This is a genomic window from Halanaerobium sp. MA284_MarDTE_T2 (genome assembly GCF_003337245.1).
Lineage (GTDB): Bacteria > Bacillota > Halanaerobiia > Halanaerobiales > Halanaerobiaceae > QPJE01.
The window spans coordinates 1-115,343 of sequence record NZ_QPJE01000005.1; the positions used below are offsets into that span (position 1 = coordinate 1).

At 33.8% G+C, this 115,343-nt stretch carries 120 protein-coding genes, 1 tRNA gene, 2 pseudogenes and 1 other annotated feature (1 of these 124 running past the window's edge); of the genes and pseudogenes, 113 read left to right on the forward strand and 10 right to left on the reverse strand.

Going from position 1 to position 115,343, the window contains the following annotated elements; genetic code table 11:
• The 18 genes from DFR78_RS03520 to tkt all read left to right on the forward strand — a co-directional run.
• Positions 1–90 (forward strand): formate--tetrahydrofolate ligase (locus DFR78_RS03520; RefSeq protein ID WP_114457469.1); only part of this gene is annotated, 90 nt, incomplete at its 5' end.
• 259 nt (positions 91–349) lie between these two features.
• Positions 350–952 carry a hypothetical protein gene (locus DFR78_RS03525; protein ID WP_114457470.1) on the forward strand — a complete coding sequence of 201 codons (603 nt, stop codon included), beginning with the start codon at positions 350–352 and terminating at the stop codon, positions 950–952.
• Between the two features lie 36 nt (positions 953–988).
• Complete coding sequence (gene glp, locus DFR78_RS03530) at positions 989–2,230, forward strand: gephyrin-like molybdotransferase Glp (RefSeq protein ID WP_114457471.1); 1,242 nt, start codon at positions 989–991, stop codon at positions 2,228–2,230.
• A 74-nt stretch (positions 2,231–2,304) separates the two neighbouring features.
• On the forward strand, positions 2,305–3,297 hold the full coding sequence (locus DFR78_RS03535) for a beta-ketoacyl-ACP synthase III (protein ID WP_199505546.1): 993 nt from the start codon (positions 2,305–2,307) through the stop codon (positions 3,295–3,297).
• Positions 3,298–3,315: 18 nt separating this feature from the next.
• Positions 3,316–4,245, forward strand: a complete 930-nt coding sequence (gene fabD, locus DFR78_RS03540) for an ACP S-malonyltransferase (RefSeq protein WP_114457472.1) — start codon at positions 3,316–3,318, stop codon at positions 4,243–4,245.
• A gap of 28 nt (positions 4,246–4,273) precedes the next feature.
• Positions 4,274–5,518 carry a beta-ketoacyl-ACP synthase II gene (gene fabF, locus DFR78_RS03545; protein ID WP_114457473.1) on the forward strand — a complete coding sequence of 415 codons (1,245 nt, stop codon included), beginning with the start codon at positions 4,274–4,276 and terminating at the stop codon, positions 5,516–5,518.
• 318 nt (positions 5,519–5,836) lie between these two features.
• Positions 5,837–7,336, forward strand: coding sequence for a carboxyl transferase domain-containing protein (locus DFR78_RS03550; RefSeq protein WP_114457580.1), 1,500 nt, complete (start codon positions 5,837–5,839; stop codon positions 7,334–7,336).
• A 33-nt stretch (positions 7,337–7,369) separates the two neighbouring features.
• Complete coding sequence (locus DFR78_RS12245) at positions 7,370–7,492, forward strand: hypothetical protein (RefSeq protein WP_255416515.1); 123 nt, start codon at positions 7,370–7,372, stop codon at positions 7,490–7,492.
• 5 nt (positions 7,493–7,497) lie between these two features.
• Positions 7,498–7,881 carry a biotin/lipoyl-containing protein gene (locus DFR78_RS03555; protein ID WP_114457474.1) on the forward strand — a complete coding sequence of 128 codons (384 nt, stop codon included), beginning with the start codon at positions 7,498–7,500 and terminating at the stop codon, positions 7,879–7,881.
• A 112-nt stretch (positions 7,882–7,993) separates the two neighbouring features.
• A complete protein-coding gene (gene arcC / locus DFR78_RS03560; protein WP_114457475.1) occupies positions 7,994–8,929 on the forward strand; it encodes a carbamate kinase in 936 nt (311 codons plus the stop codon).
• A gap of 118 nt (positions 8,930–9,047) precedes the next feature.
• Positions 9,048–9,875: an Asp23/Gls24 family envelope stress response protein gene (locus tag DFR78_RS03565; protein ID WP_114457476.1), complete on the forward strand. Its 828-nt coding sequence runs from the start codon at positions 9,048–9,050 to the stop codon at positions 9,873–9,875.
• On the forward strand, positions 9,868–10,851 hold the full coding sequence (moaA, locus tag DFR78_RS03570; RefSeq protein ID WP_114457477.1) for a GTP 3',8-cyclase MoaA: 984 nt from the start codon (positions 9,868–9,870) through the stop codon (positions 10,849–10,851). The genes DFR78_RS03565 and moaA overlap by 8 nt, the downstream gene beginning before the upstream one ends.
• A 1-nt stretch (position 10,852) precedes the next feature.
• Positions 10,853–11,329 (forward strand): cyclic pyranopterin monophosphate synthase MoaC, encoded by a 477-nt coding sequence (gene moaC, locus DFR78_RS03575; RefSeq protein ID WP_114457478.1) that lies wholly within the window; start codon positions 10,853–10,855, stop codon positions 11,327–11,329.
• The gene (locus DFR78_RS03580) at positions 11,313–11,819 is read left to right on the forward strand and encodes a molybdenum cofactor biosynthesis protein B (protein ID WP_114457479.1); all 507 of its coding nucleotides are present in this window, start codon (positions 11,313–11,315) and stop codon (positions 11,817–11,819) included. The genes moaC and DFR78_RS03580 overlap by 17 nt, the downstream gene beginning before the upstream one ends.
• Before the next feature lie 93 nt (positions 11,820–11,912).
• The gene (locus tag DFR78_RS03585) at positions 11,913–12,356 is read left to right on the forward strand and encodes an MOSC domain-containing protein (protein ID WP_114457480.1); all 444 of its coding nucleotides are present in this window, start codon (positions 11,913–11,915) and stop codon (positions 12,354–12,356) included.
• 124 nt (positions 12,357–12,480) lie between these two features.
• On the forward strand, positions 12,481–14,838 hold the full coding sequence (locus tag DFR78_RS03590; protein WP_114457481.1) for a glycoside hydrolase family 65 protein: 2,358 nt from the start codon (positions 12,481–12,483) through the stop codon (positions 14,836–14,838).
• A gap of 14 nt (positions 14,839–14,852) precedes the next feature.
• Positions 14,853–15,731 (forward strand): DMT family transporter, encoded by an 879-nt coding sequence (locus tag DFR78_RS03595; RefSeq protein WP_114457482.1) that lies wholly within the window; start codon positions 14,853–14,855, stop codon positions 15,729–15,731.
• A 102-nt stretch (positions 15,732–15,833) separates the two neighbouring features.
• Positions 15,834–17,798 (forward strand): transketolase, encoded by a 1,965-nt coding sequence (gene tkt, locus DFR78_RS03600; RefSeq protein WP_114457483.1) that lies wholly within the window; start codon positions 15,834–15,836, stop codon positions 17,796–17,798.
• Positions 17,799–17,922: 124 nt separating this feature from the next.
• Here tkt and DFR78_RS03605 read toward each other — a convergent pair whose 3' ends face one another.
• The gene (locus DFR78_RS03605; RefSeq protein WP_114457484.1) at positions 17,923–18,354 is read right to left on the reverse strand and encodes a divergent PAP2 family protein; all 432 of its coding nucleotides are present in this window, start codon (positions 18,352–18,354) and stop codon (positions 17,923–17,925) included.
• Between the two features lie 171 nt (positions 18,355–18,525).
• Here DFR78_RS03605 and DFR78_RS03610 point away from each other — a divergent pair, with 171 nt between their 5' ends.
• The 36 genes and pseudogenes from DFR78_RS03610 to DFR78_RS03790 all read left to right on the forward strand — a co-directional run bounded on the left by DFR78_RS03610 (position 18,526) and on the right by DFR78_RS03790 (position 51,674).
• Positions 18,526–19,863 (forward strand): folylpolyglutamate synthase/dihydrofolate synthase family protein, encoded by a 1,338-nt coding sequence (locus tag DFR78_RS03610; RefSeq protein WP_158531703.1) that lies wholly within the window; start codon positions 18,526–18,528, stop codon positions 19,861–19,863.
• A gap of 4 nt (positions 19,864–19,867) precedes the next feature.
• Entirely contained in the window at positions 19,868–20,434 is a 567-nt protein-coding gene (locus tag DFR78_RS03615) for an SPOR domain-containing protein (protein ID WP_114457486.1), read from the forward strand.
• Positions 20,435–20,557: 123 nt separating this feature from the next.
• Positions 20,558–21,883, forward strand: a complete 1,326-nt coding sequence (gene rsxC, locus DFR78_RS03620) for an electron transport complex subunit RsxC (protein WP_114457487.1) — start codon at positions 20,558–20,560, stop codon at positions 21,881–21,883.
• Positions 21,884–21,894: 11 nt separating this feature from the next.
• Positions 21,895–22,806 (forward strand): RnfABCDGE type electron transport complex subunit D, encoded by a 912-nt coding sequence (locus DFR78_RS03625; RefSeq protein WP_114457488.1) that lies wholly within the window; start codon positions 21,895–21,897, stop codon positions 22,804–22,806.
• Entirely contained in the window at positions 22,807–23,367 is a 561-nt protein-coding gene (locus tag DFR78_RS03630; RefSeq protein ID WP_114457489.1) for an RnfABCDGE type electron transport complex subunit G, read from the forward strand.
• Positions 23,367–23,963 (forward strand): electron transport complex subunit RsxE, encoded by a 597-nt coding sequence (gene rsxE, locus DFR78_RS03635; protein WP_114457490.1) that lies wholly within the window; start codon positions 23,367–23,369, stop codon positions 23,961–23,963. Before DFR78_RS03630 ends, rsxE begins: the two co-directional genes overlap by 1 nt.
• Before the next feature lie 3 nt (positions 23,964–23,966).
• Positions 23,967–24,557: an electron transport complex subunit RsxA gene (gene rsxA, locus DFR78_RS03640; RefSeq protein WP_114457491.1), complete on the forward strand. Its 591-nt coding sequence runs from the start codon at positions 23,967–23,969 to the stop codon at positions 24,555–24,557.
• A 21-nt stretch (positions 24,558–24,578) separates the two neighbouring features.
• On the forward strand, positions 24,579–25,571 hold the full coding sequence (locus tag DFR78_RS03645; protein ID WP_114457492.1) for an RnfABCDGE type electron transport complex subunit B: 993 nt from the start codon (positions 24,579–24,581) through the stop codon (positions 25,569–25,571).
• 178 nt (positions 25,572–25,749) lie between these two features.
• Positions 25,750–26,157 (forward strand): NusG domain II-containing protein, encoded by a 408-nt coding sequence (locus DFR78_RS03650; RefSeq protein WP_114457493.1) that lies wholly within the window; start codon positions 25,750–25,752, stop codon positions 26,155–26,157.
• Between the two features lie 28 nt (positions 26,158–26,185).
• On the forward strand, positions 26,186–26,701 hold the full coding sequence (locus tag DFR78_RS03655; protein WP_114457494.1) for a Gx transporter family protein: 516 nt from the start codon (positions 26,186–26,188) through the stop codon (positions 26,699–26,701).
• A gap of 4 nt (positions 26,702–26,705) precedes the next feature.
• Positions 26,706–27,281 (forward strand): nucleoside triphosphate pyrophosphatase, encoded by a 576-nt coding sequence (locus DFR78_RS03660; RefSeq protein WP_114457495.1) that lies wholly within the window; start codon positions 26,706–26,708, stop codon positions 27,279–27,281.
• Positions 27,282–27,300: 19 nt separating this feature from the next.
• The gene (gene radC, locus DFR78_RS03665) at positions 27,301–27,996 is read left to right on the forward strand and encodes a DNA repair protein RadC (protein ID WP_114457496.1); all 696 of its coding nucleotides are present in this window, start codon (positions 27,301–27,303) and stop codon (positions 27,994–27,996) included.
• A gap of 16 nt (positions 27,997–28,012) precedes the next feature.
• Positions 28,013–29,053: a rod shape-determining protein gene (locus DFR78_RS03670; protein ID WP_114457497.1), complete on the forward strand. Its 1,041-nt coding sequence runs from the start codon at positions 28,013–28,015 to the stop codon at positions 29,051–29,053.
• A 3-nt stretch (positions 29,054–29,056) separates the two neighbouring features.
• Positions 29,057–29,896, forward strand: coding sequence for a rod shape-determining protein MreC (mreC, locus tag DFR78_RS03675; RefSeq protein WP_233486964.1), 840 nt, complete (start codon positions 29,057–29,059; stop codon positions 29,894–29,896).
• A gap of 14 nt (positions 29,897–29,910) precedes the next feature.
• Positions 29,911–30,411 (forward strand): rod shape-determining protein MreD, encoded by a 501-nt coding sequence (gene mreD / locus DFR78_RS03680; protein ID WP_158531704.1) that lies wholly within the window; start codon positions 29,911–29,913, stop codon positions 30,409–30,411.
• Entirely contained in the window at positions 30,399–32,288 is a 1,890-nt protein-coding gene (mrdA, locus tag DFR78_RS03685) for a penicillin-binding protein 2 (RefSeq protein WP_114457500.1), read from the forward strand. The genes mreD and mrdA overlap by 13 nt, the downstream gene beginning before the upstream one ends.
• 62 nt (positions 32,289–32,350) lie before the next feature.
• Entirely contained in the window at positions 32,351–32,950 is a 600-nt protein-coding gene (gene minC, locus DFR78_RS03690; RefSeq protein ID WP_114457501.1) for a septum site-determining protein MinC, read from the forward strand.
• 24 nt (positions 32,951–32,974) lie between these two features.
• On the forward strand, positions 32,975–33,769 hold the full coding sequence (gene minD, locus DFR78_RS03695; protein WP_114457502.1) for a septum site-determining protein MinD: 795 nt from the start codon (positions 32,975–32,977) through the stop codon (positions 33,767–33,769).
• Between the two features lie 22 nt (positions 33,770–33,791).
• Positions 33,792–34,046 carry a cell division topological specificity factor MinE gene (minE, locus tag DFR78_RS03700; RefSeq protein ID WP_255416517.1) on the forward strand — a complete coding sequence of 85 codons (255 nt, stop codon included), beginning with the start codon at positions 33,792–33,794 and terminating at the stop codon, positions 34,044–34,046.
• Between the two features lie 12 nt (positions 34,047–34,058).
• A complete protein-coding gene (rodA, locus tag DFR78_RS03705; RefSeq protein ID WP_114457504.1) occupies positions 34,059–35,198 on the forward strand; it encodes a rod shape-determining protein RodA in 1,140 nt (379 codons plus the stop codon).
• A 31-nt stretch (positions 35,199–35,229) separates the two neighbouring features.
• A complete protein-coding gene (locus tag DFR78_RS03710) occupies positions 35,230–37,098 on the forward strand; it encodes a TIGR03960 family B12-binding radical SAM protein (RefSeq protein WP_114457505.1) in 1,869 nt (622 codons plus the stop codon).
• Positions 37,088–37,789: a TIGR03936 family radical SAM-associated protein gene (locus DFR78_RS03715; protein ID WP_114457581.1), complete on the forward strand. Its 702-nt coding sequence runs from the start codon at positions 37,088–37,090 to the stop codon at positions 37,787–37,789. Before DFR78_RS03710 ends, DFR78_RS03715 begins: the two co-directional genes overlap by 11 nt.
• 5 nt (positions 37,790–37,794) lie before the next feature.
• Complete coding sequence (locus DFR78_RS03720) at positions 37,795–39,477, forward strand: Rne/Rng family ribonuclease (protein WP_114457506.1); 1,683 nt, start codon at positions 37,795–37,797, stop codon at positions 39,475–39,477.
• A gap of 159 nt (positions 39,478–39,636) precedes the next feature.
• Positions 39,637–39,948 carry a 50S ribosomal protein L21 gene (gene rplU, locus DFR78_RS03725; protein ID WP_114457507.1) on the forward strand — a complete coding sequence of 104 codons (312 nt, stop codon included), beginning with the start codon at positions 39,637–39,639 and terminating at the stop codon, positions 39,946–39,948.
• A 38-nt stretch (positions 39,949–39,986) separates the two neighbouring features.
• Positions 39,987–40,265 carry a 50S ribosomal protein L27 gene (rpmA, locus tag DFR78_RS03730; protein ID WP_114457508.1) on the forward strand — a complete coding sequence of 93 codons (279 nt, stop codon included), beginning with the start codon at positions 39,987–39,989 and terminating at the stop codon, positions 40,263–40,265.
• 146 nt (positions 40,266–40,411) lie between these two features.
• On the forward strand, positions 40,412–41,683 hold the full coding sequence (gene obgE / locus DFR78_RS03735; protein WP_114457509.1) for a GTPase ObgE: 1,272 nt from the start codon (positions 40,412–40,414) through the stop codon (positions 41,681–41,683).
• Positions 41,684–41,694: 11 nt separating this feature from the next.
• Positions 41,695–41,991, forward strand: a complete 297-nt coding sequence (gene yhbY, locus DFR78_RS03740; protein WP_114457510.1) for a ribosome assembly RNA-binding protein YhbY — start codon at positions 41,695–41,697, stop codon at positions 41,989–41,991.
• Positions 41,992–42,022: 31 nt separating this feature from the next.
• Positions 42,023–43,960 carry a ribosomal protection-like ABC-F family protein gene (abc-f, locus tag DFR78_RS03745; RefSeq protein WP_114457582.1) on the forward strand — a complete coding sequence of 646 codons (1,938 nt, stop codon included), beginning with the start codon at positions 42,023–42,025 and terminating at the stop codon, positions 43,958–43,960.
• Between the two features lie 689 nt (positions 43,961–44,649).
• Positions 44,650–44,811, forward strand: a pseudogene (locus tag DFR78_RS12375) (flavodoxin family protein); the annotation flags it as partial.
• 77 nt (positions 44,812–44,888) lie between these two features.
• Positions 44,889–46,427: an ABC transporter substrate-binding protein gene (locus tag DFR78_RS03755; RefSeq protein WP_114457512.1), complete on the forward strand. Its 1,539-nt coding sequence runs from the start codon at positions 44,889–44,891 to the stop codon at positions 46,425–46,427.
• A gap of 147 nt (positions 46,428–46,574) precedes the next feature.
• Entirely contained in the window at positions 46,575–47,513 is a 939-nt protein-coding gene (locus DFR78_RS03760) for an ABC transporter permease (protein WP_114457513.1), read from the forward strand.
• A gap of 17 nt (positions 47,514–47,530) precedes the next feature.
• Positions 47,531–48,406 carry an ABC transporter permease gene (locus DFR78_RS03765; RefSeq protein ID WP_089655701.1) on the forward strand — a complete coding sequence of 292 codons (876 nt, stop codon included), beginning with the start codon at positions 47,531–47,533 and terminating at the stop codon, positions 48,404–48,406.
• Positions 48,407–48,412: 6 nt separating this feature from the next.
• The gene (locus tag DFR78_RS03770; RefSeq protein WP_114457514.1) at positions 48,413–49,387 is read left to right on the forward strand and encodes an ABC transporter ATP-binding protein; all 975 of its coding nucleotides are present in this window, start codon (positions 48,413–48,415) and stop codon (positions 49,385–49,387) included.
• Positions 49,388–49,399: 12 nt separating this feature from the next.
• Positions 49,400–50,380 (forward strand): ABC transporter ATP-binding protein, encoded by a 981-nt coding sequence (locus DFR78_RS03775; RefSeq protein WP_114457515.1) that lies wholly within the window; start codon positions 49,400–49,402, stop codon positions 50,378–50,380.
• Between the two features lie 33 nt (positions 50,381–50,413).
• Entirely contained in the window at positions 50,414–50,821 is a 408-nt protein-coding gene (locus DFR78_RS03780) for an Rrf2 family transcriptional regulator (RefSeq protein WP_089655698.1), read from the forward strand.
• A gap of 508 nt (positions 50,822–51,329) precedes the next feature.
• Complete coding sequence (locus tag DFR78_RS03790) at positions 51,330–51,674, forward strand: DsrE family protein (RefSeq protein ID WP_114457517.1); 345 nt, start codon at positions 51,330–51,332, stop codon at positions 51,672–51,674.
• Between the two features lie 118 nt (positions 51,675–51,792).
• Here DFR78_RS03790 and DFR78_RS03795 read toward each other — a convergent pair whose 3' ends face one another.
• Positions 51,793–53,727: an SLC13 family permease gene (locus DFR78_RS03795; protein WP_233486966.1), complete on the reverse strand. Its 1,935-nt coding sequence runs from the start codon at positions 53,725–53,727 to the stop codon at positions 51,793–51,795.
• Between the two features lie 260 nt (positions 53,728–53,987).
• On the opposite strand from DFR78_RS03795, the gene DFR78_RS03800 reads away from it, so the two are divergent.
• From DFR78_RS03800 to DFR78_RS12125, 3 genes are all read left to right on the forward strand, one after another.
• Positions 53,988–54,704: a LexA family transcriptional regulator gene (locus DFR78_RS03800; RefSeq protein ID WP_114457519.1), complete on the forward strand. Its 717-nt coding sequence runs from the start codon at positions 53,988–53,990 to the stop codon at positions 54,702–54,704.
• 152 nt (positions 54,705–54,856) lie between these two features.
• Positions 54,857–55,144 (forward strand): nucleotidyltransferase family protein, encoded by a 288-nt coding sequence (locus DFR78_RS03805; protein ID WP_233486967.1) that lies wholly within the window; start codon positions 54,857–54,859, stop codon positions 55,142–55,144.
• A gap of 129 nt (positions 55,145–55,273) precedes the next feature.
• Entirely contained in the window at positions 55,274–55,492 is a 219-nt protein-coding gene (locus DFR78_RS12125) for a DUF86 domain-containing protein (protein WP_233486968.1), read from the forward strand.
• A 540-nt stretch (positions 55,493–56,032) separates the two neighbouring features.
• On the opposite strand, the gene DFR78_RS03820 is transcribed toward DFR78_RS12125, so the two are convergent.
• The 3 genes from DFR78_RS03820 to DFR78_RS03830 form a co-directional block, all read right to left on the reverse strand.
• Complete coding sequence (locus DFR78_RS03820; RefSeq protein ID WP_073158304.1) at positions 56,033–56,800, reverse strand: undecaprenyl-diphosphate phosphatase; 768 nt, start codon at positions 56,798–56,800, stop codon at positions 56,033–56,035.
• 87 nt (positions 56,801–56,887) lie between these two features.
• Positions 56,888–57,664: a DUF1670 domain-containing protein gene (locus DFR78_RS03825; protein WP_114457521.1), complete on the reverse strand. Its 777-nt coding sequence runs from the start codon at positions 57,662–57,664 to the stop codon at positions 56,888–56,890.
• Complete coding sequence (locus DFR78_RS03830) at positions 57,661–58,482, reverse strand: DUF1670 domain-containing protein (RefSeq protein ID WP_114457522.1); 822 nt, start codon at positions 58,480–58,482, stop codon at positions 57,661–57,663. The genes DFR78_RS03825 and DFR78_RS03830 overlap by 4 nt, the downstream gene beginning before the upstream one ends.
• A 296-nt stretch (positions 58,483–58,778) precedes the next feature.
• Here DFR78_RS03830 and DFR78_RS03835 point away from each other — a divergent pair, with 296 nt between their 5' ends.
• From DFR78_RS03835 to DFR78_RS04005, 35 genes and pseudogenes are all read left to right on the forward strand, one after another.
• The gene (locus tag DFR78_RS03835) at positions 58,779–59,909 is read left to right on the forward strand and encodes a M23 family metallopeptidase (protein WP_114457523.1); all 1,131 of its coding nucleotides are present in this window, start codon (positions 58,779–58,781) and stop codon (positions 59,907–59,909) included.
• A gap of 148 nt (positions 59,910–60,057) precedes the next feature.
• A complete protein-coding gene (locus DFR78_RS03840) occupies positions 60,058–62,298 on the forward strand; it encodes a heavy metal translocating P-type ATPase (protein ID WP_114457524.1) in 2,241 nt (746 codons plus the stop codon).
• A 107-nt stretch (positions 62,299–62,405) separates the two neighbouring features.
• Complete coding sequence (locus DFR78_RS03845; RefSeq protein WP_114457525.1) at positions 62,406–63,026, forward strand: class I SAM-dependent methyltransferase; 621 nt, start codon at positions 62,406–62,408, stop codon at positions 63,024–63,026.
• Positions 63,027–63,138: 112 nt separating this feature from the next.
• Complete coding sequence (locus DFR78_RS03850; protein ID WP_089655555.1) at positions 63,139–63,507, forward strand: helix-turn-helix transcriptional regulator; 369 nt, start codon at positions 63,139–63,141, stop codon at positions 63,505–63,507.
• Positions 63,508–64,254: 747 nt separating this feature from the next.
• Entirely contained in the window at positions 64,255–65,643 is a 1,389-nt protein-coding gene (locus tag DFR78_RS03855; RefSeq protein ID WP_114457526.1) for an AAA family ATPase, read from the forward strand.
• Positions 65,630–66,313, forward strand: coding sequence for a hypothetical protein (locus tag DFR78_RS03860; protein ID WP_114457527.1), 684 nt, complete (start codon positions 65,630–65,632; stop codon positions 66,311–66,313). The genes DFR78_RS03855 and DFR78_RS03860 overlap by 14 nt, the downstream gene beginning before the upstream one ends.
• Before the next feature lie 265 nt (positions 66,314–66,578).
• Complete coding sequence (locus DFR78_RS12250) at positions 66,579–66,701, forward strand: hypothetical protein (RefSeq protein ID WP_255416516.1); 123 nt, start codon at positions 66,579–66,581, stop codon at positions 66,699–66,701.
• 52 nt (positions 66,702–66,753) lie between these two features.
• Positions 66,754–67,176: a hypothetical protein gene (locus DFR78_RS03870; protein WP_114457529.1), complete on the forward strand. Its 423-nt coding sequence runs from the start codon at positions 66,754–66,756 to the stop codon at positions 67,174–67,176.
• 64 nt (positions 67,177–67,240) lie between these two features.
• Positions 67,241–67,414 carry a hypothetical protein gene (locus DFR78_RS11905; RefSeq protein ID WP_158531705.1) on the forward strand — a complete coding sequence of 58 codons (174 nt, stop codon included), beginning with the start codon at positions 67,241–67,243 and terminating at the stop codon, positions 67,412–67,414.
• A 31-nt stretch (positions 67,415–67,445) separates the two neighbouring features.
• Positions 67,446–67,901, forward strand: coding sequence for a RadC family protein (locus tag DFR78_RS03880; RefSeq protein ID WP_089722898.1), 456 nt, complete (start codon positions 67,446–67,448; stop codon positions 67,899–67,901).
• Between the two features lie 86 nt (positions 67,902–67,987).
• Positions 67,988–68,116, forward strand: coding sequence for a transposase (locus DFR78_RS12130; RefSeq protein WP_233486969.1), 129 nt, complete (start codon positions 67,988–67,990; stop codon positions 68,114–68,116).
• 59 nt (positions 68,117–68,175) lie between these two features.
• Positions 68,176–69,069, forward strand: coding sequence for a phage recombination protein Bet (gene bet, locus DFR78_RS03885; RefSeq protein WP_114457531.1), 894 nt, complete (start codon positions 68,176–68,178; stop codon positions 69,067–69,069).
• Positions 69,066–69,332, forward strand: a complete 267-nt coding sequence (locus tag DFR78_RS03890) for a LysM peptidoglycan-binding domain-containing protein (RefSeq protein WP_114457532.1) — start codon at positions 69,066–69,068, stop codon at positions 69,330–69,332. The genes bet and DFR78_RS03890 overlap by 4 nt, the downstream gene beginning before the upstream one ends.
• A 497-nt stretch (positions 69,333–69,829) precedes the next feature.
• Complete coding sequence (locus DFR78_RS03895; RefSeq protein ID WP_114457533.1) at positions 69,830–70,408, forward strand: hypothetical protein; 579 nt, start codon at positions 69,830–69,832, stop codon at positions 70,406–70,408.
• 118 nt (positions 70,409–70,526) lie between these two features.
• Positions 70,527–70,637, forward strand: coding sequence for a type I restriction-modification system subunit M N-terminal domain-containing protein (locus tag DFR78_RS03900; RefSeq protein WP_233486973.1), 111 nt, complete (start codon positions 70,527–70,529; stop codon positions 70,635–70,637).
• Between the two features lie 314 nt (positions 70,638–70,951).
• Positions 70,952–71,314 carry a hypothetical protein gene (locus DFR78_RS03905; RefSeq protein WP_114457535.1) on the forward strand — a complete coding sequence of 121 codons (363 nt, stop codon included), beginning with the start codon at positions 70,952–70,954 and terminating at the stop codon, positions 71,312–71,314.
• Positions 71,315–71,402: 88 nt separating this feature from the next.
• Complete coding sequence (locus DFR78_RS03910) at positions 71,403–73,253, forward strand: class I SAM-dependent DNA methyltransferase (protein ID WP_114457536.1); 1,851 nt, start codon at positions 71,403–71,405, stop codon at positions 73,251–73,253.
• 11 nt (positions 73,254–73,264) lie between these two features.
• Entirely contained in the window at positions 73,265–74,683 is a 1,419-nt protein-coding gene (locus DFR78_RS03915; protein ID WP_114457537.1) for a restriction endonuclease subunit S, read from the forward strand.
• A 40-nt stretch (positions 74,684–74,723) separates the two neighbouring features.
• Positions 74,724–75,866, forward strand: a complete 1,143-nt coding sequence (locus DFR78_RS03920; RefSeq protein ID WP_114457538.1) for a hypothetical protein — start codon at positions 74,724–74,726, stop codon at positions 75,864–75,866.
• A complete protein-coding gene (locus tag DFR78_RS03925; protein ID WP_114457539.1) occupies positions 75,856–76,905 on the forward strand; it encodes a hypothetical protein in 1,050 nt (349 codons plus the stop codon). Before DFR78_RS03920 ends, DFR78_RS03925 begins: the two co-directional genes overlap by 11 nt.
• 30 nt (positions 76,906–76,935) lie before the next feature.
• Positions 76,936–80,958 carry a hypothetical protein gene (locus DFR78_RS03930; RefSeq protein ID WP_114457540.1) on the forward strand — a complete coding sequence of 1,341 codons (4,023 nt, stop codon included), beginning with the start codon at positions 76,936–76,938 and terminating at the stop codon, positions 80,956–80,958.
• A 1-nt stretch (position 80,959) separates the two neighbouring features.
• A complete protein-coding gene (locus DFR78_RS03935; protein WP_114457541.1) occupies positions 80,960–81,802 on the forward strand; it encodes a hypothetical protein in 843 nt (280 codons plus the stop codon).
• Complete coding sequence (locus DFR78_RS03940; protein ID WP_114457542.1) at positions 81,789–82,964, forward strand: hypothetical protein; 1,176 nt, start codon at positions 81,789–81,791, stop codon at positions 82,962–82,964. The genes DFR78_RS03935 and DFR78_RS03940 overlap by 14 nt, the downstream gene beginning before the upstream one ends.
• Before the next feature lie 12 nt (positions 82,965–82,976).
• A complete protein-coding gene (locus DFR78_RS03945) occupies positions 82,977–84,665 on the forward strand; it encodes a helicase HerA domain-containing protein (protein ID WP_114457543.1) in 1,689 nt (562 codons plus the stop codon).
• Entirely contained in the window at positions 84,658–85,248 is a 591-nt protein-coding gene (locus DFR78_RS03950) for a hypothetical protein (protein WP_114457544.1), read from the forward strand. Before DFR78_RS03945 ends, DFR78_RS03950 begins: the two co-directional genes overlap by 8 nt.
• A gap of 1 nt (position 85,249) precedes the next feature.
• Positions 85,250–86,662 (forward strand): serine/threonine-protein kinase, encoded by a 1,413-nt coding sequence (locus DFR78_RS03955; protein WP_114457545.1) that lies wholly within the window; start codon positions 85,250–85,252, stop codon positions 86,660–86,662.
• A gap of 279 nt (positions 86,663–86,941) precedes the next feature.
• Positions 86,942–87,496, forward strand: a pseudogene (locus tag DFR78_RS12135) (M48 family metallopeptidase).
• 62 nt (positions 87,497–87,558) lie between these two features.
• Entirely contained in the window at positions 87,559–88,176 is a 618-nt protein-coding gene (locus DFR78_RS03970; RefSeq protein ID WP_114457548.1) for a hypothetical protein, read from the forward strand.
• Between the two features lie 39 nt (positions 88,177–88,215).
• A complete protein-coding gene (locus tag DFR78_RS03975) occupies positions 88,216–88,863 on the forward strand; it encodes a DUF4145 domain-containing protein (RefSeq protein ID WP_114457549.1) in 648 nt (215 codons plus the stop codon).
• Between the two features lie 218 nt (positions 88,864–89,081).
• Positions 89,082–89,651: a helix-turn-helix domain-containing protein gene (locus tag DFR78_RS03980; protein ID WP_114457550.1), complete on the forward strand. Its 570-nt coding sequence runs from the start codon at positions 89,082–89,084 to the stop codon at positions 89,649–89,651.
• Positions 89,652–90,013: 362 nt separating this feature from the next.
• Entirely contained in the window at positions 90,014–90,916 is a 903-nt protein-coding gene (locus DFR78_RS03985; RefSeq protein ID WP_114457551.1) for a hypothetical protein, read from the forward strand.
• Between the two features lie 302 nt (positions 90,917–91,218).
• Complete coding sequence (locus DFR78_RS03990; protein WP_114457552.1) at positions 91,219–91,764, forward strand: site-specific integrase; 546 nt, start codon at positions 91,219–91,221, stop codon at positions 91,762–91,764.
• A 248-nt stretch (positions 91,765–92,012) separates the two neighbouring features.
• Positions 92,013–92,267, forward strand: a complete 255-nt coding sequence (locus DFR78_RS03995; protein ID WP_076544530.1) for a UPF0175 family protein — start codon at positions 92,013–92,015, stop codon at positions 92,265–92,267.
• 51 nt (positions 92,268–92,318) lie between these two features.
• Positions 92,319–92,525 (forward strand): hypothetical protein, encoded by a 207-nt coding sequence (locus DFR78_RS04000; protein ID WP_076544531.1) that lies wholly within the window; start codon positions 92,319–92,321, stop codon positions 92,523–92,525.
• Positions 92,526–92,679: 154 nt separating this feature from the next.
• A complete protein-coding gene (locus DFR78_RS04005) occupies positions 92,680–92,982 on the forward strand; it encodes a hypothetical protein (protein WP_114457553.1) in 303 nt (100 codons plus the stop codon).
• A 188-nt stretch (positions 92,983–93,170) separates the two neighbouring features.
• Here the strand turns inward: DFR78_RS04005 and DFR78_RS04010 are convergent, their stop codons facing one another.
• From DFR78_RS04010 to DFR78_RS04015, 3 genes are all read right to left on the reverse strand, one after another.
• Positions 93,171–94,595: a hypothetical protein gene (locus DFR78_RS04010; RefSeq protein ID WP_114457554.1), complete on the reverse strand. Its 1,425-nt coding sequence runs from the start codon at positions 94,593–94,595 to the stop codon at positions 93,171–93,173.
• A complete protein-coding gene (locus tag DFR78_RS11910) occupies positions 94,549–94,722 on the reverse strand; it encodes a hypothetical protein (protein WP_158531707.1) in 174 nt (57 codons plus the stop codon). The genes DFR78_RS04010 and DFR78_RS11910 overlap by 47 nt, the downstream gene beginning before the upstream one ends.
• Before the next feature lie 403 nt (positions 94,723–95,125).
• Positions 95,126–95,401 carry a helix-turn-helix domain-containing protein gene (locus DFR78_RS04015; RefSeq protein WP_114457555.1) on the reverse strand — a complete coding sequence of 92 codons (276 nt, stop codon included), beginning with the start codon at positions 95,399–95,401 and terminating at the stop codon, positions 95,126–95,128.
• A 186-nt stretch (positions 95,402–95,587) separates the two neighbouring features.
• Between DFR78_RS04015 and DFR78_RS04020 the strand changes: the two genes are divergently transcribed.
• Both DFR78_RS04020 and DFR78_RS04025 read left to right on the forward strand, forming a co-directional pair.
• The gene (locus DFR78_RS04020) at positions 95,588–96,328 is read left to right on the forward strand and encodes a LexA family transcriptional regulator (RefSeq protein ID WP_076544535.1); all 741 of its coding nucleotides are present in this window, start codon (positions 95,588–95,590) and stop codon (positions 96,326–96,328) included.
• Positions 96,329–96,342: 14 nt separating this feature from the next.
• A complete protein-coding gene (locus DFR78_RS04025; protein ID WP_089716845.1) occupies positions 96,343–97,506 on the forward strand; it encodes a site-specific integrase in 1,164 nt (387 codons plus the stop codon).
• Positions 97,507–97,614: 108 nt separating this feature from the next.
• On the opposite strand, the gene DFR78_RS04030 is transcribed toward DFR78_RS04025, so the two are convergent.
• Positions 97,615–97,689 (reverse strand) — tRNA-Arg (locus DFR78_RS04030).
• Positions 97,690–97,731: 42 nt separating this feature from the next.
• A complete protein-coding gene (locus DFR78_RS04035; RefSeq protein ID WP_114457556.1) occupies positions 97,732–98,259 on the reverse strand; it encodes a gamma carbonic anhydrase family protein in 528 nt (175 codons plus the stop codon).
• Between the two features lie 625 nt (positions 98,260–98,884).
• Between DFR78_RS04035 and DFR78_RS04040 the strand changes: the two genes are divergently transcribed.
• The 19 genes from DFR78_RS04040 to DFR78_RS04125 all read left to right on the forward strand — a co-directional run.
• The gene (locus tag DFR78_RS04040; protein WP_114457557.1) at positions 98,885–100,465 is read left to right on the forward strand and encodes an ABC transporter substrate-binding protein; all 1,581 of its coding nucleotides are present in this window, start codon (positions 98,885–98,887) and stop codon (positions 100,463–100,465) included.
• Positions 100,466–100,569: 104 nt separating this feature from the next.
• On the forward strand, positions 100,570–101,580 hold the full coding sequence (locus DFR78_RS04045) for an ABC transporter permease (RefSeq protein ID WP_114457558.1): 1,011 nt from the start codon (positions 100,570–100,572) through the stop codon (positions 101,578–101,580).
• A gap of 4 nt (positions 101,581–101,584) precedes the next feature.
• On the forward strand, positions 101,585–102,490 hold the full coding sequence (gene nikC / locus DFR78_RS04050; protein WP_114457559.1) for a nickel transporter permease: 906 nt from the start codon (positions 101,585–101,587) through the stop codon (positions 102,488–102,490).
• Positions 102,491–102,494: 4 nt separating this feature from the next.
• Positions 102,495–103,481 (forward strand): ABC transporter ATP-binding protein, encoded by a 987-nt coding sequence (locus DFR78_RS04055; protein WP_114457560.1) that lies wholly within the window; start codon positions 102,495–102,497, stop codon positions 103,479–103,481.
• Positions 103,481–104,452, forward strand: coding sequence for an ABC transporter ATP-binding protein (locus DFR78_RS04060; RefSeq protein ID WP_114457561.1), 972 nt, complete (start codon positions 103,481–103,483; stop codon positions 104,450–104,452). Before DFR78_RS04055 ends, DFR78_RS04060 begins: the two co-directional genes overlap by 1 nt.
• 127 nt (positions 104,453–104,579) lie before the next feature.
• Complete coding sequence (gene nadD / locus DFR78_RS04065; RefSeq protein WP_114457562.1) at positions 104,580–105,188, forward strand: nicotinate-nucleotide adenylyltransferase; 609 nt, start codon at positions 104,580–104,582, stop codon at positions 105,186–105,188.
• 11 nt (positions 105,189–105,199) lie between these two features.
• The gene (yqeK, locus tag DFR78_RS04070) at positions 105,200–105,766 is read left to right on the forward strand and encodes a bis(5'-nucleosyl)-tetraphosphatase (symmetrical) YqeK (RefSeq protein WP_233486970.1); all 567 of its coding nucleotides are present in this window, start codon (positions 105,200–105,202) and stop codon (positions 105,764–105,766) included.
• A 14-nt stretch (positions 105,767–105,780) separates the two neighbouring features.
• Complete coding sequence (locus DFR78_RS04075; RefSeq protein ID WP_114457564.1) at positions 105,781–106,950, forward strand: LCP family protein; 1,170 nt, start codon at positions 105,781–105,783, stop codon at positions 106,948–106,950.
• The gene (rsfS, locus tag DFR78_RS04080) at positions 106,943–107,311 is read left to right on the forward strand and encodes a ribosome silencing factor (protein ID WP_114457565.1); all 369 of its coding nucleotides are present in this window, start codon (positions 106,943–106,945) and stop codon (positions 107,309–107,311) included. Before DFR78_RS04075 ends, rsfS begins: the two co-directional genes overlap by 8 nt.
• A gap of 59 nt (positions 107,312–107,370) precedes the next feature.
• Positions 107,371–107,572: a binding site (T-box leader), on the forward strand.
• Between the two features lie 61 nt (positions 107,573–107,633).
• Positions 107,634–110,129: a leucine--tRNA ligase gene (gene leuS / locus DFR78_RS04085; RefSeq protein WP_114457566.1), complete on the forward strand. Its 2,496-nt coding sequence runs from the start codon at positions 107,634–107,636 to the stop codon at positions 110,127–110,129.
• A gap of 203 nt (positions 110,130–110,332) precedes the next feature.
• On the forward strand, positions 110,333–110,509 hold the full coding sequence (locus DFR78_RS04090; RefSeq protein WP_114457567.1) for a ferritin family protein: 177 nt from the start codon (positions 110,333–110,335) through the stop codon (positions 110,507–110,509).
• Between the two features lie 132 nt (positions 110,510–110,641).
• Positions 110,642–111,046: a hypothetical protein gene (locus DFR78_RS04095; RefSeq protein ID WP_114457568.1), complete on the forward strand. Its 405-nt coding sequence runs from the start codon at positions 110,642–110,644 to the stop codon at positions 111,044–111,046.
• A 79-nt stretch (positions 111,047–111,125) separates the two neighbouring features.
• Positions 111,126–111,404, forward strand: coding sequence for a hypothetical protein (locus DFR78_RS04100; RefSeq protein ID WP_114457569.1), 279 nt, complete (start codon positions 111,126–111,128; stop codon positions 111,402–111,404).
• Positions 111,379–111,903 carry a methyl-accepting chemotaxis protein gene (locus tag DFR78_RS04105; protein WP_199505547.1) on the forward strand — a complete coding sequence of 175 codons (525 nt, stop codon included), beginning with the start codon at positions 111,379–111,381 and terminating at the stop codon, positions 111,901–111,903. Before DFR78_RS04100 ends, DFR78_RS04105 begins: the two co-directional genes overlap by 26 nt.
• Before the next feature lie 177 nt (positions 111,904–112,080).
• On the forward strand, positions 112,081–112,314 hold the full coding sequence (locus DFR78_RS04110) for a ferrous iron transport protein A (protein WP_114457571.1): 234 nt from the start codon (positions 112,081–112,083) through the stop codon (positions 112,312–112,314).
• The gene (gene feoB / locus DFR78_RS04115; RefSeq protein ID WP_114457572.1) at positions 112,314–114,170 is read left to right on the forward strand and encodes a ferrous iron transport protein B; all 1,857 of its coding nucleotides are present in this window, start codon (positions 112,314–112,316) and stop codon (positions 114,168–114,170) included. Before DFR78_RS04110 ends, feoB begins: the two co-directional genes overlap by 1 nt.
• 29 nt (positions 114,171–114,199) lie before the next feature.
• Entirely contained in the window at positions 114,200–114,361 is a 162-nt protein-coding gene (locus DFR78_RS11915; protein ID WP_158531708.1) for a hypothetical protein, read from the forward strand.
• A 45-nt stretch (positions 114,362–114,406) separates the two neighbouring features.
• Complete coding sequence (locus tag DFR78_RS04120; RefSeq protein WP_114457573.1) at positions 114,407–114,874, forward strand: SoxR reducing system RseC family protein; 468 nt, start codon at positions 114,407–114,409, stop codon at positions 114,872–114,874.
• Between the two features lie 140 nt (positions 114,875–115,014).
• Positions 115,015–115,343 carry the start of an MATE family efflux transporter gene (locus tag DFR78_RS04125; protein ID WP_114457574.1) on the forward strand. The gene runs 1,045 nt beyond the window's last position, so only the first 329 of its 1,374 coding nucleotides appear in the window; its start codon is at positions 115,015–115,017; its stop codon lies off the right edge, out of view.

A 115,343-nucleotide genomic window follows, 5' to 3' on the forward strand; every position in this document is an offset into this window, starting at 1 on the left:
CCAGTGCTGATAATGCCTGGGCTACCTAAGAGACCATCAGCAGAAGATATAGACATAGATGCAGATGGTAAGATATCAGGCCTGTTCTAAAAATAAATAATGATAAAGATTTTGACATAACACCTAAGCCATCATATATTATATATGGTGGCTTTTAATAATTATCCAGCAGTATCAGTGATCTGTAATATACAAAATTAGATGAAGGATAAATGAAGATAATATAGAAATAGATATATTAAAGATAAGTTTGCATATATAATAAAAAAAGCTGACTTATCTAAAAATATTTATCTTTATGGTGCTATATTTTGACAGCATCAAGTATATTATATGGGGAGGATTTAAAATGGATATTATTGGAGTGGCTGGTTCTACAAGTAAAGCAGGTAAAACTACTTTGATAAGTTTAATGCTGGAAGACAGCAGATATAAAACTGCCGTTATTAAAACTTCAATAGATAACAGTCTAAATCAGTATAAAATTATTACAGATAGAAAGATAATACATCAAAAAGGTACAGATACTGCAAGGTTTATAGAATCTGGTGCTGACAGAGTTGTACTGCTAAAAAGTCCTGCCAGTCAAATTCCGGAAGCTTTTAATATTGTAGAAAATTTAATTGGAAAAGTGGAGCGGCTGCTTATTGAAGGGAACACTTTAAATAATTTTTTAAATCCTGATCTGATTTTTTATCTTGATAATAGTGAAGAGGAAGAAAAAGAGTCTGCCAGGATAATAAAAAATAGAGCACATATTATTGTAAGCTCAAATATACTGCTGCAGCGCAGAAAGCTGACAGAACTACCGATTGAAATCAAAGCAGACAGTTTAACCTGCTATCAGACACACCTGCTGGCAGATTTGCTCAAAATCAATGTTGGACGGGTAGGAAAAATAATTCATGATCAAAATATAAAAGTTAAAAAATGTCAGCTGGGATTATTTTAAACATAAAAATATAATATTTTATTAGGAGTGATATAGTTGGGAGAATTTTTTGATTTAATTACTGCAGATAAATTAAAAAATATTATCACAAATAGTTTAAAAGATCGAAAAGTAGAAATAGAAAATATTGATTATCTTTCTTCATTAAATAGAATTACTGCAGCAGATATTAAGGCAGGAGAATTTCTCCCCCCTTTTAATCGTTCAGCAGTAGATGGTTATGCTGTAAAAGCTGCTGATACAAATGGAGCTTCATCTTCTCTTCCTGCATATCTGAATATAGCAGGAGAAGTGGAAATGGGTAAAAAAGCTGAGCCTATAATAAAAGAAGGAGAAACAGTTTATATACCAACAGGAGCTATGCTGCCGGAGGGAACAGATAGTGTAGTAATGATTGAAGAAACAGAAAAAATCAGCGACAAGCTTGTGGAAATTTTCACATCAGTATCACCTGGAGAAAATATTATCAAAAAAGGTGAAGATATGAAAGCAGATGATATTATTATAAAAAAAGGCAGAAAAATAACTCCAAGGCATATAGGTGCCTTTGCCGGACTTGGAATTACTGAAATCCCAGCAGTAAAAAAACCAAAAGCAGTAGTAATATCAACCGGGGATGAACTTGTATCTGCTGATAAAAGACCAGTTGCTGGAGAAATAAGAGATATCAATTCACCTGTCTTAAAATTATTATTAGAAAAATGGGGAGCAGAAGCAGAAATAGCTGGTATTGTAGAAGATAAACCAGAAAAATTGGAAGAAATGATCTTAAAAAATAAAGATAAGGATATAATATTGATTTCTGGAGGAAGTTCTATTGGGTTAAAAGATATGACAGTTAAAGTATTAAATAAGCTCGGCAGTCCAGGAGTTTTGGCTCATGGTGTAGCTGTAAAACCGGGTAAACCTACTATATTTGCTGTTCTGGGAAAACAGGCTGTTTTTGGACTGCCAGGTCATCCAGGCTCAAGCTGGAATGTAAGCAGCATATTTGTAAAAAAAGCAGTAGAAGAATTGCTGACAGTAGATGACGAAAAAAATAAAATTAAAAAGAATATAAAAAAAGCTGTTTTAAGCAGAAATATTATGTCTGAAAAAGGTAGTGAACACTATTTTCCAGTAAAATTAGTAGAAGAATCTGGAAAGTTGAAAGCTCTTCCACTACTTGGTAAATCAGGGTTGATAAGTATTCTTGCAGAGGCAGATGGTGTAATTAAAGTTAAGATAAATACAGAAGGTTTTAATAAAGGTGATTTGGTCGATGTCGAATTATTTTAGATTCATCTAAAACTTGACTATCGGTCAGAAATCTGATATAACTTTATTAGATTACCCTGAGGAAGGTGATAATTTTGAGAAAAGCTACAATTGCTGGTATGGGAAAATACCTGCCAGAAAAAGTAATGACAAATAAAGATCTAGAAAAAATTGTGGATACGAATGATGAGTGGATAAAGTCAAGAACTGGAATAGAAAAAAGAAGAATAGCAGCAGATGATGTACCATCATCTGAACTTGGTTTAAAAGCTGCCAGAGCAGCTTTAAAAAATGCAGAACTTGATGCAGAAGATCTGGATTTGATTTTGGTTGCCACAGTAACACCGAATATGCCTTTTCCTGCTACTGCCTGTATTATACAGGATGAACTTGGAGCAAATAAAGCTGCGGCTTTTGATCTGGAAGCAGGCTGTTCAGGATTTGTATATGGATTAAGTGTTGCTAGTCAGTTTATAGAAACAGGAATGTACAACAATATACTGGTTATTGGTACAGAAACACTTTCTAAAATAGTAAACTGGGAAGATAGAACAACCTGTGTTCTTTTTGGAGATGGCGCAGGTGCTGCTGTTTTAAAGCCGACAGAAAGTGGTGGTATTCTTGCATCACATTTAGGATCTGATGGTTCGGGAAAAGATGCATTATATATTCCAGCAGGAGGATCACAAAAACCTACTACAGAAGAAACAGTTAAAAATAATGAACACTACTTAGTTATGGAAGGTAATAGGGTATTTAAATTTGCTGTAAAGACAATGAGTAAAGCGTCACTAAAAGTTTTAAAACAGGCCGGACTTAAAAAAGAAGATATTGATCTGCTGATACCACATCAGGCAAATACAAGGATCATAGATGCTTCTGCAAAAAGATTAAAGCTGGAAAGTGATAAGGTTTATGTTAATCTGCCGGAATACGGAAATACATCTGGAGCATCTGTACCGATTGCACTGGCAGAAGCTGAAGAAAAAGGGTTAATTAAAAATGGAGATATAGTACTATTGGTTGCATTTGGTGCTGGTTTAACATGGGCATCAGCAGTTATGGAATGGAATGATCTTAAAGGATAAAGTATTGGAGGTTTTAAAATGAGTGAAAAATTAGTTTTTTTATTTTCAGGACAGGGTTCACAATATGTAGGAATGGGAAAAGAATTATACAATAAATATCCATCTGCTGCAGAAATAATGGATCAGGCTGTTGAAATTCTGGATTTTGATATTAAAGATTTGATCTTTAATGGTCCGGAAGAAGAATTAAATAATACTAAAAATACCCAACCTGCTATATATATAGTTAGTGCCATGGTAAATAAAGTGCTTGCTGAAGAAGGAATATTCCCTTCTGCAGCGGCAGGACACAGTTTGGGCGAATACAGTGCACTTTCAGCAGCGGGTGTAATTTCATTTATTGATGGGCTGAAACTGGTTCGCCGCAGAGGTGAACTGATGGATCAGGCAGACCCGGAAGGCAGAGGAACAATGGCTGCTGTTATTGGACTTGCTGATGAAGTCATAAAATCAGTACTGGCGGAGATAGATGGAATTTGTACTGTTGCCAATTATAATTCTCCCGGTCAAGTGGTTATTTCTGGAGAAAAAAAGGCGGTTAAATCAGCTGAAGAAATTTTAAAAGAAAAAGGAGCTAAAAAAGTAATTCCACTACAGGTAAGTGGTGCCTTCCATTCTCCTCTAATGGAGCCTGCCAAAAAAGAGCTGAAAAGAGAAATTGAAAATACAAATTTTACTGAAGCTGAGATTCCGTTTATTGCAAATGTGACTGCTTCATATCTGCAGAGTGGTGCAGAAATTAAAGATGCACTTATAAAACAGCTTACTAATAGTGTTCGCTGGGTAGAAACTATAGAAAGATTTAAAGAAGATGGTTATGAAACATATATAGAAGTTGGACCTGGAAGAGTTTTAAAAGGTCTGATGCGCAGAATAGATAGGAAGTTAACAGCATATAATGTTGAAGATGAAAAAAGTTTGAAAAAAACATTAAAAAAACTTAAATAAAATTTTATATCTGGAAGGAGATTTTATAATGGGAAAGAGAGTTGTTATCACCGGTGCAGGAGTGCTGCACTCACTTGGAGATCAGGTAGATGAATTCTGGAAAAATGTAGTTTCTGGAAAATCTGGCATTAGTAAAATTGAATCATTTGATACTGAAGAATATGCCAGTCAGATTGGTGCAGAAATAAAAGACTTTTCCACCGGAAAATATATAGATAGAAAAGAAGCCAAAAGAATGGCTCTTTACAGCCAATATGCCATTATCGCATCTATGAAGGCTTTAGAACATGCGAATCTAGAATTGGATGAAGAACTTGCTTTAGATACTGGTATTATCATAGGATCTGGTATTGGTGGGATAGAAGTTTTTGAAGAACAGGTAGTTAAGCTTAATGAAAGAGGTCCCAAAAGAGTAAGTCCATTTTTTATACCAATGATGATTTCCAATATGGCTGCTGGTAATGTAGCTATTTATACTGGGGCTAAAGGACCCAATATGAATACAGTAACAGCATGTGCTTCAGGTACAACAGCTGTTGGAGAAGCATTTGAAATGATAAAAAGAGGTTCTGCCAGAGTAATGCTTGCAGGTGGAGCTGAAGCATCTATAACCCCTTCAGCACTGGCTGGTTTTTCTTCTATGAAAGCACTTTCCACCAGAAATGATGAACCGGAAAAAGCAAGCCGTCCTTTTGATAAAGATAGAGATGGTTTTGTTATAGGTGAAGGAGCCGGTGTAGTTGTACTGGAAGAACTGGAAACAGCACTTGCAAGAGGGGCAGATATTATTGCTGAAGTTATAGGATATGGTGCATCAGCAGATGCATATCATATAACACAGCCTGCTCCAGAAGGAGAAGGTGCAGGTAGAGCTATGAAAGCAGCAGTAAAGAGTTCCGGACTTGACCTGTCAGAAATTAATTATATAAATGCACACGGAACATCTACCCCACTTAATGATAAATACGAATCACATGCAGTAAAAGAACTATTTGGAAATTATGCAGAAAATCTAATGATCAGCTCTACAAAATCAGTTACAGGTCACCTGCTGGGAGCTGCTGGTGGTATTGAAACTATTTTAACAGCTTTAACACTTAAAAATGGAATTATACCGCCAACTATGAATCTGGATAACCCAGATGAAGAATGTGATCTTAATTATGTTCCAAATAAAGCTGTAGAAAAAGAAGATTTAAAAGCAGCTATGTCAAATTCTTTTGGTTTTGGTGGTCAAAATGCCTGTCTTGTTTTGAAAAAGTACGAAAAATAAAAATCTACTTAGAAATTTTAGATAAAGGCCGTCATTAAATGGCGGCCTAATATTTTTAAAACTTGACTTACTTAATTTAGTTAAGGTATGATTAATATTGCAAATCTCTTTTAAAGAGGTACAATTTTTTAAAAAAACTAATCGGACTTAAAGTAAAAGATGTATTTAAGTTTGAAAGATTTGATCAAATTAAATTTAGTGTAGAACTATTTTTTTCGTCAGAAAAGTGTTAAAGAAAATTTTAGCCGTATGTGAAATTAAGGAGGCAATATCGTGAAAGAGAAAATAGATAAATTAAATAGAAAAAGAAAAAGATTGATGGCCGGTGGTGGAGAAAAAAGAGTTAAAAGGCAGCATGATAAAGGTAAATTTACAGCCCGCGAAAGAATAGATTTGCTGCTTGATGAAGATACATTTGAAGAAATCGGGATATTTGTAGAACACCACAGTACTCAGCTGGGTATGGAGGATAAAGATGTGCCAGCAGATGGGGTAATAACAGGTCAGGGAAGAATTAATGGCCGCAGAGTTTTTTTATATGCTCAGGATTTTACAGCAATGGGCGGCTCACTTGGAGAAATGCATGCAAAAAAAATATGGAAAATGATGGATATGGCTGGCAAAGCGGGTGTTCCAGTTATTGGCTTAAATGATTCAGGTGGTGCTAGAATCCAGGAGGGTGTAGGGTCACTAGCCGGTTATGGAGGTATTTTTTACAGAAATTCCCTTAATTCTGGAGTAATTCCCCAGCTTTCTGTTATACTGGGCCCCTGTGCTGGAGGAGCATCTTATTCTCCTGCTTTAAACGATTTTGTATTTATGGTTAATGATACAAGTAAAATGTTCATTACTGGTCCTCAGGTTATAAAATCTGTAACTGGTGAAGAAGTTTCTTCTGAAGAACTCGGCGGGGGTATGACACATAATGAAATAAGTGGTAATGCTCATTTTCTTGCACCGGATGAGCAAAAAACATTTGACCAGATCAAAACTCTTCTTTCTTTTCTTCCCTCTAATAATAAGGAAAAACCTCCTTTTAGAGAAACAGACGATTCTGCTGACAGGCTGGTTAAAGATCTGGAAGATATTGTGTCTGATAATCCTAACAAACCTTATGATGTAAGAGATGTAATAGAAAGGGTTGTTGATAATGATTTCTTTTTTGAAGTTCAGCCTTTTTATGCCCGCAATATAGTTGTTGGATTTGCCAGAATAGCCGGAAATTCAGTAGGTATTGTTGCAAATCAGCCTAAATTTAAAGCCGGCTGTCTGGATATAGATTCTTCAGATAAGGCATCACGGTTTATAAGATTTTGTGATTCATTTAATATACCTATTATTACATTTACAGATGTACCTGGATATCTCCCCGGTGTGGATCAGGAATATGGTGGAGTAATAAGACATGGAGCAAAACTGCTTTATGCTTATTCTGAAGCAACTGTTCCCAAAATAAATGTAATTTTACGTAAGGCTTATGGAGGAGCTTATATAGCCATGAGCAGCAGGCATCTGGGGGCAGATTATGTATTCGCCTGGCCGTCAGCTGAGATAGCAGTAATGGGACCTCAGGGAGCGGCAAATATTATTTTTAGAAGAGAAATCAATGCTGCAGATGATCCACAAAAAGTACGTACAGAAAAAATAGAAGAATATAGAGAAAATTTTGCTAATCCCTATCAGGCAGCTGCAGAAGGATATATTGATGATGTAATTCTGCCTTCAGAAAGCAGAAAAAAATTGGCTGCTGCATTAAATATTATGATTGATAAAAAAGAAGAACGACCTGCCAAAAAACACAGTAATATGCCTCTGTAATAATTATATTTTTATATCAGGATGTGAATTTATGTGAGAAACAAAAGAATTTCAGAAGAAGTAAAAGCTGTTATCAAAGCAGCTCTGCTGACAATTTATGATGGTAATGTTAATAATAAGTCATTTAAGATAAAGAACATTGAAAAAAGGAGTTAACTGAGATGTTAAAAAAATTCAAAATAAAAGTCAATGGAAATCATTATGACGTTGAAGTTGAAGAGGTAGAACAGGCGTATAATTTCTGTAAAAATTCAGAAGGAAAATCGGCTGATCAGGAATACACCAGTCTAAAAATGCCGAGGCCAGAAAAAATGTTTGATTCTATTATTAGAGGAAATGCGGTTGAAGCACCAATTAATGGTACAGTAGTAGATATACTTGTTTCTGAGTCAGATAAAGTAAAACAGGGGGAGATCCTGCTTATTTTGGAAGCAATGAAAATGGAAAATGAAATAATTTCTCCCAAAGATGGGAAAATAGAAAAAATATCTGTAAAAAAGGGTGATAAAGTAGATATAGGTGATATTTTAATTGAAATATCTTAGATAAAATAATAAACTATAATTGTATACAGTTACTAATTGTTTACAGTTACTAATTGTTTACAGTTACTTTTATAATTTGATTAAATAAATATAACTATGGAGGTAATAACTTATGAGATTAACAATAGCTTTAGGTGGAAATGCTATTTTAAAGCCGGGAGAAAAAGGAAGCTACAGTGAGCAGTTTGCAAATGTTTATTCAACCTGCAGACAGATTGGACAGCTGGCCCTTAAAGGGCACGAAATTATCATTACACATGGAAATGGTCCTCAAGTGGGCAATATTTTAATACAGCAGGAGGCTGGAAGCAGCAGAGTACCAGCAATGCCTCTTGATGCATGTGGCTCCCAAACACAGGGGTTTATTGGCTATATGATTCAGAACAGCCTTTTTAATATACTAAGAGAACTTGGTTTAGAGAAAAATGCTGCAGCTGTTGTTACACAGGTTTTAGTAGATAAAAATGATCCAGCCTTTAAAGAACCCAGCAAACCGGTTGGTCCTTTTTTTGATAAAAAACATGCAGAAAAAATGATAAATACCAGTGGAGAAACCTGGATTGAAGACAGCGGCCGCGGCTGGAGAAGGGTTGTTGCTTCACCAGAACCGATAAAAATTATTGAATCAGAAATTATAAATAGTATAATCGAAAATGGAGAAATAGTAATTGCTTCTGGAGGGGGAGGAATTCCTGTTATTGAAGAAAATGGGCATTTGCGAGGAGTAGAAGCAGTTATTGATAAGGACAGAGCAGGCTGTATTCTGGCTGAAAACTCTTCCTCAGATCTTTTTTTGATTTTAACTGATGTAGAAAATGCTATGATAAATTATGGTACAGATAGAGAAAAAAAGATAAAAAAAGCTTCAGTTTCAGATATGGAAGAATATATTAAACAGGGCCAGTTTGGGAATGGTAGTATGAAGCCCAAAGTAGAATCTGCGGTCAAATTTGTTAAAGATACCGGAAATAATTCTGTTATAACTTCAATAGAAAAAGTTGTTGAAGCAGCTGAGGGAAAAGCAGGAACAATTATAACTGAAGATTAAATTAATATACTAAACAGCAGAATTTAGGATTGAAATAATATATTTTATTTTTCAGATATTTTATTATATTTTTGTTAATTTAAATGCAAAAGATAAATTACAGAGGAAGGTTTTTATTATGAAAGTATATGCTCTTGTTGGAGCAAGTGGGTCTGGTAAAAGTCACAGAGCTGGACTTATTGCAAATGAACTTAGAATACCTGTTATTTTAGATGATGGTCTGCTTATTTATGATGGAAAAATACTTGCTGGTAAATCGGCTAAACGAGAAGACAGTAAAATGGCAGCAATTAGGAGAGCACTTTTTTATGATGATGAGCAGGTCAAAGATGTAAAAAAAGCACTGGAAGATATAGATGCAGACAAAATACTGCTTTTGGGAACATCGATAGGAATGGTTGAAAGGATAAACGAAAAATTAGAGCTCAATGGGATAGATGAATATCTGGATATCAAAGATTTTGCATCAGAAGAAGAAATTAAAAAAGCTATGTCCGTACGGAAAAATGAGGGTAAACATGTTATTCCGGTTCCAACTATTGAAGTTCAGCCAGAATTTCCCGGCTATCTGCTCCATTCTTTGGAGTTTTTTTTCAAAAAAGGAAATAAAACTATCAAACAGGAGAAAAGTATTGTCAGACCTAAATTTAGTTTTTATGGTAATCTAATTATTTTCAATAAAGTGCTGGTAGAGATAGTAGAATATTTTTTAAAGAGAGAAGAATCTATCAGTGATTTCAAAAAATTGAAAATTGATGATAATGATAATGATCTTACTATTAATATTTGTCTAGAATTACAGTACGGAGTTTTACTTTCTGAAGTAGTCAAAAATATACAGCATCAGTTAAAAAAAGAAGTAGAAAAATTGACTGGTTTGACAGTAAAAAAAATAAATATAGAAGTTTATTCCTTATCTGTTGAGGAGAGATATAAAGATGATTAAAAATGATAGATTAAATGGAATAACATATTTAAGAGTTTCTGTTACTGATAGGTGTAATCTGAGGTGTAAATATTGTATGCCGGAAGAAGGTGTTGCAGATAAACCTCACCAGAAAATTTTATCTTATGAAGAACTTGAGAAAATAATTTCCGTCTCAGCAGAGCTTGGTGTTACACATATCAGGTTAACTGGTGGAGAACCTCTGGTAAGAAAAGATCTTGATTATTTTATAAAAAAAATAGATGAGATTGAACAAATAAAAGATATTTCAATAACAACAAATGGGGTTCTACTTTCAAAGCTGGGAGAAAAATTAAAAAAAGCCGGTCTGGATAGAGTTAATATTAGTCTCGATACACTGGATCCAGATAAATTTAAATTTATAACCAGAAGGGAAAATTTTTCTGATGTAATAGCAGGAATTGATACAGCACTTGCATTAGATTTAAAACCTGTTAAAGTAAATACAGTCTTGATGAAAGATTTTAACTTAGATGAAGTGGAAGAATTTATTAAATTTGTAAAAGAGAGAGATATTAATCTCAGATTTATTGAATTTATGCCTGTCAGTGGTGATAGTGATCATTCCAAACACTTTTATCCAGTAGAAAAAGTGAAAAAAGAATTAGTAGATAAATATAGGCTGCACAAAGTTTCTATGCGGGGTGTCGGTCCGTCTGAAGACTATACTGCTGATGGTTTTAAGGGGAGTATAGGTTTTATTGCAGCACTTACCCATAAATTTTGCGGTTCCTGCAACAGGTTGCGCCTGACTGCTGATGGGAAGTTGAGGGTTTGTCTTGTTTCTGATAAAGAGCTTATTTTAAAAAAAGATGGTAAACTGCTTGAAAAGGATAAATTAAAAGAAGCTTTTTTTAAAGCTGTATCCTGTAAACCAAAAGGACATGATTTTCTCGGTGCAAATTTAGACATTAATAATATAAAAGAGAGAAAAATGTTTCAAATAGGGGGATAAAATGAATAATTTTAGCCATATTGACAAAGAAGGTAAGGCAAAGATGGTAGATGTATCTAGTAAAGAGGTTACTTTCCGCAGAGCTGTTGCTTCGACAAAAGTTATAATGAAAAAAGAAACACTGAAGAAGATAAAAAATGGGTCTATAGAAAAAGGAGCTGTTTTGAGTACAGCCAGAATTGCCGGTATTATGGGTGCTAAAAAAACACCATATTTAATTCCTATGTGTCATCAGTTAGAACTGACATCGATTGATATTGATTTTTCTTTTATCAGTGATAAAGAAATAGAAATAACATGTACTGCAAAAAGCAGCTATAAAACAGGTGTTGAAATGGAAGCATTAATTGGAGTTTCAACTGCAGCATTAACTATTTATGATATGTGTAAAGCAGTAGATAAAGGTATGGTTATTTCTGATCTTAAACTTATGTATAAATCTGGAGGGAAGAGTGGGACTTATGAGCGAAAAGAATAATAGTTTTATAATAAAAACCGCCGTTTTAACAATCAGTGATAAAGGATCAAAAGGCGAAAGAAAAGATTTGAGCGGACCAGTGATTAGGGAAATGATGGCAGAAATAGGTGCAGAAATTGTTTGTGCCGATATTATCGCTGATGAGAAAGAAGAAATTAAAGCAGCCATATGCAGTATTGCTGATGAAGAAAAAGCAGATCTCATTTTAACCACAGGTGGAACCGGATTTGCCAAAAGAGATGTTACACCAGAAGCTACTATGGAAGTTATCGAAAAAGAAGTGCCTGGACTTCCGGAAAAAATAAGAGCTGATAATATTTCTATTACCCCACAGGCTGCACTTTCAAGGGCCAGGGCAGGAATCAGAAAAAATACTTTGATTATTAATTTTCCTGGCAGTCCTAAAGCTGTTAGAGAATGTCTGGAATCAGTTATCAATATTATTCCACATGGAGTAAAAATTTTAAAAGGAGAAATTACAGAACATTAAATTAATTGTGCGAAAAAAACATTTTTGATCTGATATCTATGGATGATAAGCAGATTGATCATGTTTATTAGTACATCTATAAGGAGTGTTACTATGAATGCAAAAATTAAAGCTGTCTGCCGGAGCAAAGAAAAAGGAACCACAAAAAATGAAATAAACAAAGGAGAGCTTATAGAAGATTTTGGACTTAAAGGTGATGCTCACGCAGGAAATTGGCATCGACAGATAAGTCTTTTGGATAGTTCCAGTATTGATAAAATGAAAAACAGAGGCTGGGAAATTAGACCTGGAGATTTTGCAGAAAATATTACAACAGAAGGAATGGAAAATCTCTATAAACTGTCGGTGGGGCAAAAAATTAGAATAAGGAAAGAAATCTTACTTGAGATAACTCAAATTGGAAAAAAATGTCATCAAGACTGTGAAATCAGGCAGAAAATTGGTGACTGTGTAATGCCCAGAGAAGGTGTTTTTGCCAAAGTTATAAAAGGTGGAGAAATAAAACCGGGAGATAAAATAGAGATTTTAGAGAATTAAATTGATTAAAAGTTGAGTTTTGATATATATTGTTACCAATAGACACGGCAGTCAAATTTTTATGCTTTATTTTAAAATTTATCCAAAGATTATTTCACTGCTAAATTTGAGGAGGAAAAATCTGGTGAGAAAATATCATGCAAAAAAAATGGATAAAAAAGCTATTTATCCCTATCAGCCCTGGAAAATAACTGAAGAGGAATTTTTGCTTCATAATAATCACCACAATGAATCTATTTTTTCTCTTGGAAATGGATATATGGGATTGAGAGGAACAGTTGAAGAAGATTATCCTGGCAGTGAAGAAACTACCACACCAGGATTTTATATTAATGGTGTATATGCTTCAGAAAAGATTATTTATGGGGAAGAAGCTCCTGATTTACCGGGCTGGGGTCAGACTCTTGTAAATCTTGCTGACTGGAGTGAAATCAATCTTTATATAAATGAAGAAAAACTGGATCTTTTAAAAGGGCACGTACTGGATTATAAGAGAGAACTGGATATGAAACAGGCAATTTTGAAGAGAGAATTAGCCTGGGAAGATCGTCAGGGAAGGCAGATTAAAATTGAAATTCAACGTCTTATTTCGCTAAGCAGAGAACATATAGGTGCAGTTAGATATAAATTTAAACCACTTAATTTTTCTGGCAAGATAAATATTAACTCTGCTGTAAACGGAGATGTCAGAAACCATCACCATCTGCGAGATAAAGAAGCTCTTAATGTAACAGATAGTGAGATCGACACATATAAAGGTTATTTACTGCATGAGGTAAAAAGCACAAAATTTAAAATAGCATATTTTGTAGAACATCTGCTGGATAGCTCTCTTAAAAAAAATTGTGAAATAAAGAAAAGATCATCTGATAAAAGAGTTGACTGGATATTTGAAATTAATGCAAGAAAAGGTTCGGAATATATTATTGATAAAATTGCAGGTATTAATCACAGCAGTATGAAAGAAGAAAGTCCTCTGAGTGCCGCTCGTGCTTCTGCAGCCAGAGCTTCAATCAGCGGTTTTGAAACTTTAAAACAGGAGCAGATGGAATTTATGTCAGGGTACTGGCAGGATGTTGATGTTAAAATTGATGGAGATGAAGCACTACAGCAGGCTTTTCGATTTAATGCATTCCATATCCTTCAGTCGGCTGGCAAAAATGGACGAACAAGTGTGGCTGCAAAAGGATTAAGTGGAGAATATTATGAAGGACATTACTTCTGGGATACAGAAAGTTATGTACTTCCCTTTTATGCATTTCAGAGGCCTGAAGTAGCCAGGAATCTTCTTATATATCGCTATAATACTCTGGATAAAGCCCGGAAAAATGCTAAAAAAATGAAGCTTAAAGGTGCTCTTTTTCCCTGGCGTACAATTAATGGTGAAGAAGCTTCTGGATTTTTTATGGGGTCAACTGTACAGTATCATATTAATGCAGATATTGCATATGCAGTTAATTTATATTATCAGACAAGCAGAGACCAGGAATTTATGGAAAACTATGGACTGGAAATTTTAATTGAAACTGCCAGAATGTGGCTCAGTCTGGGGAATTATATCTCTTTCTGTGACAGCCGGTTCTGTTTTAATGTTGTGTGTGGACCTGATGAATATAAACCAGGCGTAAATAATAATGCTTATACTAATTTTATGGCTAAATTTAATATAGAAAAGGCAGCAGAAATGGCTGAGAAGATAAAAAAACAGTCACCGGAAAAATTTCAAAAAATAGCTGAAAAGATTAATTTTAAAATCGATGAAATTGATGAAATGAAAAAAACTGCTGCAGATATTTATCTTCCCTATAATGAAAAAACGAAAATCACTCCACAGGATGATTCTTTTCTTTATAAAAATCATGTTGAAATTGATGATATTCCGGAAGAAGAATTACCTCTGGTCAAAAACTGGCATCCCCTTATTATCTGGCGATATCAGGTAATAAAACAGGCTGATGTTATTTTGTTAATGCTGCAGCTTGGGAATAAATTCAGCCGGGATTTAAAAATAAGAAATTATGATTACTATGAGCCAAAAACAACACATGATTCTTCCCTTTCTCCAGCAATTTATAGTATCATAGCCTCTGAAATAGGATATAAAAAACAGGCTTATAAATATTTTATGCAGACAGCAAGGCTGGATCTGGATGATTATAATGAAAATGCATATCAGGGCCTTCATATAGCCTGTATGGGAGGAACCTGGCTTGCACTTGTACAGGGATTTGCCGGTATGAGGATGTTTAATGATAAATTATATTTTTATCCTTATTTACCAGATGAGTGGGAAAAATATAAGTTCAGGCTGCGTTTTAAAGGAAGTCAGATTGAGGTTACAGTTAAAAAAGAAAAAGTTAATTATTTTTTAATATCAGGAAACAAGGTAGAGTTTAAACATTTTGATGAAAATATTTATCTGGATAAAAATAATTTAAGCAGAGAAGTTAAGATAAAAAAATTATTAGATGCTAATACTTAAAGTTGGTGTAATTAATGGATTCTAAAAAGAAAATATATATATTATTATCAGTTGGGATTTTTTTTCTCTCACTTTCTGGTATCTTAATTAAAGTTGCTGATGCACCACCACTTATTATAGCTTTTTACCGCATGTTTTTTGCGGTACTGCTGTTGACACCGTATTTTTTAATAAAACACAGCGATAAACTGTACTATTTTTTGGATTATCGGCCGGCACTGGTTGGTTTTCTGCTGGCTCTTCATTTTATATTCTGGATAACATCAATTGAGTATACGGATATTTCTAATTCAGTAATATTTGTTGCTTTACAGCCCCTTTTTACTATAATTTTAGAATATTTATTTGCCAGAGATGATCTGAGACAGGGTGTAGTTGCAGGGATAATATTTTCTATTATTGGTAGTATTATAATTAGTATTGGAGATCTGCATATGCTTCAGAGCAAAGTGTTTGGAGATCTTTTGGCATTAACTGCTGCACTTTTTGCAGCTTCATATCTATTTATCGGCCGAGGAGTTAGAAAAGAGCTTGACTATTTTCCATATTTATATATTCTTTATACATATTCAGCTCTTTTTTTAGCTGCCGGTGTTTTTCTGCTGGATATTCCTTTTGGAGGCTATGGAACTATTAATTATCTGATATTCTTTTCTCTTGCAGCAGGACCAACACTAATTGGACATTCGATTCTCAATTATTCAGTTAGATTTATTCCTACCTCAATAGTATCTTTATCTATTTTAGGAGAACCCATTTTGACCACGTTTTTTGCCTGGATCCTGCTGGGAGAAAAAGTTATGATTACAACACTTGCAGGTGGGAGTTTTATACTTTTAGGAATATATATGGCAGTTTCTTATGAAAGCAGAAAAAATAAAGAAATAATTTAATTATTTTTACGGCTGGACATTGTTCTTATAAAGATATAAAATAATGATTGAAGAGAAAAGTTGCTTAAAATTATAATTATATTAATACAGGGAGGTATTATTTTGATAAAAGAAATAGCTAATACAGTGAGAGGTTTATCAGCAGATATAGTAGAAAAAGCAAATTCCGGACACCCGGGAATGCCAATAGGATGTGCTGATATAGGTGCACTTTTATTTGGAGAAATTATGGAGCTGGATGGAAGTTCACCTGAGTGGCCTGACAGAGACCGTTTTGTACTTTCGGCCGGTCATGGGTCCGCTCTTTTGTATTCTTTTCTGCATTTGAGTGGTTTTGATCTTTCTATGGATGATTTAAAATCTTTTAGACAGCTCAATTCCTGTACACCTGGACATCCCGAATATGGTTATACTGATGGTGTAGAAACAACTACAGGTCCTCTTGGACAGGGGTTTGCAAATGCTGTTGGTATGGCGGCAGCAGAAAAAATGATGTCTTCTAAATATAATAAAGGTCGGTATAATATTGTAGACCATTATACATATACCTTACTTGGTGATGGATGTATGATGGAAGGTATTTCATCCGAGGCTGCTTCATTTGCAGGTCATCTTGGTCTTAATAAATTAATTGCCGTTTATGATGATAATAATATTTCTATAGAAGGCAGTACAGATATTACATTTACTGAAGATGTTGCAGATCGTTTTAAAGCATATGGCTGGCATGTTGTAGAAAATGTGGATGGTCATAATATTTCTGAATTGAGAAACGCTTTTAAAAAAGCAAAAGAAGATAAAGAAAGACCGTCCTTAATAATTGCAAAGACACATATTGCTTATGGTGCTCCAAATAAACAGGATTCCAGTTCTGCTCATGGTGCTCCACTGGGAGAAGATGAGATTAGGCTGTTAAAAGAACATTTTGATCTGCCAGCTGATAAAAAATTCTATATTCCAGATAATGTTAAAGATTTTTTTAAAAAAAGAGCTGCTGAAATGAAGAAAAAACGCTCTAAATGGCAGGAAAAGTTCAAATCCTGGGCCAGGGAAAATCCAGAATTAAAAGAAGAATGGGATAATGCTTTTAATCTGGATATTCCATCAAATTTAAAAGAAACAATTATGAAGATGGATATAAAAGCTCCGGTAGCAACTCGTAAAGCTTCTGGTGCTGTTCTAAAAGAAATAGCAGAATCACTTACCTATCTGGTAGGTGGATCCGCTGACCTTGCACCTTCAAATAAAACTTATTTGGACAAATACGGAGAAATTCAAAATGGTGACTACAGTGGCAGAAACTTCAGATTCGGAGTCAGAGAACATGCCATGGGAGCAGTAGTAAATGGAATTTCTCTGCACAAGGGACTGCGCCCATTTGCAGCAACATTTCTGGTTTTTTCAGATTATATGAGGCCGGCAATTCGACTTGCAGCTTTGATGAAACAGCCAGTTATATATGTATTTACACATGATTCTATTTATATAGGAGAAGATGGGCCTACACATCAGCCGGTTGAACATGTAGAATCCCTGCGCTTAATACCCGGACTTAAAGTGCTCCGCCCGGCAGATGAAGAAGAAACAAAAGCTGCCTGGATGGAAGCAGTGGAAAATACAGCTGGTCCAACAGCTCTTGTGCTGACAAGGCAGAGTTTGCCTCATCTGGAAAAATATCAGGGACTTGATAATTTTGATAGAGGAGCATATTTTATCAACAATCCACAGGATGCAGATATTATAATTTATGCAAGTGGTAGTGAAGTATCTCTTGCTGCGGAAACAGCAGAGAAGTTAAAGGAAGAAAATATTAAAGCTGCTGTAATGTCAGTTCCAGAAAAAACTAAATTTATGAATTTAGAAGATAAAATTGATCTTCCTGATCTAAAATTAAAGGTTGCTGTTGAAGCTGGAGTTGGCAGTGGATGGTGGAAGCTGGTTGGTGAAGATGGATTAATTATCAGTGTAGAAGATTTTGGTATAAGTGGACCCGGCAGTGAGGTTGGAGCAGCTTTCGGCTTTGATTCTGATCAAATTGTTGAAAAGATAAAAAAAAGATTAAAGTAGATTTAAAAAATTGAGACTGCAGATAAAGTTCTACAAATAAATAATACAGCAGAGCGGAAAAGTCCGCTCTGCTTTTTTGCAGGGAAATTGGTTTTGTTCTAGAATATTAATATCAGGTTGAAAATTAAAGCAAATAAAACCAGTTTATAAATGCCAGGATAATTCCAAGTACAATACCGGAAACAACTTCAATTGGAGTATGACCTATTAATTCTTTTAAATCTTTTTTTATTATCTGTTTATCTTCTTCATAACTTCTGATCTCAAGATGTTTAATCATATTATTTATTACATTTGCCTGTTCCCCAACAGCTCTTCTTACACCACTTGCATCATAAGTTACAATTAGAGAAAATACTGTTACTATGGCAAAAAGATCAGAGTTGATTCCATATTTGAGGCCGACAGTTGTGGTGAGAGAGGCCACAAAGGCAGAATGAGAGCTGGGCATTCCCCCGGCAGTAAAGAAAGTGGAAATATTTAATGGTTTTATAAAAAATATTTTTAAAAATTGAGCTGTAAAAAGGGAAAAAAGTGAAATCCAAAGTAGAGACATATTTATACCTCCAGATAAAGACCTTGTAAAATAAATTCATTACTTTGTTTTTTTTATTTTAACTTATATCATCCCTTTTTTGCAAATAGAATTGATCAATATTTTAAAAATGCAATATTTTTGCTGCTGAAATAAGGATAAAGAAATTTATGGAATTGAGGTGTTTAAATATTGAATCCTTATTTGTATTTAAATAATTTAAACAAATTTGGTAAAGAAGGTGGTTATAAACCAGGATTAAAGAGAATAGATCGACTTTTATATTATCTGGGCCGGCCGGAAGAAAATCTAAAATTTATTCATGTTGCTGGGACAAATGGTAAGGGATCTACTGCTTCTTTTATAGAGAAAATTTATAGAGAAGCAGGCTATAAAACAGGATTATATATATCACCTCATCTTTATCATTTTAATGAACGGATTTCTGTTAATGGCCGGACAATAAGTAGTGTTGAACTTGAGGAACTGGTTGCTGAAGTTAAAAAGGCATCAGATAAGGTTGTAGAGGAAAGTGATTATGGAGAACCCAGTTTTTTTGAAATAGCAACTGCACTGGCTTTTTTGTTTTTTGACAGACATAGACCTGATATTGTTATTCTTGAAGTAGGACTGGGAGGGCGATTTGATGCAACAAATATTATTAAGGATTCTCTTGCTTCAGTAATAACCAGTATAGATCTGGAACATACAGAACTTCTGGGAGATACAAGAGCTAAAATTGCTTATGAGAAGGCAGGTATAATAAAAAATAATGGACTTGTTTTTTCAGCTGTTTTAGATAGTTCTGCCAGGAATGTTATTCAAAAGAGAGCAGAAGAATTAAATGCAGAATTTATAAATATTGATGATATCTATGCAAAAATCGGTAATGAAAGCAGCTTTTACAAAAATTATTTAATTATATCAAAAAACAGCAGAATACATAGATTCAAAATTGGACTTAATGGCAGATATCAGGCTCGTAATGCCGCTCTTGCCCTTGCTGTGGTAGAAGGATTGAAAAAAATACTTCCTTTAGAAAATCCAGCTGTAGAAAAAGGACTGGCCTGTACATACTGGCCGGGAAGGTTAGAAATAGTCTGCCAGAATCCTCCTGTATTGATTGATGGTGCACATAATCCTGCCGGCATGAAATCCTTTATAGATTTTGTGGAAGAGCATCAGTATAGATTTGATGGAGTTGATTTTATTTTCTCTGTGCTTTCAGATAAGGATGTAGATCTTATGCTGGATCAAATTAAAAGAATAAAAAATAATCTACACATACACCTGGCTGAAAACAGGTCAGAAAGAACTATGAAGATTGATAAATTGATAGATCGATGTAAATTTTATGATTTAAAATATACAGCATATAAAAGTCTTTCTTCTGCAGTAGAAAAAATATTTTCAATTTATGATGAGAAAAAAAGGCTGATAACAGCTTCTGGTTCTTTTAATACAGTTGTAGAAGCCGGCATAACAGCAAAATTGAGCTGTCGAGAAAAAATTACAAATAGTAGAAGGTGAAAATATGTCTGAAAAGAAGAAAAAAAGTGGATTTTCTTTAACAGTGATAGTTATTTTTATGGCTGCAGCTGCTATTTTTGTTGGATATCTGCTGGGAAGCTGGTTAATACAGCTTCTTAATGAAGATAATACTCCTCAGATGGCACAGGAGCAGTCGGAAGAAATTACCTCAACTGAAAGTAGTATATCCACAACCGGTGAAGCAGAAACGGATACAGAATTTAAAAAACCCAAAACAGAGTCAGTAAAAGAGGAAACTTCTGCTGTAGATACTTCTGAGTCCCAGAATATCTCTGAACCTGCGGCCAATGTTTCTGAAAACCAGAATAATGTGGAATCTGAAACAATTGTTGAAAGTGGTGATTTTGGTATTCAAGTTGGTGCATTTGCTAACTATGAAAATGCCAAGCAGTATAAAAAAGAAATAGAAGCTAGAGGTTATAAAGTTATAATTACTGATACAGACCCCCACAAAGTACAGATAGTTGGCTATACAAGCAGAGAGGAAGCTGAAAAAGCAGAGAAAGAAATAGAATCAGCTGGGTATAATGGATTTATTGTAAGTTTTTAGGCTATAATTTGATTTTAATGTTGTTCTTATTTAAATATTAGTATATAATAGGAATGGTCATTATTTATATTTAATATTTTATTATTTTATATACTTTAATCATTTAAGGGGTGAAATTATAAAGTGAGTATTTTGTCTTTTAAACAGGGGATACATCCTGAATATAATAAAGAATTAACAAAGGATAAACCCCTAAAAAATGCTGCACGACCAGAAGTTGTTACTATTCCTCTCCAGCAGCATATAGGAGCTCCATTAAAAACTCTTGTAAAAAAAGGGGATCATGTAGATATGGGGCAGAAACTGGCAGATAGCGATAGTTTTGTTTGTGCACCTGTACATGCTTCTATAACAGGAACAGTAAAGGAGATTAAAAAAGTAGTAACACCTGGCGGCAGCCGATCTGATGCTGTAGTAATTGAAGCAGATGATGAGGATAACTTCTCCAGCGATTTAGAAAAATTTGCTGATCTGGATGAACTCAGTGGAGAAAAAATTCGTAAAATTATTCGTGAAGCTGGGATTGTAGGTATGGGGGGAGCAATGTTCCCAACCCATGTAAAAGTCTCCATTCCAGATGACAAAAATGTTGAATATGTTATTTTAAATGGGGCAGAGTGTGAGCCGTATTTAACTGTTGACCACAGAGTCATGGTAGAAAGACCGGAAACTGTGGTCTTTGGCTTAAAAGCTTTAATGAAAGCAGCTGGCGCAGAAAAGGCTTTTATTGGAATTGAGGTAAATAAGCCTGAAGCAATAGCCAGTATGAAGGACGCTGCTGCAGATGACGAGAAAATCGAAGTCAAAGAACTAGAAACAAAATATCCACAGGGTGGTGAGAAAATGCTTATAGAATCCATCCTTGGTAGAGAAGTACCTGCCGGTGGCCTTCCGCTGGATGTTGGGGTTGTTGTTAATAATACTTCCACTTCAGCTGCAGTAGCAGATGCAATTAGAAAGGGAAAACCACTGATAGAGAGGGCTATAACTATTACAGGCAGAGGAGTGGAAAAACCTCAAAATCTTGTTTATAGGATTGGTACATCTATTGCAGACTTAATTGATCAGGCCGGTGGATTTAAGGGTGAACCAGGGAAAGTCATTTTGGGAGGACCGATGATGGGATTTGCCCAAAAAGATCTTGATATCCCTACAGTTAAAGGTACTTCCGGGATTTTAATTTTGCCGAGAGAAGAAGTAGATGCTTATGAGCCCTCTCCATGTATAAATTGTGCAAAATGCGTGGATGCATGCCCTATGTTTTTAATGCCTACTCAACTTGTTAATTATACGAAAAATGATATGGTGGATGAGCTGGAAGAATATCAGGTATTAAGCTGTATTGAATGTGGGTCATGTTCTTATGTGTGTCCAGCTAAAATACCACTGGTACATTATCTTAGAATTGGGAAAGGCCAGGTTATGGCCCGGAGAAGGAAAGAGCAATAAGGAGGATGAAAATGAATAACGAGCAACTGATTGTAACATCTTCACCACACATCAGAGCTGCAGATTCTGTTAGCAAAATTATGTGGTCGGTTGTAATATCACTGATACCGGCTGTGTTTGCTGCAATATACTTTTTCCAGGCTCGGGCCCTTTCTATAGTAGTGGTAAGTGTTCTTGGAGCAGTTCTGACAGAGTATGTTTTTCAGAAAGTAAGAGGCAAAAAAATAACCATCAAAGATGGAAGTGCAGTTGTAACAGGTGTTTTACTGGCTTTAACATTACCACCATCTATACCACTGTGGACAGTTCTGCTAGGAGCGGTAGTTTCGATAGGACTTGGGAAACAGGTATTTGGTGGAATCGGATATAATCCATTTAATCCTGCACTTGTAGGAAGAGCTTTTTTAATGGCAGCTTATCCGGTGATTATGACAACCTGGACTGTGGATGGAGTAAGTTCTGCAACTCCCCTAAATAATATGAAGATGCAGGGAATTGCAGCTGATACATGGAATTTATTTGTTGGTCATGTAGGTGGATCTCTGGGAGAAACATCTGCCCTTGCACTATTACTTGGTTTCGCATTTCTGCTTTATAAAGGATATGTAAATTGGAGGATTCCAGTAGGAATGGTAGGAACAGTGTTTATTTTTACACTGGTTTTTGGGGCAAATCCTATTTTTCATCTTTTTGCAGGTGGATTAATGCTGGGGTCATTGTTTATGGCAACAGATATGGTTTCTTCACCGGTGACTAAAAATGGCCGCTGGATTTTCGGAATAGGTGCAGGTTTAATTGTTGTAATCATCAGGCTCTGGGGTGGATATCCAGAAGGAGTAATGTATGCTATACTGCTGATGAATACCACAGTTCCACTCATTAATAGATATACAAGGCCTCGTTCCTTAGGAGAGGTGAGATAAATGGAAAAAGAGAGTATTGGAAGATTAGTTCTTACTTTAACAATAATTGGAATAATCTCTGCCCTTACACTGGCTTTTGTATACCAGTGGACAACACCTTACATAAAGGAACATCAGGCAGTCGCTCAGGAAAAAGCAGTATTTAATGTGCTGCCCGGTGCAGAAAAATTTGAAGAAGTAACTAAAAATGGACATACTTTTTATGAAGGTTACAATAATGCAGGTTCACGTGTGGGTGTTGCATATATCGCAACTGGTGGAGGTTTTCAGGGACAGATTGAATTGATGATTGGGGTAAATTTAAATGAAGAAAAAATTTATGGAATCAGCATTTTAACTCATTCAGAAACACCGGGTTTAGGAGCTAGAATTACAGAAGATGCATATAAAAGCAATTTTGTAAATAAACCTTTTGGTGATTATACAGTAGTAAAAAGAGAAGCTGCTGAGCAGACAGAAGTAGAAGCAATTTCGGGTGCTACTATTTCTTCTGAAAAGGTTACTACCATAATAGAAAATGCAGTAAGTACAATACAGAGTGCATATGGAGGTGGAATGTAATGGCCAGTCAACTGCTTGATGATTTTAAAAATGGTCTCTGGAACGAAAACCCTATTTTTAGATTAGTTATTGGAATGTGTCCAACTTTAGCTGTTACTAATACTACAGAAAATGGACTGGCTATGGGGATAGCGACTTCTTTTGTATTGATTTCTTCAGAAATTGTAATATCTTTAATTAAAAAATTGATACCCAAAAATGTTCGTATTCCAAGTTATATTCTTATAATAGCTACCTTTGTAACATTTACTGATTATTTCCTTAAAGCTTTTTATCCAGGTATTGCGGCATCTTTGAGCCTGTTTATACCACTTATAGTTGTTAACTGTCTGATTCTGGGAAGACAGGAAGCTTTTGCATCCAGAAATCCTGTACATAGAGCTATTGCTGATGGGCTAGGCATGGGTATAGGTTTTACCTGGGCACTGACTCTTTTAGGTGCAGTTAGAGAGCTATTTGGTATGGGTTCAATCTTTGGTTTTCAGATTTTAGGTGCATGGTATAAACCGATGATTATTATGGTTCTGCCAGCCGGAGCTTTTATAACGCTTGGTATTTTAGTTGGTATTATGAACTTGATCAGCAGGGAGGGTTAAATAATGGAACAGTTCACACAGGTAATACTGTTATTTATCAGTACAGTTTTAATAAATAACTTTATACTGGTTAGATTCCTGGGAATATGTCCATTCCTTGGTGTTTCTAAACATGTAGAAACAGCTTTTAGTATGGGATTAGCAACAACATTTGTTATGACCCTTACTGCAGCAGCAACCTGGCTGATAAATACTTTTATTTTGGAAGCTTTAAATCTTCCTTTTTTACAGTATGTATCCTTTATAATTGTAATAGCATCTCTGGTTCAGTTTGTGGAAATGTTTATCAAAAAAACGAGTCCTGTTTTATATAAAGCACTGGGTATCTTTTTACCTTTAATTACAACTAACTGTGCGATACTCGGACTGGCTCTGCTGATTCCTTTAAATGGATACAGCTTTATTGCCAGTGTTGTATTTGGATTTGGTGCCGGTGTAGGTTTTACTCTGGCTATAGTATTAATGGCCGGTTTAAGGGAAGGACTGGAATTTGGTGATGTCCCCGGTACTTTAAGGGGTGTACCGATTACTTTAATTATAGCTGGAATTATGGCAATGGCATTTATGGGCTTTTCTGGCCTTATTTCGATGTAGTTGGAGGTGGAATACAGATAAATGGATTCAGTATATATATATTCGATTTTAAGCATGGGTGGTATAAGTGCTCTATTAGCAGCTGGTTTAGGTTTTGCTTCAAAGAAATTTGTAATTGACCAGGACCCACGTATAGATAAAGTAGAAGATGTTTTACCGGGAGCTAATTGTGGTGCATGTGGTTATGCAGGATGTGCCAGTTTTGCTGAAGCTGTTGTAGAAGGTGATGCACCGGTAAATGGATGCCCGGTTGGTGGTGACAAGGTTGCCAGTAATATAGGAGATATTTTAGGAAAAGATGCAGGCAGTTCTACCAAAATAGTAGCAGAACTTCTCTGTGGTGGTGGTAAAAAAGAAGCCAGACGCAGAGGAGAATATAAGGGGATTGAAACCTGTCAGGCAGCAGATGCAATAAATGGTGGAGAAAAAATATGTTCATTCAGCTGTCTTGGATTTGGTGACTGTGAGGCTGTTTGTCCTTTTGATGCAATTGTAATGGGGGAAAATGGTCTTCCAGAAATTGACCCGGAAAAATGTACAGCGTGTGGTAAATGTGTTGAAGCATGTCCGCACAATATACTGCTTCTGGCACCAAATTCTGCTAAAACACATATTAGATGTTCTTCTCATGACTCCGGAAAATTAGTTAGAAAAATATGTGAAGTAGGCTGTATAGGATGCGGTATTTGTGCAAGAGTTTGTCCGGTTGATGCAATAGAAATGCAGGATAATCTGGCAGTAATTGATTATGATAAATGTGTTAACTGTGGTCTCTGTGCAGAAAAATGTCCAACTGGAACAATAAAATTTCAGGCTGAAAGAATTCAGCAAGTAGAAATTAATGATAAATGTGTTGGCTGTACATTATGTGCAAAGGCATGCCCTGTTGATGCTATTTCGGGTGAAGTTAAAGAAAGGCATGTAATAGATCAGGACAAGTGTATTCAGTGTGGTTTGTGTTTTGAAGCATGTAATGTTGATGCAGTTGACCTCTTTTATGAAAAAGACTTATAAGAAGTTGAGAAGTGAATGATTAAAAATGTAATTTCAATTTAATCTTTACACTTATATACCCGGCTTAAGCCGGGTTTTCTTTTGTTTATGATATTTACAGATATGTGGACATAACAGCTAAAAGATGTTAAAATATTAATTAATGATAGTACAAATTAATAAATTGTGGTGAATTTATTTGAAGATAAATGATATTATTACGTTTTATGATAAAATTTTGATTATAATGATAATTATTGCCAGTTTATTAATGCTTTTTGCGCCTTTTTATTATTTTCAGCAGGGTGATTCAGAAAATCTTTATCTCATTATTGAATCAAATGGAAAAGAGGTTAAAAGATTTCCACTGGAAAATACCTTTTCTAAACCTGTTGTATTTGAGGTGGCTGGACCAATAGGTATACATAAAATTGAAGCATATCAGGGAAAAGTTAGGGTTAAAGAAGCACCGGATGATGATCCCCTAAAAATATGCGAAAAAACCGGCTGGATAGAGCAGCAGGGTCCTATTATTATCTGTGTCCCAAACAAGATTGGTATTTGGATTGAATCTTCAGATGCAGAAGTTGATGGTATGAGCTGGTAATGATGATATTGAAAAGAAGGGTAGATCAGTGATTAGAACTAGGAAAATAGTTATTATAGGTTTATTAGTTGGATTAGGTCTTATTATGCATTTTGTGGAAACTATGCTTCCATTAACTGCTGTAGTGCCGGGCGCCAAATTGGGGCTGGCTAATATCGTAAGTTTAATTGGAATTGTTCTGTTTGGATTTAGTGGTGGGCTGCAGATTGTGCTGTTGAGAATTATTATAGGTTCACTTCTTGCGGGTACTTTTATGACTATAAATTTTTATTTAAGTTTAAGTGGTGGATTGTTGAGTTTTTTTATGATGTATTTTGTTTATGAGTTTTTTCAAGATAAATTCAGCCTGATAGGTGTCAGTGTAATTGGGGCAGTTACACATAATATAGGACAAATAGTTATAGCATATCTAATAATCGAAAATGCTGCTGTCTTTTATTATCTGCCATTTTTAACATTACTTGCAGTACCTACGGGAATAAGTGTTGGCCTGGTTAGTTTTTTTACAGTTTCATATTTGCCCACTTCTCTTACCGGGAGGTGAAATAATGGGAAAACTCGTGTTAGCTTCAGCTTCCCCGAGAAGGGAAGAACTTTTAAAACAGCTGAAACTTCAATTCACAATAGTTCCGAGCAGAATAGATGAAAGTCAGTTTAATGGTTTAAAACCTGTTGATATGGTGGAAAAATTGGCATTTGCAAAGGCTGAATCTGTTTCAGAGCTGGTTGAAGAAGCTATTATAATTGCTGCAGATACTGTTATTGTAGCTCAGGATAGAGTTCTGAACAAACCGGAAGATGCAGAAGATGCTAAAAATATGCTTTCAGCTTTAAGTGGTAAAGAGCATCAGGTTATAACAGGTGTGGCTGTAATGAATTCTGAAACAGATGAATATCTGGTAGAACATAATATTACCAGTGTATTTATGGAAGAAATTTCAGAAGAAGAGATAGATAAATATCTTGAAACAGGGGAACCGATGGATAAAGCTGGAGCATATGCTATACAGGGATTTGGATCATTATTTGTTAGAGAAATTAAAGGTTCTTATTATTCTGTAGTTGGACTGCCTTTAAATCAATTATCAAAAATGTTGAAGAAATTTAATTATGGAATCTTATAAGAGAAAGGAGTTTATTTTGATGGAGGCCGAAAAAGGCAGGTTTACCATCAAAGAATTGCCAAAAGAAGAAAGACCCAGAGAAAAACTGCTTTCTAAAGGAGCAGAGTTTTTAAGTAATGCAGAACTACTGGCACTAATTATTAGGACTGGAAGTAGAGAAAAAACTGCTGTGGAGCTTGCTCAGTATATTATTAATTATTTTGGAGGACTAAAAAATTTAATTAATTTAAGCTGTGAAGAACTGACGGCTGTTAAAGGTGTTGGTAAAGCAAAAGCAGCACAGATATCTTCTTTAGTAGAACTATCAAAAAGAATTTCTAAAACAAAGGCAAAAAAAGGGAAAACGATTTTTACTCCATCTAAAGCAGCTGAACTGCTAATGGAAGATATGAGGCATTTAGAGCAGGAAGTTGTAAAAACAGTGCTGCTTGATGTTAAAAATAAAGTTATTAAAATTGCTGAAATTACAAAAGGTGGATTATCAAGTTCAATTGTACATCCCAGAGATGTTTTTAAAGAAGCGATACGCAAAAATAGTGCTGCAATCATTATGGCACATAATCATCCAAGTGGTGAACCTACACCGAGCCCTGATGATATCAGAATCAGCAAAAAAATTGCTAAATCTGGAACAATACTGGGTATTGAACTGATTGACCATATAATAATTGGTGATGGAAAATATGTAAGTTTAAAAGAAAAAGATTTGATTTGAAAGGGGTATTTCATAGATGATATTTGAATTTCTGAGTGCACCGTTTTCCAGGGATATGGGAGTTGACCTGGGAACTGCCAATACACTCGTATATATTAAAGGGAAAGGAATATTGATTCGGGAACCATCTGTTGTGGCTCTGCGAAAAAATAAGCAGGAAGTTCTGGCTGTTGGAGATGATGCAAAAAGGATGATTGGAAGAACTCCTGGAAATATAATTGCAGTTAGACCAATGAAAGATGGGGTTATCGCAGATTTTGATGTAACCGAAACAATGCTCAGATACTTTATTACAAAGGCACACAAGAGGAGCCGTATGGTTAGGCCGAGGATAATTATCTGTGTTCCTTCTGGTGTTACTGAAGTAGAAAAAAGAGCAGTAATAGATGCCGCAGTACATGCAGGGGCGAGGGAGGCATATTTAATTGAAGAACCGATGGCCGCTGCAATTGGTTCAGGACTGCCGGTACATGAACCGACTGGGAATATGATTGTGGATATCGGTGGTGGAACTACAGAAGTTGCAGTTATATCACTTGGCGGTATAGTTACCAGCAGATCTATCCGAATTGGTGGAGATGAAATGGATGATGCTATAGTTCAGTATGTTAAAAGAAAGTATAATTTAATGATAGGAGAAAGAACAGCTGAAGAAATAAAAATAGACATTGGTGCAGCTTTTAGTGAAGAATTACAGGGAAGCAAAGAAATAAGAGGAAGGGATATGGTTACCGGTCTTCCAAAGACTATAGAAATAACAGGAGAAGAAATTCAAAAAGCTTTAGAAGAACCTGTTATCAGCATTATTGATGCTGTTAAAATGACACTGGAAAAAACACCACCAGAACTTGCTTCTGATGTGATGGATAGAGGTATTATACTTACAGGTGGTGGTGCACTGCTTCAGGGGTTAGATCAGCTTTTAATAAGAGAAACACAGATGCCTGTTCACATTGCTGATGATCCTCTTGATTGTGTTGTAAAAGGAACTGGAATAGCTTTAGAAGAAATCGATTCACTTAAAAAAATACTTATAACTCCCAAAAAACTATCATAGGAGGTGTACCTGTTGTTTGATTTTAACAGGACCTCTATTATTACATTGATTTTTATTGTTCTAATTTTATCTATACTAGGATTTTTATTTTTAAATGATATAGAAATTTCTTTTTTGAACTGGATTTCCAGTCGGATATTTAATCTTTTTACACCTGTACTTAATTTGATAAACAAAGTATATGATCAAGTTACAGGATATTTTTCTGCCCTGTTTTCTATTAATGATCTCATTGAGGAAAATAGGAGATTAAAAAAGGAAATTGCTTCAATAGACCGGCAGAAAATGATAATACAGAGTGTGATTAGAGAAAACAATAGATTGAGAAGCATGCTGTCATTTAAAGAAGCCAATGATTTTGAAGTTTTAGGTGCTGAAGTTATAGGAAATTCTTCTACTAATTGGGAAAAAAAGATTATAATTAATAGAGGAGCTGAAGACGGTATAAGAAATAGAATGCCAGTTATCACATATAATGGTTTTCTTGTGGGTAAGATTGATTATGTCGGCAGTAATTCATCACATGTAATGCTGGTTAATGACAGTGAGTTTGTGGTTGGAGGAATAATTTCCAGGGAAGATTCAAGAGCTATTGGACTTATAAGAGGATCTGTAGGTGGTAAGAAAATGAATATAATGGATAATATTGCCTGGAATGAAGATATAGCAGTTGGTGATACCGTAGTAACTTCCGGCCTATCAAATAATTACCCACCGGGATTAAAGATTGCAGAAATTACAGAAGTGACAGCTGATAATTATGGTGTTTCCCAGAAAGCAGAGCTGCAGCTTTTTGCTGATACAGTTACAATAGAAGAAGTACTGGTCATAACCGAATTTTAACTGGAGAGATTAAATTGAGAGATTATGCTTACAGTTTTTTGATATTAATAGTTTTGCTGCTCTGCCAGTTATCTGTCAGAACGTTTTTCCCATCGTTAATATATATACCGGATTTTTTGCTCGTTTTTGTTGTTCTCAAATCTTTAATTAAGGGATATAAATCTTCGGCTGTTTCAGCCCTTACTGCCGGAATACTTCAGGATATTTTACTTGGGGAATTTATAGGTGCTTTTACCATAGTCAAACCAATAGTTACTTTTTTTTCTTCTGCTCTTTCTGGAAGGTTTTTTGCGGAAAATTTTGTTATTCCTCCTGCAGTAGTCTTTATGGCTACCATTTTACACGAAACTTTGTTCATACTTTTAAAAGAAAATTTTAATTATAATTTTGATTTTATATCATTGTTTATTAATATTATATTGCCGCTTGCATTTATAAATGCTTCTATTGCATTTGTATTTTATCTCTTTTATTATTTTTTGTTAAGTGAGGGGGCAGTTGATTGGATAGAGTAAAATTTTTGCGCATTATAATTATTATTATTTTTGCAGTAATGCTTGTTAGAGCGGGTTATCTGCAGATTGTCAGAGGAAATTATTATTATGAATTATCGGAAGGTAACAGGATTTCAATTAGACCAATTAATGCACCCCGAGGAAAGATAATTGATCGAAAAAATAGGGTAATTGTATCAAATAAATTAACCTACAGCTTATATCTGCTTCCAAATGAAATTCCTCCTGCTGAAAACCCAAAAAATATATTAAAAAAACTTTCAGAAATAGCCTCAATTGATTATAAAATATTACTGGATAATTATAACCGCAGTTTTCATGAAGACAGCTTAGAGCCAATTATTTTAAAAAGAAATTTAGCAAAAGAAACAATGGTTGTTGTTGCAGAAAATAATGATGTACTGCCCGGTATTTTTGTTAAAGAATCTTCACTTAGGGATTATGTTTATCCAGAAACAATGGTTCATGCAACTGGCTATATTGGTGAGATAAATAAAAATGAATTAATTAAACTTAATAAAGCAGGATATAATTATTCGGGTGGAGATTTAATTGGTAAAGCAGGTCTTGAAAGAGAGTATGAACTTTATCTTAGAGGTCAAACAGGTGCTGAGCAGATAGAGGTAAACAGTAGAGGTAGAAAAGTTAAAACTATTGGTATAAAAAGTCCTGAACCCGGAAATAATTTAATATTAAATATTGATTTTGATCTGCAGCAGGCAGCTGAAAAATTGCTGGAAGAAAATTTCGAAAAACTGCGCAGAGAAGCAGAAGATGACCCGAAAAGAAATAAACCAACTGGAGCTGCAGCTATTGTAATGGATGTTAGAGATGGGTCAATTTTATCAATCACAAGTGTTCCGGATTACAATTTAAACTTATTTGCCAGGGGTATTTCCGAAAATGAGTATAGTTCTCTGTTAAATAATAAATTAAAACCGATGATCGACAGAACTATTATGTCAGCTGTACCACCTGGCTCTATCTTTAAACTGGTAACAGGTACTGCAGCAGTGGAGGAATTAGGAGTAAGGGCTGACACAAATTTTTATGACTCATCAGGTGTTTTTTATTTACCTAACTGGTCCAGACCTTTTAGAAACTGGCATTATGGTGGAGAAGGCAAGCTGGATTTTACAAAAGCTATTGCCAGGTCAAATAATATAATATTTTATCAGCTGGGATTTGATTTATACAAAGAGTATAAAGGAAAAATGCTGGCCAGATATGCTCATAAATATGGACTAGGGAAAAAAACAGGGATAGATCTTCCAGGAGAAAAATCGGGTTTGGTTCCAGATGATGAATGGAAGCAGAAAACTTTTTCTGAAAACTGGTATCCAGGTGATTCAGTTAATCTTTCTATTGGTCAGGGAGGACTTTTAACTACACCAATACAGATCACAGAGCTGATAGCGGCTATTGCCAGTGATGGTGCTATGTATAAACCTCAGATTGCAGATAAAATAGTTGATCCTGATGGTAAGATTTTGGTTGATTTTAAACCTGTGTTAAAAGAAAATCTTGCTTCAGTAGCTCCAGAAACATTTGCTGTTCTTAAAGAAGGTATGTATGAAGTTACAAATAAAACATATGGAACTGCAAACAGATATTTTAAAAATTTTCCGATAGAAGTGGCAGGTAAAACTGGTACTGCTCAGACATCAACTGAAAATAATCATGGCTGGTTTGGCGGATTTGCACCATATGAAAAACCAGAAATTGCTGTCCTGGTTTTTCTGGAAAACGGTGGCTCCAGTTCTTTTACAGTACCAATAGCCAGAGATATAATGGGTTATTATTTTGGATTAAAAAATTTCAGCAATGGAAGAAAAAAAATATATTATCACAGTAAAAGAAATATTTTAGATGAGTAGAAGGAATTTATATTTGATTAAAGAATATTATATAATAATTAGCATATTTGAGGAGAGATTGCATGAGTTCAGTTTTTTCATTTCAGGCAGTTACAGATGGGGTTTTAATGAATTTTAGGGCAGGAGTAAATTTTGAACAGATCAAAAGTTCTGTAAAACTTCATGCCAAAGAAGCTGGAGATTTTTTTAAAGGTATCTGTCTTTATATTAACTTAAATGGAGTAAAATTAACTTTTTCAGAAATGCAGCAGCTGATGGATATTGTCCAGAATTATAATAAAGTGAGGGAAATATATTTTACTGCTCAGCAGTCTACCCAAAAAGCTGATAGTGAAGGAGATAAAGCTTTAATTATTAATAGAACACTGCGATCCGGACAGATGATTAAGCATTTTAAAAGTATAGTTATTATAGGAGATGTAAACCCGGGAGCTGAAGTGATAGCAGGAGAGGATATAATAGTATTTGGAAGACTTAAAGGTGTTGTACATGCTGGAGCAGGTGGAAGCAGAGAAGCGAAGGTTGCTGCTTTAAAGCTTAATCCTACACAACTTCGTATAGCTTCTTTAATTGCTCGTTCACCTGATGATGCTTATACAGCTGAATTGGAACCAGAAAAGGCTTATATTAAAGATGGAGTAATTATAGTTGAAAAATTATAAATAATATTTTAGGGGGGATGAAATTTGGCAGGAACAACTATTGTTGTTACATCAGGAAAAGGTGGAGTGGGGAAAACTACTTCTACTGCTAATATTGGAACAGCACTTGCAATGCATGATAAAAAAGTATGTTTAATAGATGCAGATATTGGGCTGCGTAATCTTGATGTTGTAATGGGATTAGAAAATAGAATAGTATATGATATTGTTGATGTTGTTGAAAATAACTGTAGAATGGAACAGGCTATGATTCGCGATAAGAGGTATGATGGATTATTTCTTCTTCCGGCCGCACAGACACGAGATAAAACTTCAGTAACACCATATCAGATGAAAGAGTTAATAGAAAAGTTAAAAGAAGATATGGATTATGTTATAGTTGATTCTCCAGCTGGAATTGAGCAGGGTTTTAAAAATGCAATTTCTGGAGCTGATAGGGCTGTTATAATTACTACACCAGAGGTTTCAGCTGTTAGGGATGCTGATAGAATAATTGGGCTTTTAGAGGCTGAGGGTATATATAAACCGGAAGTTATTATTAATCGGATTAGAGTGGATATGGTCGAAAAAGGTGATATGATGGGTATAGAAGATATGATAGAGATACTTGCAATTGAACTTCTTGGTATTGTACCTGAAGATGAGGGGATAGTAGTTTCTACAAATAGAGGAGAGCCCATTGCTTTAAATGATAAATCAAAAGCAGGACAGGCATATAGAAATATTGCTAGAAGAATAATGGGAGAAGATCTTCCGATTATGAAACTTGAAAAGGAAAGCTTTTTAAGCAGATTTAAAAAATTAGTTGGTTTATCCTAGATGAGGGGGGATTAATATCGATATTTTAAAATGGCTTGGATTTAAAAATAAAGAAGATAAATCCAGTAAAAATGTGGCTAAAGAGCGTCTTCAGTTTGTATTGGTTCAGGATAGAATCAAATTAACTTCAGATGAAATGGAATCTATGAAGGAAGAATTAATTGAAGTACTGACAAAATATATTGACGTTGATTCGAGCAAAATTGAAATGGATGTAAAAAGAGAAGAGGATATGACAGCACTTGTAGCAAATTTTCCCCTTAAAGGATCAAGATAAAGGTGTTATTTTATGGGATGGAATAAAAAATTACTGCGCTATTTGAATTTTAATATTCCCTTAACTGTACTATTATTAATATTTATAGGTCTGATGGTAATAAGCAGTGCTACTGAAGTTAACAAAGTTGATTCTACCGGGTTTTTTTATCTGCAAAAACAAATTATTTCAGTTGTGCTGGGAATTATTGCAGTTATTGTTTTGCAATTTTTTGATTACAAAATTTTCAAAGAATATGCTCCTTTTATATACAGTTTTATGATTTTTCTTTTAACTGTAATTTTGTTTTTTGGTCGAACAATTGCCGGTGGAAAACGCTGGTTAAGTATTGGACCTTTTAATATTCAGCTGGCTGAGCTTGCTAAAATTATGCTCATTCTAGTACTGGCAGCCATACTAGATAATAATTCTGATGATTTAGGTTATTTAAAAGGGATGTTTCTTCCCTCTGTTGCTGCTTTTATTCCATTTTCGTTAATAATTCTGCAGAATGATTTGGGGACAGCACTTGTGCTGTTTTTTATATATTTAGTTATGATGTTTGCAGGTGGAGGAAATCTAAAAATAATGGCAGCTATTTTTGGTGGAGGATTTTTAATAGTAGTGCTGATTATTACTGCTCATGTGATGATTGATACCCCTTTACCTTTTCTTCAGGAATATCAGCTGAATAGATTGATTGTTTTTATAAATCCTGATGTAGATCCATACGGCAGTGGTTATAACATTATCCAGTCTAAAATTGCTCTTGGCTCCGGCAGAATAACCGGCAAAGGCTTATTTGCAGGGACACAAAATCAGCTTAATTTTTTACCAGAAAAACACACAGACTTTATTTTTTCAGTAATTGGAGAAGAGTTTGGATTTATTGGTTCAGCAGCTGTGATTTTGTTATATTTATTTTTGCTCTGGCAGTTTATGAATGTTGCAGAAAATGCGAGAGATAGATATGGGTATTTGGTAGCTGTCGGTATAATGGCTATGTTTTTATTCCATATTTTGGAGAATATAGGAATGACAATGGGAATTATGCCTATAACAGGTATTCCACTTCCTTTTATTAGTTATGGTGGTACTTTTATGACCACTTCACTTCTGGCAGTTGGAATAGTGATTAATGTCAATTTAAGAAAAAATAAAATTATATTTTAAAAGTGTTTTGAAAATTTAATGAGGTGGTTTTTTGCAGTATAAAGAAAAAATTAATAAAAATTTACATAGAATTTCAAATCCAGAAAGATATATTGGTAATGAATGGAATTCTGTTAGAAAAGAATGGTCACCAGATAAACTAAAAATTGCACTTGCGTTTCCTGATGTTTATGAACTTGCTATGTCACATTTAGGTTTAAAAATACTTTATCATCTGATAAATTCTGAAGAAGAATTTATTGCAGAAAGAGTTTATGCTCCCTGGACTGATATGGAGAAATTAATGAGAGATATTGACATTCCTTTATTTACACTGGAGAGCTATCATGAAATTAAAGATTTTGACTTAATTGGATTTACACTTCAGTATGAGATGAGTTATACAAATATATTAAATATGCTTGATTTGAGTGGTATTTCTATTTACAGCTGTGAAAGGAAAGAAGAAGCTCCTCTTGTTATTGCTGGTGGGGCAAATGTTTTTAATCCGGAACCGATAGCTGATTTCATTGATTTATTTTTTGTAGGAGAAGCAGAAGATTTAATTATACCATTTCTTAAAAAATATCAGCAGCTTAAAGATAGTTTTTTGAATAAAAAAGAAATTTTAGTTGAATTAAATAAATTATCAGGTATTTATGTACCTTCACTGTATGATGTTAAATATGAAGACAGAAAAGTTTTGTCATATAGCAGCTCCAAAACAGATAAAGAAAAAGTGAAAAAACAGCTGGTGAAAAATCTCGATCAAGCATTTTATCCGGTTAATTTTATTGTACCTTATAAAGATACAGTTCATGATAGAATTGTTCTAGAAATTTCAAGAGGGTGTACAAGAAGCTGTAGATTTTGTGAAGCCGGAATGACCTACCGGCCTGTCAGAGAAAGAAGTATAGAAAGGCTTGTTGATCTGGCTGAAAGAGCTGTTGACAGTACCGGTTTTGAAGAAATATCTCTTACTTCTTTAAGCACAGTAGATTATATAGAAATAAAAAAACTTGTAAAAGAAATGAACCGCCGTTTTAGTGATAGAAAGATAAGCATTTCTCTTTCTTCATTAAGAGTGGATAAATTTTCTGTGGAACTGGCAGAAGAAGTTCAGAAAGTCCGCAAAACTGGTCTAACTTTTGCACCTGAGGCTGGTACACAGCGTTTGAGAGATGTTATTAATAAAAATGTGGATGAACAAGAACTCTACAGTGCAGCTCGAGCTGCTTTTGAAAGCGGCTGGTCAAAAATAAAGCTTTATTTTATGATTGGTCTGCCAATAGAAACTATGGAAGATATAGAAGGTATAGTTAGAATGGCCAGAAAGGTTCTGGAAATTGGTCGTCAAATAAGAAGAAATACCAAAAAAAAGATGAGGCAGATAGAAATTTCAGTCAGTGTATCAACATTCATTCCCAAACCTTTCACTCCGTTTCAGTGGGTAAAGATGGATGAGGTTGAAGAAATTATAGAAAAACAGAATTATTTGCGTGATAATCTAAGGGGAAGGGGATTAAACTTCAGCTGGAATGATCCAGAATTAAGCAGGCTTGAGGGAGTTATAGCTCGTGGAGACAGGAGACTTGCACCTGTTATTGCAGATGCCTGGAAAAAAGGAAGTAGATTTGAAGGATGGAACGAATTATTCAATCCACGACTCTGGGGAGAAGCTTTTAGAGAAAATGATATTAATCCCAAAGATTATCTGTGCATGAGGGAGGACGAAGAAGTATTCCCCTGGGAAATACTGGATATTGGTGTCAGCAGGGATTTTTTATTTAAAGAATATCAAAAATCTTTTAGTGGTGAGAGAACGGCTGACTGCAGATTTGAAAGCTGTACAGGCTGTGCAGTCTGTGACAGCTTTTCTGCTGGTTTGGAACTGATGAGTGGTGATGGAAATGCTTTATAGAATAAAATTTTCCAAACTTGAGGATGTTATGTATATATCTCACCTTCAGCTTATAAAAACACTGAGGAGAATTGTTAGACGGTCCAAACTTCCTGCTGTTTTTAGTGGTGGATTTAATCCACAGATAAAATTATCAGTAGGACCTCCACTTGCAGTGGGAATTATCAGCAGAGGAGAATATTTTGATTTAGAATTAGCGGAAAAGTTGGAAACAGAAGTGATTATTAACAGATTAAATAATGTTTCTCCATCAGGAGTAAGATTTATTCAAGCAGTTAAAATAGATAAAAGCACAAAATCTTTATCTTCTATTTTAAATACTGCTGTATATACAATAAATTTTAATTTTAATGAAAATTTGAATTTAAAAAAGCAGAAAAAAATGCTGGATGAATTTATGAAAGAAGATAAAATTATCGTTGTCCGAAAAAGGCGAAATAAAGCAGATAGAGAAGTGGACTTAAAACCGAGAATATTTTCTGCTGAAATTGTGGAAAAAGATTTATGGAAGTTTGCTGTTGTCACAGGCAGCAGAGGAAATGTGAGGCCTGAAGAATTAAATAAAGCACTGATGAAAAAATATTCATCAGTGAACAAAATTACTCCACTTGATGTAATAAGAGAGGGAGTTTTTGTTAATAAAAACAACAAATTTTATAGTCCATATTCAGACAGCATTGTCAGGAGTTGAGAACGATGAGCAGACAGATAATTATTAATTCAGAATATAGAGAAAGAAGGGCAGCACTGGTAAATAATAATTCTTTAGAAGATTTATTTTTTGAAAGAGATACTTATCACAAAATTGCAGGCAATATTTACCGGGGAAGAGTCCAGGATGTTCTTCCGGGTATGCAGGCTGCTTTTGTTGATATAGGTATTTCTAAAAACGCATTTATTCATTTAAATGATCTTTATCCACTTCTGGATAATAATCAAAAAAATATGTTGAAAGAAAAGAAATTAAATATTAAACATGTACTTCAGCCAGGACAGTGGCTGTTGGTACAGGTAGTTAAAGAGCCGATGGGCAGTAAAGGTGCAAAAGTAACCTGTAAAATTTCCATACCGGGTAGATATTTTGTATATATTCCTTTTGACAGTAAAATTGGTGTCTCCAGGCGTATTACTGATAATGACGAAAGGGACAGATTGCGTGATATTGCGGCAGAGCTTAAATCTGATAAAGAAGGTTTAATTATTAGAACAAATGCTTATAAAAAAGATTTTAATAGTTTTAAAAATGACTATAATTTCCTTTCTGGTACCTGGAAAAGAATTAGGAATCAGTTTTTAAAAAGTTCCAGTATAGAAAGACTTTATCAGGAAGAAGACCTCTTAAAAAATTTAATAAGGGATTATTTAGATCATAATATTGATAGAGTAGTGGTAGATGACAAAAAAGATTATCAGAGATTAATGGACTTAACATCAACTTTTGCGCCAGAGTTAAAAAGCAGAATCGCACTTTATCAGAGGAATATACCTATTCTGGCAGCATATAATATAGAAAAAGAAATTGAAAGTCTTTTAAAAAGGAGAGTCTGGTTAAAATCAGGTGGTTATATTGTTATAGATAATACTGAAGCCCTTGTCTCTATTGATGTAAATACAGGTAAATTTGTGGGCAAAAAAAACCTGCAGGACACTATAGTTAAAACCAATAAAGAAGCTGCAGAAGAGATTGCCCGTCAGTTAAAATTGAGAGATATAGGTGGTATAATTATTATTGATTTTATTGATATGAAAAAATATGAAGATCAGCAGGAAGTAATAAATCTGCTGGAAGGTGAATTAAAAAAAGACAGGACAAAAACATCTATTTTAGGTTTAACCCAGCTTGGTCTTCTTGAGATGACTAGAAAAAAGGTTAGAGAAGGTTTTGGAACATTGATGCAGAAAGATTGTCCCTGCTGTGGAGGAACAGGACAGGTTTTATCTGAATCAACTGTTGCAATGAAAGTTATAAGAAAAATTGATGAAATAACTTCTAGAGAAAATTATCAGGCAATAGCACTTGAACTGCATCCGGAAGTTGCAGCTGTGCTGATTGGTTCAGGTGGAGATAAGCTTAAAGAACTGGAAGATGAGTTTGGTATAAATATTTATATTTCTGGTAATGCAGAATTAAGATATGAAGATATTGTGCTAGAAAAAGGAAGCAAAGAGGAAATGAAGCCCGATAGTTTGGATATCAATCCTGGAGACAGGATGAGGGTTGTAATAGAAGAAGAACATGCAAGTAATTCCAGTTCTGGTATAGCTAGAATTGATGGCTTTATAATTATAGTTAATGGAGCAGGTAATATGGTAGGAACTGATGTAGAAATAGAAATTGATGATCTGCATCGGACTTATGCCAGAGCACATTTAACTTGACTATAATTAAATAATATGCTAAAATAAATATCTGGAATTAATTTTTCAGATCCTCACTTAGGTGAGAATGCCAAAACCGCACGGGAAAGGTCTGAAATCTCATTTGTAATATGAGTACCTTTATCCGGCGAGTCTGAGGTAGGGGAGGTGTATGTAGAAATGTATGCAATTATTAAAACTGGCGGGAAACAATACCGTGTAAAAGAAGACCAGATCATTAAAGTAGAAAAACTCCCTGTAGAAGAAGGAGAAATAGTAGAATTTGATAAAGTTTTAGCTTTTTCTGATGATGATGGTTTTAAAGCTGGAACTCCTTTTGTTGATGGAGCATCAGTAAAGGCTAAAGTTATCGAGCAGGGTAAAAATAAGAAGATTGTGGTTTTCAAATATAAACCTAAAATTAGATATCGTAAAAAAACCGGGCACAGACAGCCGTATACTAAAGTTTTGATTGAAAGTATTGAAGCATAAATATTATTTTAATTTTTTGTTTAAGGGGGGTGGAGAGATTGTCCCAGAAAAAGGGTGTTGGTAGTTCCAAAAATGGTCGTGATAGTGAATCGAAACGACTGGGAGTAAAAGAGTTTGACGGTGAATTTGTGTCTGCCGGCAGTATTTTAGTGCGTCAAAGAGGTACTAAATTTAAGCCAGGTTTAAATGTAGGCAGAGGTAGTGATGATACATTATTCTCCAAAGTAGATGGATTTGTTAAATTTGAGAGAAAAGGCAGAAAAAACCGCCAGATTAGTGTATATACTGAAAGTCAGGTTGCTGCTATTTCAAGCTAATATATGAAATATTATCCCTCAGTGCTGTTTAGTACTGGGGGTTTTTCTTGTATTATTAGTGTTATATAATATCTGATGTTTAGAAAAGTATCTGTAAATTGTTATTATATTAGATGTAACGGTTCTAATTACAGGAGGTGAAATATATGTTCATAGATGAAGTAGAATTTACTGTAAAAGCTGGAGATGGTGGAAATGGTGTTGTCAGTTTTCACAGAGAAAAATATATTGATATGGGTGGCCCTGATGGCGGAGATGGTGGAGATGGCGGCAGTATTATACTTGAAGTTGATGAAGGTATGAATACTCTAGCTGATTTCCGCTATAACAACATTTATCAGGCAGAAAATGGGAAAAATGGGGCCGGAAAAAATCAGCACGGTAAAAATGGTGAGGATTTAATACTGAAGGTTCCACCAGGAACAGAAGTTTATGATGCTGATACTGATGAATTTCTTGTTGACCTTAAGGAAGGTCAGGAAAGATTTATTGCTGCTGAAGGTGGCAGTGGTGGTAAAGGAAATGCAAGATTTAAAAAATCTACTCGTAAAGCTCCTAAATTTTCAGAGAACGGAAAAAAAGGGGAAAAACGCAAACTACGGCTGGAATTAAAAGTGCTGGCTGATGTTGGACTTGTAGGATATCCTAATGTGGGTAAATCTACACTGATTTCGCAGGTTTCACATGCTGAGCCTAAAATAGCACCCTATCATTTTACAACCCTACATCCTAATCTGGGAGTTGTAAGTTATGGTGAATACCAGTCATTTGTGATGGCTGATATTCCTGGAATTATAGAAGGAGCACATAAAGGTACCGGCCTTGGAGATGAATTTTTGAAACATTTAGAACGAACAAAATTATTGGTTCATGTAATAGATGTTTCGGGAATAGAGGGAAGAGACCCACTGGATGATTTCGACAAAATAAATTATGAGTTAAAAAAGTATAATGATTATCTTTTCTCATTACCCCAAATTGCTGCTCTTAACAAAATTGACCTCAGAGAGGCAGAAAAAAATATTGAGCGGGTAAAGAGAAAATTAAACAAAAAAGGATATGAAGTTTTTCCTATCTCGGCAGTTACTGGAGAGGGCACAAAAAATCTGGTATATAGAATTGGACAGCTGCTGGAAGATTTACCTAAAGTTAAAAGCAAAAAAGAAGAAGAAATAGTTATTAAACCTGATTTTAAGGAAGAATTATATATAAAAAAAGTTGGAAAAGGAAGATACGAAGTTCTGGGGACGGTGGTAAATGATTTTGTAGAAAAAACTGATTTTAATAATGATGCCGCTGTTCAGAGAATGCTCAGAGTTTTAAAACACTATAATTTAAATGAAAAGCTTAAAGAAGAAAATGTGAAGGAAAAAGAAACTGTAGTAATTGGACCAATGGAATTTGAATATATAGAATAGAGGTGAAAAATATGTCAAAATTAACTGGAAAGCAGAGAAGTTTTCTGCGTGCACAAGCAAATAATCTTGACCCTGTTGTTCATGTAGGTAAAGATGGGATAAATGAATCAGTAATAAATCAGGTTGATAAAGCATTAGAAGATCATGAATTATTAAAGGTTCGTATTTTAGAATCTACAGGTAGATCAACAAAATCTTGTGCTGATGAGCTGGCTGCAGCTGCAGCTGCATCAGTAGTACAGGTTATTGGAGGAATTGCAGTTCTTTTTAGACCGAATGATAAAGAAAGCAGCTACCAGCTTCCTTAGTCCAGGAAAAAACATAAAAGCGGTGTTTTTAATGTCAATACTAAATATAAATAATATCAAAAAATCATATGGAATAACAGATGTTTTAAAGAGTTTTTCTCTTAACTTAAATAAAGGCGAAAGAGTGGGATTAATAGGAGCAAATGGTTCCGGGAAAACAACAGTTTTTAAAATAATTGCAGGTTTAGAGAGCTGTGAGGGTAATATTTCCATCCGCAGTGATAAAACGATTGGATACTTAAAACAACTGTCGGATTTTGCAGATGATAAGACGATTTATGATGAACTTTTATCTGTTTTTGCTGATGTAATTGAAATGATAGATAATTTAAATAAGATGGAAAAAAAGATTGCTCAGCTTGGTGAAAAAGCTGATGAATCTCAGGAAGTAAAATTAAAATTGGAAAAATTGATGCAAGAATACAGTGATTTACAGCAGGAATTTAATGCTGGAGTTGGATATGAATACGAAAGCAGAATTAAGCAAGTTGCTGTTGGACTTGGTTTTAGTGAAAAAGAAATATTTAATAAAAAGCTGGTCCAGTTAAGTGGAGGAGAAAAAACACGGCTTGGTTTGATAAAACTTCTTCTGTTAAAACCTGATATTTTGCTACTTGATGAGCCGACAAATCATCTTGATTTAAAATCTGTGGAATGGCTGGAAAATTACTTAAAAGATTATGAAGGAACTTTACTTGTTATTTCACATGATAGATATTTTTTGGATAATGTGGTTGAAAGAATAGTAGAAATCAAAAATGGTAAAAATGAAGATTATGCAGGAAATTATTCTTACTATCAGAAAGAAAGAAAACGCCGATATAAACAGAGATTAAAAGAATATAAGAACCAGCAAAAAAAGATTAAACAGCTGGAAGAAGCAATAGAACGGCTTTATGTCTGGGGCAGATCTCGTGATAGTGAAAAAATGTTTAAAAGAGCTAAAGCCATGCAGAAGAGACTGGATAAAATTGATCGTATCGAAAAACCAAGATTAAAAGCTCCTAAGATTAAACTTTCGCTGGATAAGGGTATTCGAGGTGGAGATGAAGTTTTAAAAGTCAGTAATCTTTCCAAAAGCTTTTCCAATTTAGAGCTTCTGGATGATGTTAATATATCACTTTTTAGAGGAGATAAAGCGGCTGTTATTGGAGATAACGGTTCAGGAAAATCAACATTATTGAAAATTATAATGAGTGAGTTGGAAGCAGATTCTGGTAAGGTAAAAATTGGTGCTAATGTCTATCCAGCTTTTTATAGGCAGGAATTTAGTGGTTTTAACGAAAATGATGATCTTATAACTGCTCTGCAGAGGGAGACATATGTAACAAAATCGGAAGCGAGAAATTTACTTGCTGCCTTTTTATTTACAGGAGATGATGTTTTCAAAAAAGTTTCTCAGCTGAGTGGGGGAGAAAAAAGCCGTCTGCGGCTGCTTCAGCTTATGACTGGTAATTATAATTTTTTAATCCTTGATGAACCTACTAATCATCTTGATCTTGCTTCCAGAGAAGTATTAGAGGAAGCACTGGAAAATTATGAGGGTACAGTTTTAGCTGTATCTCATGATAGATATTTTCTTGATAAAGTAGTTGATTATATATATGAGCTGGAAAATAAATCTTTAAAAAAATATTATGGCAGTTATAGTTACTATAAAAACAAGAAAAAGGATAATCAGTCAAAGGAAAGTGATAGTGATGACAAAGTAAATAAAGGCAAATTAGATTATGAAAAGCAGAAGCAGAAACGAGCTAAAGAAAACAGAAAACAGCAGCGATTTATGGAAATAGAAGAAGAAATCACAGCTGCAGAACGGGAATTGGAAATTCTCGAAACTAAAATGACAGAACCAGAAAATATTGATAATTTTGAGCTGCTGCAGGATTTAAAAGAAAAATATGATAGAAAAAGCCGCCTGCTTGAAAAACTTTATGAAGAGTGGGAAGAACTATTAGAATTAGAATAAAAAATTCATCTCAAATATGCCAGATATCTTAATATCTGGTTGTTTTTTGTTAATATACCCTTACTTCTTTCCATAAACAAAAACTTTCGATAATAACCACTTCCAGGGTCAATCTAAAAACGATAAATTCTTGTTATATTCTAAATTTGCTGCATAATTATCTGAACTAAAAAAAGAATTAAATTGGTTGAGAGAAGTTACAAGCAAAATCCAAAATGAAACGCCTAAGAAAAGAAAGCTCAAACAATTGGTACAAAGCAAAGAATAAATTAGATTAGAGTACACGAAAAAGTAGCTAATGTTTTGTCTAATTTTATTTTATCAGTAGAAAAACTTTCTCCCCATTTTTGGGAAGAACAGCTTTTATTAATTCCACAACTTGGACTTCCTTCTACTCCAATTATCGCAGAAATTTTATTATAAACTTATATTTTTGAGTTTGCGCTTGTAAATTCATTATCAATGTACTATAATTAGTTTAACATAAACGCGGATATTTAACATCTAAGTTAAAAGGAGGCAGGAAAATGGAATTAAATGAAAAGCAGCTTAAATTGTGTGAAGAAAATACCGAAGATTTTTCTAATTTAAAGGCTTTATTTATTAACTGTACTCTTAAAAAATCACCCAAGATCTCAAATACAAGGGGATTAATGGATGTAGCAAAGGCAATTATGGAAAAAAATTTGGAAAATGATTTTACCCAGAGAAATACAACTTTTATGACCTGGAATTTAATGCACCTGGCCAAGATGCTTAAGGGAAATGATGGAATTACTGCCCACGGCAATCAGCGCAGTGCCTGGGATGCAGGCTGCAGCTTCGATCATCCAAATCCAGAATATAGATAGGAAATGAGATAAGAAAATATTTAAATTTAAAATTAGTTTTTGTATTGTGGAGGAAGAGTGAATCGAAGGAGGTCAAAATGTTAAAAAATAAATATATATATTTATTCATAATTACTGTTTTATGTTTAGGACTTTTAACTAATCCGGCAGCTGCTCAGGATGACAGTTTAAATATTGCTATACCTGGTAGGGCTCAGACACTTGATCCAGCCTACCTGCAGCGGGTTTTATCTGACTGGCCGGTTATGAATTCAATTTTTAATGGACTTGTTAAATATAAGCCGGGAACATTTGAGGTAGTGCCTGATTTGGCAAAAGAGTGGGAGATTTCGGAAGATAACACAGAAATCACTTTTCAGCTGAAAGAAGGAATAGAGTTTCATAAAGATTACGGGGAATTTACTGCTGAAGATGTTAAATTTTCTTTTGAAAGAATAATCGCAGAAGATGCAAATTCACCAGAAGCACAGTCATTTATTAATCTGGAACGAGTTGAAGTTATCAATCAGTATACAGTTAAATTGATTTTGACACAGCCAATGGGAAGACTTTTCACTTCTACCTTACCTTTTAATGCCGGTTTGATTGTCAGCAAAAAGGCAGTTGAAGAGATGGGAAGAGAAAAATTTGCCAGCAACCCAATTGGTACTGGACCTTATGTTTTTGAAGAATGGGATGTCAACAATAATATAACACTAAAGAGAAATGATGATTATTTTGAGGTAGGGGCTGAATATGGTGAAATAGTATTTATGCCGATGTCTGATCCTACATCTCAGGAACTGGCTTTACAGTCTGGAGAGATCGATATTGGCCAGCTTACTCTTGACAACTTTGATCAGATAAGTCAAATGGAGAAGTTTGAAGCTGAAATTTATCCAGACCTGGCAATTCAATATGTTGCTTTCAATACCAGTAAGAAACCACTGAATAATAAGAAACTAAGAGAAGCCTTAAGGTATATAATTAATCCAGAAGAAATTTTGATTGGAGCCTTTGCCGGTAAGGCAGAAAGAGCCAACTCAATTTTGCTTGAAGATATGACCGGTTACTGGCAGGCTCCTGATTTTAAGCTGGAAGACGTGGGAGAAGATTATGTCTGGAATCTGCTGGCAGAAGCGGGTTATCCCGAAGGAGAAGGTTTTGAGCTGGAGTATGTAACTGACGCCAATGAAGAAAGAAGATTAATTGGAGCTCTAATTCAGGATCAGTTATCACGCTTTAATATTGATTTAAATATCGAAGCCCTGGAGGTTGGACCAAAAATTGACCGCTGGCAGGACGGCAGTTATGATATTACCTATGCCAGATTTACCAACACTGTTGATCCAGGCTATAATTTTCAGTGGAATTTGAGTGAACAGCTTGGAAAGTGGAACTTGTTCCACTGGTCAAATAAGGAATATGATAATCTCTGGCAGGAAGCTGAAACTACCCTGGACAGTAATCTGCGGGCTGAAAATTACAAGAAAATGCAGCAGCTGATGAATGACGACTCGATTGGAATCTGGGTTACCCATGGAGTTAAAACACCTGCCTGGACTACTGAAATTACGCCGGTTTTTTCACCTGATGGAGTAGTTCTGCCCTGGTTAATAACCAGCAGCGAAGAATAAAAAAACATTATAACACTGCAAACCTGAATTTGGATTTAAATATTTAGATTCAGGTTTTATCCAAACAATTTATTGGGGATTCCAAATGATTCTAATTAAACCAAAAAGCTTTATTCTTTTAAATTTAAAAGCTGGAGGATTAGCTATATGTTTATCTATATCACAAAACGCTTTTTATGGGTGATTCCAACTATTCTTACAGTCTTATTATTGTTATTCAGCCTCAGTTATTTACTGCCGGGAGATCCAGCAGATATTATACTTGGTCCCAGAGCCACTCCAGAAATGGCAGAGGAACTTGAGAGCCGACTTGGACTTGACAAACCATGGTATCAGAGTTATTTAATCTACTTACAGAATATTATTAAAGGAGACCTTGGGACTTCAATTTTTAGAGATCGCTCAGTATTAAAAGTCATTTTAGATGTTCTGCCTTACACAGTTATTTTAACCCTGGCCGGGATGGGCCTGGCTGTTTTTAACGGAATTTCTATTGGCCTCCTGGCAGCAAATTATAATAACAGTTATTTTGAAAAGTTTTTAACTATGCTTTCATTTATTACTGCTTCAACTCCAACCTATATTGCCGGGGTATTATTAATAGTTGTTTTTTCAGTTAATTTTAATCTGCTGCCCTCAATTGGAATTGGTGATGGCGGCTTATTAGACAGCATTCATCACTTAATTGGACCTGCTCTGGCTCTTTCGGTTGGCTGGACCGGTTATATTGCTCGCTTAACCAGAAGTTCAATGCTCGAAACCCTGGATCAGGAGTTCATTCAGACTGAAAAATCATTTGGGATTCCCCGTTATTATATTCTTTATAAATATGCTTTAAAAAAAGCAATTAAACCTATCATTGCAGTAATTGGGCTTGGTATAGGCAGGTTGCTTGGTGGAGCAGTTTTTGTAGAAGTAATTTTTAACCGTCCCGGGCTGGGTAGATTGATTGTTGATTCGGTTAATGAACGTGATCTTCCCCTGGTTAGAGGCGGAGTTTTAGTAGCTGCCCTTTTATTTGTAATTGCAAATCTAGTTGCTGATATCTCATATGCCTATTTTGATCCCAGAATCAAACAAAAATAAACTGCTGGAGGTTAGACATGTTTAAGAGTCAGAAATTTTTTCGCTTTCAAAAAAAGAGTGCTAGAGTAATTAAAATAATGAAAAAAGATTACAAAGCATATCTCGGCGGCTCAGTAATCATGCTGATTTTGATTTCAGCTATTTTTGCACCCCTGATTGCTCCTGCTGACCCCTATAAAACCAATGTGACTAAAAGGTTGGAAGGACCAAGTCTGCAAAATTTGCTTGGTACTGACAGCCTGGGCAGAGATATTTTAAGCCGTCTAATATATGCAGCTCGTCCGGCAGTTTTGGTTTCTTTTGGTGGGATTATTATCTCAGTAATTATTGGAATAATTCTGGGACTATTGGCAGCCTATGTTGGGGGAATACTGGAGAGTATAATTTTATTTATCTTTGATGTGATCAGGGCTTTTCCACCAATAATTTTAATTTTAGTTCTGCTTTCTATAATTGGGCCTTCATTATTAAGTGTAATAGTTATTCTTGGAGTGACAATTATGCCCCGCTATGGCAGAGTGGTCAGAGCAGAAACTCTCTCTGAAAAAGAAGAGGATTTTGTTGAGGCAGCCAGATCACTGGGAGCAGATAACTCCCGCATAATTTTTAAACATATTTTGCCCAATATTTTTGCTTCAGTTCTTGTCTTAAGTGGAATGGATATGGCCTCAATGATCATGTGGGAAGCAGGACTTTCTTTTCTTGGTCTGGGCTTACAGCCTCCTTTAAGCAGCTGGGGAGTAATGCTGCAGGAGTCATATCAGTATATTCAGACTGCTCCCTTAATGATTCTCTGGCCGGCTCTGGCAATAATGCTGACTATGCTAGGGTTTTCGACTTTTGCTGAGAGTCTGAGGGTGGCTTTAAATCCAAAATTAAACCAGGAGGTATAAGTTCTTATGCCCGATAAAATCTTAAAGATTAATAATTTAGCAGTTGAATATAGAAATAAAGGGAAATATTTAAGGGTACTGCAGGACATAAATCTGGAACTTGACAGTGGTGAAATCCTGGCTCTTGTTGGAGAAAGCGGCTCTGGTAAATCTACTCTTGGAAAAACAATTTTAAGATTGCTGCCAGATTCAGCCAGAATAGCAGAGGGAAGTATATTTTTTAAAGGTAAAGATATCTGCAATTTATCCGAAAAAGATTTTAATGATCAGATTCGAGGTCAGGAAATGGCAATGGTGATTCAGAATCCTCAGAATGCTTTAAATCCAGTCTTTAAAGTGGGAACTCAAATTCTTGACGTACTGTATTTTAAGTCTAAAAAACAAAAAAGTAGAAAAGAACTAAAAAAAGAAGCGGTTGAAATTTTAAAAAAAGTTGGCATTTCAGATCCAGAATACAGATTTGGAGAATATCCCCATCAGTTTAGTGGTGGGATGAAGCAGCGGGTGATGCTGGCCATGGCCTTTATTTCCAACCCCTCTCTTTTGATTGCAGATGAGCCGACAACAGCTCTTGATCTGACAGTGGAGGCCCAAATTTTAAACTTACTATCCAATCTAGTAGATGAGTACAAAACATCTATTCTATATATCAGTCACGATTTAGGAGTTGTTGTCGGTTTAAGTGATAGGATTGCAGTGATGTATGCAGGGCGGATAGTTGAGGTTGCTCAGACCAGAGAGTTATTTGATCACCCCAACCATCCTTATACTGAGGCACTTTTAAAATGTCTGCCGGATTATAAAAAAACAGAAGAACTGCAGACAATTCCCGGACAGGTTCCTGATCCTGGTAATTATCCAGTCGGATGTAATTTCCATCCCCGCTGCAGCTATAGTTTTGAACGCTGTCGGCAGGAAGATCCCCGGCTTGAAAAAATAGCTTCAGAGCATTTTTCAGCCTGTTTTTTAAATGACCGTTAAGGAGATATAAAAATGGCTTTAGTTGAGGTTAAAAATTTAAAAAAATATTTTGTCAATAATGACGGCCTGCTTTACAAACTGGCCAATAAAGGTCCAATTAAGGTTAAGGCAGTTGATGATGTAAGTTTTAAGATAGAGAAGGAGGATACCCTGGCTGTAGTCGGGGAAAGCGGCTGTGGTAAGACAACAGTGGCTCGTTCTGTTTTGCGATTGATTGAACCGACAGCTGGAGAAATTTTGTATAAAGGCAGGTCAATAAATAATTTTAATAAACAGGAGCTGAAAGCCTTTAGAGAAGATGCCCAGATGATTCTGCAGGATCCCCGCTCTTCTTTAAATCCTCGCTTTATTGTAGAAGAGATAGTTTCCGAACCTCTATACATCCATGACCAGATTAAGGATGATTTAAATCTGCTGGATCGAGTCTGGGAACTGCTGGATCTAGTGGGACTTTCTAAAAGGTATTCTGAGCTTTTCCCCCACGAATTAAGTGGTGGTCAGGCCCGAAGAGTTGGAATTGCCAGAGCTCTTGCTCTGCAGCCTGAATTTATAGTCTGTGATGAACCAACTTCCGGTCTTGATATTTCGATAATGTCGGCAGTTTTGAATTTAATGAAAAAGCTGCAGCAGGAATATCAGCTGACCTATCTCTGGATTTCTCATAATTTACATGAGGTAAGATATATCAGCAATAAGGTGGCAGTAATGTACCTGGGTAAAATAGTTGAAATCACAGATACTGATACTATTTTCAACAATTCTGTTCATCCTTATACAGAAGCATTATTTTCTTCATTAAGAGGAATAAATGATAACTGGAATTATCAGGAGCATGAAATTATAGAAGGAGAAGTTCCGAGCCCAATTAATCCACCAGCCGGCTGCAGTTTTCATCCCCGCTGTAAATATAGTTTTGATAAATGTAAAAAGGTAGAACCGGAACTAAAAGAGGTAGAGATAGGTCATTTAGCTGCCTGTCATTTATATAATTAGAATTAAAGTTAAAAAAGGAGATATTTTAAGTATATGAAAACTTCACGAAAAACGGATTATGCAGTCCATGCCTTAATGATCTTAGCCCGAAATAAAGGCCAGGAACTTTCAGTAAAAGAATTAGCAGATTTAGAAAATGTATCTTCATCTTATCTGGCAAAGGTAATGCAGAAATTATCAGCAGCTGGAATTGTAAGCTCTGCTGAGGGAAAAAGGGGGGGATATACTTTAGCTAATAATGCTGATAATATAAATTTGGCTCAAATAATGGAACTTTTTGAAGCTAAAGACAATGTATTTGAATGTGTTGATGATATTCACGGCTGTTCAATTAAAGATAGGTGTAAAATCCATCGTGTATTTGGAAGGGCCTATCAAAAAATGCTGGCTGAACTTGAACAGACAACCATTAAAGATATTATTGATCCTGAAATCAAATAAAAGAAAGGGATTGATCTGATGAATAAGCTAACAGGGGTTTCCCCAAAATTTATTTTCAAGCTGCAAAAAGGGGGCTTTAGTCATCAACGAAATTTTTAGATTTATCTAAAACTCAATTCGGGTGTGAAATAGGGCACACTAATCAATGAGTCCTCCTGACTCATGATTAGCTCACTCCATCCTGCAGTTCAACCCTATTTCTTCCTTCATTTCGTTAAGATTCATTGACTAAAAATTTCAATATTCCTGCATCTCCCCTTTTTGCAGCAGTATATAAAAAATGGGGAAAGTCCAGATAAGCTAAAGATTGAAATTTGTAGCAAAATCTGGTATCATTACTGTAATCTCCAGTTAAACACCTATCAACAGGCACTGCCTGCAGCCTATATTATAAATCAGGAAAGGGAAATAGAATTTGTCGATCTGAATTTAGATTATACTGTTCGCACAGAACCCCAGACAATAATTAATAATTTGTAAATTAAACAAAAAAGAGGAGTTGAATAAAATGGCAGATGAAAATAGTTTAGTTGTTTTATGGACAAGTGGAGATAAAGAAGTAGCTAAAAAAATGGTTTTTATGTACACGCTTAATGCTAAAACAAGAGGATGGTGGCAGGATATTAAATTTATAGTTTGGGGACCATCCTCAAAACTGTTAAGTGAGGATCAGGAACTGCAGGAGCAGATTAAAGAATTTATCGAAGAAGGAATTGAAGTTGAAGCCTGTCAGGCATGTGCTGATCAGTATGGTGTTGCCGATGATTTAGCAGAACTGGGTATTGATGTTAAATATATGGGAGAACCTTTAACTGATTATCTAAAAAGTAATAGTAAGGTTATAACATTTTAAATATCTAATGATTATTCCTATATCCCCCTTTTTTTGTAATATAATTTAAAAAATGGTAAAGATCTTTATTATTTAAGACAAAAATCCAGCCAGCTAAACAAACTATCTCTTATATGTTTTATAATCCCCAAAATATTGAAATAGCAATTGGTACTATAACAGCCATTATTATTTCTAAAGGTGCTCCTACTAACACATAATCCCTAAATTTATAACCTCCTGGTCCATAAACCATTAGATTTGTTTGGTAACCTATCGGAGTCGCAAATGAAGCACTAGCAGCAAATGTTACTGCTAAAATGAAAGCAAAAGGATTTGCTCCAATTTGGTCTGCAGCATTAACTGCTACCGGAATCATAAGTACTACAGTAGCATTATTACTTATTATATCAGTGAGTAATGTAGTCATATAATAGAATATCCCCAGAACAATAATATCCGGTAAAAATCCGGCAATATTTAGAATCTGATTAGCTATAAATTTAGCAGTTCCAGTTTGCTCAATTGCAACTCCTAGTGGTATTAAACCCGCTAAAAGAAAAATAACTTCCCAATTAATTGAATCATATATTTCCTGTGGATTTATTAATTTTAAGATAACCATTGCTGCAACACCTGCTAAAGTAGCAATCGGAATCGGCAATATTTTAAGTGATGCCAAAATAATTATCGAAAAAGCAATTCCTACTGATAAAATAATATCTGAAGGCTTATAATCAATAGTTTCTGTTTCATCTCTTTCTCTTATTATAAAATTTTGATTTTCTTTTAACCTTTCTATAGTATTTTCAGCAGCCAGTAATAGAAGAACATCCCCTTCCCTCAAACGAAAATTTTTAATATCAGTGTGGGCAATTTTTTCTCCATGTCTAATTGCAAGTAAACTTGCATCATAACGATTAAGGAAATTAACATTATTTATAGTCCTGCCTTTCAAAAACGAGTTATCAGGAATAACTAATTCAATTACTTTTTGGCCGGTTATCTTGTTTTCTAATTGTGCCTGAGAAATTTTAATTTCTGGTAGAATAATTACCCCATTAATCTTTGCAAATTCTAAAACAGTTTCATAATCTGCTCTAATAACCAAATGATCATTTGGCCTAATTGTTTTTAATTCTAGAGGTTCCATATATTTTTCATTATTGCGATTTAATTGTATAATATCTAAATTCTTACCCTTATTTGACAATAATTCTCCTATATCCTGTCCAATTAAAGGAGAATTTTCAGCTATTTTTATTTCAGTTAAATATTTTTCTATCTCATATTCTTCTATATAATCTTTTAGATCATGTCTAATTCTTTCGGGTATTAAGCGGTGTCCAATTGTTATTAAATATAAAATTCCCACCACAAATACTACTATCCCTAATTTTGTGAATTCAAACATGGAAAAAGGATGGTTTATCAAGCGAGCAGATACCTGACTTCCTAAAAGATTAGTGGATGTCCCTAATAAAGTTAATGTACCACCCAGCATAGCAGCATAAGAAAGTGGAATTAACAATTTAGAGGGAGATACTTTTGTTTTTCTAGCTAAATCAGTCACCATAGGTATAAAAGTAGCAACTGTAGGAGTGTTATTAATAAAACCAGCAATAATACCTGTCAGTCCACTTATTGCAATCACTTGTTTTTTCTCATTATCACCAGTATATTTAATAATTTTATTTCCTAGAAATTGCATTGCTCCACTATTTTGAATTCCCCTACTAATTACAAACATTGCCATAACTGTAATTGTCGCTGAATTACTAAATCCTGATAAAGCATCCTCAACTGAGACCTTCGTCCAGAAATTGAATATAATTAAAACAACTGGGATACATAAAGATATAACACCTATTGGAAGAGGTTCCCATATAAACAGAACTAAAAGCAGAAATATTAATACAATAATAATAAGTATTTCTTGATTAAAAGTTGGTGCGTTTTTAATATTTATATTACTTTGGTTTTTTTGTGCCTGTGCACAATATGGTTGAGAAAAAACAAATAATAGAATAAGCAAAATGAATACTGCAGTTAAATAATTATTTTTTATCAACATATTCATCTCCTCCTATTAAATTCAATATTGTATTGTTACTGAAAAATCAAGTAAATTTCAATATTACTAAATCGCCTTTTTTGCAGCATAAATTGAAAATTAGGGAAACTTCTTATCTGATATGTTTATTGAGTATATAATAGCATATACAATATAATAGCATATATAGAAGCTTAAGTAAAGTCTAAATTACAAAATATATTAAATAATGTTTTGAACTTAATACAAAATTGAATTATAATGAATGTGAGGTGAGAGAAATGTATGTGTATAATAAGGATAAACTAATTAACTTAATCAAAAAAGCAAAGGGTGAGGATAAAACAGTTTCAAAATTTGCAAAAGAAATGGGGGTAAGCAGACCATACCTTAATAATTTACTTAATAAAAAGCAAAAAAATCCACCAAATCCAGACATACTGCAGAAAGTAGCTGAAAATAATAATCAAGTCCGCTATGTAGAATTAATGGTGGCTGCAGGATATCTTGATGAAAAGTATATTTTAGGTGATAAGAATGATAAGAAAGTAAGGTCTATTAATAAAATGCTTTCTGAGTATATAGAGAAAGTAGAAGATATAAATCCTAGAGAAGTGGTTCCCAGTTACAATTATGATAATGAATCTTTTTGGGATGATAAGAAAGAATGTGTTGCGGAAGACTACTTTATTTTTCCAGAAAGTTATGTTACAGATTCATCTTATGCTTTAAAGATAACAAACAATAATTTCAAGTATTGGAGGATTATTAAAGGTGATTACATTTTAATAAGACCAGCAAATAATGAGCCTGCAAATGGGTCTACAATACTAGTGATAATTAGAAAAGGTGGTGATTACAACAGAACAATAAAAAGATACTATATTATTAATGATAGCAAGGTAAGATTAGAACCAGATATTGAGAACTATGGAGAAATAGATAAATCAGAAGTTAAAATTATAGGATTTGTAGATTACATGGGTAGACAATATTAATACTGCCCAGAAGAAAGATGTGATTTTACAAATTAATTCATAAAAGAGCAGTATAGCGGCCGAGATAGAGATTTTTTATAGGGTTATTCAACTCCGTAATTGATATAATGATATCAATAGTTAATAACGCTACCGAAAGAAGGAGTGAAATTATGGATAAAAAAGCCCTCAAGGAAAAAATTAGGGATTTAAAACCTATTTTAGAGAAAAAATACAAAGTAAAACGTATTGGTCTTTTTGGTTCATTTGCAAGAGATGAAGCAAATGAGGATAGTGACATAGATATTTTAGTAGAGTTTTCTGGAAATATAGGATGGGAATTTATAGATTTAAAACAATTTTTAGAAGAAAATTTAGAGCGAGAAGTTGATTTGGTAACTATAGAAGCTTTAAAACCAGAATTAAAAGAAGACATATTAAGAGATGTGATATACCAATGAGGAGAGATCTTTTGTTTCTAAAGGATAGAATTAATGCAATGAATAAAATATTTAATTATAATATTTAATTATACAGAGAAAATGACAAAAGAAGACTTTTAAAAAGATGAGCGAACTATTGATGCAGTTTTGAGAAATATTGAAATTATAGGTGAAGCAGCTAATAAATTATCTAAAAAAATATATGAAGAAAATGAAAATGTTTCCTGGGGAAGAATGATTGGTTTAAGAAATATAGTAATTCATGAAAATTTTGGAGTAGATTTAAATATTATTTGGCAGGTTATCACAGTCAACTTACCAGAAACTAAACCTAAAATAGAAGAAATATTAAAGGAAATATCTTAACTTTCATGAAATATAATTGATAATAAAATTGAGTCTTGAAATTTTACTGTTTTTTATCAAGAAATAATATATGGTGCCCCCGGTAGGAGTCGAACCTACGCTCAAGGCTTCGGAGAGTTTTGTCGAAGTTCCTTATATTAGCATCTTTTCTTATAATCCCTGTCATAACAACAATCTATTGATGGAAATATCCCATATAGTTGTAAATAACTGTATATTTTACTGCGGTATTTAACGGTGGCTGAGGCTCACTGCGGTGAAATCACGGTGGAAAATCGAATAAAATTTGCATCTCAATTGGAGATGATTTACCCTCAGAGAAGCTTCATTTTTTCGATTAATGATGGAGCTTTTCTGGGGGTTTTGTTAATAATATCTGTTATTGGACAATTATCACTGTCTTTTGCTTTAATACAATCAAAGACAAATGGAAGAAATATTAAGTCCACAATGCAGAACAAAGGGGAAAAAGTTAGTGTAGTAACAATAAAAACTGATTGAAAAAGAAGTTGAAAGGAATAACTCTTGTCAAATCTGATATTATAAAGAAAATATTAATATTAATCCAAGTGGAATACAATAATAGGCAAAATAATGAAGTTTTTGTTCCTTTATCATTTTTAAGAAAAAGTTAATAGCAAGATAACCTGTGATCATTGATGATATAGTAGCTAAAAATAGATAGAAATAATTTAGGTCAGTTGTACCATTTAAAGTTAATTCTTTTAGTTTGAGAAGAGTTGCTCCTCCTATGACAGGTATAGAAAGAATAAACGAAAATTTGGTAGCAAGTTCTCTGTTTAAATTTTTATATAAGCCGGCAGCTATAGTAGATCCAGAGCGAGATAAACCGGGGAAAATTGCAAGTGCCTGAGCTAGTCCTATAAAAATCGAATCTAAAATCGACATATCTTTTATCTGCCGTTTATTGATTGTTATTTTATTAGTTAGCCAGAGTATTATACCGGTAATTATTAAAAAAAACCCGACAACAGTTAAAGAAGAATTCATTTTTTCAAAAAAATCTTCAAAAAATATCCCTACAACTGCAGCAGGGATTGAGCCGATTATGATATATAGATTAAAAGTCTTATATTCATCCTTAAAATAAATCATATTTAGTATATCCTGGTAATACACAAAAAATATTGCCAGTAAAGTTCCAAAATGCAAAAAGATGTCAATTGTCAGTCCAGCTTTAATATCTAAAAAATATTTAAAAAGCACAATATGCCCTGAACTGCTGATTGGTAAGAACTCAGTTATTCCCTGGATTACGCCTAAAACTAAGTACTTGATAATTTCCATAAATAACCTCCAATATATTTTTATTAAATTACATTTAGGACATTTGTCCGGTCCTATTCTTTCTAATTCTTAGTATTTCAAATTAATCTATTTTTTATCATTATCAGAATCAAAATATTCAGGATGGTATTTTTCTATTAGCTTCCTGTATTGTTTGATAACAGAAGCTCCTCGGCCTGTCATATGTTTGATCTGGATTGTGCTTATACCGCGTCTAATCAGGAATTTAACGCGCTCATAGTCCTTGATATATCTATCAACAGCATTTAATGAATGATCTGTTTTTCTGGCTATATCAGGTGGCTGAACTTTTTGCTCATAAAGCTCAATTATTGCTTTTTTATGAGTAGTTCCACGACCCATATCCAGTATATAACCTTTAAGAGGTAACACATCATCATGAGTATCATGATATTCGCCAATACGCTTTGAAATGGTTACTGTAGAACGATTCATTATTGCTGCCAGTTCCTCAACAGTTAGCATAGCACCCTGCTTTTTAGCAGCTTTGGTTAGCCTGGCAATACGGATCATATCATGTTCTGTTTTGGATACATTATTTCTTTTTAGTTCTATATCTTTCTCAGTAACATAGGGAAGTTCAATGACTTCCTGTTTGTATTCTTCACGCTTTTGACCCAGTTTTGGCTTGTTATTCTGCTCGGAAGTAGCAATCCAGCTTAGACTGCCAAACTGATTGGTCTTTTTGCGGGGATGATATTTATACTCTAATTCAACAATATCTTCAGCTATTAGTTCTAGTATTTTATGACTGCCAAGTAGTTTGTATTCACTCTCTAAAAGCTCGATGATAGCCTGCCTGAATGTCTTTTTATCCAGGTTAGCAAAAGGGTCCTGTCTCATTTGATGACCCCCTTTTTTGCCTCAGTTTTTACTGAAGCTTTTTCTTCGGCTATGTTAACTATGTCAGCAATACGCTCTTTATACTCAGAGCTGTTGTATTTAAAATACAGTTCGGTATATTCTTTAACTAATCTTTCTGAGATACCAACTATATGAGCTGTTTCTTTGATTGAAAGCTTATTCTTTATTGACAGCAATACACGACCAAAATCATTGATATATCGCTTAATTGCTCCAGGAGAATGTCTGGTTTTCCTCTGTATTTCAGAGTAGGTATTATATTCAAGATACAGTTTGATTATCTTAGTTTTATGAGATACTCCAGGTCCTATATCCTGATATGTACCTCGGGTTTGAACATTAAACCCCTGAGCTTTAAGCTTTTTGATATCCCGTCTGATAGTTCTTGTGGAAACCTGTAGAATATCAGCCAGATCTTCCTGGGTTAGAAGACCACCCTGATCGAGTGATTCTTCTGTCATTCTCAGTACTTTAACTTTTCTTAGGGCAGATTTATTTTCTATTCTAAAGAGTGTTTTATCCTCTTTAGTTATTGATTTAGTCAGGGTTACCTGAACCTTTGGTAAATCTTCTAGAACTGGACCGTGTTTTGCTTTCTTAGAGATTACAGTCTTAACTATTTTATCTTTACTTTCATGATATGATGGATCATAATGTTTTAGTTGGTAGACTTCATTAGCAGCTTCTACAATTGCTTTTGCTTCACGTGGTGAATATTCAAATAGTTCTTTAAGAATATATTCAAATTGACTATCTAAAGTTTTAACTTTTACACGATCAAGTTCAGTTTTAGGCATTGGTTGTCCCCCCTTAACTATATATTATATCAAATTCTTTTGTTAGTCGAACTTGATTAGGGGCGGACAAATGTCCTTATTTATTATAGCATATAGTTTTCATTTTAACAAATTGAGTTTTTACTCCTGTTTCAATAATTTAATTAAGTCCGGTGAATAGTAGGGTGAAAGATTTTTTTGACGCTAGGGAAGAAATATAGTATAATATATTTGAACATCTACTCATACATTAAAAGTTTATTCTATTCTTTACTATTTTTATACAATACTAATGAAAACAGGGAGCAATCTGAAATATGAAAAAAAGATTTATAGCTATTCTTTTATTAATTGCATTTACAATAATTTACAAAAACTTTGTTCTGGGAGAGCAGCATTTGGAAAGCACAAGAGTTCCCAGAGGATCTATTTCTGTAAAAAAAGAACTTGATCTTAAGCAAAACTCAAAAGAAAATTCAGATTTTAGTTTGATTATAACGGAAAAGCGAAAAAATGTACTGGAGAGAAAGACCGATTTTGTTAAAATCAAAGAAGAATTTAACCTCTCAGAGAATTCAGAACTTAATTTTGCAGAAAATCAGTTAGAATTTAATAATAAGTTAGAATACATAGAAAAATTATATAAAGATAAAGACACAAAGTATAATATTGAAAGCTCCAGTCAGGGTTTTACTGAAGAATTAGTTAAAGAAAATAGTCGAAAGCCGGGCAGTAGAATTGGTTTAATTAATCAAATAAAAAAGCACAGAGTAGAAAACGGTGAAACTCTTTGGGATATTGCTCAAAAGCACAATGTGGATTTAGATACTTTAATTGGGGCAAACGATATTAATAATATTAATAAAATAAAACCCGGTCAAACGATAAAGGTTCTTCCAGTAAAAGGGATCTTATATAAAATAAGTCCGGGGGAGAATCTTTCATCTATTACTGATAAGTTTAATATAAGTTTAAACAAAATTATTGCCAGTAATTTAATTAATAATCCAAATAGGGTTCAACCTGGTGATACATTAATCTTACCTGGAGCAAAACCTGAATTTGGTTATCGTGATCGCCTTGAAAAAGTATTTACTAAACCAGTATATGCAAGAATCTCGTCTTATTTTGGTAGGAGATGGGGTAGAATGCATGAAGGTATTGATTATGCAGCTCCTTCAGGTTCGAAAGTGAAAGCATCAGGTGAAGGTAGAGTTGTATATAGTGGTTGGGCTAGAGGTTATGGTAAAACTATTATTATTGAACACCAAAAAGGAATGAGAACACTTTATGCACACAATTCTAAGTTGATAGTCAATACTGGAGATAGAGTTTCAAAAGGTGATTTAATAGCAAAATCCGGTAATACCGGTAATACAACAGGACCAAATGTGCATTTTGAGGTTCAGGTTAATGGAAGACCAGTTGATCCTTTATCATATATTTAAAAGATTTACCTAAGGGTAAATCTTTTTATTTAAACAATATATAAATAATTGCTCAATCATTGTTGACAAAAATCGAATTTAATTGTATACTATATATGAACAATTATTCAATTAATCATATATTAAATTATAACTAGGGAGGATTATTATGCCAGAAAAAGCAGAAAATAAGAAAAAGAAATTTGAACTAGAAGGTTTGACCTGTACTAATTGTGCAGGTAAGATTGAGAAAGAAGTTAATAATTTAGAGGATATAGAAAAGGTGAGTTTGAATTTTGCTACCAGCACGATTACTGTTGAAGGAGAGGGTGCTGATAATTCATTTGAAAATGAATTGCAAGAAATTGCAGATAGAATAGAACCTGGCTTAACTGTTAAGGAGTCTAGAAATAGACGAAAAAGAGCTAATCAAAAGTCTGATCACAACCAGGTCCATGAACATAATCACGAGGACGGTCGTGTAAATGATCACGAAGAGAGTCACGGACATGATCGCGATCATGGGGTTGACGATGAAAATTCTTATCTTAAAAAACGATTCTGGCCGGGAACAATAATTTTTGCTCTGGCAATAATTCTATTCGAACTACCATTTTTGGAAGTAGAATTGGGAAGTTTATCAATATATCTGGAATGGCTACTTTTTGGTTCCAGTTACCTGCTTATCGGTGGACCAGTATTAATGGCAGCTTTCAAAAATATAAAGCGAGGCCAGGTCTTTGATGAGAACTTCTTAATGAGTATAGCAACAATTGGAGCTTTTTCTATTCAGGAGTTTCCTGAAGGTGTAGCAGTAATGCTTTTCTACATGGTTGGTGAGATTTTCCAGGAAAGAGCAGTTGACCGTTCCAGACGCTCAATTAAAAAATTAATGGATATAAGACCTGATTATGCTAATTTAAAACTTGAAGATACAACAAAAGAGGTTGACCCTGAAGATGTTCAAATAGGTGATATAATAATTATAAAACCTGGTGAAAAAGTACCACTTGATGGAGAAGTGCTTGAAGGAAGTTCTATGGTGGATACTTCAGCACTTACCGGGGAATCTGTTCCGCGTAAAGTTGAAACTGGTGATGAAATTTTGAGTGGAACGATTAACAAAGATGGTTTATTAACAGTAGAAGTGACAAAAGAATATGGTCAGTCAACAGTATCTAAGATTTTGGAACTTGTGGAAAATGCCAGTGCAAAAAAAGCACCAACTGAGAAGTTTATTACTAAATTTGCCCGTTATTATACACCGGTTGTAGTCTATTCGGCTCTGGCTATTGCGGTCTTACCGCCACTATTTTTACAGGGAGCAGCCTTTGCAGAGTGGTTTTATCGAGCTCTTATCTTTTTAGTTATTTCCTGTCCCTGTGCACTTGTAGTATCCATTCCGTTAGGATTTTTTGGAGGAATAGGTCGAGCATCGCGACAGGGCGTTCTGGTTAAAGGTGGTAATTATCTGGAAGCACTGAACAATGTTAGTCAAATAGTATTTGATAAAACTGGAACTTTAACTAAAGGAGAATTTGCTGTTAGTAAGGTGGAATCATATAATGGCTTTAATAATGAGCAGATTTTAACTATGGCTGCTTATGCTGAAAGTCATTCCACCCACCCGATAGCAAAGTCCATTGTCGAAGCGTTTGACCAGAAAATTGATAATCAAAGAATAAAAGATTATCAGGAAATTTCTGGACACGGGATTAAAGCTGTGGTTGATGACAAAGAAATTCTGGCAGGTAATATCAAATTAATGAATAAAAATAACATTGAATATCAGGAAGTTGATGCAGATGGAACAATTGTTTATCTAGCGATTGAAAATAAATACGCAGGTTATATAACAATTACGGATGAATTAAAAGAGGATTCGATAAAGGCAATTAAGGGTTTAAAAGAATTAGGTATTAAACAGTTAACTATGTTAACTGGTGATCGGGAGGCAGTTGCCGGGAGAGTAGCCCAGCGGCTTGGCTTAGATAATTATTATTCTGAACTTCTACCGGATCAGAAGGTAGATGAAATTGAAGAATTACTTGGCAGACAGAAAGAAAATGATAAACTTATCTTTGTAGGAGATGGAATCAATGATGCACCTGTTCTGGCTCGCTCTGATATAGGTGTTGCTATGGGAGGACTTGGTTCAGATGCAGCTATTGAGGCAGCAGATGTTGTCTTAATGACAGATGAACCTTCAAAATTAATTACTGCTATTAATACTGCCCGGAGAACAAGAAAAATTGTCTGGCAGAACATTATTCTGGCCTTAGGTGTAAAAGGAATAGTACTTATAATGGGTGCTATGGGTATGGCAACCATGTGGGAAGCCGTCTTTGCTGATGTTGGTGTAGCATTAATTGCTGTCTTTAATGCTATGAGAATTAGCCGTAATGTTTAATTAAGCAAGTAAAAAATCCCTCTGAAGCTTAAAAATAATTTCATCAGAAAATATGTTCAGATAAAATCTTCAGGGGGAAATCATTTATAAGGCTGTGGGGGATTATAATGAAATATTATGATATCTTTTCTTATCTATATGATCTACTAGCACCTGACTGGTATTATCACAAGCCGCGAAAATTTGCTATTGAAAAACTGGATTTAAAAAAGAACAGTAATATAATAGTTTTACCCTGTGGAACTGGACAAAGTTTTAAATATCTTAAAAATCAGTTGAAAAGTAATGGTTTAATAATTGGTATTGATTATTCTGAAGGAATGTTGACAAAAGCCAGGAAAAAAATTAGAAAAAAAGGTTGGAATAATATAATAACTTTACATGAAGATGCTGCTAGATTTAATAAATCTGATATTGCATCTATTTCAGAAGAAGAATTAAATATTGATGCTATCTATCTCGAATTGGGTTTATCAGCTATGCCTGAATGGCAAAAAGTTATTGATAAAAGTCTTTCGCTTGTAAGGGATGGCGGGAAAATTGTTATTATGGATTGGTATATGGAAGAACCCAATTTATGGGGCCGTTTTATAGACTTAATTGGTAATGCTGATGTTACTAGACCAACCTGGGAGTATTTAAAAAGCAGAAAAGAAGTGAAAGATTTTAATTTAAATCACAGTTTTAAAAATGGCGGTGTCTTTGTTGCTTCAGGATATAAAGTTTAACCCCAATAATTGCTGCTGTATAATTTAGATTAAAGTAAATGCCTTCTATTAGAAATTAATCTATGTTAAAATAAATATAAGGTGCTAGTTTTGATTTGGGGGAGATGATTTAATGGCAAAAGACAAAAATTTTTGTGATATGTGTGAAGTGTTTGACCCGGATGAGCAGGTTGTAAATTTAATGAAAGACCGTAAACTTCAAGAAAATATTGTTTATCAGCTTTCAGAACTATTTAAGACCATAGGAGATCCAACACGGATAAATATTTTATATGCTTTAAAAGATAGGGAGTTATGTGTTTGTGATTTGTCTGAAATACTGGAAATGAGTTCTTCTGCAATATCTCATCAATTAAGAGTTCTTAGGAACAATAACCTAGTTAAATATCGAAAGGAAGGTAGGTCTGTTTATTACTCTCTGGATGATAATCATGTTTTATGTTTGTTTGGACAGGGTTTGAATCACGTTTTAGAGGATTAATATTTTTATCTTTAGATGTAGTTTATAAAAATTAAACTTACTGGATTTTTCAGAAACAATGCATTTTATTATTGAACTATAAATTTGGGTGCGATTATTCACCCTCAGAGAAACCTTCATTTTGTTCAGTTATTGATGGAGCGTTTCTGGGGGTTTTTGTATAATATTTTTTTCAGGAGTATCTAATAATTAGATATTATTTCGAGTTTTATGTAATATAATAAATTTAGGCTCAATTAGTAAGTTGTAATATCAGGGAGGTGCTGAAAATGAAAGATAAGAAAAAAGTAGCTAAGAAAAAACCTGAGAAGAAAGAAGAAAAAAAGGAAATAAAGAAGTAATTCCTTTAATAAGTCAAAACTAAACAATGTATATTTTTCCCTGTAGACTAATAGTTACAGGGTATTTTTTGTTGAACTATTTGATTGGTGAAGTTGATGAGTGTTAAAAACCTCCGCACATATCTATAAGTGCGGATAACTTTAACGGATTGAACAGTTTACATGTTTAGCTTAACTATAAATTATTATAATGTAAGGTGTAATCGAAATGAGTACACCTTGTTTAACATCGTAAAATTTAATATAGGTTTAGTCTGAACAACTATTAAGAGAATCAACTGATAGACTATTTTTTTGTCCATAATCTATAATTTTTATCTAATATGATATTTTTTATATCGATTTTTCTGAAAATGTTGCTTTTTATCACTAATAGTTGTATAATTTAATCAGTGGAGGTGATCAAATGAAGGAGAGAATGCTGCGTCTGCAGCAGGTACAATTGAATAATTTTAAGAATGTTAGGCAGGGGCTGATTGATTTTAACAGTTATAAAAGCGAAGACTTTTTTTCTAAAACATCAGATGTGCTGGGAATATACGGCCAGAATGGTTCTGGTAAAACTGCTTTTATTGAAGCTTTGTGGATACTGAAACTGGTCCTGCTTGGAGAATCTCTGCCTGGAGATATTAAAGATTATATATACCAGGGTGAGAAAGAAGCTGCTATTAATGCTGTTTTTTCTATGTCTTTGGGAGAAGATAAATATCAACTCTTTTATGAAATGGTAATTGAAAGAAGAGAGAATGCTGCTCCAGTTATTATCAAGGAAGATCTATCATATAAGAAACTTGAAGAAGATGGCTGGACATATAAGAGGGGGATAATAACTCACAACCTTGATGAGAAGGAGCAGTTGTTAAGTCCCCAGAAGAATTACAATTTGCTTACAAAGAACAATAAAGATGCTAAAGTGGATCTTAAAGTGGCTAAGGAGCTTGCGAAAAAGGATGAAACATCCTTTATTTTTTCTAGTGAGATGGATCATATTTATAAGGGTAATAAAGCCTTTAACGAATTTGCTGATATTATAATGGAGATTAAACAGTATGCTCGTATGAACCTGTTTGTGATCAGAAATTCTCGTTCAGGTATGATCAATGCAAATCTAATTATACCTTTCTGTTTTCAGCTTAGTGATTCAGAGAGAATAGAAGGTGGAGATCTGGCAATAGCTCTGTCTGAGCCGACAACAGTTCCTGAGCGGGTCCTCTCTATTGTCAAAAATGTTATCGAGAACTTAAACATTGTCTTAAAAGAGATAATTCCAGAGCTAACAATTAAAATTAAAGAGTATGGAGAAGAATTGGATGAGAACGGTGATCCAGTTATTAAAATAGAGCTGTTGGCAGAAAGAGGAGAGATTAAGATTCCTCTTAGATATGAATCAAATGGAATTAAAAAGATCATATCTATCTTGAGTGCAATGATTGCTATGTACAATAAGCCGGGAATTTGTCTAGCTGTTGATGAGCTTGATGCCGGTATATTTGAATATCTTTTAGGTGAAATTCTGGAAATCATACAGGATAGAGCAAAAGGACAGTTGGTCTTCACTTCTCATAATCTAAGACCTCTGGAGAAACTGAATAAAGAGTCACTGATTTTTACAACCACTAATCCCCAGAATCGATACATTAGATTTACCAATGTTAAGGAAACAAATAATTTAAGAAGCTTTTATTATCGTGGAATTAAGTTAGGTGGACAGGACGAGGAAGTTTATGAGAGAACAAATGAATACAAAATAGCCAGAGCTTTTAGGGCTGCTGGTAGAGTTGATGCTGATGACTAGAAAATTAATTCTATTCTTAGTAGAAGGTATAACGGAGGAAATATCTTTTGGTCTTATTTTTTCTGAGATATTTGAGGATAAAGAGATTGAATTTCAAATTGCTCGTGGAGATATAACTACCAGGAATGGAGTTGATTCTCGTAATGTGATAGAAGTAATAAATGAAGAAGTATTATCTTTTTTGGACAAAGAACATTATAATAAAGGGGATATTTTAGAAATTATTCATTTATTGGATACTGACGGAGCATATATCAGTGAAGATTTGATCGAAAAACATGATAGGGATAAGAATTACTATTATGTTGATAAGTTATGTACCAGACATCCTGAAAACACAAAGAAAAGAAATGATAAAAAAAGTAGCATCATGGATAGACTGAGTAGGCATTCTAAAATAAATGGTATTCCATATAACGCTTACTACTTATCCTGTAATTTAGAGCATGTACTTCACAATGATGCAAATGTTGATGATAATCAAAAAGTAGATAAAGCTGAAGAATTTAGTGATAGCTATTTTGAAAGGGAATTAGAGTTTTTAGATTTTATTAGAAAGGATAGTTTTGCTGTCGAAGGTGAATATGAAGAAACTTGGGAGTTTATTAAGCAGGGAAATAACTCCTTAAACAGATATAGCAATTTGTACCTTGTTTTTGAAAATATCTAGCATTTTTAATGGCTTATTTTTCTATTAGCAATCTCAAAAATTGAACAAAATTTCTAGCGGGACCACGTCTTAATTATGAATTTCAGATCGACGTTCGACGCCCCACCCCCTAGAGCATAACTGAATACTTAAAGACATTGAGCTGTCTGGACAGTCTCTTAACTGAGGCTGTTCAGGCAGCTCTTTTTTTATGTCTAAATTTAAGGAGGTGAGAGTAGATAAGGGAGTGGGGTTAGTTGAAAATAATGAAAAGGAGGTGAATCAGATGGCTTCTAAGACACTTGTTATCTTACTGCTTGGTGCTTTAGCCTGGCAGAGTTTGTTTAGTGGAAATGTTCTTATGGCTTTGTTCTTTATTCTCTTTGATCTTTACCTAATATCTGAGTAACAGCTGTTTAAGATGAAAGTCAAAATAAAACTACAATATGGAGGTAATAACTATGTTTAAAGAAGAAAATAATGTTGAGACTGTTCTAAGATTGAGAGAAATGCTGGTAAGAGCAATGATGGCGGAGAATGATGTAATGCAGGAGCTGGTCTTAAGTAAGCTGGAAGAGCTGGATCTCAAGAGAAAAGATGAGCTCAAACATGCTGGGAAGATTATTGATTCTAAAAGTGGTGATAATGCAATTAAGAAGCTTGCTCAGACGGCTGAGAATGGCGTTAAAAAGGCAGCTGGACTGGCATCTACTGGAACCAGGAATGTTGCTAAAGTCACTGGGATGGCTGCTTCAAAGGTCGATAGAGCTGCCCTGAAGGCGATTGAGAAGTCGGTTATCGGCGCCAATTCTACCCGGCTTAAATCGGAGAGTGTTTTATCAGGATTAAAGGATGCATTTATGGAAGGCTGGAATAATGCTTAGAATTAAACTCAGGGGACTGTCAGTGAGAGCTGATGGTCTCTTTTTTTATTTGGAGGTGAAAATTATGCAGATAAATGGTGTGCCGAGTGATGAGTGGAGGATAAAAAGAGCTTTAGGACCCTATGCTGAGCCAATGGATGAGGATGAGTTGGAGAGAGCAACAAGACTGCTGCAGGAAAAGAAGAAAAGAGCTGCAGTTTTAAGCAGTGATGATCAGGAATTTAAGATGCCGTTTTAGATGAATACCAAACATAAAGGAGATGAGAGTAATGGTAAATATTCAGAAGTTTAGTCTAAGGATTGTTAAGGAATCAGGTGGAAGGTATGACATTGATAAGTACGTAAGGAACCCATTTCAGGCAAGAGATCTTTTTGTAGAAGTAGTTGAACTGGACAGGAGAGCAGAAGAAGTCTTTGCTATCGCTACCCTTGATGTTAAGAACAAGGTAACAGGGGTGTTTGAGGTTTCTACAGGTACATTGACCTCAAGCTTAGTTACTCCCAGAGAGGTCTTTAAACGGGCAATACTGCAGAATGCAGCGGGGATAGTTTTGGCTCACAATCATCCTTCTGGTGTGGCGGATGCAAGTAGTGATGATATCTCAATAACTAAAAAGCTGCAGAAGGCCGGTAAGATAATGGGGATCAATGTAGTGGACCATATTATTATCGGCAGCAGAGATAACTTTATCAGTATGCAGGAAGAGAATCTGATGAAAGATTGAATCAGCAAAAGTTAATAATAGTTAATTAACCTGGCCGGCGCCGGGATTTTTTTATGTCTAAAAAGCAGAGAAAGGAGGTGATTAAGATGTATGTAAAGCTATGTTCTGAGTGTGGGAAAAAGTCCTACAGCTCCTGTAAGAAGGGTGAATGGAACTGCCCCCACTGTGACCATGATCTAAGTGATGAAGAAGCTCAAAGACCAGAAGAAGACTAAATATAATTGGAGGCCTGGATTTAATCTGGGTCTCCTTAAATTAAGAGGAGGAATAAAAAATGAGTGCAAAAAGTAAAGTTGTTGATATTAACAGAAAGAAAAAAGAACTGATTACTTTTACTGAAGAGGAGTTAGAAACCCTGAGACGAACTGTTGCCAAAGATGCAAGTAGTGATGAGTTTAAGATGTTTATTTATCTGGCTAAAAACTATGGACTTGATCCTTTCAATAAAGAGATATTCTTCTGGAAGAAAGATGGTAAGCCAACAATTATGACTTCTAGAGATGGTTATCTAAAGATAGCTGATAGGCATCCCCAGTATGATGGGCTGGTTTCAGATGTAGTTAGAGAAAATGATAAGTTTAGACGAAAAGAAACTGGAATTAATCATCAGTATGGGACCAACCGCGGACAGATTGTCGGTAGTTACGCTTTAGTTTATAGAAAGGACAGAAGCTATCCCGTTTATATCTTTGCTCCTTTTGAAGAATACAGGTCAGATTCTAAGATCTGGAAGCAGTATCCTTCAGCTATGATTCTTAAAGTAGCTGAATCAATGGCTTTAAAGCGAGCTTTCAGTGTCTCTGGTCTTGTTTCCAGAGAAGAAATGGCTGTACAGCAGCAGAGTGATTATAACTTTGATGAGATTCCATTTAGCCAGGTACAGGGCAAGAAAAATGAAGGTAAGACTCAGAAAGATGGAACTTTGAAAAACGATCAAGTTACCTCTCTAACTGAAAGAGAACTTGCTATTAAAAAGATAGTTGGTGATGATCCTAAGCTGAAAGAGGATCTTTATAATTATCTAAGACATGTAAAAAGAGAAAAAGGTATAGACAGCAGCAAAAAGATATCGATTAACAGTTTAAGTAAGGATCAGTTTGAGCAGTTGAAGTCTATCTTAAATACATTTAGCAGGTTAAGTGCTCAGGAAAGGAAGGAAATATCATGAATAAACTAACCATATCCGCTGTATTGATGGCAGTACTGCTTCTGACAGCAGCAATTTTAGCTCAGACAGGTCCAGATGATATTATTGATAGTTACAGCTGGAATGAGGTTTATGTGGTAAAGCGAGGTGATACCCTGTGGGAGATAGTAGAAGAGATTAACTCTGACCTTGACCCGCGGCTGATTGTAGCAGCCATTAAAAAGGTCAATGAGATTGAGACAATGATCAGAGTTAATCAGAAGATTGTGATTCCAGAAAAGTAGACTAAGAAAGGGTTGAAGCTTTCAGAAATCTTTTCTGGTTTAAAACTATGATTTAATAATATCATTGGAGGGACTAATCTTCAAAAATAATCCTGCAGTCTTCATTGTGAACAAAGTTAAATCTGATGGAGACTGCTTATATTTCAACCCAGTCTATATGACTTTAAATGCTTGTTTTGAGGGCATTTATCTGTTAATATACAAATAGTCAGACAAGGTAAAAACAAGTGTATATGGCTCTCTGAGGTGATTTAGAAGCGATTATTCTTGTGTACTGATGATCTTATATAGATAGAGTGAAAATAATGGATTACACACCTAATTTTCTACAATTTACGACAATAATAACTGCTGCAGCAATAAAGGAAAATTAAAGAATTTATTGAAGTATAAATAGTAATAGGTAAAATAATATTACGATTTAAAAATCGGATACATTAATTTTAACTTTAAAGCCTATTTTTAATAGCTAACTTTAAAATATTAGGGGGGTAATTATGAATATATCTAAAATAGCTGATAACTTAAATGAAAAGAGTAAAGATTATCAGATTGCTCAGTTGCAGAATTATCGGGTAGAAATTAACAAACTATCTCAGCCATATACTTATGATATTTTTTCAAATAAAAGCATTAAGTATAAAGATAACTACGCATATCATTCTGGTGGTAGAAAAGAGATGCAGGTTAACATAGGTTTTGAGCCTGATAGAGAAGAGTTTAGAGCAGGTTTTGCTTTTTCTATAGAACCCAGTAGAAGCCTGACTGAACCTGTTGAAATTTTTAAACCTAAAATAAAAAGATTTAATGAGTTTCTCGATAAAAATTATGATAAGTATAGCGATTTGATGATGTTTTATCATGATGATGTTCCTAAAAGAAGTGAGAACTATCAAATAGAACAAATTGGAGATAATTTAATTGAAAGAGGTAATTTTATTTTCTTTGGAGAATTTTATGATAAAAAAGCTGGCGATAATTTGACAGAAAAAGAGTACAGGCATATCCTAAAATTAATGAGCCAGATGCTTGAAATCTATTTTTATGTTGAAACCGGTGATAAGCAGTACCTTTAAGCAGTAAATTTAATTTACATATTTGTAAATATGTTTAGAGGAGTTTTAAATGCCAAAATTAACACTATAAGAAATAGAATCACATCTCTGGAAATCAGTCAATATACTAAGAGGTAGTATTGATTCTGCAGATTATATGAACTACATATTTGGTTTTTTGTTTTTAAAAAGAATGAATGATATTTTTATGGAAAACAGAAAAGAAATTATTGAAGGATATGGAGAATAATTAGCTGATGATCAGGGGTTTTATACCAAGTAAAAGTATATATTCCCTAGAGATATTGCTGTTCAGAAATCCAAAAGCAGAATGAAGATATTGGTATAGCTATTAATAACTGTTTTGTAGTTTTAGAGAAGGAAAACCAAACACTAGAAGAGGTTTTAACTACAGTCGATTTCAATGGTAAGGATAGATTACCTGACAGTGTTTTGGAAAAATTAATCTAGCATTAGATAGATTTGTTTTTTTAATTGTCGTGAATAATTAAGGACAATGTTAATTAGATTTTACAGTACTATTCTAGGAAACAGGGGGTTAATATGAAAGAAATCAATAATTTATCAGATTACCTAGAAACTCCTAAAGATACTAAAGAGTTGTACAAAGAACTACAAGAGCAAGATATAGATTGGAATATAGAACAACTAGAATTATATCTAACTCTAGATAGTAAGGTAAAAAAAGAAGCAGATAAATGGAAAATGGGAGAAGTCTCTCCTAAAGAGAGAGTTCTAGATTTATTACGGGAAGAATTAGATTCTAAACCTTTAGTGCGCATTGATAAGTTTGTAGATAATCTACCTTATGGTTTAGTTTTTGGTCGAGAAGATATAATTAGTTTAGTTAAAGCGAGTGAAGATTTAAAATGTCCTAATTCTAAAGTTGTAACAACGAAGGATTGAAAACAAAAGTAGTTTAGAATAATTTGTTAAAAATATGACAACTAAAGTTGCTTTAAATTAAAATGTTAACCTAGTAGGAGGGTTTTGGATGCAAGAATTATTAACTGATGTACGACAAACTTTATTAGATAAAGGATTTAGTGAACAGATAAAAGAAGAGTTAGAAGGAGAAGTAGCAGAGTTATTATATTCTAATGGTGATGAGAAATATATTTACTGTCGGGTATATGCAGATGATCATGATTGGAACCAAACAATCAGAGAAACAACTTTGACGAATGCTCAGTTGCAAGAGAACTTTCCATCTTTAGCGTGGGCGACAAATGGAGAAAATAATTTTTATATAGATGTAGATAAAGAAAAATCAATTACTAAGTTACCGGATGTTTCAGAAGTAGAAACAGTAGCAGAAAAAGAAATGGATCCTTATGAGAGATGGTCTAAAAAGATTTATCATCAATTACAAGAAAAATTTGATGATTTACATGAAACTATTTATTCGAGTCGTGATCATGTAAATAATACTAATGAAGCAATTGATGAGTTCTGTAAATTGATTTTTATGGAAGTCTTTAGATTAAATCATCCTAGATATCAATTAAATCAAGTAAAAGGTGATAAAACAATTGATGATGTAGTAGATCATAGCTACATAAAAGAAAGTCCTGAAAAAGCAATAGAAGATATTAGAACAGCTTTTAAAGAAGTAAAAGATCATCCTGATTATTTAGCAGCAGGTGAGTATCCTATTTTTGATGAAGAAGAGTATATTAAACTACAAAACCCAGAAATTTATGAAAAAATATTTGATACTTTACAGAATTTAGGGCCAATTGAAGATAAAAATGAGAATGTGTTAAAAGAAGAAGGAACATTAGCAGATGTATCAGGAGATGTTTTAGGTCGAGTATTTGATGTTCTATTACGCGGTAAATTTGAAAACAAGGGTGGCATGGGAATTTATCTAACACCACGGCAGATTACTGAAGCAATAGTAGATATGACATTCCATGATTTAAAAGATAGTGGTAAGATACTAGCTAAAGATGCCGATGGCAAACCAGAGTTGAAAATTGGTGATCCTGCTTGTGGTTCAGGTGGATTTTTAGTTAAAGCTCTAAATGAAGTTGGAAAGTATATAAGGCAGTTAGGTGGTTGGAGTGACGAAGAGAAAGAAGAATATTTACAGCAGATTAAAGAAAATAGTTTTGTCGGAGCAGATAATGCCCCAGGAATGGTTTTAAAGGCTAGAATTAATATGGCATTACACGGTTCTGCGAAAGCGCAGATATTAAAGGTGCAGAATTCATTAACTACTGATAAATTCGAAGCAGAAACATTTGATCTAATTTTAACTAATCCACCGTTTGGTAAAGGGGGATATAGTAAAAAGAATAAAGAAGATAAAAAAATATTAGAACAATTTTCTACTGATATAGTAGATAAATCATGTCAAATGAAAAGTGATAAATTAGCTTTAGGTAGTAAAAATTATAGCAATGGTTGGAGAATAAATAGCTCAGTTGATCCAGCAGTGCTGTTTATTGACCGCTGTTTACAGTTGTTGAAGCCAGGGGGGTTATTAGGCATCGTTTTACCCGATGGTATTTTGTCAAACTCAAGTGATCAATATGTAAGAGAGTATTTAATGGGCAAGAAAAATGAAGAAACTGGTGAATTTGAAGGCGGAAAGGCAATTGTTAAGTCTGTAGTTTCTTTTCCTAATGAAACATTTAAATTATCTGGTGCTGGTGCTAAAACTTCCTTTTTATATTTAAAGAAAAAAGAACATCAAGGAGAACAGCAGGGTCCTATTTTTATGGCTGTAGCAGATGAAGTAGGTTTTGAGGTTAAGCAAAATAAAGAAATTGATCTTGGTGATGACCATAATGATTTATTAGATATTGTGAATGGATATAAAAATAATAAAACTGTGTGAGGAGGCTATGTATGTTAAATTATAATCTATTATCTATTAAGCCAAGTGTTGTAATAGTAGATTCAAAAGAAATAAATAATGATAGATTAGACTCTATGTTTTATCATAGTAAATATATAAAAAATAAATCTAATTTAATAGAAAATAAAATAGAAATTAGAGATTTAGAAGATATAAGTATAAATATGAATGCTCCAGTAGGTTGGAAAGGCATTCCATCTTCTTCTTATTTACCTAACGGGGAAGGGGTTCCTTTAATAAGAGGTAAAAACATTAAAAATTTATTGTTAGATTTAGATTCTTTGATTGGTGTCGAAGAAAGAATATATAAAGAGCAACCAGAAATTCAAGCCCAAAACAACGATATTATATTAACTAGAGTTGGAACTATTGGTAGAGTGTGTAGAGTGCCAAACAATTTAGAAAAAATTGCTATGGGACAAAATCTTACTAGAGTTGAATTAGATAAATCGATTGTAAAAAGTGAGTATGTATTAGCGTATATGGCTTCTAAATATGGGCAACTTCAAATGGATAGATATGCGTATGGGGGAGTACAACCTTCTTTAACAAATAAGAATATTAAAAGACTACAAATTCCTATTCCTTCACATGAAATTCAAAAATATATTGGTGATAAAGTTAGAAAAGCTGAAAAATTAAGAGAAGAAGCTAAAACTTTAAGAGAAAAAGCAGAAAATGAATTGGAAAAAGTATTAAAATCAGAATCATTTTCTTTTAATAAACAAAAATATCTATTTACTAATAAAGTTACTGAAAGAAGAATAGATGCTTGGTATTATAAGCCTATTTTTGAAAGAATAACTGATTATCTAGAAGAATTTACTCAAGTCAAAAAATTAAATGAGATCACCAAAATTGGAAAAGGTTTTTCCTATTCTTCTAATAAAGAATTAGGAAATATACCATATTTGAGGATTTCTGATATTAGGAATTATCGTTTTAATATTGAAGAAACATTAGGAATTCCAGAGAGAATATATAATAAAAGGGAAGATAAAAGGTTAGAGAACTTTGATATTGTGTTAGCAATAACAGGAGCCACAATTGGTAAAGCAGCAGTTGTTGTTAAGGATAATAACGAAAAAATGACTTTAAGTGCAGATACTGCATATTTAAGAGTTACTAATCAAGATGAAATATATCCATTATATTTGCTGACCTTTTTAAAAACAAAATTTGGACAATTACAAATTAAACAAGGAATTACTGGAGCGACTAATCGACATTTAGGTTTAGAAGATATTGCAGCTATTAAGGTACCAATAATAGATATTGATAAACAAAAATCAATTCATGATAAGATCTTAAAATCAATTAAAAATGAAAACCAATCTAAACAACTCATCGAAGAAGCAAAACAAGATGTAGAAGATTTAATCGAAGGTGATTTAGAAATTGATAATTAAATTTAACAAAAAAACTGATAAAAAAGTGTGGTGATAACAGATGAAAGAGTTTATTTCCCAGCTCAAAACTTTATACAACTGCGGCGAATTAACCAAACCTCAACTAACACCTGAATATAGCAACTGGCTGCAAGAGCAACACTGGTTAGTCCAGCAGAGCAATCATTTAATTATCTCAGACCGCTGGCTAGCTTTATCTTGGGCTACAAAGAACGCCCAAGATTTTATCAATCATCTTTTGCTCTCTCAGCCGCAGTATCAGAATTATTTACTGCGGGAAGTACTGCAGGCGGGAGCAGATATTGCAGCAGCCGAAGACCGTTCAGCGCTCACAAGCTTTATCAGTAAATTACCAAGTTTAGCTACTTATATTCTTGGGCTGTACCAAGAGTTGCAGGACAAGTATCAGCGACCGCCGGAAGAATTAGAAAAAGAAGAGTGGGTAGAAATAAAAGCAGAGGTTACCACTGAATTAACTCAAGCATTAGATGATTTTGTCTTCAGTGATACGGCTGATTATTATCAAAAGCTGATGCGGATGCTGCAGACCCTGCAGCAGGTTAAGTCTGAACCTAAGCAACTTAATCTAAATGCCATAGATAAGGTTAACCTTGATAATAATTGGGCCCAGCAGCGGCGGGTTACTTCTAATCCTTATTTAGAGGCAGCAGAGGAGAGCAAATATACCTTAGTTTCATTAAAAAACCGCTTTTCTGATCCCAATTTAGAACTTGACCAAGAGATAATCAATAATCCGTGGGGCATATTTTTGATTATTTTTGGGATGGTAGAAAAACAGATGCGGGCTGAAAATAATGACCGCATTAATCTTCGTCCCGCAGAGAAAGCAACTCCCTATCAACCAACAGAGATTAATTTTCTTACTTATCTTGATAATGGTCGAGAGGTTTATGTTTCTTCCTTTGCAGAACTAATAAAAGATTTCTTAACTTTTAAGGATATTAAATTATTTCCTAAATCACAACTTAACCTTATTGATTACTTTACTGAACTATTAGACAAAGAAATTTATATTTATCAAAATAATGAATATATTCTATCCGATAAAATAGATAGCTTATTATATAAGAAACCTTTGCTAATACTAAAAAATAACTGTAGTCAATTAAAAGACGAACTAAAGAACTATATAGAAAGGTTGGCAAAAAACTATGAAGATTAGGTTAGGAAAGCAGAGATTTTGGCTTGATCCTTGGCGCTTTGAAATATGGCCGGAGTTGTTAAGTAATTTACCGGCTGAGATTGAAGCTACAACGGCTAAAGAATTGGCAGTTAAGTATTTAGACTTAGAAATCGATGATTCGGGCAGATTGAATCATAACGAAGAATTATATGGTTTATTTGCTTGGAAACGAATGACTAAAGATAAGAGCTATAAATTAAAGGGTGTTAACTTTATTAACCAGGGCCAACTCCAGCAGTCCGCCCGAGATTTAGCTGCAGCTTACAAAGCAGATAATGAGAGGAAGTGGTTGATACTATTAGGAGAACAGCTATTGAAGTACTCTCCGCGCCTTAGAGCAGTAATTATAGCTATGCTAGAAGATAACCCGCTGAAATTCGAGACAGCTTGGTTTAAGGCGGTTTATAACAAAACTGCAGTAGATTATCAAGGCGAAACTTTTTATCCCTTTTATCGCGATGATGAACAACAGAATTTAAATAATCTTTTAGCTGCTGTAGGTTTTCCAGCTTTAGGACCATGGTGGGCAAAAGAACTGGGGGTTGCTGAAGAAGAGATAAAATGGTTAGGCTCGCGTGGACAAAAGCCTACTTTATCAGGTATAGCAAGATTACGTTGCCCTCTAGAATTATTTCTCTATTTAGGATGGCTGAAAAAATATGATACGCAGACTTATTATTTAGAACAAGAACAGTTTAAAAGAGACATTAGTTTAGAATTAGTCTCGGAATTAACAGAGACTTCAAATGAGCAGAATGAATTAGAACTGTTAAAAGAACTAGTAGCTGAATATAAAGATTTTCGCGGCTACTTTCCTTTGCATAAAGTGGGCCAAGCATTACATAGTAAATTAGGAATTACAGAAGAAGAGGATAAATGGATTGAAAAGTTTTTCAAGGCTAAATTAGCTGATAATCAATTAAAAATCCTAAGCCATCAATCGGGGCAACCCAGACACGGTCGAGGATTATACGGTAAACGAGATTATCAGTTGTTGAAGGTTGAATTTTTAGATTAAATATTATTGTTAAAAATTGGAGGTTAAATTATGAACAATTTAGTGTGGTCTGAGGGGGGAGTCAGTAAATATCCTCTCAGTCATCCGATGGTGGGACAAAAAGAGTTTTATCGTGTATTCAATAATTTTGTAGATGGTCTGGAGCGAGCAAATTTAGCGCGGATATTTCCTCTAATTGCTGATTGGGGGATTGGTAAGTCAAGAATTGCTTTTGAATTAGTATCACAAGTAATGGGCAAAGATAAAGGTTGGATTATCCGAGAAGAAAATGGTCAAACGCAGCAAGTTAGAATCTTAGAGGATAATTTCGGTGATGGAATTTTACCTATTTATATTAGTTACGATCAGATGAATCATGATTATTTACCTTATAATTATTGGGTTCCTTTCGGGACCTATGTTGCTCTTAAAAATTTAGCTACAGCCAAAGAAGAAGATGATTTAACTTATCAAGAACAGATAGCCTTAGATTTAGTTCGCCATTTAAATCCAATGAACTTTTCTCAAGTAAAATTGCAAGAAATCTTAAAATTAGATCAGTATACTACAGAAGAAATTTTAGATAATGAAGATGATTTAGTTCAAGTTGTTAATCAAGCTTATCAATATTTTCAAGAATTAGGTATTGAACAGTTTTTAATTATTGCCGATGAAGTAGAATCAAAAACTGAAAGAACAAACAGTGAATTTGATGATGAAGTTAAGAATAAATTAGATGGTGAAGCAATTCAATTAATTTCTCATGCCATCAAACATGAAAATGCTAGAGCAAAGTATCCTTATAGTGCGTTTCTACTATTATGTTCACCAGCTATTGGTGATCAATTAAAAGGAGTAGGAGCTCTTGACCGACGCAATGAGATATTGGAAATAGAACAGAATTCTTTTGCTGATATTAGTGATTATATAGAACATTTAGAGCACCAAGGGGGAATTCCTGACTATCCCGAGGGATTGGTAGAAGCAGCTTATATTATAGCAGGCAGTAATTTTGGTTGGTTTAATATGATTATGAATCAAGTGGACCAGTATCTGCTTAATAATGGTTCAGCTGATGCAGCCGAAATTTTTGAAGACCGGCTGCGGTCAGTATCTAGATTTGATAAGTTGCTAGATGAAGCTAGTTTAGATTATCTTGAAGTGCCAGAAAAACACAGATCATTAGTCAAAAGATTAGTACTACTACAGTTGCCTAAGCCCATCGACAACTTTAATAAAGCAGAACTAAATGCTTTGCAGAATGCTAAAACAGAAATGGGCGAAAAAGTATTTGCAGGATTTAAATCAGTAGAACTTAAGAAGCCGGAATTAGCTAGATATTTAATTAATGAAGGAGAATATGAGCGAATAAGTGAAGATCAATTCACCAATAATTATGGTGGCAACTTCGATTTGGATATTTTACTGCGCAGCTTAAAGACATTTTCTTTAGGCACGGATGAAAATGAATATCTAGTCGGTACTACTAAATCTATTTTTATTGATCAGGTTAGAATGCTGTATCCTGAAGAAGAAGCAGAAACTGCTGCAGAGTTAATTTATAATTTGATTCAAGAGAAGAGTACTGCGGAGAAAAAATACATTGGGCCGAGCTTCTCTTTCTTAAGTAAATTTGATAAACGCTATGCCTCTGACACAGGAGAAGCCGGTTATTTAGTAACCCCAGAAGAGAATCAAGCTTTAGAAGAGAGAATTGAAGAAGTACAACAGGATAGGGAGGGAAAGATTAATCGGATTCTAGCTGGTTTTGGGCGGGCTATGCAGATGAATTATCCTGAAATCAGAAAACTTAATTTAGAAATACCTGGCAAACGCGTGGAATTTAATGAAGGTCCTGTCCCCTTAACAGTCCATCCTAAAAATTATGTAGATATAATTTGGGGCCAAGACACTGATAAATTAAAAAGAGTTTTGCAGAGCCGTAAAATTAATAAAGAAGGATCTCATCCTATTTTTGTTTTAGCTAATACTTCAGCTGTTGAAACAGAAATCAATAACATTAAAAATGACTTAACAAAAGTAGGACGCAGTATTATCTTTATCTCTTTAAATCAAATTCAGCAGGAAGTCTTAGAAATTCTATCAGTTGAGCGAGATTATCTTAATTTAAGAGAACCTAGATATTTTACTGGCCAATTTAGAGATAAAGTCAATCAAATTAATAATGTAATTCAAGACCGAAGTAAAGAATGGTTTGAAGAACTAGACAGTCAAGGTTGGGTTTTAAGACCAATTAAGCCTGATAGAAGTAATAATAAAGAAATTGTGGCTATGATTGCTCAAGGATATAAACAGATGTTGATTAAAGATACTTCATTGTGGGAATTTAGTGCTACAGATAATAATTTTTCTAGTGAAGAACTTGATAAATTAAAGAATGTAATGTCCAAACTAGAATTACCTCAGAAATTTAAAAATAAAAATTATAAAACTATTGGGGTTTTTAGAAAAGAAAATGGAGATTACTTAGCAGAGGTTCCAGCTTGTTTTCCCAGATTAATTTCTTATTTTAGTGATAAAAGAGTCTCACAAAATAAAATTGAAAATGATTTCTTCTTTAGCCTACAGGAGTCTGTTTCTAGAGGTAGCTCGGTAATGAAAATAATTAGACAAATAACTATCTTTTTACAGAAATTGGGAGTTATCGAGATTGATAATGACCATTATCAGAGAACTACAGCTAATAGTCTAGAAACAAAGTATTATAATGCTAAGACTTGGCTTGATCAAGAATATGATCAAATATTAGACGAATTGTCTAAGGTCCTTGGACCAGGTTATATAAATATGCTACAGGATACTAATAAGGAAGATTATCGTAAAAAGTTAGATGATGCTAAGAATATATTAGATGAATTGAAAGTTGATAAATTACAGAAATTGACACCTAAAAAAGAAAATATTTGGGGAGGAATAATAGAACATTTAGAGACTTTCAATAATAATTGCGATTATGTTTATAATCCAGAAAAATGGCAGCAATTAGAATTTAATACTAGGGTAATTGAAGGATTAGATCCTTTAGATGGAGATATGCCGATTTGGAAAAGATTAAGATATATTCAATTATTCCATCAATATATTACTGAAATCAAAGAACCAGCTGCTAATAAAATAGAGGAAAAGATTGAAGAAGTAATGGCTAATAACAAATATGAGGGCTATGAAATACCTATTTCCCCTCTAACATTGATGTTAAGAGAATATAAAAAAGAGATTAGCTATTCAACTGATGTTGATAAAACTAAAACAATTAGACTACCAGTTGATACTACAGAAATGTTGGCCCATTATTTAAAGAAGGCGGAATATAGTCAGGCATTAACAAGATTAAAAAGTGTTTTATCTAAATGTGGTTTACAACTATCTGATTCAGGTGTGAAGTGGATCAACTCAGGATTAGTAGATAAATTTAATAAAATTAAAGAAAAATTTAAGAAAATTATAGATGATTATTTAGCCCATCAGGACGAGATTGGAAAATGGCAAGATTTTTTTGCTACTGCTCCAGAAGAATGGAAGTCTAATCAGGAGTATAAAAACTTAGATAGAATTAGACTAGGTTTAGAAACCTTTTTAGAAGCTGGTCTAAAAGAAAAGATTGAAGATGCTGAAGAAGAGGGTAAGATCGACAAATTACTTGATATTATGGAGAAAGAAGTAAAAGATAAGTTGAATTTAGTTCAGCAGTTAAAAGGAAATATTGACAGTGTAAAGAATTTTGTTCGGGAACAGAAAAATAGTTGGTATGATGATGATTTAATTGTTGCTATTAGAAAGTTACGAACAGATAATAACCAACAGGATATTCAATATAGTAAATCTAAGTTACCCGAAGAAAATGATTATCAACAAGCTAAAGATAAAGTGGAGAGATTAATGAGAGAATTACGAGTAGAAGGAGAGAATTATTTCTCTGATTTACAAACTACATTTGATTTTTATCTACGTGTAGTTCAAAACAATGGCGAAGTTGATTGGGGAGATTATCAAGAGGAACAACAGGAACTATTAGATCAAGGATTAATTAAGATTAAAGTTGAGGTTGTTTAAAATGAAACTATATATTCCTGAAGCTTACCAAACGAGAACTGAATATCGGATTTTAAATAATTGGTATCATGTAGTTCCTGTTAGTTTTGAAAAATTAGCAACTGAGCAAAATATGCAGGCTAATATTTTAGTTTTAGTGGGAAGGTTATTAAAAAAAATTAGTTCCCAAGAATTATCTATTTTGAAAGACTGGTCTTTCCAAGAGGGACGACAATTATTTTGTCTTCCTTCTTGGCGACCTCTGAAACTAGACGAGGTTTTTAATCTTGATATTAGTTTAGAAATAGTGAGGAACTCAGATTTGCAGTGGAAAAAATATAATTTTTATCCCCTGGATTATGAAGTGAAGACCACTGTCCAACAGGGGGCTAAAATCAAGACTGAAGCTGGTAAACTATTAGCTGTTATGTATAAACAGCATCAACATAGTGGTGTATTAACAGTTACAACTTTACCTTTACTTGACATGAATCTGTTAACTAAAGATGAAATTATTAGGGACCAATTTGATAATTTATTGATGGAGGAAAAAGTAGTAAATGATAAATTATCAACTGTTAAAGAAGAGAAGTCATTATCAGAAATTTCTTTATATGTATTACTATTAGCAGCTGCAGAAGTAGAAATAACTGATAACTTAAAGAAAAAGATAAATAAGTACTTGTATCAACAGTATACTACACCACAATTAAAAAAAGAAGTAAAAACTTTAACTGAGCAAGAACTTTTACAAGATGATCACAAAATTAGTAATAAAGGTAAAAAATACATTAAATATAAAGGTTATTTGCCTTATGTAAGAGAAATTAAACAAAAGAAGAGTGATACCGATGACAGATATTAATAATGATGATTATCAAGGAACACCGATAGTACAGAGTATGTCTGCTAAAATTCAATTAGGTTTGCGGAATACTGTAGGAAAACTGTCTAATAAGATGAGATATATTGATAAGATAGCCCCTGAATTAGTGCAGGGAGGAGTAGTTAAGAAGTGTAAAAAGCTATCTCCCTTTACGATTAATGCAGCAGGGATTGCTACTGGTCACAGAACAGTTCAATTTTTTGGTGGTGTTTTGTATGGAACTGCTGCTGTGAGACAGGATCTGTATATTGAAGATGGGTCTATCTATAAAACTAGACAAGAGAGTACAGTAGATGTTGATGAAATAGACCATATGGATACTAGTCAACGCTTGAAGTACTATGATATTGTCAATAGTTATACTTTACTTGCTGAATTAATGGAAGAAGAGGATAGACCAGATTTAGTTATTTTAGATGTGCCTTTAATATTAGAAAGATCAGATGTGCCCTTAGAAAATCGGTATAGTACTGTTGCAGATTATAAAAAAGCTAGAGATAAAATAAAATCATTTTGGAGTCAATATAAGAGTGAAATTTATCCTTTTAATCCGCAAGGAACTAAAATAGTTTCAATTGGTGGTAAAAGATTTGGTGCAGTCTTGTTAGCAATTGCTGATGAAAGTACAGATTATATCGTTGATCAGATTGATCCGGGAATTATAAATTTACTGCAGGATAATCAAAAACAGCTACGCAAAATTGGTCTGCAGAGAATGCTCAAAGGAATTTTAGGACCATCAAAGAGAACAGCTGCCTTTCAGTTTGATGGGATTAGTAATAGGAACAGATTAGAGCCACCTGAACTTAGAGATATAGGATTAATGGGTTATCATTTTAAGGCAGGAATTAGAACTAAACATTTATTAGTCGAGATGCTAGGTAGTGTCGAAGATTGGGACAGTTCAGCAGTTGATGAGTTGACTAATCAGCTGATTTCGTTAATGATTTATGATCAACCAGGTACGATTCCTTTGCCTTTATGGTATGCTGAATATGGTCTTAAACCTTTAAAAAAGCAACCTGGTATTTTAGAGTTTTATAAACGAGAAGCGAAAAAATTATTGAATAATAATGATTTGGAAGAACAATGGTTGGATAATGAAGATGTTTTTGATAATAATTCAGGGTTAGATATTTAAGGAGGCTGTCTGATGGGAGAGAATAAATTAATTGGTACATTAATCGGTAATACAGGAGACCCTAACGATTTAAAAATAGCTTTAAAGGATAGTTTTGTGGCTCGACGTGGTGAATTTGTAAGAATTAAACATCAAGAGAGAAAGAGTGAGCGAGAAATAGATGTTTTAGGTCGGATTGTATCTATTTCCCGCAATAATATACTCTATAATTCAGATATGGGTGAAGGATTAAATGATTTAGAAATGCTTCCTGGAGCTCAAATTACGGGTGAGAATTTATATGGAACAATTGAACTAGTAGGCTATAAAGAACCTGCTACAAAAGAAATCAAAATTCCCCGCCGCCCTTTAGATCCAGGCACTAAAGTTTTTGGAGTTGATTATGAATTTTTATCTCGCTTTTATGAGTTTAATGAAGAAACAAGTATTCATATTGGAAATTTGATTGGCTATGAGCGGGGCGAGAATGTAGTGCCAGTCTATATGGATGTTAATACTTTAGCTACAGAACATTTAGCAGTATTAGCTATGACAGGAGCCGGTAAATCTTATACTGTAGGGCGAATTATTGAAAGACTAGTGGCTCAAATGAATGGTTCAGTAGTGGTCTTTGATCCGCATGGTGAATATGGTAAAGCTTATAAAAATGGAAAAGTTCATTTTAATGATAACCTAGATGATATTGATGATCCTCGTGATCAAGAGAAAATTCCTGAAATTCAAGAGAAATTCAAAAAATTAATTGATGCTGGAGGAGGGATTGAAGTTTATACTCCTCAAGTTGATTCATTTAATTTAAAATATGAGGGGAAAAACAAGCAATTAGCTTTGCCATTTGATCGATTTGAAATGGATGATTTTTCAGAGATTTTACCTGGATTAACTGAGCCACAGCAACGAGTGTTAGATGTGGCAATCAGATATTGGAAATATAAGTATCCTGATCCACCTCGCGATATAGAAAGTTTGCGTGAACTATTAGCTGGTGATTTAGAAGAATTAAAATCATGGCAAGAATTAACTTCTGCTGAGTCTAGAGCATTGAGTAAAAGAAGTGCTGCAGTAGCTTCTATGAAGCTAAACCGAGTAATTAATGAAGCACAAAGTTTCTATAATGCTGCTATTGGAGAACCAACTGATGTATATGATATGATCGGAGAATCTGGAGCTGATAATGGTAGATTAGTGATAGTCGATCTTCAGGGACTATCTGATAATGCTAAACAGATAATTACTGCTTTGGTCTCTAGTGAAATTTTGAGAGCTGCTACTGATAAGAGAAAACAAACTAGACCATCTTTTTTAGTTTATGAAGAGGGTCATAATTTTGCACCGCGAAAATCAGATGCTATTTCTTTGAAAATGATTAAAAGAATTGCTGGAGAAGGTCGTAAATTCGGGATTGGATTCGCTATTATTTCTCAGCGTCCTTCGAAGTTAGATCCTGATGTTACTTCTCAATGTAATACAATAATTACAATGAGAATTAAGAACCCTGATGACCAAAGATTCATTGTTAAAACCTCTGATATGTTTTCTAAATCTGATATAGAAGAGCTACCTTCTCTATCAACTGGGGAAGCTTTGATCTGTGGACGTTCTATTCCAGCACCATTATTAGTTAAAGTAGGTACTAAGGCTTTACAGCATGGTGGAGAAGCGCCAGCAGTGCTTAAAGAATGGGGTAGCTTCAATGGCTAAATTAATTGATCAAGAATTTGTCAGGCAAGAATTTAAAACTGGGAAATTGCGGCGAAAAGTATTCCCTATGATGACTGATTATGGAATCCCTGATCGTTCAGAAACTGTTCATTCGCATGGATTAAATTATATTACTGCTATTGGTCGAGAACTTAATAATGTAACAGCTATTTCTGAGTGCCCGATTAATGCTCCAAATAGTTATCTGGATACAGTCAGACCTGATTCTGTCTGGTTTGATTTAGAGAATAATCAGCCGTTATTAGTAGCTGAATTTGAAAGATATAATAATTCTGCTGCTAAACAAAAGAAGTTAAAAGAAAAATTAAAAAATTTATTGATTGCTTATCATCAATTAGACTGTTGTTTAGAATCAATTTTATTTGTCTATTGGAGTTATGCAGGAGTAACTGCTAATAATATTCAAGATATAACTACTATTATCGATGAAGGATTAACCTTGTCTACAGGTAAGTATTTATCTGGTATCAATAGTTTTGAGACTAATTATATGGTTTATCATGCGGTAGCAAACGGTAATCGAAATAATCTCAAATTAAATCAATGGATTAAGGTGAGATAGGATGAAAAAATTCAAACCACAAAAAGATAAAACAATTGGTGACAAATATATTTTAAAGGAATTCTTAGGTAGTGGAAGCTATGGTTATGTTTGGAGATCGATAAAATTAGAAAATGAAGAAGTAGTGGCTCTGAAAATACCCAAAAAGCAGGAGTCAGGAGATAAAGTATTAAAAGAAGGTAGTAAATTGCAGGGACATACACATCCTAATATTATTGATATTAATTGGATGGGACGAGTAGATGGAGTTTTTGTAATTGAAATGGAATATTTTGAAGGACATACCCTAGCTGATGAGATAAGGGAATATGGAACAATTAAACCGCGGTTATTTTCTAATTTATATCAAGTATTCCTAAATATTTTGGATGCAATTGAATTTATGCATTCTTTAAATATTTGTCATGGAGATATTAAACCAGATAATATTTTATTAGGTGATGAAGTTAAGATTACTGATTTTGGAACCAGTAGGTTAATAGAAGACTTGTTTGTAGAAACAATCGGGGAAGGGACATGTGGTTTTATTGCTCCTGAAGTTGTTAACTCGCAAAAAAGATATTTGAGTTCAGATATTTATTCCTTAGGTGCTTTATTATATTTCTTATTAACGGGAAGTAAAGTACATGATAGCTTGATTCAAGTAGTTAATAATGCTACTTATAAAAAACCAAGTGAAATTAATAGTGAAATTCCTTTAGCAGTAGAAAAAGTTATTTTGAAGTCTTTAGCACGCAATTATGAGAATAGATATGAAACAGTTGAGGAGTTAAGGCTTGATTTTGAAACTGCTATAAAGACTAAAGCAGATAAGATAACAGTTAAAAGTTATGATATTGCAGATGGTGAAAGTTGGCTAGAACAAGTTGCTAAGTTGTATCAAGCTGAAAAATGGCAGGAAGCAGAAACGTTTTTGGAGCAGGAAGCAGTCGGCGGAGTTGGTCCTGATTTAAAATTACATCTGGGATATGTGCAGTATAAACAAGGTAAATTCCATACTAGTCTACAGCAGCTAAAAAGAATAGACCTTAGTCAATTAGAAGAAATTCGCCAAGATAATTTTGCTGAAGAATTAGATTATTTAACAGCTAAGGTTTATACTGCTTTAAAAGAATATGATCAGGCTTTAGCAATTTACAAGAGGCTAAATGATACTTTTGATCAGACAAAGTATAAATATAGATTAGCAATTTTAGAAGGCTTATGCAGCAATTTAGATCGAGCAATTGAGTTATTAGAAGAAATAAATCAAGAGTATCCGCAGAGATTAGAAATTATTAAGAAATTAGCTTATGCATATGACCAAAAGAAAGAATTTGAAAAAGCACGCGGTTATTTTAAATATTTACAGAAATTAGAACCAAATAATCAAAAAGTTAAGGAAAAATTAGATCAGTATGATAAGTTATTATAAATATTGAGTGAAAGAATACATAAATAATTATGATAGAGCAAAATAGAGAGGCCATAATCTCAAGTGTTAATTGTTTGGGTTTTTAAATCCAACAGCTTCTATAAAGCGGATATCACAGTGAAATGGCTATAAGAGTTACTTATCAATAATCTCAAAATTATGTTTTAATATTTCCAGAGAGATAATGATTTTAACAGAAAAGTTGGGGATACCATTATCTTTAGAATAAACATCAGCAAATTTATAGATAATTAATATCAATTCACCACAATTGAAGAAGTGCTGAAGAAAAAAACCAGTTGGATTTTATCCAAGCTAAAAGAAATGAATAAGATAAAACCTGCTCTCAAAGAAAAAGAATTTATGAGTGGAGAAAAACTCCCTTATCTAGGTCGAAGATACAGATTGGAAGTATCGCCAGCAGAAAGATCAAACACAGAGGTTAATTTATATCAGGGGAAATTCATTATTAACTACCCTGAAAAGTTAAAGGAAGATGATAAGCAGCGAAGAGAATAAATTCGGGCCTGTTTAATTGAATGGTATCGTGAACATGCTAAAGAAAAGATTAATGAACGAGTAGATAAGTATAAGATTAAACTTTATGTTGAACCAAATAATGTAGTTGTAAAGAAACATAAAAAAAGCTGGGGCAGCTACAGCAGTAAAGATAACCTGAACTTTAATTGGAAGATCATCATGGCGCCAATGTCTATTGTGGATTATATGCTGGTACATGAGCTTATGCACCTGATACCTACCAATCATTCTAGAGTTTTCTGGGCAACAGGAGCTGCTATTATTCCTGATATTAAAGAAACAAGAATGGCTTAGGCTGAATGGTAGAAAGCTTACAATTTTATGTGGTTTTGTTATTAAATCTTTGAGGGGGAATAATGTTTTATTTAAAAATTATTAAAGAGATTATGATCATAATAACTTCTGTTATAGGTGGTATAGTTGCAATTATTGGACTAAATACATGGAAAGCTCAGCAAAGAGGAAAAATAGCATTTGAATTATCTAGAAGACTTTTATCAAACACTTATAAATTAAGAGATCTAATAAAACACTTAAGATCTCCTTATATGTCAGGTGGAGAAATGGAAAACCCTCCAGATGAAAGCCCTTTTATTAATAGCGAAGAAGGTAAAAGGTATTATCGTCAATATTCGGGTTATAAAAAAAGGTTAACCCCTTTAGAGAAAACCAAAAATAAAATTTTAGTTGATTTGACAGAAGCTGAAGCATTGTGGGGAGCTGAAATTAGAGAAAAGTATGATCAACTTTTTAGTACGATTAATGAATTAGTTGTTGAAATAGATATGTATTTATTAAGATTAAATCCAGAACAACATGCTATAAGATTTTCAGGTGAAACTACTGAACAAACAAAAACCAGAAATAACTTGATGTATAGAAGTTCGAAAAACGATGAATTTAACCAGAAGATTAGCAAAAACATTGAAGAAATTGAAAATCTGATTAGGCCCCATTTGAAATATCAAAAATAAGTTTTAATGGGTCATTAGATTTTTTTTGGGTTAGGATCAATGGGAGTTAATAAAGCTAAAAGAAAAATACTTGAATGCTATCACTTTGGTAATGAAACTCTTATGAAACAATTTGGGGATCATTCTAAAGTAGTTACTGATAGAGGTTTTAATGAAGATATGGGTCTATTTGTTACTCGTGAAGAAGAATTTAAATGGGAAATGTATTATTGTCCAGTTTGTGAGAAGATAACACTGTTTTATACATATTCTAACTCTTATGCAGATTATCCATCCGAAAATATACTATATCCAAGGTTTGATTATGAGAAGAAAGAGGTTCTAGATAAAATTAATAATTCATTTGTTTCTGCCCTAAAAACTAAACATTTTGACTTATCAATATGTCTTCTTTCGTTAAGAAGAACTTTAGAAATGATATGTAAAGATAAAGGATTTAATGATGGAAGTTTAGCAGCTAAAATTTCTAATATGGTTAAGGAAGGAGTTTTACCTTCATTACTAAATTCTGCTTCTAGTATTGTGAGAGATTTAGGAAATCAAGTTGCACATGCTGATGATTTTGATCATACTCATGAAGAAGTAGATAACTCAATAGAATTTGTGGAACAAATAATAAATTATATATATGTATTGCCAGCTAAAATTAAAAACTTACAATCTGAAAATGATTTTGAGGAACAATAGTTTATTTGAAACTTCACTGAATCTTAATTTATCAAAACAAAAGTGATCTTAATTATGGGATATTTAGCTGTTGCTATTGAAATAAAACATCTAGTATATAATGATTTAGGAAAGATTAGGATAATATTTTGTATTGTTATTTCAGCCATTTGTTTTTTGTTAAGAATTTAATCATATGGAATAACTTAGTTAAAGTAATTGTTAGGGGGGCTATTATTGTGAAAAGTTTCAAAGAAAAGTTTTCTCGTTTTTTTGAACAACCTACTAGAAAAGGATTAAGAGAAATACTTAGAGAAAATTATGGTGAATTAGATAGTCTAGATTTTAAGGGTGATTGGCCTTCTTTATCAAAAATGGGGAAGCACTTATTAGCTTTTGCAAATAGTGGGGGTGGATGTATTATAGTTGGAGTAATGGAAAAAAACAATTCTTTATATAATAAAGGATTAGAAAACATGCTTGATAAATCAACTTTTCATAATGGGGTAGAAAAGTATATTCCTCAGAAGTTAAACTATGAAATAATTAATTTCAACTATGAAGACTCTGATTATTCAGAGATAATAGGCAAAAGCTTTCAGGTATTAGTTATTGAAGACACACCACAATATATTCCGTTTATATCGCAAAATGATGGAGACGGAATTAAAAAGAATAATATATATATACGTAAGGGAACTAAATCATTAAAAGCTTCATATGAAGACCTTCAGAAAATAATTAATAAAAAAATTGAGACAAATTATTCTACTGATTCTGAAATAAAATTAGAAGAACACTTATCCTAACTTAAAGTACTATTTTCTCAAATTGAATCTTCAAAAGTTTATTATAAAGGATTTGGAGATATATTTAATAAAATTGGAGAAACATTTGCAAATAATGTTGAAGTGAAAGAAAATCCTATGTATCCTGAGGAGAGTTTCGATGATTTTATTATAAAAATGATAAAATTAAAGAAAGATAGAATTAAAGAATTATTATTGAGGTGATTTCATTTTGGAAGTTAAGATGATGATTTTGAATTTTTATTAGTATTAAAATTAGCTCTATTTAAGAATATTTTTTCTATGAAATTTGCGATTGATTAGATGATTTATTGAAAGTGAGTTTCTTAATAAGCCCGAATTTCAAAAAAGGAAGTGTAATAATGGATTTATTGGAAGGAATAAAGTGTGACTTAGTAAATGAAAATGTTAATTTAGCTAATACACTGAGAAAAGCTAAAATTCTTGCTTCAAAACTACAGCTACAAGAGTTTAAGGACTGGGTTAAATTTGAACTAGAGGGTTATTCAGATGATGTAGAGTTGCCTAGTTATCGTATTTTTCCTGCACAAAATATTGGAACATTTTCAGGTCCTTTACAATCTGTTGCACGTAATGTAACTCTGCCTACAAGTAATTTACCTGAATTTGTTAAAAGTTTTGCAGAAGAATTAAAAATACATTCTGGAATAGGACAATTAGAAGCAATGTTAAATTCTGACTCTGAAAGCTTTCAAAAAAAATGGAGCCAGGAAGCAATAATTTTATCTAGAGATAGCGTGAAGATGTCAGGGAATATGGTGCTTGTTGATGCATATCAACCTATAACCAAACATATTATAGCAGGGATAATAGATAATATAAAAAATAAATTGTTAGATTTTATAATAGAATTGGAGAATTCTGATATCGATATAAATGATAGAAGCAGAAAAAAAGAAACAAAAAAACAAATAAGAAATTTGTTTAAAGTAAATGTATATGGTGATAATAATTATGTAGCAAGCGGTGAGAATGTTATTCAATCAACAGAACAAGTTAATGAAGGAGATAAAAATTCTTTATTAGATTATCTTCGTTCATTAGAAGTATCTGAAGAAGATGTTGAGAAGTTAAGTAGTGCTCTTGAAAATGAATCTCCATCAAAAAAAGGAGAATTTGGGGATAAGATTAAGGGATGGTTAGGCAATATGGTATCTAAGGCTGCATCTGGAGCTTGGAAAGTATCTCTTGAAGCCGCGCCTCAATTAATAATAGCAGCTCTGAATAAATACTATGGTTGGTAATATTTTTTGTTCGATTTCGTATAATTATGAGTATTGGTCTTAACTGAAAATCAGTTACTCATTATATTTTCTTTTTTATATGTAGTAATGTCTATGATATTATTTAATAAAGAGAATAATCACTCAATTCACCACAATAGTTAATAAGGTGAGTTGACATTTGTGGTCTTTATTGCTGTTATAGCAACCTTAGCGGCGGTGAAGGCCCAATATTTTGCTTATGAACTCACTTCAATAGATGTCTATTCTGTGTTAAATGAGCTTTTATGTATCTTAAACAAATTAGAAAGGGGATTAAACTAATGAAAAAAGTTGAGCCGATCAGAGACAAGGAATTGATTGAGGAGATTAAACGCTTATTGTTGATGGATAATTACAGGAATTATCTACTTTTTGTGCTCGGAATTAATACTGGCCTTAGAATTGGAGACATGCTGCAACTAAAAGTTTCTGATGTAAGGAATAAGACACATATCCAGATCAAAGAACAGAAGACTCAAAAGTCAAAGAAGTTCTTTATTAATGGTGCATTGCGAGATGCTTTAGATCAATACATTAAAAACATGGCTGATCATGAGTACCTCTTTCAGAGTAGGAATGGGGCCAACAAACCGATCACTAGAAGTCAGGCATATAGAGTGCTAAGTTCTGTAGGTAAAGAAGTTGGTCTGGAATCCATTGGCTGCCATTCCACTCGCAAAACCTTCGGTTACCACCATTATCAGCAGTACAAAGATGTAGCAATGCTGCAGAAGCTTTTTAACCATTCTGCTCCGAGCATTACTCTAGATTATATAGGGGTAAATCAAGATTTGATGGATGATTCAATGCGAGAATTTGAACTGTAAGTTAGAAAATAGATAGTGCTCTAAGTTCCTATGTAAAAAGGGCTGAGAAGGCTCGAGAATAGCTGTTTGAAGACCTGTATTTATGCTGGAGATTCTTATGTAGAACGGTTAAGAACAGCTTTAAATAGCCTTTGTGCGCTCCCTGTAGTATATTGGTTGTTAAGTCTTTTTTTCTACCGCAGATATGTGCTATAATAGAGTTAGTAATACGCATCTGAGTATAATAAGTCCAGTAGGAGGATAATGACATGCCTAGAAAAATGGAGATAGAATATCCTGACACTTTGCCTGATTTACTTCAAGAAAGTCCTGAAGAATTTGAACGAGAAGCTAAATTGGCAATGGCGGTCAAACTATTTGAACTTAAACGAATATCTTCGGGTATGGCTGCAGAAATGGTTGGGATGGATCGAGCCGCATTTCTGTTAGAGTTGCACAGATATGGTGTAGAAATGATAAACATGGACCCAGAAGAATTAGCTTCTGATGTTGAGAATGCCTAAAACTCATTAATTCCTTCATTACTGGCAAATCTCTTGAAGGAGGTGATCATAGTGGGGAAGAAGGAAAAGAAATCTGATTGTCATTTCATCTTAAAAAAGAAGAAAAAAGGTGGTGATAAGAAGCAGGTTAGTATTCAATTAACTCAAGAACGAATTGATAAAGTTAATGAACTAAGTGAGAGATCTGGCCACAATAAGTCATACATTCATGGAGAAGCACTTGATTACTATTTTGATAATGTTGAAGTAATAGACTAATTTTTTAAGATACATCATCTCATTTTTATAAATTCGAGCAGTATGTCGATTACGATATTATCTATTTTGATAAAGAAGATAAGATGAATCAGCATTATGACAAGAGTTATCAATTGTTTTAGAGACATAATATAAATATCAGGAGCTGATAAGCATGACAAAGCAATTTGAAGTTGGCGCAAGTTACCAGGCAAAGAATTATAGAGACAGTGGCTATAACTTTCCAAAAGGAGAGTATCACCTTAAAATTATCCAGGAAGGATTTCCTGAAAAGCCAGTTAATGATGAAGAAGAACTAGTCATTGCTGAAGAACAGTGGCTGGAAGGTTTAGAGGGTACTGATCAATACAAGACTGATCTGGAAGGTAATTGGTACTATTTTGAGTTTCCTTTAAATGATGAAGGAGTAGAATACATGTGGATACCTGAATCAGTGGTATTTGATGTATTTGAATAAACGTTAAGTATAGCAAGAAATGGACCTTTTCTTTCTCTGGCCGGCTGAACCACTATTATATAAGTTTTAGACATAGATCTCCTGTGGTTATAGCCCGGCAGTTAAAATCCTGCGGCGCGCATCCAGGTGTTATCTAATAGGGAGTAAGAGTAAAATATTTAGTTGTCAATGTTCAAGCAGGAGAGACACTATGCTGCAATAGTAGCTGGCATATATCCCTGATCTTTGTAGAAAAGTTCATGCTTTGCCTGATAGTATATATCTTTGGTTATGATGTCACTATTAAGTTTCTCTGCTATTTCTAGAATCTTATCCAGTAACTGGCCTGCTCTTTGTTCTATCATTGAGTAGAGATTAGAATCTTCCATAACTCTTCTTTTTATGTTGGAGCTTTTTGAATACTCTCCCTTACCTTCGATTAACCCACTTTCCCAGTCTACCCCAACAGAATTACTAAACACATATTGGTCCACCTGTCGTTGTAATTCAGGAGTAATTACCTCCAGTGGCTGTTTTAGTAAGTCATTACTTCTCAAAAGTATTTTTCTATTTTTAGTTCTAGAATCTTTTCTAGTTTCACTAATTTCTTCGCAGAGATAATTTGACAACTTAGTCGCTTTTGCCTTTAAATTATCTTTTTTACTGATGTGTAGGCCAGGTCTACTAATCGAATTAAGAGAGCTAATATGAGCTATTCCGTGACCCCACTTATCCTGAAGTTTAGATTGCTCCAGGTACTTTAGATTAGACAGCATGTGAAAGTGTGGTCTACCATTTTCCTGGAATTCTAACACTGCTATGTATTTGAAGTCACCTTCATAGGCTTCTGATAAATTCTTCAGATTCTCAATGAATTTACTGAAAGCAGAGTAGGCATTTTCAATATTATACGGAGACTTACCAGACAGAAGAGAGTTGATTCTTGAAGCAAGTTCTCTTTTAATAGCTTGATTACGAGCACTGACACTTTTGAATGTTTTTTCATCCTTTACAAAAGATTCTTCTATTTTGGAAATCATAGATGAAGCCTGCTTGATTAAGATGTTTATAATTTTTTTACGTAGAGTCTTTTCTTCCTCACTGTTATTTAAGTATCTTCTATCTTTCTCCTTTTTATATTTCAGGTTGGTCTTACCTTTAAGAAGCTGCAATTCACTTTCACTCAACTGATCAGCAAGGTAGAGTTCATTTTTATCTTTATCGCTTCTTTTTGAAGAAAATAGGCTGTAGAAGTCTACATCTCCCATAGTTACAGTTGTAAAAGTATTCATGTCTTCAATATTAGCAATGGTCAATTTCCAGGTCTTCTTTTTCAGTTGATTGATATTAGAAGCTATTCTTTCTTCTGGAGATGGAGTATAGGTGCTTTTACTTCTTGATGATGTGTTATCATTTATCCTGGGCTTCCATTTATTTTCCTTTTCTCCGCCCCTGTATATTTCATCTTTATAACTTATTTCATCGAGAATATTACCGTATAGATCTAGCTTTCTCGAGTACCATACTCCTTTAATATCCCTTTCGATAGAGTTTAATGTTGCTACATTTCTGCCTTCCGCCTTATCCTCATTCTTTTTCATGGTAGTTCTGAGATTTTGAGCTGTCACTGTCATTATTATTACCTCCGTTATTGTTGTCCTGTTTCTTTCTGCTCTGGAATATATCTTCTTTAAGCAAACTAAGTATTTGAATGTTACTGAGTTTAGATTTCTTTAACTTTAAGATTTCGTCTACTTTCACTGTTTTAGAAGCCTCCTTAATCCGATCACAGGATTTCGTAAGTACTTAAGTAGTTATTTAAAAGAACTTAACAGTAGGTCTTTTTTTATGGCTGCAGGCAGAGAACCTTGCTTGGGATCCTCCACCTGCTTCCCCCCATTTTAAAAAGTGCTTCTATATATATAATACCGATTAAAAGGCCGTTTTTGACAGTGGAATTCAAATTTTAATAATAAAATTACTCAAGCTCACTAAAAGAGCATATGTTCATTTAGAATGAAAGTTAAAATATTAGTAAATAAAAAAAGACCCAGGCCCGTTAAGACCTGGATCTGTTGGAGGATTTTCAGATTATTACTTCACTATTTTGAGTGTGATAATTTCGGGGGAGAGGAGACTTTTCTTTCTCCCCCTACTATTATAATTAAACGAACACCTGCTCTGACAAGTCTAAATCTTCTTCAGAACCAAAAAACCATGCAAGGAATTCTGGTCTTGAGACTGTCCATTTACCACCAATTTTTCTTGCAGGGATTTCTCCCGATTCCAGCATCATATAAATTTTAGAATCAGATAGGGGTAAAAGCTCTTTTAAGTCGCTCACACCTAAAGAAAAAGGTATCTGCTCAAAGTCAAAGTTGATCTGTTCTTTTACTGCATTCTTAAAATAAATTATCAGATCTGTTTTAGTATCTTTCATCTTAAATCCTCCTAAAATATTAGTGTGTGCAAATATTGAACAACAATCAATTGCTGCTTATTTGCTTTATTACAATAATATTATAGCATGAAGCCTTCTTTTTGTAAAGTATAATCCTAAAATAATTAAAAAAGTGTTTGTAATAATCCCGAAAATGTGTTACAATCTATTTAGAGGTGAGAGAAAGTGAAAAAAGATAAAGTGAAATTAATGAATTTAGTAAGTAGAGCAATTGGTGATAAATCAGTCACGAAGTTTGCTAAAGAAGCAGACATACACAGATCTTATTTATCTAAACTCAAAAACGGGTCGCTTGAGTTTGATCCTAAGCCAGATATTTTAGAAAAAATAGCCGAGAATAATGATAAAGTTCGTTATATTGAATTAATGGTAGCCGCAGGTTATCTGGATGAGAAGTATCTTTTAGTTATGGATAAGGATGACGAGGGGCAATATGAGGAAAAAAAAGACACTCAAGGAGCAAAAGGGTTACTTTCAACTTATCTTGAGCAGGTAGAAAAGAAGAACCCTAGAGAAATGGTTACAAGTTACAATTATAATAATGAAGCTTTTTGGGATGAGAAGCAAGAATGTGTTAAAGAAGACTATTTCACTTTTCCAGAAGGGTATGTTACAGATTCCTCTTATGCTTTAAAGATGACAGATAATAAATTTAAGGATTGGGGAATTGTCAGAGGTGATTACATTCTAATTAGACCCATGAATGATGAGCCTGAGAATGGCTCTACAATATTAGTGATTATCAGAAAAGGTGGTGATTGCAACAGAACAATAAAAAGATACTACATTATTAATAAAGATAAGGTGAGGCTAGAACCAGATTTTGAGAACTATGGTGAAATTGATAAGACAGAAATTGAAGTTAAAGGATTAGTAGTTTTTGTAGGAAGACAATATATAAAATAATAGGAGGAATTAATATGGGAAGCTTTAAAAAGTTAAAGTCAGGAAACTGGCAAGCACAAGTTTATATTGGGAAGGACCCAGAGACAGGAAAGACAATGAGAGAGTATAAGACATTTACCCGTAAGAGAGATGCAAAAAAATGGGCTAGAAAAATGGAATTGCAGGCTGATCAGGGAGTTGTAGTACAGACGGACATGACAGTAAAGGATTTGTTACTGAAGTGGTTTGAGGAGTACGCGGTTGTTCAGACAGAAAAGACTACTCATGATAGATATGAGATCATACTTAAAACTCACCTGATTCCTGCCCTCGGACATATTAAGTTAAAAGAACTGAGTCCGGCTCACATTCGAGTATATTTGCAGAAGAAGCGGAAAGACGGGAGAAAAGACGGTAAAGAAGGCGGGTTATCAGAAGCAACTCTATTAAAGCACTATAAGAAGCTGAAGCAGGCTTTGAGCTTTGCAGTCAGAAACAGATATATTGCAGCTAACCCGGCTGATCCTGTTGAAGCACCAAAAATTGATCGGAGAAGGAATAATACCATTGTTGCTTTAACAAAAGAAGAAATAAGTAAACTGTTAGATGTTGCTAAAGAGGATGATCCGCTATTACATGATTTTATCTATCTTGCAGTCCATACAGGGATGAGAAAAAGTGAGCTTTTAGGCCTGGAATGGGATAATGTTGACTTTGAGAATAAGAAGATTCGGGTGAGACAGGCTCTGGTAGGTGAAAAGGGTAATGGCTCTGTTCTAAGAGAAAGTACTAAAACGGCAAATAGTAACAGGAATATCGATATTACTGACGAAATAGTAGAAGTACTGAAGAAAAGAAAAGAGAAACAAAAGGAGTTCAAAGAATTCCTGGGAGATAATTATCACGATGAGTATAATCTGGTGTTCTGTAAAGAAGATGGTGAAAAATATTATCCAGACAGATATAATGTTAGATATGCTGAATTAAGAGATAAAGCTGGATTAGATAAAGAAAAAACACTCCATACACTTCGCCATACACATGCTTCGATTCTTCTGCAGCTAAATGAACATCCTAAGATTGTTCAGGAGAGATTGGGTCATGCCTCAATCACTCAGACAATGGATACTTATTCTCATTTAATTCCGACTTTACAGGCTGAAGCTGCTGAAAAAGCTTCTAAATTTCTGGATGCTTGATTGAGGTGGATAGAAAGTACTGCGGTGAAATCACGGTGGGAAGCTTAATGAGAATAGATACTGAAAAAGAAAAACTGCTATAATCGCTGTTATAGCAGGAATGATATATGGTGCCCCCGGTAAGAGTCGAACCTACGCTCAAGGCTTCGGAGGCCTTTGCTCTATCCACTGAGCTACGGGGGCACTTCAAATCCTTAATAATTTTAACAGAAATCCAAATCTTTGTCAATTACCGGAATCCACAGCTTCAATATGCATATGTTCTGCTGCAAAACCGGCATATTCTTCTGCATGTCTATATATTTCTTCTATTTCTTCATCACTCAATTTTCTTATGAATTTACCAGGAAGTCCAACTACTAAACTTTTTTCGGGGATTTCTTTATTTTCTGGTATTAAAGCCCCTGCACCTATTATAGAATTTTTGCCTATTTTTGCACCACTTAAAATTGTTGCTCCCATTCCTATTAGACAGTTATCTCCAATTGTACATGCATGAATAACAGCATTATGTCCAACAGTAACATGGCTGCCTATTTCTGCTCCCAGTCCTTCATCAATATGGACAACAGAATTATCCTGAATATTGGTATAGCTTCCAATTTTTATTGGAAACCCATCAGCTCTAACTGTGGTATTATACCATATGCTTGATTTTTCTCCTAATTCTACATCTCCAATAATTTTACTTCCTGGTGCAGTAAATACATCTTTTTCTAATTTTGGACTTTTACCTTTAAATTTGTAAAGCATTAGCTTTCCTCCCTCTTTGTATTAAGTTTATCTCCTCATATAATATATTTAATCATATTGAAATTTATCATCAAGTTAAATTATTTATTAATTTAACTTTTACAACTTATTTTTACAACTTATAAATAAGCAATTATTTTTTGTTTATATTATATTCAACTGCTATATTTATTTTATTCGATTTACAAGTGATAATTCCTTTATTTTCGGGGAGAAAATGATTTGAAAAGTAGAGTGAAGCGTCAATTCTAGAAACAGCTTTAAGAATTTTCGGCTTATATAAATCCTATTTTGACATGTTTTTCAATTTGATATAATATCAAAAATCAACTTTTCGCAGTGCAGCCATATTATTTTTTTGAGAAAATATTATTTCAAGAAAGGAATATTGGTATTATTATTGAAATATAATATAGTAAATAATCTATTATATTTTGAATTTTATGTTTAGCTGTATCAGTTTTATTGTTAAATATGATAGATAAAAGTATTTAAAGGGGAGGGATTAAACTTCAGTTAGTCGTATTTTTTATTTTTTTATTAATAGAGCAGTTTAGCAGGGAAGAGAAGTTTAGAGCAGTAGTGGATTGCATATAAAAGCAAAGAAAATTATGGAGGTATACTAATGAGTAAAATAAAAACGGGATTTTTATTTTTAATGATTTTGACAGTGGTTCTAGGGATTTCCGTCTCTGCAGCTGCAGCAACTCCAGATGATGCCCTGGTAATGGCAGCAAGTACAGAAATATTTATTTCACTTGATCCAGCTGTATGTTACGAAGTTCTTCCATCAAGAGTAGTAGATGCAGTATATGATCAGCTTGTGGGCTGGAAAAATGTAGATGAATCACTTGTAATTGAACCTGAATTAGCAGAAAAATGGGAAATATCAGATGACAGAAAAACATATACTTTTACTTTAAGAGATGCTAATTTTTCTAATGGAGATCCAGTTACTGCTGAAGATGCAGTATGGAGCTATAAAAGATATTTAAAGATGGAAAAACCATCTGTTTGGCTTCTAAATAGTATTGGTATTTCCAAAGATAATATGGATGAAAATATTAAGCTTATTGATAAAAAGAGTTTTTCTCTGACCTTTGACAAGCCATATGCGGAAAATATTATTCTTGGTATATTAACCAATAACTGGGGGAGTATTATAAATAAAGAAGTTGCATTAGAACATGAAGTTGATGGAGATATGGGTGAGGGATGGCTGACCGAAAATAGTGCAGGTGCAGGTCAGTACGTACTTGATGAATGGGAAAGAAATACCAAAGTTCTTTTAAGTGCAAATGAGCATTATTATGGTGATGAACCTAAACTGAAAAGAGTTCTATTCAGAGATGTTCCAGAAGCATCCACACAGAGGCTGCTTTTAGAACGAGGAGATGTAGATGTTGCCTGGGATCTAACTCCACAGCTTTTAAAAGAAATGGAAGGCACAGAAAATGTTGATATAGTTACAGTACCTGCTCATTCCAATGAATATCTTGCTATGAATGCTTCCTGGGGACCACTTAAAGATCGGAAGGTAAGGCAGGCAATCAAATATGCAATCGATTATGATTCAATAATTGAAGATATAAATGCAGGTTATGCAATTAAAGTACAGGGGTTTATACCTAAAGGATATTTTGGATATGTAGATAAAAATCCATTTAAAAGAGATCTTGAAAAAGCCAGAGAACTTCTAGTAGAGGCTGGTTATCCTGATGGATTTAAAGTAGAAATATTAACAAATCAGAGAGAAACCAGAAAAGCAGAAGCGACTTTAGTTCAATCAAACTTAAATGATATCGGTATTGAGGCAGAAGTAACTGTTATGCAGGCATCTCAGATGTATGCAAAATATAGAGAACAGGGCCATCAGTTAATTGTTGCAGGATGGGGAAATGACTATGCTGATGCTGATAATCTGGCTATGGCTTTTACAAATTATGATGCTGGACAGCTTGCATATAGATGTGCCTGGAAAGATGAAAAAGCAATAAAACTGGCTGAAGAAGGAAGATTTGAGCCTGATCCGGAAAAACGCAAAGAAATATACAGAGAATTAACAGATCATTGGTTTGAGAATGGTCCATTTGCGATGTTTTATCAGTCAGTTGAATTCTGGGGAGTTAGATCAGAATTGAAAGATTTTTATGACTCAGCATTTGGTTATTCTATGAAATTTGATTTTGGTGGAATTTCTAAATAATTAATAAGCCTATGGTTTACTAGCAACAAAATTTATAGGATTAAAATTATGAAAAACTTCCCCACTTTTCAACTGGGGAAGTTAATCTATATTGGGGTGACTTTATGAATATTTGGAGTTATATTGTCAAAAGAATATTATTAATGATATTAGTTTTATTTGGTGTTAGCTGTATAGTATTTTTTATATCTCATATTATACCTGCTGATCCGGTTTCTGCTATTCTGGGAGGAAATGCTCCAGAAGAAGCTATAGAAAAAATGGAGGAAAAATTAGGCTATAATGATCCACTTCCAACTCAGTTTTATAATTTTATTACAGGCGCTGTAGTGGGAGATTTTGGAGTATCTCTGAGAACCAACAACCCTGTAATGGAGGATATAAAAAGATATTTTCCTACAACTTTAGAATTAACATTCCTGGCTATGATTTTTGCAATTATAACAGGACTAACTTTGGGAATTTTATCGGCTGTGTTTAGAAATAAGATGATAGATCAAATTTCCAGAATTTTTTCGATTATCGGTGTAAGTATGCCGGTATTCTGGACAGGATTACTTCTGCTTTTATTCTTTTATTATAAATTAGGCATTTTGCCGGGGGCAGGTAGAATTGGTTTTTTTTCTTCTCCACCTGACCACATAACAGGTATGTATCTTGTTGATTCAATATTAACCGGAAACTGGTCAGCATTTAAAGAGACTATCGTACACTTAGTGCTGCCCGCTTTCTGTCTTGGGTTTCTTGCGACAGCTTCAATTGCTAGAACAACCCGTTCTAGTATGCTGGATGTTATGAAACAGGAATATATAATGACTGCAAAGTCTAAAGGGTTAAAAAATAGTGTTGTTATAATAAGGCATGCGCTGAGAAATGCTTTGATTCCAACTGTTACTATAATTGGATTAACTTTTGGCAGTTTATTAGGAGGAGCAGTTTTAACTGAGACTGTGTTTTCACTTCCTGGATTGGGAAGGTATATAACTCAGGGGCTTTTATCTCTGGATTATAATTCTGTTATGGGTGGAACATTATATTTTGCTTTTGTTTATTCACTGGTTAATTTAATTGTAGATATACTTTATGCGGTTTTAGACCCAAGAATGAGGGTGTGATTTTATGGCAGAGATTGATACTATTCCGAAAACCAAAAAAGAATTATGGCTAAAAAGAATGAAACCTTATTTTGAAGACTTGAATCATACAATAGATCTCTGGAAGAGAAATCTATTAGCAGTTATAGGGACAGTTATTATTGCATTATTTATTCTTACTGCGATATTTGCCCCTCTTTTGACTCCATACAGTCCCATAGAGCAAAATATGTCAGTAAAGCTGCAGGCTCCAAGCTGGGAACATCCTTTTGGAACTGATCAGTTTGGAAGAGATATTTATACCCGTGTACTTTATGGTTCAAGAGTGGCTGTTCAGATTATTTTGATTATAACTTTTGTCAGTGGATTTATTGGTATAAGTGTAGGTATAATAGCAGGTTATTATGGTGGTATAGTAGATGATATTTTAATGCGGATTACAGATATGTTTCTTGCTTTTCCCAGGTTGATTCTTGCAATGGCTTTTGCAGCAATGCTTGGACCAAGTCTTGTTAATGTTATTATAGCAATTTCCTGTGTTATGTGGACGATTTATGCCAGATTGGCAAGGGCTGAAGCAATAAAAGTGAAAAAACAGCCATATATTGAAAGTATAAAATCTATTGGTGGAAGTGATTTAAGAATAATTTTTCTGCATATTTTACCAATGAGTATTTCACCAGTTTTAGTACAAATAACATTAAGAATGGGTACTATTATAATCACAGCTGCCAGTCTGGGTTTTCTGGGTTTAGGAGCTCAGCCACCCAGTCCTGAATGGGGAGTAATGGTTAGTGATGGCCGAACCTTCTTAATTGATCAGTGGTGGATCTCTACCTTCCCGGGTATAGCAATTGCAGTAGTGGTACTGGGATTTAATCTTTTAGGTGATGGAATTAGAGATATGCTGGATCCAAGGTTGAGGAGGTAATTGAATGGAAGCTAGAGCTAATCTTTTAGATGTATCAAATCTAAATGTTGTTTTTTATACTTATAGAGGAGTAATTAAAGCTTTAAATGGTGTTGAATTATGGATGAACAAAGGGGAACGTTTGGGAGTTGTGGGAGAAACAGGTTGTGGTAAATCTGTTACTTCCAAGTCAGTTATGAGATTAATTGAAGAGCCAGGTGAAATATTATCTGGTGATATTATATTTGATGGGAGAAATTTGATGGATTTAAGTGAAGCAGAGATGAGAAAAATAAGGGGGAATGAGATGTCAATTATATTTCAGGAACCAGTGTCTGCTTTAAATCCTGTTATGAATGTGGGATTTCAAATAGCAGAAGTTATAGCTAAAAAGAAAAATACCAGAATAAAAAAACAGTATCCAGCTGCTGCAGAAATGTTGGAATTTGTGGGTTTGGATTCTGAACGTGTGATGAAAATGTATCCACATGAATTAAGTGGTGGTATGGCTCAGCGTGTAATGATTGCAATGGGTCTGGCTCCACAGCCAAAATTATTAATTGCAGATGAACCCACGTCATCCCTTGATGTGACAATACAGTCCCAGATTCTCAGCCTGCTTGATGATTTAGTAAGTGAGCTGGGCAATGCAGTAATGTTGATTAGTCATGATATGGGAGTTGTGGCAGAATTCTGTGATAAGGTTCTTGTAATGTATGCAGGTAATTCTGTGGAATATGCTTCAGTAAAAAATCTGTTTAGAAATCCTATTCATCCCTATACCAAGGGATTATTAAAAGCTGTTCCAAGAATAGGTAGAATAGATGAATTAAAAGCTATTAAAGGGACAGTGCCTGATTTAGTAGATCCTCCTTTGGGCTGTCGTTTTCATAAGAGATGTCCCAATGTAATTGATATTTGTAAAGTAGAGCTCCCACCTTTTGAAGAGATTGAACCAGACCATTATGTAGCCTGCTATAATTATAGTTCTGATAAAGGTGGTGACCAATAATGCAGGATTATATTATGGAAATTAAAAATCTAAAAAAATACTTTAAATTAAAAGAAAATATATTTTCAAAAGCAAAATATGTTAGAGCTGTTGATGATGTTACATTTTCTGTACCTAGGGGTTCCACCTATGCTGTTGTGGGAGAATCTGGTTCAGGAAAAACAACTTTGGGCAGAACTATTTTAAGACTAATAGATGCTTCTGCCGGTGAAATAATAATGGATAATAAAAATGTACTTGATCTCAGCAAAAAGGAATTTATGGAGTACCGCCGGAAAATGCAGATGGTATTTCAGGATCCCTATAATTCTCTTCACCCTAAAAAATTAGTTAAAACAATTATTGGAGAGGGAATGAAAATTCATTTTAAAGGTATTAAAGAAACTGAGATCAGAAAAAGGATTGCGGAAGTACTAAATGAAGTTGGTTTAAGAGAAGAGCATATGTTTCGTTATCCACATGAATTTTCTGGTGGACAGAGGCAGAGAATTGCTTTTGCGAGGGCAATTATTCTTAACCCAAATTTTATTGTTTTAGATGAACCGACTTCTGCTCTTGATGTTTCTGTTCAGGCAATGGTTCTAAAAATGCTTAAAGATATAAAAAAACGGGAAGACCTAAGCTATCTATTTATAACACATGACCTGTCTGTTGTAGATTATCTGGCAGATCATGTTGCAGTAATGTATTTAGGGGAGATTGTTGAAAAAGGACCAAAAAGTAAAGTTTTCAACAATCCGGCTCATCCTTATACTGAACTGCTTTTAAATTCAAATCCAATTCCAGATCCATTTACAGATAGAGAAAGAATTGAGGTAAAAGGAGAAGTGCCTAATCCTATTAATCCACCTTCCGGATGCCGATTCCATACAAGATGCAGATATGCAGAAAATATCTGCAGTGAAAAAAAGCCGGAAGAAGAGATTGTAAGTGAAGAGCATACCAACAGATGTCATTTCTCTTTAGTTTAATATTAAAAACCGGGGTAACTCGGTTTTTTTTAATATAAAAATTAAAGCTGTTTTTGCAGATCTTAACTTGCAAGCCTGATAGATATCAATTATAATTAAATATGTATATAATAATTGAGGTGAAAAAATGAACAGTCCAAAAGGCAGAATCGGAATATTTGGAGGTACATTTGATCCGGTTCATCACGGTCATTTAATTATGGCAGAGCAGGTACAGAGCCACTTCAGTCTGGACCGGGTTATTTTTATGCCTGCTGGTAGTCCACCACATAAAATTGAAGGAAAAATTTCTGATAACAAAAGCAGGATTCAGATGCTGAAACTTGCACTTCAGGATAATCCTTTTTTTAGGATTTCCACCTGGGAGATTGAAAAGCAGGATTACTCTTATTCCGTGAAAACACTCAGAGAATTTGTGCCTGTCTTAAAAGCTGAGGAGGTTTTTTTTATTATTGGAGCAGATTCTCTTGCTAATATTTTCAACTGGAAAGAACCGGAGTATCTATTAAAAAATGGTAAATTTATAGCTGTCAATAGACCCGGTTATGATTTAGATAAAATAATGGGAAAAGAACAATTTAGTCCCTTTTTAGACAATATTTATGCATTTTTCGGACCATATATAGATATATCTTCATCTCTGATACGTGATGAATTTAAAAATGGATTTTCAATAAGATATCTTACCCCTGATCCGGTGATAAGATTTATAGAAAAAAATAATTTATATAATTAGGGATGAATCTGATGTTAGAGAGAAAAAAAGGATTTATTAAAAAGATAAAAAATAAAATGGATGCTGAAAGATTTAAACATACAGCTGGTGTTGTAGAGTCAGCAATAAAACTGGCAGAGGATAAAGCTGTTTGTGTTAATAAGGTGGAAAAAGCAGCTTTTCTGCATGATATAGCCAAAAATAAAACTCTGGAAGAAATGCAGAAATTAATTATTGAATCTGAATGGAAGGTTGATAAACTGGAAATGTCTATACCTGCTGTATTACATGCTCCAGCAGGGGCGGTAATTGCAGAGAAAGAATTCGGAGTTAATGATAAAGAAATTCTGAGTGCGATAAGGTACCACACTCTGGGCCATCCAGATATGTGTCTTACAGCTTTGATTATATTTGCAGCTGATTTTATTGAACCACATAGGAATTTTCCCTGTGTAGAAAAAATAAGAGAAATTATTTTTGAAGATTTCACAAGAGGTATTATTGAGATATGCAGCAGCATGGTTCAGCATCAATTAGAGACAGCAAAAATTATACATCCAAATACTGTAATGCTTAGAAACAGATTCTTGCTGTATTGAGAGGAGCATATAATATGGGTGGTAAGTTTAAAAAAAGTAAATATATTTTATTGATTTTGATTTTTTTTCTTTTCGGCATAGCTGGTTCTATTTTTTTTAATAATGACTTCAGTATTTTAAACAGCAGTCCATTTAAAAAAGAAAAGATAAATGTTTTAATAATTGGTTATGATTCTGAAATAAATGGACCTTCCAGAGCTGATACTATTATTCTGGCCAGTTTTAATATAGATACAAAAGAAGCAGGTATTATATTTATTCCACGAGATACAAGAGTTAAGATACCGGGAAAGAACTATGGGAAGATTAATTCTACTCATGCCTATGGTGGTATAAAACTTACCAAAAAAACTGTGGAAAATTTTCTTGATATACCAATAGATTATTATGTTGAAACTGATTTTAAAGGATTTGAAAACATTATTGATTTAATTGGTGGTGTAGAAATAAATATTGAAAGTCATCTATATTATGTTGATAAGGCGGGTGGATTATATATAAATTTAAAGCCCGGCAGACAGAATCTGAGCGGAAGTGAAGCGCTTCAGTATGTAAGATACCGGGATACAGCAATGGGTGATATTGGAAGAGTGGCCAGACAGCAGAAATTTTTGAATGCAGTTATTGAAAAAGGAACTTCTCCGACAATCATTCCTAAATTGCCGGGGATTATTAAAGAGTTAAATGATTCTGTAAAAACAAATATACCCTTACAGGATATCACCCCCTTTTTATCATTGGCCAAAGAGGTAGATTTAAATAAGATAAAAATTGAAATGCTGCCAGGAGAGCCAAAATATATTTCTGGAGTAAGCTACTGGCTGCCTGATAGAGAAGAAGTAGAAATAATGGTTGATAATTTAATTAGAGATAAATCTTATATTAGAAACAGCAGTTATAAACTTTCTATTTTTAATGGTAATGGAGTTCCCGGCATGGCTGGTGATTTAGCCGAAAAACTAGAAAAATATGGTTTCGAAGTAAAAAAAACATCTAATGCAGATAATTTTAATTACAAACAAACAGAGATAATATATTATTCTAAAGAAGACCGTGATACTGCAGAAGGAATAAAGGAATTAATCAATGGAAAAATGCAGTTTAAACCCAAAGAAAAAAGCGGTATAGATATAATTATTGGTTCTGATTATCTGCAGTTAATTGGGGAGGAAAATAATGAGTAAAGAAATTTCTATTAAAGAGACAGCATTACTGGCAGCAGAAGCAGCTGATGATAAAAAAGCTGAAGATATAGAAATATTAAACCTGGAAGGGCTGACAGTTATTGCAGACTATTTTGTAATCTGCAGTGCAAATTCTGACAAGCAGGTTAGGGCTATCTACAGAGCTGTTGACGAAAAGCTTAGTGAGTTAAATATTGAATATAAAAAAGTGGCAGGTCTTGATGATGCCCGCTGGGTATTAATGGATTATGCTGATGTTGTTGTGCATATATTTCAGAAGAGAGAAAGAGAATACTATGATTTGGACAGATTATGGGCTGATGCAGAAAAGATATTGAGGAAAGAAGGGAGGCAGACATAAATTTGACTTTTTAGACTATTATTAATATAATAGCAGGTAATATAGTATAGATAAGTATAGATAAGACTGTGAAGAGAAGTAGTAGAAAAATTCCTGTTTAAAGAGAGTCGATGGCTGGTGTAAATCGATACTTGAATTTTTCGAACTCATCTCTGAGTCCAGCTGATAAATATTGAGTCAGCTGCGCTGTGTGCGTTAAACACAAATGAGTGGGTTTTTTGCCAAGTTAGGGTGGTACCACGGATTTAATCCGTCCCTGTTTTTTTCGGGGGCTTTTTTTTAATTTAAAAATTCAAATATATTATAAGGAGTGTGAGTTGTATTGCAGGATTTTTATCCATTTAATAAGGTAGAAAAAAAGTGGCTTAAAAGATGGGAAGACTCTGATCTTCACAAAACAGGAGAGGATCCAGAAAAAGAAAATTATTATGTTTTAGAAATGTTTCCATATCCTTCGGGGAATCTTCATATGGGACATGTCAGGGTATATTCTATTGGAGATGTGATAGCAAGATACAAGAGGATGCAGGGTTATAATGTTCTTCATCCTATGGGTTGGGATGCTTTTGGTCTTCCAGCAGAAAATGCAGCTATCAAATATGGAAATATTCATCCTAAAGAATGGACCTGGGATAATATTGCTAATATGAAGAGGCAGATGAAAGCAATGGGATTAAGTTATGACTGGGATAAAGAGGTGACTACTGCCGCAGAAGATTACTATAAATGGACACAGTGGTTTTTTGTTCAGATGTACAAAAATGATCTGGCTTATAAAAAAGAGTCTGCTGTAAATTGGTGTCCCAGCTGTGAAACTGTGTTGGCAAATGAACAGGTGGTAAATAATGCCTGTGAAAGATGCGGCACAGAGGTAAATATGAGGGAATTAGAACAGTGGTTTTTAAAAATTACTGATTATGCGGAAAGACTTTTAAATGATCATGATCTTCTGGATAACTGGCCGGAAAAAGTTAAAATTATGCAGAAAAACTGGATTGGCCGCAGTGAAGGTATGAGAATCAAGTTTCCCATAAAAGATATGGATGAAGAGTTGGAAGTTTTTACAACAAGACCTGATACCCTCTATGGTGCCACATATATGGTTTTGGCACCAGAACATCCACTTATAAAAGAGATGACAAAGGGTACAGAAATGGAAGCTGAAGTTAAAGAATTTATAGAAAAAGCAAAAAAGCAGAAAGAGATGGAAAGAACATCTCCACAATCAGAAAAGCTGGGAATTTTTACCGGTGGATATGCAATTAATCCTGTAAATAATGAAGAAATTCCAATTATGATCGCTAATTATGTATTGATGAGCTATGGTACCGGCGCAATAATGGCAGTTCCGGCCCATGACCAGCGTGATTTTGATTTTGCACGAAAATATGACCTGCCTATTAGAGTTGTAATTCAGCCTAAAGATAGAGAAGAAATTCTTGCTTCAGAAGAAATGGAAACAGCATATGATGGTGATGGTTATTTGATTAATTCTGAACAATATAATGGTTTGAGTGTTAAGGAAGCATTTGATAAGATGGCTGAAGACTTTGAAAAAGAGGGAATAGCTGAGCTGGAAGTTAATTACAGACTGAGAGACTGGCTGATTTCCAGACAGAGATATTGGGGGGCTCCAATACCTGTAGTATACTGTGAAAAATGTGGCACAGTTCCTGTGCCAGAATCTGATCTACCTGTCGAACTTCCTCATGATGTAGAATTTAAACCTACAGGTGAATCACCACTTAAATATGTTGACAAATTTGTTAATACTACCTGCCCTGATTGTGGTGGCCCGGCCAGAAGAGAAACAGATACAATGGATACTTTTGTGGATTCATCCTGGTACTTTTTGCGCTACTGTGATTCTAAAAACGATGATTTTCCTTTTAGTAAGGAAAATGCTGATAAATGGTTTCCAGTAGATCAATATGTTGGTGGAATAGAGCATGCTATACTGCATCTGCTTTATTCTAGATTTTTTACTAAAGTTGTTCATGATATGGACATGACAGAAGCAGTTGAACCATTTACTAACTTGCTTGCACAGGGTATGGTGCTTAAAGATGGTGCTAAAATGTCGAAATCTAAAGGTAATGTAATTGATCCAGAAGAAACATTAGAAAAATATGGTGCAGATACTGCAAGGTTATTTATACTTTTCGCCTCACCGCCAGAAAAAGATTTAGAGTGGAGTGACAAAGGAGTTGAAGGTGCAGAAAGATTTTTAAACCGTGTATGGAGGTTTGTAACAGAAAATATAGAAATCATTAAAAGTGGATCATCTGACATAAGTAGAGATAATCTTGATAAAGGTGGGAAAAAACTTTATAGGACTCTCCATGCCAGTCTTAAAAAGGTTACTGAAGATGTTGGAGAACGGCTTAATTTTAATACTGCAATAAGTGCAATTATGGAGCTTACAAATGAAGTTTATTCATATTTAAATGAAAGGGAAGCAGCAGATATTAATAAAGCACTTTTAAAAGAAACTGCTGAGAATATTCTTTTAATGTTGGCTCCATTTGCACCATTTATTACAGAAGAACTGTGGGAGAAGCTTGATAAAGAAAAAAGTATTCATCTGATGAGCTGGCCGGAATATGACAGGTCAGCCCTTGTAAGAGACGAAATTCCAATTGTCATTCAGGTTAATGGTAAAGTAAGGGATAAAATTTCTGTTGATTCCGATATATCTGAAAGTGATCTAAAAACTGCAGTTCTCAATCAGGATAAAATAAAGTCCTATCTAAAGGACAGTGAACTGATAAAAACGATAGTAATTCCAAAAAAACTTGTTAATCTAGTAATTAAATAATCTTAATATAGTTCTTTTGCTCTCCTGAATAATAGATGCTGTATCGGCTCTTAACAGGAGAGCTTTTTGTTTAATAGATTATTTATTTATTTTTTACAATAACAAAGGATATCATAATTTTTTAGTGAAGAAATATATTGATTAAAAAACTTATATTTATGGTATTTTATGTTTTTTTTATTCAATAAGAGAGGAGATATATAATGAATAAAGTGCTTGAAGGTATTTTAGAAGCTATCGATGATGAAATTGCTGCACAAGAAAAATATAGAAAATTAAAAGAGCAGACAGATGATAAAAAAGCAGAAGCTTTATTTGATCAGCTGATAAAAAATGAAATCAGCCATGAAAACTTTTTCGTTCAAGATATGCAGCATTAAAAGAATATATGACAGATTGATATATCTATTTTAAAATATCAATATTCCAAAATTTGTTTAACTCGTCTAAAAAAAGGTTTTAAAAATATGCATTTTAATCGTTTGTAGTTGTAAAGTGGGGGGGAATAGTAGGTGCAGAAAGAAAATTTTAATATTAAAAAACTGGTTGTATTGCTGTCTGTATTTTTATTTTTAACAGTTATTTTTTATTATATATTTACTTTTAATTTTATTTATATTATTTTTTTTATTACAGCATCACTAATATTTTTTAATTATTTGCTGGATAATTTATTGAACAGGATTAAGATTTTAAAAAATGAGATAAAAGAAAAAAATAAAAACATATTTGATTTAGAAGAAAATATAAAAAGAAAATTTAAAAAAGCTAGAGATGTTCATCAGAGGATGCTGCACAAAAAACTTCCTGAAACTGGAGAAATTATAGTCAGCACCTATTATCGTCCAGCTGAATATATTGGAGGAGATTATTGCAATGTGATAGAGATTGATCATGAATCAATGAGTCCTTTTTGATCAGTATCTGGTTTATTATTTTGATGTTTCTGGACATGGAATCGACAGTACACTTTTAGCTATTTTTATAAATGATACAATGGTAGATACATTAAAGAAATTAATTTTCAACATCAATGATAATTCCGATGCGGTTGTAACTGCTGCTGGAGAATTGAATATTGTTTCTGAGGAAACTGGTAAAAGTTCTGAGGAAATTGCTAACAGTATTACTGAAGTTGCACAGGGCAGTGAAGATATAGGGAGAGAAATAACAAATATGAAAACAGCAGCTGTGCAGCTTGATAATGAAGGAAAAACTTTAAAAGAAAATGCTGATCAGAGCCTCAAAGTTGCAGACCAATCTTCTAGCACTTAATGCCGCTATTGAGGCTGCAAGAGCAGGGGAAAAGGGAAGAGGTTTTGCTGTTGTTGCAGAAGAAATAAGAGAACTAGCTGAAGAATCTTCTGAAGTAACAACTAAGATTACCAGTTTAATTGAAGATATACAGTCTGAGACAACTGCTACTGTAAATTCTATGGATACAAATATTGAGGAAGTAGAAAAACAGATTTCTATAATTAATCAAGCAGGAGATTCTTTGAATCAAATGGTTGAAGCTTCCAATAATACTAAAAATAAAGTCAATGAGATGAAGAATTTTGCTAATAAATTGGATGATATCATTGATATGATCAATCATTCTGTTGATTCTGTCGGCAGTGCGGTAGAAAACAATTCTGCAAGTGCTGAAGAGGTATCAGCTCTTGCAGAAGAGCAGAGTGCAACTGTTGAGCAGATATCTGCTTCTGCAGATGAAATGGAAAATATGGCACAGCATTTAAGATCCCTTATAGAGAAGTTTAAATTAGAATAAAATGTTCACACAGCTCATATTTATGGTTGATATTTATGTTCAATTATGAACATAAAACTGAAATATGGGCTGTGCTTTTTATACCTGACAAAAACTCTAGTATTTTTATCAAATATATATTGACATTGATAATCGTTTTCATTATAATGAATATAGAATATATTAGGAGGTAAAAAAATGACCCTCGCAGATATTAAATATGGTGAAAAATTTATAATAGAAAAAATAAATGATAAAAATACAAGGATGCAGGCACTTCGTTTTGGAATAGGTGAAGGGTCTGAAATAGAATGTGCAGGTCGTCTTCCAGGTGGACCTGTAATTTTGAAGAAAAATCTGCAGGAAATAGCGATTGGAAGAAAAATGGCGGAAAAAATATCTATTAAAGAGAAAGAGAAGGAAATTTTTTAATGGATCAGGGCAGCCAGATAAATATAGACAGCAATATTGAGGCTGAGAAAAAAATTGTTCTTGCAGGTAATCCTAATGTAGGTAAATCAATATTTTTTAATTACTTGACAGGAATATATGTTAGTGTTTCTAATTATCCCGGAACTACACTTGATATCAGCAGTGGTAGGATGGGAAATTATGCTGTATATGATACACCTGGAGTTTATGGAGTGGGCTCTATAAATGATGAGGAAAGAGTAGCCAGAGATTTTATTATTTCTGCAGATATAATAATTAATGTAGTAGATGCAAGTCATCTGGAAAGAGATTTATTTTTAACACAGCAGCTTATTGATATGGATAAAAGAGTTATTGTTGCTCTAAATATGATGGATGAAGCGGAAAAAAATAATATTGAAATAGATATAAAAAATCTAGAAAATAAACTAGGTGTTCCGGTTGTACCAACTGCTGCTGCTAAAGATAGAGGCCTTTTTGAGCTGAAGGAAAAAATAGATTCAGCCTGCAGAGGAAATAAAATTTTTTCAGAAGATAATAAATTAAACCAGTTATATAAAAATGTCAGTACTGATACAGGCTCATCTCCAGAAGCTGTTATGCTTCTAGAAGAAGATGAGTCTATGGTATCTAAATATGGAGCTGATTATCCTAAATTAAGAGAAGAAATATATACATTGAGAAGAAAAAGAGTTGATATGATAACTGCTGAAATTGTCAGCTATAATTTAACACAAAATAGTTTTGCTGCATCGATTGCCCAATATATGGTTAAACCAGCAACAGGTATTCCTATGCTGTTAGCCCTTTTATTTTTAATTTATCAGTTTATTGGAGTTTTTGTGGCACAATATGTTATAGAATTTACTGAAGGCTGGTTTTTTATGGGGTATTATGAACCTTTTATTAGATCAGTTATTTCTTCAACATTGGGTCTAGATAATTTTATTGGAAATTTGTTGGCAGGAGAATTTGGAGTTTTAACTATGTCGGCAACATATATATTTGGCCTATTAATGCCGCTTGTAGCTGGATTTTATTTAATGCTTTCTATTTTGGAAGATATAGGTTATCTGCCCAGAATAGCTGTTCTTGTTGATAAATTTCTGCAAAAAATTGGACTAAATGGACGCGCAATAATTCCGATGCTGCTTGGTTTTGGCTGTGTTACTATGGCTACTATTACTACAAGATTACTCGGCACAAATCGGGAAAGAATTATTGCTATATTTTTGCTTGGACTTGCTATACCATGCTCAGCACAGCTAGGAGTAATAGCTGGTTTGATTGCAAAATTGGATTTATTTTATGTTGTAGTTTATGTTCTTACTATTTTTATTATTTATGTACTTGCGGGAACATTTCTCAATAAAGTGTTACCTGGTGAGTCAAGTGATTTGTTAATAGATCTGCCTCCAATAAGGCTGCCAAAAATACTTAATGTGCTTAAAAAGACATATCAGCAGACAGCTGCATTTGTCAGAGAGGCTGGCCCAATTTTTGTTCTTGGTGCAGCATTGATAACGATCATGGAAACTACTGGATTTTTAAATACAGTTATCACTTTCACTAGTCCACTTATTACCGACTGGCTTGGTCTTCCTGCAGAAACTACAACAGCATTTATTATGGGAATAATTAGAAGAGATTTTGGGGCTGCTGGTTTAACTTCGATTTCTCTTACATCAGATCAGATTACAGTTTCTCTAATTACACTGACTTTATTTGTACCATGTATTGCTGCAATGATGGTAATGATTAAGGAAAGAAGTCTAAAAGAAGCAGTTTATATCTGGTTTGGAAGCTGGATAACAGCTTTTATTACAGGTGGTATAGTTAATTTACTTATATTTTAATTTTACAAAATTATTTAAGGAGAATCTTTATGAAAAACTGCAGTATAGATAATGATAAACTAGAACAGGAAATAACATGTCCAACTTGTGGTCTCAAAATAAAAGAAATCAAAAAAATAAAATGCCCTAGATGTAACAGCTATATATTTTCTAAATGTTCTGAGTGCAGAAGATGCAGTCTATTTAATTGATTTTTCTTTCCGCTCAAAGTATAATATATTAAATGAGGTGAAACTATGAAGGAATTTGCCAAAGTTTTAAAAAATGAAAATAATAAAAGTCTTGTACGGATAGAAAGAGCTTCTGCCTGCAGTAAATGTAATAAACAGTGTCTGCTGGGGGAACAAAGCCATGAAATTGAAGAAATGGAGGTTTTGGTTGATGATCCAATTGGAGTAAAACCTGGAGAAACAGTTATACTTGAGATGGAGGCTAGACCGATTTTATTTGCTTCTATGATTGTTTATCTTGTTCCAATAATTGCACTTATTATGGGATATTTTGCAGGTATATCATTGTTTTTTGGATTTATCGTTAATGAAGAAATTGCGGGTATATTAGGATCAGTTGTATCTTTTCCTCTGTCATTTTTGATATTAAGGCTTTTTGATTTAAAAGCAAGTTCCAATAACCGCTATCATCCGAAAATAACAGAAATAGTGAAGGATGATACTCTTAATTTTAATGAACAGTGTGAAGTTTAATATTTTTCCGTTCAAATAAAGTGTAGAGTTTTTTTGACTTTTAGACATCATTCAATTTTTTTATAAAGAAGAATAAAATAATCAGATAGTCACCTATAATTAGGAAAATTTAGAGATAGAAAATTGAGAAGGTGGATTTAGTGTCAGCAGAAGAAAAAGGACTTGAAAAGGCAGTTATAGGGGAAGATATTTCAGCAAAAAAATTAATATTAAAACTTGCCTGGCCGGTTATAGCCGAGCAGTCGCTTGCAACAATTACATATATTGTAGATATGATGATGGTTGGGCGTTTGGGAGCTTCTTCTGTTACAGCAATTGGTCTGACAATGCAGCCGCTATTTTTTTCTACTGCGTTTGCTTCAGCACTTGGAGTAGGTACAACGGCACTGGTATCCCGATTTGTTGGTTCCAATAAAGTCAAAAAAGCAGGAAATGTTCTGCAGCAGTCAATTTTAATGGCAGGGGTAAT

Bases quoted from the DNA above. Each gene is read 5' to 3' on its own strand.
- DFR78_RS03525 (WP_114457470.1), top strand. From the start codon at position 350: ATGGATATTATTGGAGTGGCTGGTTCTACAAGTAAAGCAGGTAAAACT.
- fabD (WP_114457472.1), top strand. From the start codon at position 3,316: ATGAGTGAAAAATTAGTTTTTTTATTTTCAGGACAGGGTTCACAATAT.
- fabF (WP_114457473.1), top strand. From the start codon at position 4,274: ATGGGAAAGAGAGTTGTTATCACCGGTGCAGGAGTGCTGCACTCACTT.
- DFR78_RS03550 (WP_114457580.1), top strand. From the start codon at position 5,837: ATGGCCGGTGGTGGAGAAAAAAGAGTTAAAAGGCAGCATGATAAAGGT.
- DFR78_RS03555 (WP_114457474.1), top strand. From the start codon at position 7,498: ATGTTAAAAAAATTCAAAATAAAAGTCAATGGAAATCATTATGACGTT.
- arcC (WP_114457475.1), top strand. From the start codon at position 7,994: ATGAGATTAACAATAGCTTTAGGTGGAAATGCTATTTTAAAGCCGGGA.
- DFR78_RS03565 (WP_114457476.1), top strand. From the start codon at position 9,048: ATGAAAGTATATGCTCTTGTTGGAGCAAGTGGGTCTGGTAAAAGTCAC.
- moaA (WP_114457477.1), top strand. From the start codon at position 9,868: ATGATTAAAAATGATAGATTAAATGGAATAACATATTTAAGAGTTTCT.
- moaC (WP_114457478.1), top strand. From the start codon at position 10,853: ATGAATAATTTTAGCCATATTGACAAAGAAGGTAAGGCAAAGATGGTA.
- DFR78_RS03580 (WP_114457479.1), top strand. From the start codon at position 11,313: ATGAGCGAAAAGAATAATAGTTTTATAATAAAAACCGCCGTTTTAACA.
- DFR78_RS03585 (WP_114457480.1), top strand. From the start codon at position 11,913: ATGAATGCAAAAATTAAAGCTGTCTGCCGGAGCAAAGAAAAAGGAACC.
- DFR78_RS03595 (WP_114457482.1), top strand. From the start codon at position 14,853: ATGGATTCTAAAAAGAAAATATATATATTATTATCAGTTGGGATTTTT.
- DFR78_RS03605 (WP_114457484.1), bottom strand. From the start codon at position 18,354: ATGTCTCTACTTTGGATTTCACTTTTTTCCCTTTTTACAGCTCAATTT.
- DFR78_RS03615 (WP_114457486.1), top strand. From the start codon at position 19,868: ATGTCTGAAAAGAAGAAAAAAAGTGGATTTTCTTTAACAGTGATAGTT.
- DFR78_RS03625 (WP_114457488.1), top strand. From the start codon at position 21,895: ATGAATAACGAGCAACTGATTGTAACATCTTCACCACACATCAGAGCT.
- DFR78_RS03630 (WP_114457489.1), top strand. From the start codon at position 22,807: ATGGAAAAAGAGAGTATTGGAAGATTAGTTCTTACTTTAACAATAATT.
- rsxE (WP_114457490.1), top strand. From the start codon at position 23,367: ATGGCCAGTCAACTGCTTGATGATTTTAAAAATGGTCTCTGGAACGAA.
- rsxA (WP_114457491.1), top strand. From the start codon at position 23,967: ATGGAACAGTTCACACAGGTAATACTGTTATTTATCAGTACAGTTTTA.
- DFR78_RS03645 (WP_114457492.1), top strand. From the start codon at position 24,579: ATGGATTCAGTATATATATATTCGATTTTAAGCATGGGTGGTATAAGT.
- DFR78_RS03660 (WP_114457495.1), top strand. From the start codon at position 26,706: ATGGGAAAACTCGTGTTAGCTTCAGCTTCCCCGAGAAGGGAAGAACTT.
- radC (WP_114457496.1), top strand. From the start codon at position 27,301: ATGGAGGCCGAAAAAGGCAGGTTTACCATCAAAGAATTGCCAAAAGAA.
- DFR78_RS03670 (WP_114457497.1), top strand. From the start codon at position 28,013: ATGATATTTGAATTTCTGAGTGCACCGTTTTCCAGGGATATGGGAGTT.
- minC (WP_114457501.1), top strand. From the start codon at position 32,351: ATGAGTTCAGTTTTTTCATTTCAGGCAGTTACAGATGGGGTTTTAATG.
- rodA (WP_114457504.1), top strand. From the start codon at position 34,059: ATGGGATGGAATAAAAAATTACTGCGCTATTTGAATTTTAATATTCCC.
- DFR78_RS03715 (WP_114457581.1), top strand. From the start codon at position 37,088: ATGCTTTATAGAATAAAATTTTCCAAACTTGAGGATGTTATGTATATA.
- DFR78_RS03720 (WP_114457506.1), top strand. From the start codon at position 37,795: ATGAGCAGACAGATAATTATTAATTCAGAATATAGAGAAAGAAGGGCA.
- rplU (WP_114457507.1), top strand. From the start codon at position 39,637: ATGTATGCAATTATTAAAACTGGCGGGAAACAATACCGTGTAAAAGAA.
- obgE (WP_114457509.1), top strand. From the start codon at position 40,412: ATGTTCATAGATGAAGTAGAATTTACTGTAAAAGCTGGAGATGGTGGA.
- yhbY (WP_114457510.1), top strand. From the start codon at position 41,695: ATGTCAAAATTAACTGGAAAGCAGAGAAGTTTTCTGCGTGCACAAGCA.
- abc-f (WP_114457582.1), top strand. From the start codon at position 42,023: ATGTCAATACTAAATATAAATAATATCAAAAAATCATATGGAATAACA.
- DFR78_RS03755 (WP_114457512.1), top strand. From the start codon at position 44,889: ATGTTAAAAAATAAATATATATATTTATTCATAATTACTGTTTTATGT.
- DFR78_RS03760 (WP_114457513.1), top strand. From the start codon at position 46,575: ATGTTTATCTATATCACAAAACGCTTTTTATGGGTGATTCCAACTATT.
- DFR78_RS03765 (WP_089655701.1), top strand. From the start codon at position 47,531: ATGTTTAAGAGTCAGAAATTTTTTCGCTTTCAAAAAAAGAGTGCTAGA.
- DFR78_RS03770 (WP_114457514.1), top strand. From the start codon at position 48,413: ATGCCCGATAAAATCTTAAAGATTAATAATTTAGCAGTTGAATATAGA.
- DFR78_RS03775 (WP_114457515.1), top strand. From the start codon at position 49,400: ATGGCTTTAGTTGAGGTTAAAAATTTAAAAAAATATTTTGTCAATAAT.
- DFR78_RS03780 (WP_089655698.1), top strand. From the start codon at position 50,414: ATGAAAACTTCACGAAAAACGGATTATGCAGTCCATGCCTTAATGATC.
- DFR78_RS03790 (WP_114457517.1), top strand. From the start codon at position 51,330: ATGGCAGATGAAAATAGTTTAGTTGTTTTATGGACAAGTGGAGATAAA.
- DFR78_RS03795 (WP_233486966.1), bottom strand. From the start codon at position 53,727: ATGTTGATAAAAAATAATTATTTAACTGCAGTATTCATTTTGCTTATT.
- DFR78_RS03800 (WP_114457519.1), top strand. From the start codon at position 53,988: ATGTATGTGTATAATAAGGATAAACTAATTAACTTAATCAAAAAAGCA.
- DFR78_RS03805 (WP_233486967.1), top strand. From the start codon at position 54,857: ATGGATAAAAAAGCCCTCAAGGAAAAAATTAGGGATTTAAAACCTATT.
- DFR78_RS03820 (WP_073158304.1), bottom strand. From the start codon at position 56,800: ATGGAAATTATCAAGTACTTAGTTTTAGGCGTAATCCAGGGAATAACT.
- DFR78_RS03825 (WP_114457521.1), bottom strand. From the start codon at position 57,664: ATGAGACAGGACCCTTTTGCTAACCTGGATAAAAAGACATTCAGGCAG.
- DFR78_RS03830 (WP_114457522.1), bottom strand. From the start codon at position 58,482: ATGCCTAAAACTGAACTTGATCGTGTAAAAGTTAAAACTTTAGATAGT.
- DFR78_RS03835 (WP_114457523.1), top strand. From the start codon at position 58,779: ATGAAAAAAAGATTTATAGCTATTCTTTTATTAATTGCATTTACAATA.
- DFR78_RS03840 (WP_114457524.1), top strand. From the start codon at position 60,058: ATGCCAGAAAAAGCAGAAAATAAGAAAAAGAAATTTGAACTAGAAGGT.
- DFR78_RS03845 (WP_114457525.1), top strand. From the start codon at position 62,406: ATGAAATATTATGATATCTTTTCTTATCTATATGATCTACTAGCACCT.
- DFR78_RS03850 (WP_089655555.1), top strand. From the start codon at position 63,139: ATGGCAAAAGACAAAAATTTTTGTGATATGTGTGAAGTGTTTGACCCG.
- DFR78_RS03855 (WP_114457526.1), top strand. From the start codon at position 64,255: ATGAAGGAGAGAATGCTGCGTCTGCAGCAGGTACAATTGAATAATTTT.
- DFR78_RS03860 (WP_114457527.1), top strand. From the start codon at position 65,630: ATGCTGATGACTAGAAAATTAATTCTATTCTTAGTAGAAGGTATAACG.
- DFR78_RS12250 (WP_255416516.1), top strand. From the start codon at position 66,579: ATGGCTTCTAAGACACTTGTTATCTTACTGCTTGGTGCTTTAGCCTGG.
- DFR78_RS03870 (WP_114457529.1), top strand. From the start codon at position 66,754: ATGTTTAAAGAAGAAAATAATGTTGAGACTGTTCTAAGATTGAGAGAA.
- DFR78_RS11905 (WP_158531705.1), top strand. From the start codon at position 67,241: ATGCAGATAAATGGTGTGCCGAGTGATGAGTGGAGGATAAAAAGAGCT.
- DFR78_RS03880 (WP_089722898.1), top strand. From the start codon at position 67,446: ATGGTAAATATTCAGAAGTTTAGTCTAAGGATTGTTAAGGAATCAGGT.
- DFR78_RS12130 (WP_233486969.1), top strand. From the start codon at position 67,988: ATGTATGTAAAGCTATGTTCTGAGTGTGGGAAAAAGTCCTACAGCTCC.
- bet (WP_114457531.1), top strand. From the start codon at position 68,176: ATGAGTGCAAAAAGTAAAGTTGTTGATATTAACAGAAAGAAAAAAGAA.
- DFR78_RS03890 (WP_114457532.1), top strand. From the start codon at position 69,066: ATGAATAAACTAACCATATCCGCTGTATTGATGGCAGTACTGCTTCTG.
- DFR78_RS03895 (WP_114457533.1), top strand. From the start codon at position 69,830: ATGAATATATCTAAAATAGCTGATAACTTAAATGAAAAGAGTAAAGAT.
- DFR78_RS03905 (WP_114457535.1), top strand. From the start codon at position 70,952: ATGAAAGAAATCAATAATTTATCAGATTACCTAGAAACTCCTAAAGAT.
- DFR78_RS03910 (WP_114457536.1), top strand. From the start codon at position 71,403: ATGCAAGAATTATTAACTGATGTACGACAAACTTTATTAGATAAAGGA.
- DFR78_RS03915 (WP_114457537.1), top strand. From the start codon at position 73,265: ATGTTAAATTATAATCTATTATCTATTAAGCCAAGTGTTGTAATAGTA.
- DFR78_RS03920 (WP_114457538.1), top strand. From the start codon at position 74,724: ATGAAAGAGTTTATTTCCCAGCTCAAAACTTTATACAACTGCGGCGAA.
- DFR78_RS03925 (WP_114457539.1), top strand. From the start codon at position 75,856: ATGAAGATTAGGTTAGGAAAGCAGAGATTTTGGCTTGATCCTTGGCGC.
- DFR78_RS03930 (WP_114457540.1), top strand. From the start codon at position 76,936: ATGAACAATTTAGTGTGGTCTGAGGGGGGAGTCAGTAAATATCCTCTC.
- DFR78_RS03935 (WP_114457541.1), top strand. From the start codon at position 80,960: ATGAAACTATATATTCCTGAAGCTTACCAAACGAGAACTGAATATCGG.
- DFR78_RS03940 (WP_114457542.1), top strand. From the start codon at position 81,789: ATGACAGATATTAATAATGATGATTATCAAGGAACACCGATAGTACAG.
- DFR78_RS03945 (WP_114457543.1), top strand. From the start codon at position 82,977: ATGGGAGAGAATAAATTAATTGGTACATTAATCGGTAATACAGGAGAC.
- DFR78_RS03950 (WP_114457544.1), top strand. From the start codon at position 84,658: ATGGCTAAATTAATTGATCAAGAATTTGTCAGGCAAGAATTTAAAACT.
- DFR78_RS03955 (WP_114457545.1), top strand. From the start codon at position 85,250: ATGAAAAAATTCAAACCACAAAAAGATAAAACAATTGGTGACAAATAT.
- DFR78_RS03970 (WP_114457548.1), top strand. From the start codon at position 87,559: ATGTTTTATTTAAAAATTATTAAAGAGATTATGATCATAATAACTTCT.
- DFR78_RS03975 (WP_114457549.1), top strand. From the start codon at position 88,216: ATGGGAGTTAATAAAGCTAAAAGAAAAATACTTGAATGCTATCACTTT.
- DFR78_RS03985 (WP_114457551.1), top strand. From the start codon at position 90,014: ATGGATTTATTGGAAGGAATAAAGTGTGACTTAGTAAATGAAAATGTT.
- DFR78_RS03990 (WP_114457552.1), top strand. From the start codon at position 91,219: ATGAAAAAAGTTGAGCCGATCAGAGACAAGGAATTGATTGAGGAGATT.
- DFR78_RS03995 (WP_076544530.1), top strand. From the start codon at position 92,013: ATGCCTAGAAAAATGGAGATAGAATATCCTGACACTTTGCCTGATTTA.
- DFR78_RS04005 (WP_114457553.1), top strand. From the start codon at position 92,680: ATGACAAAGCAATTTGAAGTTGGCGCAAGTTACCAGGCAAAGAATTAT.
- DFR78_RS04010 (WP_114457554.1), bottom strand. From the start codon at position 94,595: ATGACAGTGACAGCTCAAAATCTCAGAACTACCATGAAAAAGAATGAG.
- DFR78_RS04015 (WP_114457555.1), bottom strand. From the start codon at position 95,401: ATGAAAGATACTAAAACAGATCTGATAATTTATTTTAAGAATGCAGTA.
- DFR78_RS04025 (WP_089716845.1), top strand. From the start codon at position 96,343: ATGGGAAGCTTTAAAAAGTTAAAGTCAGGAAACTGGCAAGCACAAGTT.
- DFR78_RS04035 (WP_114457556.1), bottom strand. From the start codon at position 98,259: ATGCTTTACAAATTTAAAGGTAAAAGTCCAAAATTAGAAAAAGATGTA.
- DFR78_RS04040 (WP_114457557.1), top strand. From the start codon at position 98,885: ATGAGTAAAATAAAAACGGGATTTTTATTTTTAATGATTTTGACAGTG.
- DFR78_RS04045 (WP_114457558.1), top strand. From the start codon at position 100,570: ATGAATATTTGGAGTTATATTGTCAAAAGAATATTATTAATGATATTA.
- nikC (WP_114457559.1), top strand. From the start codon at position 101,585: ATGGCAGAGATTGATACTATTCCGAAAACCAAAAAAGAATTATGGCTA.
- DFR78_RS04055 (WP_114457560.1), top strand. From the start codon at position 102,495: ATGGAAGCTAGAGCTAATCTTTTAGATGTATCAAATCTAAATGTTGTT.
- DFR78_RS04060 (WP_114457561.1), top strand. From the start codon at position 103,481: ATGCAGGATTATATTATGGAAATTAAAAATCTAAAAAAATACTTTAAA.
- nadD (WP_114457562.1), top strand. From the start codon at position 104,580: ATGAACAGTCCAAAAGGCAGAATCGGAATATTTGGAGGTACATTTGAT.
- yqeK (WP_233486970.1), top strand. From the start codon at position 105,200: ATGTTAGAGAGAAAAAAAGGATTTATTAAAAAGATAAAAAATAAAATG.
- DFR78_RS04075 (WP_114457564.1), top strand. From the start codon at position 105,781: ATGGGTGGTAAGTTTAAAAAAAGTAAATATATTTTATTGATTTTGATT.
- rsfS (WP_114457565.1), top strand. From the start codon at position 106,943: ATGAGTAAAGAAATTTCTATTAAAGAGACAGCATTACTGGCAGCAGAA.
- DFR78_RS04090 (WP_114457567.1), top strand. From the start codon at position 110,333: ATGAATAAAGTGCTTGAAGGTATTTTAGAAGCTATCGATGATGAAATT.
- DFR78_RS04100 (WP_114457569.1), top strand. From the start codon at position 111,126: ATGGTAGATACATTAAAGAAATTAATTTTCAACATCAATGATAATTCC.
- DFR78_RS04110 (WP_114457571.1), top strand. From the start codon at position 112,081: ATGACCCTCGCAGATATTAAATATGGTGAAAAATTTATAATAGAAAAA.
- feoB (WP_114457572.1), top strand. From the start codon at position 112,314: ATGGATCAGGGCAGCCAGATAAATATAGACAGCAATATTGAGGCTGAG.
- DFR78_RS11915 (WP_158531708.1), top strand. From the start codon at position 114,200: ATGAAAAACTGCAGTATAGATAATGATAAACTAGAACAGGAAATAACA.
- DFR78_RS04120 (WP_114457573.1), top strand. From the start codon at position 114,407: ATGAAGGAATTTGCCAAAGTTTTAAAAAATGAAAATAATAAAAGTCTT.